96 protein-coding genes (2 of these 96 cut by a window edge) are annotated in these 114395 nt (G+C 65.2%); 41 read left to right on the top strand and 55 right to left on the bottom strand.

Annotated features, from left to right (window positions below):
* The 6 genes in view from ACE3OV_RS06465 to lipA are tightly spaced (at most 31 nt apart) and all read left to right on the top strand, a layout consistent with a single transcriptional unit that may run on beyond the window.
* Nucleotides 1-195 carry the 3' portion of a LysR family transcriptional regulator gene (locus ACE3OV_RS06465; protein ID WP_374326151.1) on the top strand. It extends 708 nt beyond the left edge of the window, so only the last 195 of its 903 coding nucleotides appear in the window; its start codon lies off the left edge, out of view; its stop codon occupies nucleotides 193-195.
* Between the two features lie 31 nt (nucleotides 196-226).
* Nucleotides 227-1363 (top strand): D-alanyl-D-alanine carboxypeptidase family protein, encoded by a 1137-nt coding sequence (locus tag ACE3OV_RS06460; RefSeq protein WP_374326150.1) that lies wholly within the window; start codon nucleotides 227-229, stop codon nucleotides 1361-1363.
* Between the two features lie 4 nt (nucleotides 1364-1367).
* Nucleotides 1368-2243, top strand: coding sequence for a D-amino acid aminotransferase (locus ACE3OV_RS06455; protein ID WP_374326149.1), 876 nt, complete (start codon nucleotides 1368-1370; stop codon nucleotides 2241-2243).
* A 1-nt stretch (nucleotide 2244) separates the two neighbouring features.
* On the top strand, nucleotides 2245-2514 hold the full coding sequence (locus ACE3OV_RS06450) for a YbeD family protein (protein WP_374326148.1): 270 nt from the start codon (nucleotides 2245-2247) through the stop codon (nucleotides 2512-2514).
* 7 nt (nucleotides 2515-2521) lie between these two features.
* Nucleotides 2522-3133 carry a lipoyl(octanoyl) transferase LipB gene (gene lipB, locus ACE3OV_RS06445; protein WP_374326242.1) on the top strand — a complete coding sequence of 204 codons (612 nt, stop codon included), beginning with the start codon at nucleotides 2522-2524 and terminating at the stop codon, nucleotides 3131-3133.
* Nucleotides 3126-4079 (top strand): lipoyl synthase, encoded by a 954-nt coding sequence (gene lipA, locus ACE3OV_RS06440; protein WP_374326147.1) that lies wholly within the window; start codon nucleotides 3126-3128, stop codon nucleotides 4077-4079. Before lipB ends, lipA begins: the two co-directional genes overlap by 8 nt.
* A 1-nt stretch (nucleotide 4080) precedes the next feature.
* Here lipA and ACE3OV_RS06435 read toward each other — a convergent pair whose 3' ends face one another.
* From ACE3OV_RS06435 to ACE3OV_RS06405, 7 genes are all read right to left on the bottom strand, one after another.
* Nucleotides 4081-4605, bottom strand: a complete 525-nt coding sequence (locus tag ACE3OV_RS06435; RefSeq protein ID WP_374326146.1) for a YMGG-like glycine zipper-containing protein — start codon at nucleotides 4603-4605, stop codon at nucleotides 4081-4083.
* A gap of 13 nt (nucleotides 4606-4618) precedes the next feature.
* Nucleotides 4619-4966, bottom strand: coding sequence for a hypothetical protein (locus ACE3OV_RS06430; RefSeq protein ID WP_374326145.1), 348 nt, complete (start codon nucleotides 4964-4966; stop codon nucleotides 4619-4621).
* A gap of 86 nt (nucleotides 4967-5052) precedes the next feature.
* Nucleotides 5053-5382, bottom strand: coding sequence for a hypothetical protein (locus ACE3OV_RS06425; protein WP_374326144.1), 330 nt, complete (start codon nucleotides 5380-5382; stop codon nucleotides 5053-5055).
* Nucleotides 5383-5391: 9 nt separating this feature from the next.
* Nucleotides 5392-6687, bottom strand: coding sequence for an acetyl-CoA hydrolase/transferase family protein (locus tag ACE3OV_RS06420; RefSeq protein WP_374326143.1), 1296 nt, complete (start codon nucleotides 6685-6687; stop codon nucleotides 5392-5394).
* 105 nt (nucleotides 6688-6792) lie between these two features.
* Complete coding sequence (locus ACE3OV_RS06415) at nucleotides 6793-7935, bottom strand: class I SAM-dependent RNA methyltransferase (protein WP_374326142.1); 1143 nt, start codon at nucleotides 7933-7935, stop codon at nucleotides 6793-6795.
* A 1-nt stretch (nucleotide 7936) separates the two neighbouring features.
* Entirely contained in the window at nucleotides 7937-8353 is a 417-nt protein-coding gene (locus ACE3OV_RS06410) for a CopD family protein (RefSeq protein ID WP_374326141.1), read from the bottom strand.
* Complete coding sequence (locus tag ACE3OV_RS06405) at nucleotides 8341-9231, bottom strand: NAD-dependent epimerase/dehydratase family protein (RefSeq protein WP_374326140.1); 891 nt, start codon at nucleotides 9229-9231, stop codon at nucleotides 8341-8343. The genes ACE3OV_RS06410 and ACE3OV_RS06405 overlap by 13 nt, the downstream gene beginning before the upstream one ends.
* A 33-nt stretch (nucleotides 9232-9264) precedes the next feature.
* On the opposite strand from ACE3OV_RS06405, the gene ACE3OV_RS06400 reads away from it, so the two are divergent.
* A complete protein-coding gene (locus ACE3OV_RS06400) occupies nucleotides 9265-10275 on the top strand; it encodes a CDP-6-deoxy-delta-3,4-glucoseen reductase (protein ID WP_374326139.1) in 1011 nt (336 codons plus the stop codon).
* 2 nt (nucleotides 10276-10277) lie between these two features.
* Entirely contained in the window at nucleotides 10278-10892 is a 615-nt protein-coding gene (locus ACE3OV_RS06395; RefSeq protein WP_374326138.1) for a LysE family translocator, read from the top strand.
* Nucleotides 10893-10895: 3 nt separating this feature from the next.
* Here ACE3OV_RS06395 and ACE3OV_RS06390 read toward each other — a convergent pair whose 3' ends face one another.
* From ACE3OV_RS06390 to ACE3OV_RS06370, 5 genes are all read right to left on the bottom strand, one after another.
* The gene (locus ACE3OV_RS06390; protein ID WP_374326137.1) at nucleotides 10896-11600 is read right to left on the bottom strand and encodes an ABC transporter ATP-binding protein; all 705 of its coding nucleotides are present in this window, start codon (nucleotides 11598-11600) and stop codon (nucleotides 10896-10898) included.
* The gene (locus tag ACE3OV_RS06385) at nucleotides 11593-12354 is read right to left on the bottom strand and encodes an ABC transporter ATP-binding protein (protein ID WP_374326136.1); all 762 of its coding nucleotides are present in this window, start codon (nucleotides 12352-12354) and stop codon (nucleotides 11593-11595) included. The genes ACE3OV_RS06390 and ACE3OV_RS06385 overlap by 8 nt, the downstream gene beginning before the upstream one ends.
* On the bottom strand, nucleotides 12351-13424 hold the full coding sequence (locus ACE3OV_RS06380) for an ABC transporter ATP-binding protein (RefSeq protein WP_374326135.1): 1074 nt from the start codon (nucleotides 13422-13424) through the stop codon (nucleotides 12351-12353). The genes ACE3OV_RS06385 and ACE3OV_RS06380 overlap by 4 nt, the downstream gene beginning before the upstream one ends.
* A gap of 121 nt (nucleotides 13425-13545) precedes the next feature.
* Entirely contained in the window at nucleotides 13546-14469 is a 924-nt protein-coding gene (locus ACE3OV_RS06375) for a branched-chain amino acid ABC transporter permease (RefSeq protein WP_374326134.1), read from the bottom strand.
* Nucleotides 14470-14539: 70 nt separating this feature from the next.
* Nucleotides 14540-15796, bottom strand: coding sequence for a branched-chain amino acid ABC transporter substrate-binding protein (locus tag ACE3OV_RS06370; RefSeq protein ID WP_374326133.1), 1257 nt, complete (start codon nucleotides 15794-15796; stop codon nucleotides 14540-14542).
* A 926-nt stretch (nucleotides 15797-16722) separates the two neighbouring features.
* Between ACE3OV_RS06370 and ACE3OV_RS06365 the strand changes: the two genes are divergently transcribed.
* The 3 genes from ACE3OV_RS06365 to ACE3OV_RS06355 are packed head-to-tail and all read left to right on the top strand — an operon-like array spanning nucleotide 16723 to nucleotide 23035.
* The gene (locus tag ACE3OV_RS06365; protein ID WP_374326132.1) at nucleotides 16723-20181 is read left to right on the top strand and encodes an indolepyruvate ferredoxin oxidoreductase family protein; all 3459 of its coding nucleotides are present in this window, start codon (nucleotides 16723-16725) and stop codon (nucleotides 20179-20181) included.
* Nucleotides 20182-20200: 19 nt separating this feature from the next.
* Nucleotides 20201-20950, top strand: coding sequence for a trans-aconitate 2-methyltransferase (locus ACE3OV_RS06360; RefSeq protein WP_374326130.1), 750 nt, complete (start codon nucleotides 20201-20203; stop codon nucleotides 20948-20950).
* 6 nt (nucleotides 20951-20956) lie between these two features.
* Nucleotides 20957-23035, top strand: coding sequence for an ATP-binding protein (locus tag ACE3OV_RS06355; RefSeq protein ID WP_374326128.1), 2079 nt, complete (start codon nucleotides 20957-20959; stop codon nucleotides 23033-23035).
* A 3-nt stretch (nucleotides 23036-23038) separates the two neighbouring features.
* Here ACE3OV_RS06355 and ACE3OV_RS06350 read toward each other — a convergent pair whose 3' ends face one another.
* Nucleotides 23039-23701, bottom strand: coding sequence for a response regulator (locus ACE3OV_RS06350; protein WP_374326126.1), 663 nt, complete (start codon nucleotides 23699-23701; stop codon nucleotides 23039-23041).
* A 96-nt stretch (nucleotides 23702-23797) separates the two neighbouring features.
* Between ACE3OV_RS06350 and ACE3OV_RS06345 the strand changes: the two genes are divergently transcribed.
* Complete coding sequence (locus ACE3OV_RS06345; protein ID WP_374326124.1) at nucleotides 23798-24262, top strand: PhaM family polyhydroxyalkanoate granule multifunctional regulatory protein; 465 nt, start codon at nucleotides 23798-23800, stop codon at nucleotides 24260-24262.
* Nucleotides 24263-24266: 4 nt separating this feature from the next.
* Here the strand turns inward: ACE3OV_RS06345 and ACE3OV_RS06340 are convergent, their stop codons facing one another.
* Nucleotides 24267-25163, bottom strand: a complete 897-nt coding sequence (locus ACE3OV_RS06340; RefSeq protein WP_374326122.1) for an AEC family transporter — start codon at nucleotides 25161-25163, stop codon at nucleotides 24267-24269.
* Between the two features lie 105 nt (nucleotides 25164-25268).
* On the opposite strand from ACE3OV_RS06340, the gene ACE3OV_RS06335 reads away from it, so the two are divergent.
* A complete protein-coding gene (locus ACE3OV_RS06335; protein WP_374326120.1) occupies nucleotides 25269-25712 on the top strand; it encodes an NfeD family protein in 444 nt (147 codons plus the stop codon).
* Between the two features lie 12 nt (nucleotides 25713-25724).
* The gene (locus ACE3OV_RS06330) at nucleotides 25725-26579 is read left to right on the top strand and encodes an SPFH domain-containing protein (protein ID WP_374326118.1); all 855 of its coding nucleotides are present in this window, start codon (nucleotides 25725-25727) and stop codon (nucleotides 26577-26579) included.
* 34 nt (nucleotides 26580-26613) lie between these two features.
* Here the strand turns inward: ACE3OV_RS06330 and gabT are convergent, their stop codons facing one another.
* The 6 genes from gabT to ACE3OV_RS06300 all read right to left on the bottom strand — a co-directional run bounded on the left by gabT (nucleotide 26614) and on the right by ACE3OV_RS06300 (nucleotide 33837).
* Entirely contained in the window at nucleotides 26614-27921 is a 1308-nt protein-coding gene (gabT, locus tag ACE3OV_RS06325; protein WP_374326116.1) for a 4-aminobutyrate--2-oxoglutarate transaminase, read from the bottom strand.
* Between the two features lie 28 nt (nucleotides 27922-27949).
* Nucleotides 27950-29410 (bottom strand): NAD-dependent succinate-semialdehyde dehydrogenase, encoded by a 1461-nt coding sequence (locus ACE3OV_RS06320; RefSeq protein WP_374326115.1) that lies wholly within the window; start codon nucleotides 29408-29410, stop codon nucleotides 27950-27952.
* A gap of 46 nt (nucleotides 29411-29456) precedes the next feature.
* Nucleotides 29457-30284 carry an ABC transporter permease gene (locus ACE3OV_RS06315; RefSeq protein ID WP_374326113.1) on the bottom strand — a complete coding sequence of 276 codons (828 nt, stop codon included), beginning with the start codon at nucleotides 30282-30284 and terminating at the stop codon, nucleotides 29457-29459.
* A 12-nt stretch (nucleotides 30285-30296) separates the two neighbouring features.
* Nucleotides 30297-31568: an ABC transporter permease gene (locus tag ACE3OV_RS06310; protein WP_374326111.1), complete on the bottom strand. Its 1272-nt coding sequence runs from the start codon at nucleotides 31566-31568 to the stop codon at nucleotides 30297-30299.
* 54 nt (nucleotides 31569-31622) lie between these two features.
* Nucleotides 31623-32666 carry an ABC transporter substrate-binding protein gene (locus tag ACE3OV_RS06305; RefSeq protein WP_374326109.1) on the bottom strand — a complete coding sequence of 348 codons (1044 nt, stop codon included), beginning with the start codon at nucleotides 32664-32666 and terminating at the stop codon, nucleotides 31623-31625.
* A 61-nt stretch (nucleotides 32667-32727) separates the two neighbouring features.
* On the bottom strand, nucleotides 32728-33837 hold the full coding sequence (locus tag ACE3OV_RS06300; protein WP_374326107.1) for an ABC transporter ATP-binding protein: 1110 nt from the start codon (nucleotides 33835-33837) through the stop codon (nucleotides 32728-32730).
* Between the two features lie 138 nt (nucleotides 33838-33975).
* Here ACE3OV_RS06300 and ACE3OV_RS06295 point away from each other — a divergent pair, with 138 nt between their 5' ends.
* Nucleotides 33976-35448 (top strand): PLP-dependent aminotransferase family protein, encoded by a 1473-nt coding sequence (locus ACE3OV_RS06295; protein ID WP_374326105.1) that lies wholly within the window; start codon nucleotides 33976-33978, stop codon nucleotides 35446-35448.
* A gap of 12 nt (nucleotides 35449-35460) precedes the next feature.
* Here ACE3OV_RS06295 and ACE3OV_RS06290 read toward each other — a convergent pair whose 3' ends face one another.
* On the bottom strand, nucleotides 35461-36042 hold the full coding sequence (locus ACE3OV_RS06290; protein ID WP_374326104.1) for a hypothetical protein: 582 nt from the start codon (nucleotides 36040-36042) through the stop codon (nucleotides 35461-35463).
* A gap of 98 nt (nucleotides 36043-36140) precedes the next feature.
* On the opposite strand from ACE3OV_RS06290, the gene ACE3OV_RS06285 reads away from it, so the two are divergent.
* Nucleotides 36141-37331: a CaiB/BaiF CoA transferase family protein gene (locus ACE3OV_RS06285; RefSeq protein ID WP_374326102.1), complete on the top strand. Its 1191-nt coding sequence runs from the start codon at nucleotides 36141-36143 to the stop codon at nucleotides 37329-37331.
* 6 nt (nucleotides 37332-37337) lie between these two features.
* On the opposite strand, the gene ACE3OV_RS06280 is transcribed toward ACE3OV_RS06285, so the two are convergent.
* The 8 genes from ACE3OV_RS06280 to ACE3OV_RS06245 all read right to left on the bottom strand — a co-directional run bounded on the left by ACE3OV_RS06280 (nucleotide 37338) and on the right by ACE3OV_RS06245 (nucleotide 46512).
* Nucleotides 37338-37838: a hypothetical protein gene (locus tag ACE3OV_RS06280; RefSeq protein ID WP_374326100.1), complete on the bottom strand. Its 501-nt coding sequence runs from the start codon at nucleotides 37836-37838 to the stop codon at nucleotides 37338-37340.
* An 18-nt stretch (nucleotides 37839-37856) separates the two neighbouring features.
* Complete coding sequence (locus ACE3OV_RS06275; protein ID WP_374326098.1) at nucleotides 37857-39086, bottom strand: phenylacetate--CoA ligase family protein; 1230 nt, start codon at nucleotides 39084-39086, stop codon at nucleotides 37857-37859.
* A gap of 294 nt (nucleotides 39087-39380) precedes the next feature.
* Nucleotides 39381-40205: an ABC transporter ATP-binding protein gene (locus tag ACE3OV_RS06270; protein WP_374326096.1), complete on the bottom strand. Its 825-nt coding sequence runs from the start codon at nucleotides 40203-40205 to the stop codon at nucleotides 39381-39383.
* A gap of 57 nt (nucleotides 40206-40262) precedes the next feature.
* Nucleotides 40263-41582, bottom strand: coding sequence for an ABC transporter substrate-binding protein (locus ACE3OV_RS06265; RefSeq protein ID WP_374326094.1), 1320 nt, complete (start codon nucleotides 41580-41582; stop codon nucleotides 40263-40265).
* Nucleotides 41583-41621: 39 nt separating this feature from the next.
* Nucleotides 41622-42698 (bottom strand): branched-chain amino acid ABC transporter permease, encoded by a 1077-nt coding sequence (locus tag ACE3OV_RS06260; protein WP_374326092.1) that lies wholly within the window; start codon nucleotides 42696-42698, stop codon nucleotides 41622-41624.
* A gap of 29 nt (nucleotides 42699-42727) precedes the next feature.
* Nucleotides 42728-43642, bottom strand: a complete 915-nt coding sequence (locus ACE3OV_RS06255; RefSeq protein ID WP_374326090.1) for a branched-chain amino acid ABC transporter permease — start codon at nucleotides 43640-43642, stop codon at nucleotides 42728-42730.
* A gap of 118 nt (nucleotides 43643-43760) precedes the next feature.
* A complete protein-coding gene (locus tag ACE3OV_RS06250) occupies nucleotides 43761-44543 on the bottom strand; it encodes an ABC transporter ATP-binding protein (RefSeq protein WP_374326088.1) in 783 nt (260 codons plus the stop codon).
* 1 nt (nucleotide 44544) lies between these two features.
* Nucleotides 44545-46512, bottom strand: coding sequence for a long-chain fatty acid--CoA ligase (locus tag ACE3OV_RS06245; RefSeq protein ID WP_374326086.1), 1968 nt, complete (start codon nucleotides 46510-46512; stop codon nucleotides 44545-44547).
* Between the two features lie 171 nt (nucleotides 46513-46683).
* Between ACE3OV_RS06245 and ACE3OV_RS06240 the strand changes: the two genes are divergently transcribed.
* Nucleotides 46684-47358 (top strand): Crp/Fnr family transcriptional regulator, encoded by a 675-nt coding sequence (locus ACE3OV_RS06240; RefSeq protein WP_374326084.1) that lies wholly within the window; start codon nucleotides 46684-46686, stop codon nucleotides 47356-47358.
* Nucleotides 47359-47367: 9 nt separating this feature from the next.
* Here the strand turns inward: ACE3OV_RS06240 and ACE3OV_RS06235 are convergent, their stop codons facing one another.
* From ACE3OV_RS06235 to ACE3OV_RS06225, 3 genes are all read right to left on the bottom strand, one after another.
* Nucleotides 47368-48696 (bottom strand): M48 family metalloprotease, encoded by a 1329-nt coding sequence (locus ACE3OV_RS06235; RefSeq protein ID WP_374326082.1) that lies wholly within the window; start codon nucleotides 48694-48696, stop codon nucleotides 47368-47370.
* Nucleotides 48693-49121 carry a hypothetical protein gene (locus ACE3OV_RS06230; RefSeq protein WP_374326080.1) on the bottom strand — a complete coding sequence of 143 codons (429 nt, stop codon included), beginning with the start codon at nucleotides 49119-49121 and terminating at the stop codon, nucleotides 48693-48695. Before ACE3OV_RS06230 ends, ACE3OV_RS06235 begins: the two co-directional genes overlap by 4 nt.
* Nucleotides 49122-49201: 80 nt before the next feature.
* The gene (locus tag ACE3OV_RS06225) at nucleotides 49202-50125 is read right to left on the bottom strand and encodes a LysR family transcriptional regulator (RefSeq protein WP_374326078.1); all 924 of its coding nucleotides are present in this window, start codon (nucleotides 50123-50125) and stop codon (nucleotides 49202-49204) included.
* Nucleotides 50126-50246: 121 nt separating this feature from the next.
* On the opposite strand from ACE3OV_RS06225, the gene ACE3OV_RS06220 reads away from it, so the two are divergent.
* The 3 genes from ACE3OV_RS06220 (at nucleotide 50247) to ACE3OV_RS06210 (ending at nucleotide 51937) form a co-directional block, all read left to right on the top strand.
* Nucleotides 50247-50915, top strand: coding sequence for a hypothetical protein (locus ACE3OV_RS06220; protein ID WP_374326077.1), 669 nt, complete (start codon nucleotides 50247-50249; stop codon nucleotides 50913-50915).
* Between the two features lie 144 nt (nucleotides 50916-51059).
* Nucleotides 51060-51587: a phosphatase PAP2 family protein gene (locus ACE3OV_RS06215; RefSeq protein ID WP_374326075.1), complete on the top strand. Its 528-nt coding sequence runs from the start codon at nucleotides 51060-51062 to the stop codon at nucleotides 51585-51587.
* Nucleotides 51569-51937, top strand: a complete 369-nt coding sequence (locus ACE3OV_RS06210; protein WP_374326074.1) for a hypothetical protein — start codon at nucleotides 51569-51571, stop codon at nucleotides 51935-51937. Before ACE3OV_RS06215 ends, ACE3OV_RS06210 begins: the two co-directional genes overlap by 19 nt.
* Here ACE3OV_RS06210 and ACE3OV_RS06205 read toward each other — a convergent pair.
* Together ACE3OV_RS06205 and ACE3OV_RS06200 are read right to left on the bottom strand one after the other, a co-directional pair.
* On the bottom strand, nucleotides 51904-52578 hold the full coding sequence (locus ACE3OV_RS06205; protein ID WP_374326072.1) for a hypothetical protein: 675 nt from the start codon (nucleotides 52576-52578) through the stop codon (nucleotides 51904-51906). The genes ACE3OV_RS06210 and ACE3OV_RS06205 overlap by 34 nt on opposite strands.
* Before the next feature lie 100 nt (nucleotides 52579-52678).
* Entirely contained in the window at nucleotides 52679-54040 is a 1362-nt protein-coding gene (locus tag ACE3OV_RS06200; RefSeq protein WP_374326070.1) for a hypothetical protein, read from the bottom strand.
* Nucleotides 54041-54460: 420 nt separating this feature from the next.
* On the opposite strand from ACE3OV_RS06200, the gene ACE3OV_RS06195 reads away from it, so the two are divergent.
* Nucleotides 54461-54949 carry a hypothetical protein gene (locus tag ACE3OV_RS06195; RefSeq protein ID WP_374326069.1) on the top strand — a complete coding sequence of 163 codons (489 nt, stop codon included), beginning with the start codon at nucleotides 54461-54463 and terminating at the stop codon, nucleotides 54947-54949.
* A gap of 83 nt (nucleotides 54950-55032) precedes the next feature.
* Nucleotides 55033-55587 carry a metal-dependent hydrolase gene (locus ACE3OV_RS06190; protein WP_374326067.1) on the top strand — a complete coding sequence of 185 codons (555 nt, stop codon included), beginning with the start codon at nucleotides 55033-55035 and terminating at the stop codon, nucleotides 55585-55587.
* Nucleotides 55588-55626: 39 nt separating this feature from the next.
* On the opposite strand, the gene ACE3OV_RS06185 is transcribed toward ACE3OV_RS06190, so the two are convergent.
* Complete coding sequence (locus ACE3OV_RS06185) at nucleotides 55627-56715, bottom strand: hypothetical protein (RefSeq protein ID WP_374326065.1); 1089 nt, start codon at nucleotides 56713-56715, stop codon at nucleotides 55627-55629.
* 265 nt (nucleotides 56716-56980) lie between these two features.
* Here ACE3OV_RS06185 and ACE3OV_RS06180 point away from each other — a divergent pair, with 265 nt between their 5' ends.
* Nucleotides 56981-58618 (top strand): hypothetical protein, encoded by a 1638-nt coding sequence (locus ACE3OV_RS06180; protein ID WP_374326063.1) that lies wholly within the window; start codon nucleotides 56981-56983, stop codon nucleotides 58616-58618.
* Here ACE3OV_RS06180 and ACE3OV_RS06175 read toward each other — a convergent pair.
* The gene (locus ACE3OV_RS06175) at nucleotides 58590-59717 is read right to left on the bottom strand and encodes a polysaccharide deacetylase family protein (RefSeq protein ID WP_374326062.1); all 1128 of its coding nucleotides are present in this window, start codon (nucleotides 59715-59717) and stop codon (nucleotides 58590-58592) included. The genes ACE3OV_RS06180 and ACE3OV_RS06175 overlap by 29 nt on opposite strands.
* 56 nt (nucleotides 59718-59773) lie before the next feature.
* Entirely contained in the window at nucleotides 59774-60964 is a 1191-nt protein-coding gene (locus ACE3OV_RS06170) for a tetratricopeptide repeat protein (RefSeq protein ID WP_374326060.1), read from the bottom strand.
* 347 nt (nucleotides 60965-61311) lie between these two features.
* Here ACE3OV_RS06170 and ACE3OV_RS06165 point away from each other — a divergent pair, with 347 nt between their 5' ends.
* The 3 genes from ACE3OV_RS06165 to ACE3OV_RS06155 all read left to right on the top strand — a co-directional run bounded on the left by ACE3OV_RS06165 (nucleotide 61312) and on the right by ACE3OV_RS06155 (nucleotide 63974).
* On the top strand, nucleotides 61312-61644 hold the full coding sequence (locus ACE3OV_RS06165; RefSeq protein ID WP_374326059.1) for an STY0301 family protein: 333 nt from the start codon (nucleotides 61312-61314) through the stop codon (nucleotides 61642-61644).
* A 109-nt stretch (nucleotides 61645-61753) separates the two neighbouring features.
* Nucleotides 61754-62818 carry a hypothetical protein gene (locus tag ACE3OV_RS06160; protein ID WP_374326057.1) on the top strand — a complete coding sequence of 355 codons (1065 nt, stop codon included), beginning with the start codon at nucleotides 61754-61756 and terminating at the stop codon, nucleotides 62816-62818.
* Entirely contained in the window at nucleotides 62808-63974 is a 1167-nt protein-coding gene (locus ACE3OV_RS06155; protein WP_374326055.1) for a hypothetical protein, read from the top strand. Before ACE3OV_RS06160 ends, ACE3OV_RS06155 begins: the two co-directional genes overlap by 11 nt.
* Before the next feature lie 85 nt (nucleotides 63975-64059).
* Here ACE3OV_RS06155 and icmF read toward each other — a convergent pair whose 3' ends face one another.
* Nucleotides 64060-67323 carry a fused isobutyryl-CoA mutase/GTPase IcmF gene (gene icmF, locus ACE3OV_RS06150; protein ID WP_374326053.1) on the bottom strand — a complete coding sequence of 1088 codons (3264 nt, stop codon included), beginning with the start codon at nucleotides 67321-67323 and terminating at the stop codon, nucleotides 64060-64062.
* A 194-nt stretch (nucleotides 67324-67517) separates the two neighbouring features.
* Here icmF and ACE3OV_RS06145 point away from each other — a divergent pair, with 194 nt between their 5' ends.
* The 3 genes from ACE3OV_RS06145 (at nucleotide 67518) to ACE3OV_RS06135 (ending at nucleotide 72152) form a co-directional block, all read left to right on the top strand.
* Nucleotides 67518-68534 (top strand): AraC family transcriptional regulator, encoded by a 1017-nt coding sequence (locus tag ACE3OV_RS06145; protein WP_374326052.1) that lies wholly within the window; start codon nucleotides 67518-67520, stop codon nucleotides 68532-68534.
* 86 nt (nucleotides 68535-68620) lie between these two features.
* Complete coding sequence (locus tag ACE3OV_RS06140) at nucleotides 68621-69466, top strand: phosphate/phosphite/phosphonate ABC transporter substrate-binding protein (RefSeq protein WP_374326050.1); 846 nt, start codon at nucleotides 68621-68623, stop codon at nucleotides 69464-69466.
* Between the two features lie 4 nt (nucleotides 69467-69470).
* Nucleotides 69471-72152, top strand: a complete 2682-nt coding sequence (locus ACE3OV_RS06135) for a response regulator (RefSeq protein ID WP_374326048.1) — start codon at nucleotides 69471-69473, stop codon at nucleotides 72150-72152.
* 55 nt (nucleotides 72153-72207) lie between these two features.
* On the opposite strand, the gene ACE3OV_RS06130 is transcribed toward ACE3OV_RS06135, so the two are convergent.
* From ACE3OV_RS06130 to ACE3OV_RS06120, 3 genes are all read right to left on the bottom strand, one after another.
* Nucleotides 72208-73473, bottom strand: a complete 1266-nt coding sequence (locus ACE3OV_RS06130) for a M48 family metalloprotease (RefSeq protein ID WP_374326046.1) — start codon at nucleotides 73471-73473, stop codon at nucleotides 72208-72210.
* Nucleotides 73474-73548: 75 nt separating this feature from the next.
* Nucleotides 73549-74982, bottom strand: a complete 1434-nt coding sequence (locus ACE3OV_RS06125; RefSeq protein WP_374326045.1) for a hypothetical protein — start codon at nucleotides 74980-74982, stop codon at nucleotides 73549-73551.
* A gap of 2 nt (nucleotides 74983-74984) precedes the next feature.
* Complete coding sequence (locus tag ACE3OV_RS06120) at nucleotides 74985-76208, bottom strand: SPFH domain-containing protein (protein WP_374326043.1); 1224 nt, start codon at nucleotides 76206-76208, stop codon at nucleotides 74985-74987.
* Between the two features lie 243 nt (nucleotides 76209-76451).
* Here ACE3OV_RS06120 and ACE3OV_RS06115 point away from each other — a divergent pair, with 243 nt between their 5' ends.
* On the top strand, nucleotides 76452-77147 hold the full coding sequence (locus ACE3OV_RS06115) for a response regulator transcription factor (protein ID WP_374326041.1): 696 nt from the start codon (nucleotides 76452-76454) through the stop codon (nucleotides 77145-77147).
* 5 nt (nucleotides 77148-77152) lie between these two features.
* The gene (locus tag ACE3OV_RS06110; RefSeq protein WP_374326039.1) at nucleotides 77153-79240 is read left to right on the top strand and encodes a sensor histidine kinase; all 2088 of its coding nucleotides are present in this window, start codon (nucleotides 77153-77155) and stop codon (nucleotides 79238-79240) included.
* 6 nt (nucleotides 79241-79246) lie between these two features.
* Here the strand turns inward: ACE3OV_RS06110 and gpmI are convergent, their stop codons facing one another.
* Nucleotides 79247-80884, bottom strand: a complete 1638-nt coding sequence (gpmI, locus tag ACE3OV_RS06105; protein ID WP_374326037.1) for a 2,3-bisphosphoglycerate-independent phosphoglycerate mutase — start codon at nucleotides 80882-80884, stop codon at nucleotides 79247-79249.
* 154 nt (nucleotides 80885-81038) lie between these two features.
* On the opposite strand from gpmI, the gene ACE3OV_RS06100 reads away from it, so the two are divergent.
* From ACE3OV_RS06100 to ACE3OV_RS06065, 8 genes are read left to right on the top strand one after another with little or no spacing between them, the layout of a single operon-like run.
* Entirely contained in the window at nucleotides 81039-83993 is a 2955-nt protein-coding gene (locus ACE3OV_RS06100; RefSeq protein ID WP_374326035.1) for an EAL domain-containing protein, read from the top strand.
* Entirely contained in the window at nucleotides 83990-86212 is a 2223-nt protein-coding gene (locus ACE3OV_RS06095; RefSeq protein WP_374326034.1) for a PAS domain-containing protein, read from the top strand. The genes ACE3OV_RS06100 and ACE3OV_RS06095 overlap by 4 nt, the downstream gene beginning before the upstream one ends.
* Complete coding sequence (locus ACE3OV_RS06090; RefSeq protein WP_374326032.1) at nucleotides 86209-87525, top strand: HD domain-containing phosphohydrolase; 1317 nt, start codon at nucleotides 86209-86211, stop codon at nucleotides 87523-87525. Before ACE3OV_RS06095 ends, ACE3OV_RS06090 begins: the two co-directional genes overlap by 4 nt.
* Nucleotides 87522-88082 (top strand): response regulator, encoded by a 561-nt coding sequence (locus ACE3OV_RS06085; RefSeq protein WP_374326030.1) that lies wholly within the window; start codon nucleotides 87522-87524, stop codon nucleotides 88080-88082. The genes ACE3OV_RS06090 and ACE3OV_RS06085 overlap by 4 nt, the downstream gene beginning before the upstream one ends.
* 1 nt (nucleotide 88083) lies before the next feature.
* The gene (locus tag ACE3OV_RS06080) at nucleotides 88084-88728 is read left to right on the top strand and encodes an ATP/GTP-binding protein (RefSeq protein ID WP_374326028.1); all 645 of its coding nucleotides are present in this window, start codon (nucleotides 88084-88086) and stop codon (nucleotides 88726-88728) included.
* A complete protein-coding gene (locus ACE3OV_RS06075; protein WP_374326026.1) occupies nucleotides 88725-89933 on the top strand; it encodes a sensor histidine kinase in 1209 nt (402 codons plus the stop codon). The genes ACE3OV_RS06080 and ACE3OV_RS06075 overlap by 4 nt, the downstream gene beginning before the upstream one ends.
* Nucleotides 89926-92166, top strand: a complete 2241-nt coding sequence (locus ACE3OV_RS06070) for an ATPase, T2SS/T4P/T4SS family (RefSeq protein ID WP_374326024.1) — start codon at nucleotides 89926-89928, stop codon at nucleotides 92164-92166. The genes ACE3OV_RS06075 and ACE3OV_RS06070 overlap by 8 nt, the downstream gene beginning before the upstream one ends.
* Nucleotides 92167-92168: 2 nt before the next feature.
* Nucleotides 92169-93605, top strand: coding sequence for a bacteriohemerythrin (locus ACE3OV_RS06065; RefSeq protein WP_374326022.1), 1437 nt, complete (start codon nucleotides 92169-92171; stop codon nucleotides 93603-93605).
* Here ACE3OV_RS06065 and ACE3OV_RS06060 read toward each other — a convergent pair.
* The 3 genes from ACE3OV_RS06060 to ACE3OV_RS06050 all read right to left on the bottom strand — a co-directional run bounded on the left by ACE3OV_RS06060 (nucleotide 93602) and on the right by ACE3OV_RS06050 (nucleotide 98281).
* Nucleotides 93602-94672, bottom strand: a complete 1071-nt coding sequence (locus ACE3OV_RS06060; protein WP_374326020.1) for a GGDEF domain-containing protein — start codon at nucleotides 94670-94672, stop codon at nucleotides 93602-93604. The two genes, ACE3OV_RS06065 and ACE3OV_RS06060, sit on opposite strands and share 4 nt — an antisense overlap.
* Before the next feature lie 184 nt (nucleotides 94673-94856).
* Nucleotides 94857-96494, bottom strand: coding sequence for an electron transfer flavoprotein-ubiquinone oxidoreductase (locus ACE3OV_RS06055; RefSeq protein WP_374326018.1), 1638 nt, complete (start codon nucleotides 96492-96494; stop codon nucleotides 94857-94859).
* 8 nt (nucleotides 96495-96502) lie between these two features.
* Complete coding sequence (locus ACE3OV_RS06050) at nucleotides 96503-98281, bottom strand: acyl-CoA dehydrogenase C-terminal domain-containing protein (protein ID WP_374326016.1); 1779 nt, start codon at nucleotides 98279-98281, stop codon at nucleotides 96503-96505.
* Between the two features lie 286 nt (nucleotides 98282-98567).
* Between ACE3OV_RS06050 and ACE3OV_RS06045 the strand changes: the two genes are divergently transcribed.
* Both ACE3OV_RS06045 and ACE3OV_RS06040 read left to right on the top strand, forming a co-directional pair.
* Entirely contained in the window at nucleotides 98568-100598 is a 2031-nt protein-coding gene (locus ACE3OV_RS06045) for a PAS-domain containing protein (RefSeq protein ID WP_374326014.1), read from the top strand.
* Complete coding sequence (locus tag ACE3OV_RS06040) at nucleotides 100595-101329, top strand: response regulator transcription factor (protein ID WP_374326012.1); 735 nt, start codon at nucleotides 100595-100597, stop codon at nucleotides 101327-101329. Before ACE3OV_RS06045 ends, ACE3OV_RS06040 begins: the two co-directional genes overlap by 4 nt.
* 49 nt (nucleotides 101330-101378) lie before the next feature.
* Here ACE3OV_RS06040 and fusA read toward each other — a convergent pair whose 3' ends face one another.
* The 10 genes from fusA to pilQ all read right to left on the bottom strand — a co-directional run.
* Entirely contained in the window at nucleotides 101379-103430 is a 2052-nt protein-coding gene (gene fusA, locus ACE3OV_RS06035) for an elongation factor G (RefSeq protein ID WP_374326011.1), read from the bottom strand.
* A gap of 33 nt (nucleotides 103431-103463) precedes the next feature.
* Nucleotides 103464-103790, bottom strand: coding sequence for a hypothetical protein (locus ACE3OV_RS06030; protein WP_374326010.1), 327 nt, complete (start codon nucleotides 103788-103790; stop codon nucleotides 103464-103466).
* The gene (glmU, locus tag ACE3OV_RS06025) at nucleotides 103787-105145 is read right to left on the bottom strand and encodes a bifunctional UDP-N-acetylglucosamine diphosphorylase/glucosamine-1-phosphate N-acetyltransferase GlmU (protein ID WP_374326009.1); all 1359 of its coding nucleotides are present in this window, start codon (nucleotides 105143-105145) and stop codon (nucleotides 103787-103789) included. Before glmU ends, ACE3OV_RS06030 begins: the two co-directional genes overlap by 4 nt.
* 38 nt (nucleotides 105146-105183) lie before the next feature.
* A complete protein-coding gene (locus tag ACE3OV_RS06020; protein WP_374326007.1) occupies nucleotides 105184-105891 on the bottom strand; it encodes a YEATS-associated helix-containing protein in 708 nt (235 codons plus the stop codon).
* 91 nt (nucleotides 105892-105982) lie between these two features.
* The gene (locus ACE3OV_RS06015) at nucleotides 105983-107452 is read right to left on the bottom strand and encodes a glutamate synthase subunit beta (RefSeq protein ID WP_374326005.1); all 1470 of its coding nucleotides are present in this window, start codon (nucleotides 107450-107452) and stop codon (nucleotides 105983-105985) included.
* Entirely contained in the window at nucleotides 107452-112089 is a 4638-nt protein-coding gene (gltB, locus tag ACE3OV_RS06010; protein WP_374326003.1) for a glutamate synthase large subunit, read from the bottom strand. The genes ACE3OV_RS06015 and gltB overlap by 1 nt, the downstream gene beginning before the upstream one ends.
* A gap of 13 nt (nucleotides 112090-112102) precedes the next feature.
* Nucleotides 112103-112270: a hypothetical protein gene (locus ACE3OV_RS06005; protein WP_374326001.1), complete on the bottom strand. Its 168-nt coding sequence runs from the start codon at nucleotides 112268-112270 to the stop codon at nucleotides 112103-112105.
* A 3-nt stretch (nucleotides 112271-112273) separates the two neighbouring features.
* Nucleotides 112274-113356 carry a 3-dehydroquinate synthase gene (aroB, locus tag ACE3OV_RS06000; protein WP_374326000.1) on the bottom strand — a complete coding sequence of 361 codons (1083 nt, stop codon included), beginning with the start codon at nucleotides 113354-113356 and terminating at the stop codon, nucleotides 112274-112276.
* Nucleotides 113356-113850, bottom strand: coding sequence for a shikimate kinase (locus ACE3OV_RS05995; RefSeq protein ID WP_374326241.1), 495 nt, complete (start codon nucleotides 113848-113850; stop codon nucleotides 113356-113358). Before ACE3OV_RS05995 ends, aroB begins: the two co-directional genes overlap by 1 nt.
* 124 nt (nucleotides 113851-113974) lie before the next feature.
* Nucleotides 113975-114395, bottom strand: partial view of a type IV pilus secretin PilQ gene (gene pilQ, locus ACE3OV_RS05990; protein WP_374325998.1) — the final stretch only. 1754 nt of this gene lie beyond the right edge of the window; the window shows 421 of its 2175 coding nt (coding positions 1755-2175); its start codon lies off the right edge, out of view — the gene reads right to left on this strand; its stop codon occupies nucleotides 113975-113977.

Below are 114395 nucleotides of genomic sequence, written 5' to 3'. Positions count from 1 at the left end.
GGCTTCGGCATCTTCCCGGCGCCGCTCGCCCTCGCCGCGCAACTCGCCAGCGAATACGACGCCCGCCCGATCGGCGCACTGGACGGTGTCAGCGAACACATCTACGCCATTTCCAACGAACGGCGCATCCGCCACCCGGCGGTCGAGGTGTTGTGCCGTGCCGCCCCACAGCCTGCTGCAGCGGGCGAGTTATAATCCGCACTCCATTCCCCTCCCCCATCTCCCGATGCTTTTCCGCAAACTGGCCGCGCTGGCGGCCGTTCTCATTCTTTCCTTTCCGGCACTCGCGCAGGCGCAAGTCACGCCACCGCAACTCGCCGCCAAATCCTGGCTGCTGATCGAAATGGGCTCGGGGCAGACCCTCGCCGCCGAAAAGCCCAATCAGCGCCTGGAACCCGCGTCGCTGACCAAGTTGATGACCGCTTACCTGAGCTTCTCGGCACTGCGCCAGAAGACGCTGAACCTGCAGCAGAAGCTGCCGGTCTCCGAGAAGGCGTGGCGCATGGGCGGCTCCAAGATGTTCGTCAAGGTCGGGGACGCGGTCGCCGTCGACGATCTGATCAAGGGCATGATCGTCCAGTCCGGCAACGATGCCTGCATCGTCCTCGCCGAGGGGATTGCCGGCAGCGAGCAGGCCTTCGTCGACCAGATGAACCGTGAAGCCCGCCGCCTCGGCATGACCGCGACCAGCTTCCGCAACGCCACCGGCATGCCCGACCCGGCGCATTACACCACCGCCCACGACCTCGCCCGCCTGGCGGGCGCGCTGATCCGCGAATTTCCGGAAGAATACCGCCGCTATTACTCGATGAAGGAATTCAGCTACGGCGGCATTACCCAACCCAACCGCAACCGCCTGTTGTGGTCCGACCCCAGCGTGGACGGCGTCAAGACCGGCCACACCGACGCCGCCGGCTACTGCCTGATCTCGTCGGCGATGCGCAACCAGCGCCGCCTGCTGTCGGTGGTTCTGGGCACCGCTTCCGACGCCGAGCGCGCCAGCGAATCGCAGAAGCTGCTCAACTGGGGCTTCTTCGCCTACGACGCGGTGACGCTCTACAAGAAGGGCCAGGCGGTGTCGACGCAGCGCGTCTGGAAGGGCGAAGAGAACCAGGTCACGGCCGGCTTTGCCAACGATTTCATCGTCGCCGTACCGAAGGGATTGGCCAGCAAGCTGCAGGCACAACTGGTCAATCCGTCACGGCTGATGGCACCGGTCCAGCAGGGCCAGGCCGTGACCACGCTGAAACTGACCCTGGACGGCAAGCCCTACGGGGAATACCTCGTCCCGGCTCTTGAAAATATCCCGCTCGCCGGCATCTTCGGCAGAGCCTTCGATACCGTCAGACTCTGGTTCAACTGATGCCATGACCCCTTACGTCGCCGACCCCGTTTATCTCAACGGGCAGTTTCTGCCGCTGGCGCAAGCCGGCGTTTCGCCACTTGACCGTGGCTTTCTCTACGGCGACGGCGTTTATGAGGTGATTCCCGTCTATTCCCGCCGCCCGTTCCGGATCGCGGAGCATCTCGCACGATTGCAGGCGACACTGGCCGGCATCCACCTCGACAACCCGCTGCCGCTCGCCGAATGGCAGGGGATCGTCGAGCGCCTGGTCGAACACGCGCCCTGGGACGACCAGTCGATCTACCTGCAGGTCACCCGCGGCGCCGACGACAAGCGCGACCACGCCTTTCCACCGAAAAGCGTGCCGGCGACGGTGTTCGCCTTCGCTTCGCCGCTGGTCACGCCAAGCGCCGCTGTCCGCGCTGCCGGCGTCGCCGCGATCACCGTCGCCGATCAGCGCTGGGCGCGTTGCGACCTCAAGGTGATCTCGCTGCTGGCCAACGTGCTGGCCCGTCAGCAGGCGGTCGAACAGGGCTGCGCCGAAGCGCTGCTGATCCGCGACGGCTACGTCAAGGAAGGCGCCGCATCGAACGTCTTCGTGGTCAAGAATGGCCTGCTGCTGGCGCCGCCGAAGACGCAACTGATGCTGCCCGGCATCACCTACGACGTGATCCTCGAGCTGGCAGAGCAGCACCTGCAACCCCTGGAAGTGCGCGAAATCGCCGAAGCGGAACTTCGCGCCGCCGACGAGGTCTGGATGACCTCGTCGACCAAGGAAGTGCTGGCGATCACCACGCTCGACGGCGAACCCGTCGGCGATGGCAGACCCGGTCCGGTCGGCGAACGGATGTGGCAGTGGTATCAGGATTTCAAGAACACGATCATGCGCAAAGGCTGAGATGGCTTCGTACAAGGACACCCTCCTCGAATTTCCCTGCGCCTTCCCCCTGAAGATCATGGGCAAGGCGCACGACGAACTCGCCCAGGCGGTGCTGACCATCGTCACCCGGCACGCTCCCGATTTCGACGGCGCGACGATGGAAATGCGCGCCAGCTCTGGCGGCAACTACTTGAGCCTGACCTGTACCGTGGTCGCCACCTCGAAGCCGCAGCTCGACGCGCTGTACATGGAACTGACCGCCCACCCGCTGGTCAAGGTCGTGCTCTGACGTGAACATCGTCGTCAAACGCTTGGGGCGGGTCGATTACGCGCCGACCTTCCAGGCCATGCAGGATTTCACCGCGACGCGCACTGCCGAGACGCCGGACGAGCTATGGATCGTCGAACACCCGCCGGTCTATACCCTGGGCCAGGCCGGCAAGCCCGAACACATCCTGCGCGACGTCGGCATCCCGCTGGTCAAGATCGACCGCGGCGGCCAGGTCACCTACCACGGCCCCGGCCAGGTGGTGATCTACCTGCTGCTCGACCTGTCACGGCTGAAAATCAAGGTCCGTGAGTTGGTCAGCGCCATCGAACAGGCGGTGATCGACCTCCTCGCCACCCACGGCGTGACGGCGGAACGGCGCGACGGCGCGCCCGGCGTCTATGTCGGCCCGGCCAAAGTGGCGGCGCTCGGCCTGCGCATCCGCAACGGCTGCTCCTACCACGGCGTCTCGCTGAACGTGGACATGGACCTGTCACCGTTCGCCGCGATCAACCCCTGCGGCTATCCCGGCCTGCAGGTGATCCAGACCAAGGACCTGGGCATTCCGCTCACCGCTCACGAGGCGGGCGAGCAACTCTCGCAGCAACTGCTGCAGCAACTGGACAAACAACATGGCTGAAACGAAGCAAAAAGGCGTCAAGCAAAAGGGCGAACTGAAAACCGCGCGCATCCCGATCAAGATCGTCCCAGCCGCCGAACCGCTGCGCAAACCGGAGTGGATCCGCGTCAAGGCCGGCAACAGCGCCGGCCGCTTCGGCGAGATCAAGACCATGCTGCGCGAGAAGAAGCTGCACACCGTCTGCGAAGAAGCCACCTGCCCGAACATCGGCGAATGCTTCGGCCGCGGCACTGCCACCTTCATGATCCTCGGCGACATCTGCACGCGCCGCTGCCCTTTCTGCGACGTCGGTCACGGCCAGCCGCTGCCGCCCAATCCGGACGAACCGGGCGAACTCGCCGAATCGGTCGCCGCGCTGAAGCTGCGTTACGTCGTGATCACCAGCGTCGACCGTGATGACCTGCGTGACGGCGGCGCCCAGCACTTCGTCGATGTCATCAGCAACGTCCGCGAACTGTCACCGACGACCACCATTGAAACCCTGGTTCCCGACTTCCGCGGCCGCATGGACGTCGCGCTCGACGTCCTCGGCGGCGCCCTGCCCGATGTCCTCAATCACAACCTGGAAACCGTGCCGCGCCTCTACAAGCAGGCCCGCCCCGGCGCCGACTACCAGCACTCGCTGGAATTCCTCAAGCAGTTCAAGGCCCGCTACCCGAAGGTGTCGACCAAGTCCGGCCTGATGGTCGGCCTGGGCGAAACCGACGAGGAAATCCTCGACGTGATGCGCGACCTGCGCGCCCACGACGTCGAGATGCTGACCATCGGCCAGTACCTGGCGCCGTCCGGCCATCACCTGCCGGTGACGCGCTACGTCCATCCGGACGTGTTCAAGATGTACGAAGAAGAAGCAAAAAAAATGGGCTTCACCGGCGCCGCCTGCGCGCCGATGGTGCGTTCAAGCTACTGGGCCGATCAGCAGGCGCACAGCGCCGGCGTCGCCTGAGTCAACGCACGCCGGGCGGCGGTGCCGGCGGCTTGCCCGCCGGGGGCGCCGGAATCCCGGCATCCTCGGCGCGCTGCGCACGCCCCTGGCTGAAACTGCCCGACACCGGCACGCGGTGTCCCTTGGCGTACATGCACTGCACGTAGGCGTTGTCGTACTGGCGCTGGGTGCCAACCCGCGAAGCGCGACCATGCTCGGCGCCGGCAGCGGTTCCGCCGAGCAGGCCGACCCCGGCACCAACCCCGGCGCCTCGACTGTTACCGCCGATCGCCGCACCAGCCAGGGCACCAACCGCTGCCCCAACGGCAGCACTGGTCACCGCCGATTCGCGAGCAGCCTCGCCGGCATTGGTGCCGCCGATCTGGCGCATCGCATCGTCCTTGCACCAGGCCTCGTCGGCCCGAAAACTCTCGATGCTGCGGCCACTGCCCGGCAGGACCATGACGCTGGGACCGGTAGGCAATACCGTGCAGGCGCCAAGCGCCAACAGACAGGGAAGCAGGGAAAAACGGAATACGCTGGACATGGGATTCAGCCTTTCATTTAGCGGACCGCGGCAGCACCGGTAGCCAGTCTTCGGGACAGGAGCGCACATCGGGGTAATAGGCCCGGGCACTGCTGCAGTAATACCAGTAATCCTCGGTTGCCGGCGCTGGCGCCGCAAGCGGCTCGGCCTGCTCGATATAGACAGGTGGCGGCGGTGGCGTAACGACGACCGGCGGATAAGGCGGATAGTAAGGATGCCAGGGAAACGGGTCCCAGAATGGCCCCCAAAGCGGCACCCCGATGACCACGCCGACGCGGGTCCGGTGCCCATGCGCCAGCGCTTCCTGGCCGAACAGCATGAACAGGCCGCAACACAGCAAAAAGGCTCTGGCGTATTTCATGGAAACCCCCTGGCTAATGGCAAAAGCTTAAGTGCTCGCGCCCGGCGGGGCCAGAAAAAATTGCTACAGAATGTAATCGCCAGCGTTCAGGAAAGTTCCCGATCGATCAGATCGGCCCGCTTGCGGCGCAAGCCTTCCGGCATCTTCAGGGTGTGCCGGTCCCAGCCCTCGATCGCCAGCACCTGTTCCAGGCAGGCCTCCATGGTGGCGTGAGATTTCTCGGTTGCGTCGGCAATCGTGCGGTGCACGCTGCCGTCATTTTCCGGCTCCGTCGCGCAGCACATCTGGTAGCGGTGCAGTTCGCGCAAACTGCGCAACTGCGCCGCCACCTGGCCCGGACAGGCGCACATGTAGATGGTTGCCTCTTCGACAATCTGTTCCAGTTCCTGGTCGGAAAATCGCTTCGGCAAACCCATCTCAGTGCCTCACAGAAGATTCAGCTTTTTCGCCGCCGCCCGCAGCTCCTCGCGGAAATTGGGGTGGGCGATGGCGATCAGCGCCTCGCAGCGCTGCTTGGCGCTCTTGCCACGCAACTGGGCAACACCGAACTCGGTGACGACATAGTTGATGTCGTTCTTGCTGGTGCTGACGTGCGCCCCCGGGGTCAGCGTCGGCACGATCCGGGAAATCGTGTCGTCCTTGGCGGTCGACGGCAGGACGATGAAGGCCTTGCCGCCGTTGGAACGGTTCGCCGCGCGGACGAAGTCGGCCTGACCGCCGGTGCCGGAATAAGGCTTTGGTCCCAGGCTTTCCGAGCCGCACTGACCGAGGAAATCGATCTGCATGGTGGCGTTGATGCAGTGCAGGTTGTCGTTCTGGCCGGCCAGGAAGGGATCGTTGGTGAAATCGACCGGGTGCATTTCGAGCGCCGGGTTGCGGTGCATGAAATCGTAGAGCTTCTTCGAGCCGAGCGCGAAGGTCGCCAGCATCTTGCCACGATGGACGTTCTTGCGCTGGTTGGTGACGACACCCGCCTCGACCAGGGTCATGATGCCGTCGCCGATCATTTCGGTGTGGATGCCGAGGTCGCGCTTGTGGGTCAGCTGCATCACCACCGCGTCGGGAATGCCGCCGTAGCCGATCTGCAGGGTGGCGCCGTCGGGAATCATCTCGGCGACATGGGCGCCGATCGCTTCCTGGACCGGGCCGATCTTGGGCAGGCCGACTTCGAGCAGCGGATCGCTGCTTTCGGTCAGGGCAGCGACCCGGGAAATGTGAATGTGGCAGTCGCCGTGGGCGAAAGGCACGTTGGGATTGACTTCAAGCACCACCACCCGCGCCTTCTCGATCGCCGCCATCGTATAGTCCGGCGCCAGCGACAGCGAGAAGTAGCCGTGTTCGTCCATCGGCGAAGCCAGCGAGAAGACGACGTCGGAAGGCGTCAGGCCACGCTTGAGCAACATCGGCAATTCGGAGAAGTAGGCGGGAACGAAATCGATCCAGCCTTCCTGGCCGCCCGGACGGGTTGCACCGCCGAAGAAATAGGCGCTGTGACGGACGTGGTCGACCGTCTCCGGGTCGATGTAACCGTACTTGCGCAAGGGAAGAATCTGCGAAACGGTGATCCCGCGGTAGTTGCGCCGCGCCTCGGAAAGCGCGGTCAGCAGACTGGGCGGTTCGCCAACGCCGGTCGGCACGACGACGGTGTCGCCATCCCTGAGCACCTGGATGGCGTCGGCGGCCGACATGCGTTTGCTGGCGTAAAGACTCTGGACGGACATGCTGTTCTCCTGTGTTGTTTTTTATGTTGAGCCGGACGGCTCGCTCCGCATTGTCGCGGAAAACTTCGGAGAAACAAACACCGTTGCAGCACTACGGAAGCAACATCAGCGATCCCTGTTACTGCCTGCCACCATGCGGATCTCGAACAGCCGGCATTCGAGCGGCCCGTTGAACAGCGGCGTCTTGCGGCTCGGCTTGAGGCCGACCAGTTTGGGTAGCCGCAGGTCGGCAGTGAAGAAGAAACAGTTCCAGCCTGCCCAGCGCCGCTTCAGGGCGCTACCCAGCAGGGGGTAGAAGGCTGCCAGTTCGTCCTGTTCGCCGATGCGTTCGCCGTAGGGCGGGTTGCTGAGCAGGATACCGGCCGGCGCCGGCGCGTCGAGGTCGAGCAGATCGCCGTGCACGACCTGCACGCAGTCGGCGAAGCCGGCTTCCTGCAGGTTGCGGCGGGTGGCGCGAACGGCGCGCTCGTCGTTGTCGGAAGCAAAAATCGCCAGCGGCGCGACCGGCTTCACTCGCGCCTCGGCGGCGGCGCGAATCTGCGCCCAGGCCAGGGCGTCAAACTTCTTCAGCAACTCGAAGGCGAAGCCGCGATCGAGCCCGGGCGCCCGGTCGAGCGCCACCTGCACGGCTTCGAGCAGGAAGGTGCCACTGCCGCACATGGGGTCGATCAGCGGCGTCCCCGGCTGCCAGCCGCTCATTTTCAGGATGCCGGCGGCGAGATTTTCCTTCAGCGGCGCGTCCACGCTGGCCTTGCGGAAGCCGCGTTGCCACAGTGGCCGGCCTGAGGTGTCGAGGTACAGCGTGCAGCGGTTCTCGGTCAGGAAGACGTGGATGCTGACGTCCGGATCGCGCGTCTCGATGTTCGGCCGTTCGCCGAAGTCCTCGCGGAAACGATCGCAGACGGCGTCCTTGACGCGCAGCGTGACGTAATCGAGCGACTTCAGCGGACACTTGATCGCCGTCGTCACCACACGCATCGTCCGCGTCACCGCGAAATGGTTCGGCCACAACTGGCGCAGCGCCAGCCGGTAGATGTCGTCTTCCTTGACGTAAGGCCCGGTCACCAGGTGCCAGAGGATACGCGTCGCCAGGCGCGACTCCAGATTGGCGCGGTAGCAGACCGCCCAGTCACCGGAAAAATGGACCCCACCGTGGGTGGTACGCAGCTCTGCGGCGCCGATGCCGCGGAGCTCTTCGAGCAGGAGTTCTTCGAGGCCGCGCGGGCAGATGGCGAAATATTCGTTCATGTCAGAAAGGCTTGAGGACAACGAGGAAAAGGACGATCAGCAGGACGACCACCGGGATTTCATTGAAAAAGCGGAACCAGACGTGCGACTTGGTGTTGCGCCCACGGTTGAAATCGCCGAGCAGCCGGCCGCAATACAGGTGATAGACGGCAAGACCGGCAACCAGCGTGGTCTTGGCATGCAGCCAGGCGCCGGAAAAGCCGTAGGCAAACCACAGCCAGAGGCCGGTCGCCACCGCCAGCACGCCGAGCGGCGTCATGAACTTGTAGAGCTTGCCCGACATCAGCAGCAGGCGTTCGCGCTCGGCGACGCTGTCGGCCGGCACCATCGCCAGATTGACGTAGATGCGCGGCAGGTAGAACAGGCCGGCGAACCAGGAAACCACCATCCAGATGTGCAGGGTCTTCACGACGAGCATGCGTTTCTCCTTGAGAGGGCCTCGGCAATGCCGGCGTCGACCGTCGGATAGACGAGGCGTAGTTTTAATTCTGTTTTCAGCCGGCGGTTGCCGATGCGCCGCGATTCGCGCATGAACGACAACTGCGCTGCCGAGACGGCTTGCGCCAGTTGCGCCCGTGGCAGGCGCGGCGGTCGCGGCAGATGGAAGGCGTCGGCGACGCGGTCGAAGTAGTCGGCCATTTTCAGGTCCGAGTCATCGACCGCATTGTAGGTGCGATTGGCGGCGCCGCGCCGGATCGCCGCGCAACAGGCGGCGGCGAGATCATCGGCGTGAATGTGGTTGGTATACACGTCCTCGGCGGCGACCAGCGCTGGCACCGCCTGCTCCAGGCGCGCCAGCGGCAGCCGGTCGGCGGCGTAGATGCCGGGCGCGCGCAGGATGCTGACGGCGACGCCGCGGCGCGCCCCCCAGGCCCGCAACCGGCGTTCGGCATCGACGCGGCGCTGCGCCCGCGCGTTGGCCGGCAAGCAGGCCCGGGTCTCGTCGATCCAGGCGCCGGCGCAATCGCCATAGACGCCCGTGGTGCTTACGTAGATCAGGCGACGTGGTAGACTTTTCGCGCTTTCCAGTGCCGCCAGCAGGTGCTGCGTCCGCGTGTCGAGATGGCCATTGGCCGGCGGCGGCGCCAGATGCAGGACGATGTCGGCGAGGCCGCCGATTCGACCAAGGCTGCGCCGGTCGTCGAGATCGCCGGCCAGCGGCAGCGCACCGGCGTTGCGCCAGGCCGCATGGCGCGCCGCGTCGCGCAGCAGGGCATAGACGCGGTAATGCGGCGCAAGCTGGGTAAGGATGCGGCGGGCGACGTCCCCGCTGCCGACAATCAGGATTTTTTGCACGTCGGCATTGTAGCCGACGACCAAGGGGAACCGATGCGCTACCAAGTGACAGTCCAGCCGAGCGGCCGCCAGTTCGAGGCCGAAGCCGATGAATCCCTGCTCGAGGCCGCGCTGCGCCAGGGGCTGACCATGCCCTACGGTTGCAAGGACGGCGCCTGCGGCGCCTGCAAGGGCAAGGTCGTGGAAGGCGCGGTCGATCACGGCAAAACCAGCGCCCTGAGCGACGCCGACAAGGCGGCCGGACTGACGCTTTACTGCTGCGCCCGCGCCACCTCCGACCTGGTCATCGAATGCAAGCAGTTGCGCTCGGCCCACGACATCCCGGTCAGGACCCTGCCAGCCCGTATCGAGAAGCTGGAAAAGCTGGCCCCCGACGTCATCGAACTGCAGCTGCGCCTGCCGGCGTCCGAGCAGCTGCAGTTCCTTGCCGGCCAGTACATCGACATCCTGCTCAAGGATGGGCGCAAGCGCAGCTTCTCGCTGGCCAACGCGCCATTCGAGGGCAACCTGCTGCAACTGCACATCCGGCATGTTCCCGGCGGCTTCTTCACCGAACAGGTATTCACCACGATGAAGCTGCGCGACATCCTGCGTTTCGACGGCCCGCACGGCAGCTTCAGCCTGCACAACGACGCCGGCAAGCCGATCATCCTGCTCGCCGGCGGCACCGGTTTCGCGCCGATCAAATCGATCGTCGAGCAGGCGATCGCCGACCGCTACCCGCACCCGCTCTACATCTACTGGGGCGCCAAGGCGCGCGTCGACCTCTACCAGAACGCACTGCCGGAAATGTGGGCGGCCAGCCACGCCAACATCCACTACGTGCCGGTCCTTTCCGAACCGGCCGCCGACGATGCCTGGAGCGGCCGCACCGGCTTCGTCCATCACGCGGTGCTGGCCGATTTCCCCGACCTCTCCGGCCACCAGGTCTATGCCTGCGGCTCGCCGCTGATGATCGACGTCGCGCGCAAGGATTTCATCAGCCAGTGCGGCCTGTCGGAAGAAGAGTTCTTCGCCGACGCCTTCACCTTCTCGGCCAACTGAGCATGTTCGGGGTCGCCGACTACGGCGCTTTCGTCGCCGCCGTGCTGATCTTCCTGGCGATCCCGGGACCGGGCAACCTGGCGCTGCTGACCTCGACCGCCAAGGGCGGCGTGCGCGGCGGCCTGGCGGCGACGCTCGGCGTCATCCTCGGCGACCAGGTGCTGATGTGGGCGGCGGTGGCCGGCGTCGCCGCGCTGCTCGCCGCACACCCGGCGGCCTTTGCCGCCATCCAGTGGAGCGGTGCCGCCTACCTCGCCTGGCTCGGCCTGCGCATGCTGTTCGCCAAGCCGGGCGCCGCGCCGCTGCTCGACATCAAGCCCTACCATTACCTGCGGCAGGCGATGACGATCACCCTGCTCAATCCGAAGGCGATCATCTTCTACATGGCCTTCTTCCCGCTCTTCGTCGATCCGGCGCGGCATCGCGGCCTGCTCACCTTCGCCTTCATGGCCGGCAGCATCGCCACGCTGACCTTCCTCTACTGCATCACCGTGATCGCCCTCTTCCGCAAGCTGGGCGACCGCCTGCAGGCCGGCTCGCCGCTGGCGCGCTGGCTGGAGAAGCTGGCCGGCGTCGCGCTGATCGCCTTCGGCGTCCGCCTGCTCGGCGAACGCTGAAGCTCACTCGCCGAGGTAGGCGGCACGCACCTTGGGATCGTGCAGCAGGGCGGCGGATTCGCCGTTCAGCGTGATCTCGCCGCTTTCCAGCACGTAGGCGCGCTGGCTTGATTCGAGCGCCAGCTTGGCGTTCTGCTCGATCAGCAGGATGGTCATGCCGGCAGCGGCAACGTTGCGCACCACCTCGAAGATCTTCTGCACCATGATCGGCGCCAGCCCCATCGACGGCTCGTCGAGCAGAAGCATCTTCGGCCGGCTCATCAGCGCGCGGGCAATCGCCAGCATCTGCTGCTCGCCGCCGGACAGGGTGCCGGCTAGCTGGTCGGCACGCTCCTTGAGGCGCGGGAAATAACCGTACATGCGCTCGGTGTCGGCGGCGATGCCGTCCTTGTCGTTGCGCAGGAAGGCGCCCATGTGCAGGTTTTCCAGCACCGTCAGGCGGGGAAAGACGCCGCGCCCTTCCGGCACCAGCGCGATCCCCTTGCGGATGACGTCGTGCGGCGCGATGCCGACGATCTTCTCGCCGCAGAAATGCACGTCGCCGCCGGCGACCCCGACCATCCGAGAAATCGCCTTCAGGGTCGTCGTCTTGCCGGCGCCGTTGGCGCCAATCAGGGCGACGGTCTCGCCCTCGTTGACATGGAAGGTGATGCTGCGCACCGCCTGGATGCCGCCATAGGCGACGCGGAGTCCGGTAACTTCAAGCACCTAGGTAAGCCTCAATCACGCGTTGATCCTTCTGCACGACCGCAGGCACATCCTCGATCAGCAGCGCCCCGTATTCGAGCACCGCGACCCGGTCGCACAACCCCATCACCAGCTTGACGTCGTGTTCGATCAGCAACACCGTCGTCCCGTCCTTGCGGATGCCCTCGATCAGCAGCCGCAACTCCTCGGTTTCCGTCGCGTTCATACCGGCCGCCGGCTCGTCGAGGCAGAGCAGCTTGGGTTCGGTGGCCAGCGCCCGGGCAATTTCCAGGCGGCGCTGGTCGCCGTAGGAAAGATTCTTGGCCAGATCGTCGGCACGGTCGGCGATATCGACGTAATGCAGCAGATCGAGCGCGCGCTGACGAATCGCCGCTTCCTCGGCGCGCGTCTTCGGATCGCGGAAGATCGCACCGAAAACGCTGGCCCTGGTCCGCACATGGCGGCCGACCATGACATTTTCCAGCGCCGTCATGTTGCCGAACAGCCGGATGTTCTGGAAGGTGCGGGCGATCCCGCGTTCCGCCGCGCGCTGCGGCGCATCGGCCTGCAGCGGCGCACCGGCGAAGGTGAAACCACCGCCGTCCGGCACGTAGAGGCCGGTCATGCAATTGAAGAAGGTCGTCTTGCCGGCGCCATTCGGGCCGATCAGGCCATACACCTCGCCCTGGCGGATCGACAGCGAGACATCCTGCAGCGCCTTGACCCCACCGAAATGCTTAGCCACCGCGCGGGCTTCGAGAAGAATCTCGCTCATTTCGCCACCCCCGCCGTCTTTTCTTCCAGTTCCCGCGAGCGTTCCGGCGACGGCCACAGCCCGGAAGGCTTGAAGCGCATGACCAGCACCAGCGCCAGCCCGAACAGCAGCATGCGCAGGCTCTCCGGGTCGATCAGCACCTTGCCGAACAGCGCCACCTGCGCTGGCGTCACCGCATAGCGCGCCATCTCCGGCAGGAAGGTGAGCAGGATCGCCCCCAGGATCACCCCGGGAATGTGGCCCATGCCACCCAGCACGACCATGGCCAGGACCATGATCGACTCGATCAGCGAGAAGCTTTCCGGCGAAACGAAGCCCTGCATCGCCGCGAAGATGCCGCCGGCAATACCGCCGAACGAAGCGCCCATGGCGAAGGCCAGCAGCTTGACGTTGCGGGTGTTGATGCCGACCGCCTTGGCGGCGATCTCGTCCTCGCGGATCGCCTGCCAGGCGCGACCGATGCGCGAGTCCTGGAGGCGCAGGTTGACGATGACGATGAAGATCGCCAGCGCCACCAGCAGGTAGTAATACTTGTACGGCCCGGTCAGCGTCAGCCCGAAGAACTCGCTGCGCGTGGCGAAGCTGAAATCGCCGAATTTCACGGGGTCGATCAGGGTGATCCCCTGCGGGCCGTTGGTGATGTTGATCGGCGAATTCAGGTTGTTCATGAAGATGCGGACGATCTCGCCGAAACCGAGGGTGACGATGGCCAGATAGTCACCCCGCAACTTCAATGTTGGCGAACCGAGCAACACCCCGAACAGGCAGGCGAGCAGCGCCCCGACCGGCAGGATCGCCCAGATCGGCCAGTGCAGGCCGAAGTGAGGACTCGCCAGCAGCGCCCAGGTGTAGGCACCGACCGCGTAGAAGGCGATGTAGCCGAGATCGAGCAGGCCGGCAAAACCGACGACGATGTTCAGGCCAAGCGCCAGGAAGATGTAGAGGATGGCGAAATTGAGGATGCGCACCCAGGCCTGACCGGCCATGCCGACGACGAAGGGCAAGGCGATCAGGGCGGCGGCGATGAGCACGATCCCCAGGGTGGAACGGGGGTTGAGCCAGTTTTTCATGCACGCTCCGATGCGATGGCAAGACAAGGCCACAAGCTGGCCGCTGACGAGACAGTGCTGTAGCACGGCGAGGAAGCGGACGGCGCAGCCAACGAAGTATTGGCGAGCAGCGGTGCGTGCATCATGCGCGGTCTCCCGTCTTTTCACCAAACAGGCCGGACGGCTTGAACATCAGCACGACGATCAGCACCGCGAAGGCGAAGATGTCCTGATAGTGGCTGCCGAGGAAACCACCGGTGAGGTCGCCGATGTAACCGGCACCCAGCGCCTCGATGATGCCGAGCAGGATGCCGCCGACCATCGCCCCGACCAGGTTGCCGATGCCGCCGAGGACGGCGGCGGTGAAGGCCTTGAGGCCAAGGATGAAACCCATCTGGTAGTGCGCCACTTCGTAGTAGCTGCCGACCATGACACCGGCCACCGCGGCCAGCGCGGAACCGATGACGAAAGCGGCGGAGATGACCCGGTTGATGTTCACCCCCATCAGGCTGGCCACCGCCGGATTCTGCGCCGTGGCGCGCATCGCCATGCCCAGCTTGGTGCGGTAGACGAGCAGCACGAGGCCGGTCATCATCGCCGCGGACAGCAGCACGATGACCACCTGGACCAGGGTGAAATGGGCGCCGGCGAATTCATAGCTGACCTTCGGCAACAGCGGCGGGAAGGTCTTGTAATTGCGCCCCCAGAGAATCATCGCCAGATTCTGCAGGACGATCGACATGCCGATCGCCGTGATCAACGGCGTCAGTCGCGGCGAGCCACGCAGGGGCCGGTAAGCCACCCGTTCCAGACTCCAGCCGATGGCCATGCAGGAAAGGATGGAAACGACCAGACCGCACAGGCCGGCGATACCGACCGGCATACCGGCGGCGGCCAGCGACCCGGTGACGGTGATGGCAACCAGGGTGCCGATCATCACCACCTCGCCATGGGCGAAGTTGATCAGGCCCATGATGCCGTAAACCATCGTGTAGCCCAGCGCGACCAGCGCATAAATGCTGCCCTGGACGAGGCCATTGACGATCTGCTGCAGGAAAATATCCATTTGGAATCCGTTGACTGCAAGATACGGAAACGGCACCTTGCGGTGCCGTTTCATTGAGCCGACAGGCTGCTTACTTCTTCGCTTCGGCCGGAGCCGCCGGAGCGGCAGCTTCAGCCGGGGCCGGGGCGGCCGCCGGCGCCGGAGCGCCACCCAGGGTTTCGACGTACTTCAGGGCACCACCCTCGTAGCGATAGACGGAAATCGCCCCGCCCTTGAGGTCGCCGAACTCGTCGAACTCGATCTTGCCGGTGACGCCCTCGATGTTGGTCTTGCCGACTTCCGGCAGGTACTTGGCGGGCTCGACCGAATCCGCACGCTTCATCGCATCGGCGATCACCATCACCGCATCGTAGGCATTCGGTGCGTAGAGCTGGATGTCGTAGCCGAAGCGGGTGTTGAACTTGGTCTTGAACTCCGGCCCCTTGGCCAGCTGTTCCAGCGGCACGCCGGGCAGCGAGCAGAACTGGCCGTCGGCCGCCGGGCCGCCCAGCTTCATGAACTCCGGCGTACACACGCCGTCGCCACCGAGGAACTTGGCCTTGATGCCCAGTTCCTTCATCTGCTTGACCATCGGCCCGCCCTGCGCGTCCATGCCACCGTAGAAGACCAGTTCGGCCTTGGTCGACTTGATCTTGGTCAGGATAGCCTTGAAGTCGGTCGCCTTATCGGTGGTGTACTCGTTGGCCACCACCTTCAGGCCAGCCGCTTCGGCCGCCTTGCGGAATTCGTCGGCTAGGCCCTGCCCATAAGCGGTCCGGTCGTCGATGATGGCCACCGTCTTGACACCCTGCTTGACGGCAAACTCACCGAGCACCTTGCCCTGCTGGACGTCGTTGGCCATCACGCGGAAGGCCGTCTTGAAACCCTGCTGGGTATATTTCGGATTGGTCGCCGACGGCGAAACCTGTGGCAGACCGGCATCGGAGTAGAGCTTCGAGGCCGGGATCGTGGTCCCGGAGTTGAGGTGACCGACAACGCCATTGACCTTCTCGTCAACCAGCTTCTGGGCAACGATGGTGCCCTGCTTCGGGTCAGCCTGGTCGTCTTCCGAAACCAGCTGGAACTTGACCTTGGCGCCACCGATTTCGAGGCCCTGGGCATTCAGCTCCTCGACGGCGAGAACGGCACCGCTCTCGTTATCCTTGCCAAGGTGCGCCTGCGGACCGGTCATCGGCGCGACATGGCCGAGCTTGACGACGACTTCGGGCTTGGCGGCAGGGGCGGCGGGCGCGGCGGCCGGCGGCGGCGCCTCTTCCTTCGGTCCGCAAGCGGACAGCGCGAAAGCGGCGGCAATGGAGAGGGCTACTGCGGAAAGCTTGGCTTGCATCGGTAAGTCTCCTGAATGGGGGGGCGGGAAATCTGCTCGAAACAACAGGGACCGATTCTGCGCATACAGATAGCGCATCGTCAATACGGAAAATCCCTAAAATCGCGGCGGGTGATGGGTTTGGGGGATTGCCGCCAAGAGTCGGAGTTATCCGTGGCGACATTCGGGCGGGTTTGGTTTCCGAGGCGCTTTGGTTTCTGAGGCGCCGGCTTCCGCGCCTGACGCGCGGGCGTACTTTCTTTTTTGTGGAAAAAAGAGAGTAGCCAAAGAAAAAGCCACCCCCAGGTCGGCGCCGGGCTGCGCCCGGTCCCTTGCGCTACTCGACGGTCCGGGCGGCTGGCTAAACTCGCCGCTGCGCGGCTCAGACAACGCCAGCCGACTTCCCCCGGACCGCCTGCGTTGCTCAGCGCCTCCCAGGGGGACCCCGAAACCCCGTGGCGCACAAAGCCGGGTTGGCAAAACAATCAACGAAGCCAACACGCCCCAAATTGCGATCGGTTTGCCGGGCCCCTTGGAAGGCGCCGAGCAACGCAGGGGAGTCGGGGGCCTTCGGCTGGCGTTGCCTGAGGCCCGCAGGGCCGAGTTTAGCCAGCCGCCCGACTACCCGAGTAGCGCAGGGAACCGGGCGCAGCCCGGCGCCGACCTAGGGGTGGCCTTCTTTTTGGCTACTTTTTCTTGGCCACGCAAGAAAAAGTACGCCCGCCGGTCAACGGCGGAACCCTGCGGTTCAGCAGCCAAACACGCCCGCGCGTCAGGCGCGGAATACAGCACTTCAAACCTCAACCACAGCATCAAGAAGCCGCCCCCCTTCTTGCCAGAACCATCCCTCCCCCCGATACTCCAATCTCCAGATCCCGCCCGCCACCACCCCCGGCGCGCAGGAAGACGACAACCGGCTCACAAGGCCGCAGACAATGGAGACAAACATGGGCAAACCCGATCTGCCGGCGGCGATCACCGCGACCCTGGACGACAAGTACACCCGCCACACCGGCCGCGTCTTCCTGACCGGCACCCAGGCGCTGATCCGCCTACCGATGCTGCAGCGCGAGCGCGACCTCGCTGCCGGCCTCAACACCGCCGGCTTCGTTTCCGGTTACCGGGGCAGTCCGCTCGGTAATCTCGATCTCGGCCTGTGGCAGGCCAAGGCCCATCTCGCCGAGCATCACATCAGCTTCCAGCCCGGCGTCAATGAAGACCTCGCCGCCACCGCCGTCTGGGGTAGCCAGCAGGTCGGGCTGTTTCCTGGCGCGAAGTACGATGGCGTGTTCGGCCTGTGGTACGGCAAGGGGCCGGGCGTCGACCGCTGCGGCGACGTCTTCCGCCACGCCAACGCTGCCGGTACGGCGCGCCACGGCGGCGTGCTGGTGGTGGCCGGCGACGACCACGCCGCCAAGTCGTCAACGCTGCCGCACCAGACCGAGCACGTCTTCAAGGCGGTGCTGATGCCGGTGCTCTATCCGGCCAACGTGCAGGAGTACCTCGACTTCGGCCTGCACGGCTGGGCAATGAGCCGCTATTCCGGCTGCTGGGTGGCGTTCAAGGCGCTGGCCGATACGGTCGAGACTTCGGCCTCGGTGAATATCGACCCGGCGGCGGTCGACATCAAGATCCCGAACGACTTCAGCCTGCCGCCCGACGGCCTCAACATCCGCTGGCCGGACCCACCGCTGGTCCAGGAAGCGCGCCTGCTCAACTACAAGCTTTACGCGGCGCTGGCCTACTGCCGGGCGAACAAGCTCGATCGTGTGGTGATCGATTCGCCGGCCCCGCGCCTGGGTATCCTCACCGCCGGCAAGAGTTACCTCGACGTGCGCCAGGCGCTCGACGAACTCGGCATCGACGACGCGCTCGCCGCGCAGATCGGTATCCGTCTGTACAAGGTCGGCATGGTCTGGCCGCTGGAACCGGAAGGCGTGCGCCACTTCGCCGAGGGGCTGGAGGAAATCCTGGTCGTCGAGGAGAAACGCCAGCTGCTCGAATACCAGTTGAAGGAAGAGCTGTACAACTGGCGCGACGACGTGCGCCCGCGCATCGTCGGCAAGTTCGACGAAAAGGGCGAGTGGACGGTCGAAGGCGACGGCGGCTATCTGGCTCACAGCGACTGGTTGCTGCCGGCCGCCGGGGAACTGCCGGTGGCGACCATCGCCCGCGTCATCGCCCGGCGCATCGGCCGTTTCTTCACGTCACCAAGCATCGAAGCCCGCCTGAAGCTGATCGATGGCAAGCAGCAGGCGCTGAAGACGCCACTGCTGCTGGCCGAGCGCAAACCACACTTCTGCTCCGGCTGCCCGCACAACACCTCCACAAAAGTCCCCGAAGGCTCGCGCGCCGTCGCCGGCATCGGCTGCCATTACATGGTGACGTGGATGGACCGCTCAACCTCGACCTTCACCCACATGGGCGGCGAGGGCGTACCCTGGGTCGGGCAGGCGCCGTTCACCGAGGAAAAGCACATCTTCGCCAACCTCGGCGACGGCACCTACTTCCACTCTGGATTGCTGGCCATACGGCAGTCGATCGCGGCGAAAGTGCCGATCACCTACAAGATCCTCTACAACGACGCCGTCGCCATGACCGGCGGTCAGCCGGTGGACGGCGTCATCAGCGTCGCCCGCATCACCCGCCAGCTGGAAGCCGAAGGCGTCGGCAAGATGGTCATCGTTGCCGCCGAGCCGGGGAAATACGCGCCGATCCGTGACCTCGCCCCGAACGTGCCGGTCCGCCACCGCGACGAACTTGACGCCGTGCAGCGCGAACTGCGCGAGTTCCCCGGCGTCTCGGTCCTCATCTACGACCAGGTCTGTGCCACCGAAGCGCGCCGGCGCAGGAAGCGCGGCAAGATGCCGGCGGCGACGCAGCGCGCCTTCATCAACGAGGCCGTCTGCGAAGGCTGCGGCGACTGCTCGGTGCAGTCCAACTGCCTGTCGGTCGAGCCGGTGGACACCGCATTCGGGACCAAGCGGCGCATCAACCAGTCAGCCTGCAACCAGGATTTGTCGTGCCTTAAAGGCTTCTGCCCGAGTTTCGTGACCGTCGAGGGCGGCACGCTGAAAAAGCCGAGCCCAGCGGTCGACAGCACAAACTGGCCGATTTTGCCGGCGCCAGCACTACCTTCCACGGCGACGCCGTGGAACCTGATTATCACCGGCGTCGGCGGCCAGGGCACGATCACCCTCGGCGCGCTGATCGGCATGGCCGCCCACCTCGACGGCAAGGGCGTATCGACGCTGGACATGACCGGACTGGCGCAGAAATACGGCGCCGTCTTCTCGCACCTGCGCATTGCCAACCGGCCGGAGGACATCCACGCCGCCCGCATCGCCACCGGCGAGGCGCACGCCATCCTCGGCGGCGACCTGGTGGTCAGCGCCAGCAGCGACGCCCTGGCGAAAATGCTCGAAGGCCGTACGCGCGCCGTGGTCAGCAGCACCGCCACGCCGACCGCCGAATTCACCCGCAACCGCGACTGGCGCTTCCCGCAGGCCGGCCTGCAGAAGCAGCTGACCGACACCCTCGGCGCCGACGCCGTCGATTTCCTCGATGCCCAGCACCTGGCCGAACGCCTGCTCGGCGACACCCTGTTCGCCGGTGCCCTGCTCCTCGGCTACGCCTGGCAGAAGGGGCTGGTGCCGGTGTCGGCGGCGTCGCTCGACCGCGCCATCGAACTCAACGGCACGGCCGTGGCCGCCAACCGCCAAGCCTTCCAGTGGGGCCGCCGCGCGGCGGTCGACCGGCAGAAAGTCGAAAGCATCGCCGGGCCGCTGCAGACGCAGCGCCAGGAAATGACGCTCGACGAACTGATCGCCCATCGCGCCGCCCACCTCAGCGCCTATCAGGATGCGGCACTGGCCGAGCGCTACCGGCAGCGCGTCGCCACCATCCGCGCCCTCGGCGACGACGCGCTGACGCGCACGGTGGCCGAGCAGTACGCCCGCCTCCTCGCGCCCAAGGACGAATACGAGGTGGCGCGACTGTACAGCGAAGCTGACTTCGCCCGGCGCCTGACGGAAAGCTTCGAAGGCGGCAAACTCGCCTTCCATCTGGCGCCGCCCGGGCTGCACCGTCCGGGGCCGGACGGTCGCCCGAAGAAATGGCGCTGCGGTCCCTGGCTGCTGCCCTGCCTTGGCCTGCTGGCGAAGGCTCGCCGGCTGCGCGGTAGCTGGCTCGACCCCTTCCGCAACAGCCACGAACGGCGACTCGATCGCACCCTGCTCGCCGACTACGAGGCCGATCTCGAGCTGATCCTCAAACATCGCCCGAGCGCGGCGCGGGACCTTGCCGCCTGGCCGGCCGAGGTCCGGGGCTACGGCCCGGTGCGCGAGGCAGCGCTGGCGCCGGCCCGGCAGAAACGGGAGCAAGCCCGCGCGGCGAGCATGACGTAAATCTGGGTAGAATCGCGGGATGTCTTCGACCCCGCTTCGCCAGTTCGCCCTGCAGGGCGCTGCCGTCATCCTCGTCCTCTCGCTGGCCTGGCCCTATTACGGCTGGGCCGGCGGCAGCATGCCCTGGCAGCAGACCAGCCTGCTGATCGGCGCCGTCGCCCTGGCGCTGGCGACGATCAGCCGCCAGCCCTGGTGGTGGCGCCTGATCCATGCGCTGTTCATGCCGCTGGTCTGGCTGACCTGGACGCTCAACATCCCCCCCGGCTGGTTCCTGCTCGCTTTCATCCTGTTGCTGCTGGTCTATCGCGGCGCGCTTTCCGGTCAGGTGCCGCTCTACCTGTCCAACCGCGAGACCGTCGCCGCCCTCGACGAACTGGTCGGCAAGGAAGAAAGCCAGCGTTTCCTCGATCTCGGCGCTGGCGTCGGCAGCACAGTCATCCCGCTCGCCGACCGCTGGCCGGACCGCCACTTCAGCGGCGCCGAAAACGCCCCGCTGACCTGGCTGGCCGGCCGCATCCTCGGTGTCGGCCGGCCCAACCTGCACTGGCTGTGGGAAGACCTATGGCAGATGCCGCTCGGTGAATACGATCTGGTCTATGCCTTCCTGTCACCGGTGCCGATGCCCAAGCTGTGGGAAAAGGCCAGGACCGAGATGAAACCGGGCAGCCTCTTCGTCAGCAACAGCTTCCCGGTGCCCGGGGTAACGCCGGAGAGCGTCGTTGAAGTCACCTGTTCGCCACCGCGGCCGCTGTACTGCTACCGGATCTGAACGCGCATGCTGCTGAAGCGCAAGCCGGAAAAGCTCGCCCTGCTGCTCGCCCTGCTCGGGACGCTGACGGTGCTGGTCATCTTCCTCACCGATCTGATGCTGTCCTATCAGCGCGACATCGACAGCGGCGAAACCCGCCTCAAGCAATTTTCGGTGATGATGGCCGAACACACGGCCCGCGCTTTTGAAGCTGTTGATGTCCTGGTCAAGGAAGTCGCCACCGACCTCTCGGTCAACCGCAGCGACTGGCCCGACTGGGAAGCCGTCAGGGGCTGGGAGTACATCGCCCAGCGCCACTCCCGCGCGATGCCGCAACTGCGCGACCTCGCCGTTTTCGATGGCCAGGGCAACCAGCGTTTCATCTCCAGTTACTTTCCGACCCCGCAGATCAACGTCAACGACCGTCCCTATTTCAGCGCCCTGGCCAAAGGCGCGCCCTGGGCCACTTACGGCCCCTATGTCGGCCGCAACTCGGACCGTTACACCTATGGCATTGCCCACCGCCTGACCGGCCCGGGCAATGCCTTCGCCGGTGCAGCCTTTGCCGCCATCGAGCCCGCCTACATGCAGGATTTCTGCTGGGCCAACCGCCTGGCCGACGATTTCGACGCGGTGCTGACCAATGCCAAGGGCGAAATCGTCGCCTCCTGCCGACCGACCGATCTCAGCACCCACTCCGGCATTCTCGGTCGGCAGGCCGGTGTTGCGCTGTTTGGCGGCCGTGCCGCCGGGATGATCCCGGAAACCGGTATCGTCGAAGTCAATGGCTTGCTGATTTCAACCTCGCCGGTTCCCGGATTCTCCGACCTGCGCATGGTGGCGATGATGCCGACCGACTCGCTGCTCGCCAACTGGCGCAACCGACTGTTCGAGATCGGCACGCTCGGCCTCATGCTCAGCGCCCTGCTGTTTTTTGGTGCGGTTCTGGTCCGCCGGCAGGTCCGCGACCTGCGGACGATGGCCGAAGCCCTGGCTGACAGCCGCGATCTGCTCGAAGAGCGCATCGACCAGGCCACCGCCGCGCTGGCCGCCGAGAAGGATACCGCCGAGCGCGCCAACGCCGCCAAGAGCCGCTTCCTCGCCGCCGCCAGCCACGACCTGCGCCAGCCGCTGCACGCCCTATCCCTGTTCACCACCGACCTGCTGCGCCAGGCCGCCGCCGGCAAGCTGCGCGAGGTGCCGCGCATCGCCGAGCAGATTGCCGCTTCGACGCAAACCCTGGGCGACATGCTGAACGCGCTGCTCGACATCTCCCGCCTCGACATCGACGGGGTCCGCGCCAATCTGCAGCCTTTCCCGCTGAGCGCGCTTTTCCAGCGTCTGCACGATGCCTTTTTCCGACAGGCCGAAGCCCACCAGTTGCGCCTGCGCTTTCATGCGCCGCGCTACTTTGTCTACAGCGACCCGCAACTCCTCGAACGCATGCTCGGCAACCTGATTTCCAATGCCCTGCGCTATACCCCGGCCGGCGGCACCATCGTGGTCGGCGCCCGGCTCCAGGGCGACCGCCTGCGCATCGAGGTCCGCGACAGCGGCATCGGCATCGCCCGCGAACACCGGGCGGCGATCTTCGCCGAGTTCTACCAGGTAGCCAACGTCGCCCGCGAACAGGATGGCGGCCTCGGGCTCGGCCTTTCCATCGTCCAGCGTCTGGCCAAGGGACTGGGCATCGAGGTCTCGCTCGCTTCGCAGATCGGCAACGGCACCACCTTTTCTCTGCTGGTCGAACGGGCAGCGGTGCAGCCGACGGCCAGTGCCCGCAACAACCGCGAAAGCAGCAACGGCCACGTCCATTTCGTCGGCGAATCGGGCGAACTGGCGGCCTGCCGCGAGTTGATCATCTCGTGGAACTACAGCACCAGCAGTGGAGACCAGCAGTCGGTGGAACGCCTGCGCAGCGACACCATCGTCATCTGCGACGCCGCCTGGATCCCCGACCTTGATCCGGACATGGCACTGATCGTCATCGGCCCGGTCAGCACCGAACCACTGCCGCCCAACGCCCACATCATGGCGCCGCCGGTCCGGCCGGCCCGCCTGCGCGCCCTGTTGCGCGCCAGCGCACCACGCGGGCCGATCGCCTGAGTTTCAGAAGACGTCGCTGAAATCGATGCCGTAGCGGGCTGCGGTAACCAGCGCCTGGGTCCGGCTGGTAACGCCGAGCGCCTTGAAGACAGCGGTCGCGTGAATCTTCACGGTACCTTCGGAAAGGTCGAGCTGATCGGCGATATCGCGATTCGACAGGCCGCGTACCATGAGGCACAGCACCTGCGCCTGACGATCGGTCAGGCCAATCTCGCCGGGCTTGACGCTGACGCTGGACGGCGGCAAGGGCACCGCGTCGTCGAGACGTGCCGGCATCTGGCCACTGGGCCGAACGATGTTGCCGGCCAGCACGTCACGCACCGCCTGCAGCAGACGTTCGCCATTGAGCGCCTTGGGAATGAAGCCGGAGGCCCCGAGGTTCATCACCCGGGTCACCGTCGGCTGGTCGTCGAAGGCGGAAACCACCGCCACCGGCATCGCCGGATAGCGACGACGCAGGATGTCGAGCCCGGCGAAGCCGTCAATGCCTGGCAAGGCGAGGTCGAGCAGGACCAGGTCAAAATCACCTTCGCTGTCGAGCACGCTCAACGCGCTCTCGAAATCGGCGCTCTCAAATACCTGCACGCCTTCTTCAACCTGAGAAAGCAAACCGACCAGTCCCTCGCGGACCAGTGCATGATCTTCGACAACCAACAGCTTCAGCATCGATTATTCCTTATTCATAACAGGTGCTAATTTATCATTTTGCGCGATAAAAGTGGTTTAAGATCGTTGTATCGGCTGCCTCCGGAGGAGAACAAAATGAACCAAGCACCTGCCAGTGACCCGCTCAACTTCATGCGCAACCTCTGGAGCAACATGGGTTTCGGCCTGCCCGGCATGGTCACCCCGACCTTCGACGTGGAAGAACTGGACAAGCGGATCAAGGATCTGAAAGCCGTCGAAGGCTGGCTGCGGATGAATCTGTCGATGCTGCAGATGACCATTCAGGGTCTGGAAATGCAGCGCAGCACGGTGAACACGATGCAGGCGATGGGGCAGATGGCCAGCGACGCCGCCCGCCAGATCAACGAACCGGCCGCGCCGCAAGCCACCGCCCCGACGGAAGCCGGCAATGCCTTTTCGGAAGCCGCGCTGTGGCCGTGGCAGATGATGCAGCAGATGCGCGAACACCTGCAGCAGAACGTCGAAGCCGCCCAGGCGAAGGCCGCCGAACCGGCCCCGGAAGAAAAACCGAAAGCGCGCCGCCCGGCGACGAAGAAATAAACCCTCAGCCGTTCAGCCAGGCCGCCCACAGCGGCAGGCTGATCATTGCCAGCAGCGTGCTTGCCGAAATCAGCCAGGCGACGCTGCGCCCATCGCCGCCCATGCGCATGGCCAGGATGTAAGCCGACGAGGCGGTCGGCAGCGCGGCGAACAGCACGGCAATCTGCAAGTTCAATCCGTCCAGTCCGACCGCCCGCCCGACGGCGACGGCAATCAGCGGCAGCGCCAGCAACTTCACCGCGAGCAGCCAGCCGGAATAGAAGCGGGCGCCCGCCGTCCCCTCGAGTCGCAGGGCGGCGCCGACGGCGATCAGGCCGAGGGCGATCGAAGCATCGGCGAGCCGGCCGAGAAAGGCCTGCAGCGGTGCCGGCGGCAGGAAGCCGGCAAGGTTGAGCAGGAAACCGCCGGCCGTCGCCCAGATCAACGGATTGCGCGCCACTTCGCGCCACAGGCCGATCTCGCCATGGCGCGCCAGCATCCCCACCGAAACCAGGTTGGCAAAGGGAACCGCGGCACCGACGATCAACCCCATGGTGGCAATGCCCGGACTGCCGAACAACATTCCGGCGACAGCCAGCGCGATATAGGAGTTGAAGCGGTAGGCGCACTGGAACATCGAGGCGAAGCGCAACTCGGGCATGCGCAACCACAACTTCGGCAGCAGCCCGAGCAGCATGCCGGCGGCCAGCGCGGCGAAGGCAGTGGCAAGCAGCGGCACGGCGGCGCCAAGGTCGAGCCGGGTGCGCATGATCGCGTTGACCAGCAGCGCCGGAAACAGGATGAAATAGACCAGCTTCTCGATCCCACTCCAGAAGTGGTCGCCCAGATGCATCCAGCGCCGGATCGCGGCACCGAGCAGGATCAGGGAAAAGTCCGGGAGCAGCAGGAGGACGGTTTGCATCGGCCGATTCTAAGCCGGCGCGAGCGCCGTCAGAATCCGTAAAAACCACAGGCTGCCTTGACCGCAACGGACAAACCCGAAATACTCGGCAGCATGGACATCGTCATGCAACCCCAATGGTGGCACTGGATCGTCGGCGGCATCGCGCTGGTACTTGCCGAACTCGCCATGCCGGCCTTCTACATCATCTGGTTCGGCCTCGGCGCGCTGCTCGTCGGGCTGCTCCTGCTGCTCGCCCCCGGCCTGCCGCTGACCGCGCAGTTGTTGTGCTGGATCGTCGCCTCGCTGGCGATGACCGTACTCTGGTTCCGCGTCTTCCGCCGGGCGCAGCAGGCGACGCAAAGCGGCACTGCCGACGGCGAGGCGATCGGCGAGATCGGTCTGCTGACCGGCGCCATCGAACCGTTCCAGAAAGGCCGCGTGCGTTTCCAGCGGCCGCTGCTCGGCGCCGACGAGTGGGTCTGCCTGGCCGACAGCGCGATTGCTGCCGGCGAGCGGGTGCGCGTCGTCGCCGTCGAGGGCAGTTATCTGAAAGTCGTCAAAAACTGAAGGGAGTTCCCCATGGAAGCCGGATTCGTCGTTGCCCTCGCACTGCTTGCTTTCGTCGTCGTCACCATCGCCAAGGGCGTGCGCATCGTGCCGCAGGGCGAGGAGTGGATCGTCGAGCGGCTGGGCAAATACCACGGCACGCTGAAGCCCGGCCTCAACGTGGTGATTCCCTACATCGACCGCATCGCCTACCAACTGGTCACCAAGGACATCATCCTCGACGTCCAGGAGCAGGAAGTGATCACCCGCGACAACGCGGTGATCCTGACCAACGCCATCGCCTTCATCAAGGTCACCGACCCGGTCAAGGCGGTCTATGGCGTTACCGATTTCTCCGAAGCGATCCGCAACCTGATCATGACCACGCTGCGTTCGATCGTCGGCGAAATGGAACTCGACGAGGCGCTGTCGTCGCGCGACAAGATCAAGGCGCGGCTGCGCGAGAGCATCGCCGACGAGGCAATCGACTGGGGGCTGACGGTGAAGTCGGTCGAAATCCAGGACATAAAGCCCTCGCAATCGATGCAGAAGGCGATGGAAATGCAGGCTGCCGCCGAACGCGAGCGCAAGGCGGTGGTGACCAAGTCGGAAGGCGCCAAGCAGTCGGCCATTCTGGAAGCCGAAGCCCGCCTCGAATCAGCCAAGCGCGACGCCAACGCCCAGGTGATGATGGCCGAAGCGTCGGCCGAGGCGATCCGCCGGGTGAGCGCGGCCATCGGCGAGCAGACCGGGCCGATGGCCTTCCTGCTCGGCGAGAAATACATCGCGGCGATGGAGCGCCTGGGCGAGAAGGACAACGCCAAGCTGGTCGTGCTGCCGGCCGACCTGCAGGACGCGGTGCGCGGCCTGCTCGGCCGCAAGGGCTGACGGGGCCGTCCGGCCCCGTCAGCGGTGGCCTCGCTCAGGCCTGGGCAGCCACCTCGATGGCGGCGACCAGGATTTCCATGCCTTCCTCAAGCACGGCATCGGGAATGGTCAGCGGCACCATCAGGCGCAGCACGTTGCCGTAAGTCCCGCAGTTGAGCAGCAGCAGGCCGCGCTTGGCGGCTTCCGCCTTGAGCGCGTTGGCGATTTCCGGCGCCGGACGATGCGGATCGCCGGCCCGGCAGAATTCGACCGCGGTCATCGCGCCCAGACCGCGCACCTCGGCGATGCAATCGAGCCGGCCGGCCAGCGCGTTCAGCTTTTCGCGCATCGCCTGGCCGATCCGCTCGGCGCGGGCGCACAACTGCTCTTCCTCGATGATGTCGAGAACGGCCAGCGCACCGGCGACGGCAATCGGATTGCCGGCGTAGGTCGAGCCGAGTCCGCCCGGCGTTGCCGCGTCCATGATCTCGGCCTTGCCGATCACCGCCGACAGCGTCAGACCGCCGCCCAGGCCCTTGGCCATGGTGATGATGTCGGGCTCGATGCCGCTGTGTTCGATGGCGAACATCGTGCCGCAGCGCGCCGCGCCGGTCTGGATCTCGTCGGCGACGAGCAGGATGCCGTGACGGTCGCAGAGTTCGCGCAGACGGACGAAGAATTCCGGCGGCGCCGGCAGGTAACCGCCCTCGCCCTGCACCGGCTCGGCGAAGATCGCCGCCACGCGACGGGCTTCGATGTCGTTCTTGAAGATCGCTTCCAGACCGGCGATCGAATCGTCGACCGAAACGCCGTGCAGCGCGTTCGGATACGGCGCGTGGAAGATTTCGCCGGGGAAGGGACCGAAGCCGACCTTGTAGGGATCGACCTTGCCAGTCAGCGCCATGGTGTACATGGTGCGGCCGTGGAAAGCGCCCTGGAAGGCGATGATGCCGCTGCGCCCGGTGTAGGCGCGCGCCACCTTGATCGCGTTCTCGACCGCTTCGGCGCCGGTGTTCATAAAGAAGGTCTTCTTCGGCGTCGCGCCCGGCGCCAGACGGTTCAGCTTCTCGGCCAGTTCGACGTAGGACTCGTAGGCGACGACCTGGAAACAGGTGTGGGTGAACTTGTCGAGCTGGGCGTGCGCGGCGGCGAGCACGCGCGGGTGGCAATGGCCGGTGTTGACGACGGCGATGCCGGCGCAGAAGTCGATCCAGCGACGACCTTCGACGTCCCAGATTTCGGCGTTCTCGGCGCGCTCGGCAAAGACCGGGTGGCCCTGGCCGACACCGCGCGGCAGGGCGGCGGCGCGTCGCTGCATGAGGGCGGCGTTGCTGGCGCGGGTGATTTCGTGATGTGCATTCATGGTGCTGTTCTCCGATGATCCGTTGTCGTCAGCGGCCGATGCCGGCCATGCAGACATATTTGATTTCGAGGTAATCCTCGAGTCCGTACTTCGATCCCTCGCGGCCGAAGCCGGAGGACTTGATGCCACCGAATGGCGCCACTTCGGTCGAAATGGCGCCGGTATTGACGCCGACCATGCCGTATTCCAGCGCCTCCGAAACGCGCCAGACCCGGCCCAGGTCCCTGCTGTAGAAATAGGCGGCCAAGCCGAACTCGGTCGCGTTGGCGAGCTGGATCGCCTCTTCCTCGCTGCTGAAGCGGAAGATCGGCGCCACCGGCCCGAAGATTTCCTCGCGCGCGACGCGCATTTCCGGGGTCAGGTCGGCGACGATGGTCGGCTCGAAGAAGGTGCCGCCGAGCGCACTGCGCTGGCCGCCACAGAGGACGCGCGCGCCCTTGGCGGTAGCGTCGGCGAGCAGGGTCTCGACCTTGGCGAGCGCGTTGCCGTCGATCAGCGGGCCCTGGGTGACGCCCGCTTCGGTACCGACGCCGAGCACCAGTTGCCCGACCGCCGCCGCGAGCTTTTCCGTGAACCGCTCGTAGATGCCGTCCTGGACCAGAAAGCGGTTGGCGCAAACGCAGGTCTGCCCGCTGTTGCGGTATTTCGACTGCATCGCGCCGAGGACTGCGGCGTCGACATCGGCGTCGTCGAAGACGATGAAGGGTGCGTTGCCGCCCAGTTCGAGCGACAGCTTCTTGAGCGTCGGCGCGCATTGCTGCATCAGCTTGATGCCGGTCGCCGTCGAGCCGGTGAAGGACAGCTTGCGCACCGTCGGGTTGGCGCACATTTCGCCGCCAATCGCCAGCGCGTCGCCGGTCAGCACCGAGAAGACGCCGGCCGGGACGCCGGCACGCTCGGCCAGCAGCGCCAGCGCCAGCGCCGAGAACGGCGTCTGCGGTGCCGGCTTGACCAGCATGGTGGCGCCGGCGGCCAGCGCGGCGGCGGCCTTGCGGGCGATCATCGCGGTCGGGAAGTTCCACGGCGTGATCGCCGCGCACACGCCGACCGGCTGCTTGACGGCGAGGATGCGGCGATCCGGCAGATTGGCCGGGATCACGTCGCCATAGGCACGCTTGCCTTCTTCGGCGAACCATTCGATGTAGGACGCGGCGTAGGCGATCTCGCCCTTCGCCTCGGCCAGCGGTTTGCCTTGTTCGCTGGTCAGGATCAACGCCAGGTCGTCGATGTTGGCGAGCAGGGCATCGTGCCAGGCGCGCAGGATGCGCGCCCGCTCGCCGGCGGTACGCGCCGCCCAGCCGCGCCCGGCCTGCTCGGCGGCAACGATGGCGCGTTCCGTCTCGGCTTGCCCCATGACCGGCACGCTGCCCAGCGCAGCGTGCGTCGCCGGGTTGCTGATGGTTTGCGTCGCGCCGCTGTCGGCATCGCACCAGACGCCGGCGAGGTAGGCCTGCTGGCGAAACAGGGAAGTGTCTTTCAATCCTTGCATGGGAAGTTCCTGAGAGATGAAGGGGAATGCGGGATGAGTCGCCGGCTTACTCGGCGACGGCGGTACGCAGGCGCTCGTTGCGGCCGCGCAGCCATTCCAGCGTGAGCAGCATGAGCACCGAGATGATGGTCAGGATGGTGGCGACGGCGGCAATCGTCGGACTGATGTTTTCCCGGATGCCGGCGAACATCTGGCGCGGCAGCGTCGTCTGTTGCGGGCCGGCGAGGAACAGGGTGACGACGACTTCGTCGAACGAGGTGCCGAAGGCGAACAGGCCGCCGGAAATCACGCCCGGCGCAACCAGCGGCAGGGTGACCCGGAAGAAAGCGGTGAGCGGGCTGGCGCCGAGGCTGGTGGCGGCGCGCACCAGGTTGTAGTCGAAGCCTTGCAGCGTCGCGCAGACCGTGGTGACGACGAAAGGCACACCGAGCGCGGCATGCACCATGATCAGGCCGAGGTAGCTGCCGCTCAGGCCGATCGGCGCGAACACCAGGTAAGTGGCGACGCCGACGATGACCACCGGCACCACCATCGGCGAGATCAGGACCGCCATCAGCAGCGCCTTGCCGGGAAAGTCGATGCGGGTCAGGCCGATCGCCGCCGGGGTGCCGAGCGCCATCGCCAGCAGGGTGGCAAACGGGGCCACGATCAGGCTGTTCTTCAGCGCGTGGGTCCAGATGTCGGAATGGAAGAACTCCTCGTACCAGCGCAGCGAGAAGCCAGACATCGGATACATCAGGATCGAATCGCTGTTGAACGACAGCGGAATGATGACCAGGATCGGCGTCACCAGAAACAGCAGGACCAGCCCGCAGAAGACGCGGAAACTGTAGTACCAGAGCTTCTCGGGCAGGGAGGCATAAGGCGGCAGCATGAAAATCTCCGGTCAGCGTTGCGGAGCGCCGTTCGTCGCGCTACCGACGAGGCGGTTGTAGACGACGTAGAGCAGCAAGGTGGCGGCCAGCAGCAGGGCCGACAAGGCGGCCGCCATGCCCCAGTTGATGGTCTCGTTGGTGTAGAAGGCGACGAAGTAGCTGACCATCTGTTCCTTCGGACTGCCGAGCAGGGCCGGCGTGATGTAGTAGCCCATCGACAGGATGAAGACGAGCAGCCCGCCGGCGGCAATGCCGGGCACCGTCATCGGAAAATAGACTTTCCAGAAACTCTTGAACGGCGGGCAGCCGAGCGACATCGCGGCGCGCATGTAGGTCGGCGAAATGCCCTTCATCACGCTGTACAGCGGCAGGATCATGAAGGGCAGCAGGATGTGCACCATCGCCACGTAGACGCCGACCCGGTTGAACACCAGTTGCAGGGGCTCATCGGTAATACCCAGCGCGATCAGCGCATGGTTGATCAGGCCGCCCTGCTGCAGGAGGACGATCCAGGCAGCGACGCGGACCAGGATCGAAGTCCAGAAAGGCAGCAGGACGAACACCATCAGCAGGTTGGAGCTGCGTTTCGACAAGCTGGCCAGCAGGTAGGCCAGGGGAAAGCCAAGAGCCAGGCAGTACAGCGTGACGACGAAACTCATCCAGAGGGTGCGGCCGAAAATCTCGGTGAACACCGAGTCGCCCTGCTCGCCCCGGCTGATTTCGCCGCTCGCGTCGCGTGTCAGGTCGAGCGCGGCGAGCAGGTAGTAATCGGTTTTCTGGCTGGCATTGCGGGCGATCAACTGCCAGATGCGCAGCTCGCCCCAGCGCTCGTCCATCGCCACTAGCGACTCGCGCGGACCGGCATCGGTCGCCAGCGGCAACTTGCGGGCGGTGTTCATGAGCAGCGAACGCAGCCCGGGCTCTTCCATGTTCAGGCGCTTGGCGGCTTCGGCCAGGGTCTTGCTGCCCTTGCCCAGGCTCAGGTCGCTGACCAGTGCGGCGTAGGCGCCTTCATGCGGCAGTTCCTTGCCGGGCCAGCCGGACAACTGGTGCACGGTCTGCGGCAGCGCCGCCGCCACTTCCGGGTTGTCCACGCTCTTCAGCAACAAGGCGGCGATCGGCCACAGGAAGGTGAGCAGCAGAAAGACCGCCAGCGGCGCGATCAGCGCCCCGTAACGCAGCTTCTTCATGCGTTCGGCGCGGCGCAACATGCGCTTGAGCGGAACGGCCGCCGTTGCGGCAAGCGGTTCGGACATGGTTTCCCCCGGGTGCATCATCTTCATTCCTCTTTTCTCGCCCTGCTGGTTCCCGGGTCACCCCGGGAACCAGCGCGCCGCTTAGCGGGCGGCCCAGGCGTTGAAACGCTGTTCCAGATCCTCGCCGTGCTCGACCCAGAACATCGTGTTGCTGGCGACGGCGGTCTTGATGTTGGCGGCGGAAGTCGGCAACTCGGCGGCAACCGCCGCGCTGATTTGCGGATTGGCCTTGACGTTGGTCGGGCCGTAAGGAATTTCACCGGAGAAGACCACCTGGTTTTCCGGCTTGACCAGCGTCGCCAGGAACTTGTAAGCCTCCTCGCGCTTGGCTGCACCCTTCGGAATGCCGTAGGACTCGACGTCGTAGATGTTGCCGGTCCAGACGATCTTCAGGTTGCGGCCTTCCTTCTGCGCGGTGGCGATGCGGCCGTTGTAGGCGGAACTCATCACCACGTCGCCGGCGGCCAGCAGTTGCGGCGGCTGGGCACCGGCTTCCCACCACTGGATGTGCGGCTTGATCTGGTCCAGCTTCTTGAACGCCCGATCAACACCCGCCTTGGTGCCCAGCACCTTGTACACATCGGCCGGGGCGACGCCGTCAGCCATCAGCGCGAACTCCAGCGTGAACTTGGCGCCCTTGCGCATGCCGCGCTTGCCGGGGAATTTCTTCACATCCCAGAAATCGCTCCACGAGGTCGGCGCCTGCTTCAGCTTGTCGGCGTTGTAGGCGAGCACGGTGGACCAGACGAAGAAGCCGATGCCGCACTCATTGACCGCCGCCGGCAGGAAATCCTTCTTGTTGCCGATCTTGCTGTAGTCGAGCTTCTCGTACAGCCCTTCTTCGCAACCGCGGGCCATTTCCGGCGATTCGAGTTCGACGACGTCCCAGCTGACGTTGCCGGCTTCGACCATGGCCTTGACCTTGGCCTGTTCGCCGTTGTACTCGCCGGGGATGATCTTGATCCCGGTGTTGCGCATGAACGGTTCGTAGTAGGCCTTGACCTGCGCTTTCTGGTTGGTGCCGCCGAAAGAGATGACGGTCAGGTCGGCCGCGTGCACCGCGCCGACCAGACCGAGGCCGGCGGCGATGGCGGCGAGTTTGTTCAGGGACTTCTGTTGAATCATGGCAATACCCTCCTCTGAGTTGTTGGTGAATCGCTGCACGGCGGCGCCGGGCAAGTAAAAATCAATGCGCTTCGTCGACCGGGTCGAGCGCGCAGACGTGTTCTGGGGCCATCGCCACCACCACCTGGTCGCCCGAACGCAACTGGCGGTCGAGGTGGGAAATCGGCATCTTGACGGTGAAGTCGTGACCGCCGACGAGGTCGAGGCGAATCCGGACGTGGTCGCCGAGGTAGATGATTTCCTTGACCCCGGCCGAGAAGCGGTTGCCGCCGCCCTCGCCGTCAGCCAGGAAAGCGCGCTCCGGACGCACCGAAACCATGGTCCGCGCGCCAACGCCCTGCACGTTGCGCGCTTCGGCTTCGATCCGCGCGCCGCAATCGAGGCGCACGCTGCAGCGACCGTCGGCAATCTGCTCGACGCTGCCGTGCAAGGCGTTGTTTTCGCCGATGAAACTGGCGACGAAGGAGTTGACCGGGTGCTCGTAAAGGGTTTCGGCGCTGTCGATCTGCTGGATCACGCCGTGGTTGAAAACGGCGATGCGGTCGGACATGGTCAGCGCCTCGCCCTGGTCATGGGTGACGAAAACGACGGTGATGCCGAGGTTCTCGTGGATATGCTTGATCTCGAGTTGCATGTGTTCGCGCAACTGCTTGTCGAGGGCGCCGAGCGGTTCGTCCATCAGCACCAGCTCCGGCCCGAAGACCAGGGCGCGGGCCAGGGCGATGCGCTGCTGCTGGCCGCCGGACAACTGCTGCGGATAGCGGCCGGCGAACTTCTCGAGGCGGACCATGGCCAGCGCGTTCTTGACCTTGGCGTCGATCTCGGCCGCTGGCAGCTTGCGCACGGCGAGCGGGAAGCGCAGGTTCTCGGCCACCGTCATGTGCGGGAACAGCGCATAGTTCTGGAAAACCATGCCGATGTTGCGCTTGTGCGGCGGCAGCTTGTTGATGACCCGGTCGCCGAGGCAGATTTCGCCCGCCGTCGGCGTCTCGAAACCGGCCAGCATCATCAGGCAGGTGGTCTTGCCGGAACCCGACGGTCCGAGCAGGGTGAGGAACTCGCCACGCTGGATGTCGAGGTTGAGATCGCGAACGATCAGATGTTCGCCATCATAGGTTTTCTGCACCTTGCGGAAGGTAACGTGAGCGCTTCCACCGTCTTGCTGGCCCATGGCCTCTCTCCTGAATCACGCCTTTGCCAGGACCGGGAAACCGGCCGCTGACACTCGATGGGTTGATCATAGGGGAACGATTGGTCAAAATGAGAACCAATTTTTCCGAAAAACAAGGAACCAATTTCGGGGCGGACGATGGAAGCCAGACTGATCACCGAGTTACTGGAACAATATCTGGACCGCCAGACGGCGCCGCTCAAGCTGCGCATCAGGATATATCTGGCACTGCGCCAGGCCATTCTCGACCGCGCCCTGCCCCCCGGCACCAAGCTGCCGCCGACCCGCAGCCTGGCCGAGGATCTGGGCATGGGGCGCAATACCGTGGTCCGCGCCTACGAGCAATTGCTGGTCGAAGGCTATATCGAAAGCCGCACCGGCGACGGCAGCTATGTTTCGGAAGCCGCCCAGGGCGGCCTGCGCCGCTCGCCGCCGAAACGCCTGCTCGGCACCCGCCGCGAGGGACTGTCCCGCCGCGGCAGCATCGTCGCCTCCAACGCCACCAGCAGCGTCGTCCAGCGCGGCGCCTTCATGCCTGGCGTGCCCGATATCGATGCCTTTCCCTTCGCCATCTGGCGGCGCCTGCTCGGCAAGTACCATAGCGCCGAGCAGGGGCACCTGCTCAATTACGCACATACCGGTTACGGACCGCTCAAGGTGATGCTGGCCAACTATCTGCGGGTGACGCGGATGATGCCGATCGACCCGAAACAGGTGATCATCATCAACGGCTCGCATCAGGCAATCGACCTCTGCGCCCGCCTCCTCGCCGATCACGGCGACCGCGCCTGGATCGAGGACCCGGGTTACTGGGGGGCGCGCAATGTGCTCGCCGCCGCCGGCCTGCAGGTCAAGCCGATTCCGCTCGACGCCAAGGGGCTGGCGCCCACCGTCGAGGACTGGGCCGACCCGCCGCGCTTGATCTTCTGCTCGCCGTCGAGCCAGTATCCGACCGGCACCGTGCTCTCGCTCGACCGCCGCATCCAGTTGCTGGAGAACGCCGATCACGTCGGCTCATGGATCATCGAAGATGACTACGACAACGAACTGCACTTCCACGAGCGACCGATCGGCTCGCTGTTCGGGCTGGCCAACCGGCAGCGCGTGATCTACCTCGGCACCTTCAGCAAGGTCATGTTTCCCGGCATCCGGATGGCTTACCTGGTGGTTCCGGAGGATCTGGTCGAGGCCTTCGTGATCGGCAATTCCGAACTCTATCGCGGCGGCCGCCTGGCCGAGCAGGCGGCGCTCGCCGAGTTCATCGACGAAGGGTATTTTTCCGCCCATATCAAGCGCATGCGCGGCATCTACGCGGAACGCCGTGAGGCGTTGCTCGACGCCATGCAGTCGCGACTTGGCGGTGTCGTCGTGCCGTCCGGCGGCCACGCCGGCCTGCAAGTGCTCTACCGTTTCACGCGCCCGATCGACGACACGATGATCGCCGCACAAGCCCTCGCCGAAGGCGTCATCTGTCGCCCCCTGTCGCTTTACTACCTCGACCAGGAAACGCGCCAACCGGGGATGAATCTCGGCTTCGCCGCCGTCCCGGTCGAGCGGATCGGCCCCGCCACGGAAATTCTCAGCCGGGTCATCGAACGACACCTGAAATAGCGCGCAGCGCGCTCAGTCGCGCGGCGCCTCGTCGTACTGCCGGCGCAGCCGGTTGAGGCCCTGCTGGAAAGCCTCGGCATCGCCGTAGTCGAAGAATTTCGGGTAATGCTCATGCGCCGCCTTGACCCGCCGCGCATGCTTGATCGGACACCAGTACTGTTCGGTGCGGGCGGCGACCTCGCGCGTATAGGCGGCAACGCCGTTGCCGTAGGAACAATAGAAACAGTTGAACTTCTCGATGAGGTTCAGGTAGGGCAGGTCGGCGCGGTCGAAGACGATGTAGTCGGCGCGGCGTACCCGGGGAATGCGGTAGACCGGAAAGCAGATCGCCTGGTAGATGCTGACGAACAGGTCCATCAGCAGGAAGGGAAGCCAGCCGGCGTAGATCACCGGCGCGCTCAGCACCACCAGCAGGCGCGAGCGGATCAGGAAACGGAACAGGCCGGTCTTGTAGCGCTGCTGCTGGCGGGCGAACTCGTCGGCCAGTTCGGCCTTCTTGCGCGCCCACTCCTCCCGCGTGTTGCGGTACTCGCCTTCGAGTTCGTCCTGCAGCGCGGCAATTCGCGCCAGCAGTTCGTCGATCCTGCTCTTCATCGCTGTCCTCCGGTCAATCTGCCATCATGCCCGAAGCCTCACGGCAGCGGCAAACGCATGCGATACTTCGGCGAAATTCAAGCAACAACGGGAAAGCCATGGAGACAGTCAACAACACGCCGGCCCGCGGTCCGCTGGCCGGCATCAAGGTCATCGAATTTGCCGGCATCGGCCCCGGCCCCTTCTGCGGCATGCTGCTCGCCGACATGGGCGCCGAAGTCACGCTGCTCGAACGCGCTGGCGGCACCTTCGCCTCGCAACTGTTCGGCGGCGGTCGCAAGGCGGTGGCCAACCGCGGCAAGAAGTCGCTGTGCATCGACCTCAAGAATCCGGCCGTCCGGCCGCTGGTGCTGCGCCTGATCGCCGACGCCGACGTGCTGATCGAAGGCTTCCGGCCGGGCGTCATGGAACGCCTGGGCTTCGGCCCCGACCTCTGTCTGGCCGAGAATCCGCGCCTGATCTACGGCCGCATGACCGGCTGGGGCCAGGACGGCCCGCTCGCCCCGCGCGCCGGTCACGACGCCAACTACGCGGCGATCGCCGGCGTTCTCGACAGCGGCCGGCGCCACGGCGGCGCGCCCTGGGCGCCGCCGACGCTGGTCGGCGACATGGGCGGCGGCGGCCTGCTGCTCGCCTGGGGCATCGCCTGCGCCCTGTTCGAAGCACAGCGCAGCGGGCGCGGCCAGGTGATCGACGCCGCCATGTGCGAAGGCGCCGCGCTGCTCGGCCATGGCCTGTTCAACCTGGAAGCGCTCGGCGAGTGGCAGGGCAACTGCGCGATCGACTCGAGTGCCCCGTTCTACGACGTCTATCAGTGCGCCGACGACCGCTGGCTCAGCGTCTGCCCGCTCGAACCGCAGTTCTACGCCAGCTTCGTCGAACGCCTGGGGCTGGCCGGCGACCCCGATTTCAGCGGCGCGCAGTACGACAGCAGTCGCTGGCCGGCGATGAAACGGCGCCTGACGGAAATCTTCCGCGCCCAGCCGCGCCGGCACTGGGAAACCCTGTTCGCCGACAGCGACGACTGCGTGTGGCCGGTGCTGGCCTTGGGCGAAGCCGCCGACCACCCGCACAACCGGGCGCGCGGCGCCTTCATCGAGCTGGCCGGTGTGCGCCAGCCGGCACCGGCCCCCCGCCTGTCGCGGACGCCGGGCGCCGCGCAGGCGGCACCGCCGCTGCTCGGCGAACACAGCCGCGAACGACTAGCGGCGCTCGGCCTCGACGATCAGGAAATCGAAAGGCTGGCGGCGCTCGGCGCCGTCACGCTGCGCCCGCCAAGCGCCGACTGACCCGGATCAGGGATCGCAGGGGCCGAGCAGGTCGGCCTCGAGCTCGATCTCCATGCCCTGCTGCAGGGGCCGGTCGAGGAACTGGCCGCGGTAGAGACGGCCGGTGTTTTCCGCCTTGCGCACATGCGGCGTCTCCCAGTCGTCGACGCGCAGGCGGACGATGCCGAGCTGTACTTCGCGCTCGGCTTCGCCAGCTGCCAGACAGGGCGTCGCCTGGACCAGGCGGACATATTCCTGGCGCGTGTACTGTTCGCGGGTCTTGCCCGGCACCGCCGGACACTGCTGCAGCTGACGCGTCGTCACCTCACTGCTGACGACGGTTCCGCGCAGGTAGTACATCGGTTCGACCATGATCCAGCCGGCGCCGCCCTCGCGGTACACCGTACAGCTTCCCGGGCGCAGCAATTCCGGATATTTGAACAACAGGCTGGCAGACGGACGCAGCGGGGCTTCCTCGGCTTGCAGCGGCAACGCCAGCAACGCCAGGGCAAGGACAAGTACGCGCATTACGGGGTTCCAGGTCAGTCAGTAGACCCGTCTATCTTCGATCACCTTTCCATCGTTCGGCAAGCCCCCGGGGGCAACTATTTCGATCGAACCGCGCAATTTTGTCTGCTCGCGCAGACATTCCGTCAGTTTTCCACTCAGCCCGTCGGGAATTTCCCCGATCTCGCAGTGCAGCACCATGCGGTCCTGAGCGTCCGGGTTATCGACGACCAGACGCATGCGGGCCACCTCGGGAAAGCGCCGGGCGATTTCCGCCACCTGCTCGGGATGGACGAACATGCCCTTGATCTTGGTCGTCTGGTCGGCGCGGCCGAGCCAGCCGCGCAGACGGATGTTGGTCCGGCCGCAGGGCGAGATGCCGGGCAGGATCGCCGACAGGTCACCGGTGGCGAAGCGGATCAGCGGGTAATCGGTGTTGAAGCTGGTCACCACCACCTCGCCAACCTCGCCGTCGGGCACCGGATCGCCGGTGCCCGGGCGGACGATCTCGACCAGCAGATCCTCCTCGACCACCATGCCCTCGGCCGCCGCGCTTTCGTAGGCGATCGCGCCGATGTCGGCGGTGGCGTAGCACTGGCGGACGACGATGCCGCGCTCGGCAAGGCCGGCGCGGGTGGCACCGGGCAGCGCTTCACCAGAAACCAGCGCTTTCTTCAGCGAGGAAATGTCGGCGCCCATTTCGTCGGCCTTGTCGACGATGATCCGGAGAAAGGACGGCGTACCAACGTAGCCGTCAGGCCGCAGGTCGACCATCGCCTGCACCTGCTGCTCGGTCTGCCCGACACCGCCCGGAAAGACCGCGCAGCCAAGCTTGCGGGCGCCGCCCTCCATGAGGAAGGCGCCGGGCGTGAAGTGGTAGGAAAAGCAGTTGTGGATCAGGTCGCCGCGTCGAAAGCCAGCGGCGAACAGGACACGCGCCATGCGCCAGTGGTCGACGTCGCCGCCCTGCAGTTCGTAGATCGGCCCGGGCGACGCGAAAACCCGCCGCGCCTCACCCGGCGCCAGCGCGTTCAGCCCGCCGAACGGCGGCGTCGCCTTCTGCAGTTCGATCAGGTCGCGCTTGCGCGTCAGCGGCAGGCGCGCCAGCGCCGCCCGCGTCGCACACGCCGCCGCCTCGACCCCGGCCAGCGTCTGCCGGTAATAAGCGGTCCCCGAGCGGGCGTGCGCCACCTGACGTGCCAGACGGGCCATCAGGTCCGCTTCCCGCACTTCCGGATCACGGGTTTCGAGCGGATCGTAGAAGCTCATTTCATTTTTCTCCGTTTTGACGGTCACCGCGGAAAAGCTTTCTGCCAGCGTCAACGCCAGCGCCTGTGCCTGTTCTGCCTCTGCGCCAAGGGTTACAAAGTAGCCCCACAGGGCAAGGCGGAGGCCGGCGCCGTTGGTTCCTGCCAACAAGCCGGCCGACAACGCCGGCATGCGGGGCGCCCTGCATCCCCTTGGTGACGGCAAAGTAATCGCTCAGGGCAAGGCGGAGCGAGGCGCCGTTTGCTATCGGCAAACAAGCCTCGCGACAACGCGGCCATGAGCGATGCACTGCCGTCATGAAAGCCAGCGTTTACGGCGTCTGTAGTGCTTGACGTCCTTGAAGGATTTCCGCCCCGCCGACGACAACCCGAGGTAGAACTCCTTCACATCTTCGTTCGTGCGCAGCTCCTCGGCCCCGCCTTCCATCACCACCCGCCCGTTTTCCAGGATGTAGCCAAAGTCGGCGTAGCGCAGCGCGACCATGGTGTTCTGTTCGGCGAGCAGGAAGCTGACCTGTTCGCGGGCGTTCAGATCCTTCACGATCTCGAAGATTTCCTCGACGATCTGCGGCGCCAGGCCCATCGATGGCTCGTCGAGCAGGACCATCTCGGGATTGGCCATCAGCGCCCGGCCGATCGCGCACATCTGCTGCTCGCCGCCGGAGGTATAACCAGCCTGCGAGGTGCGCCGTGTCTTCAGCCGCGGGAAATAGTGATAGACCTTTTCCAGGCTGTCCTTCAGCTCGCCGCGCGAAATGCTGCGCGTGTAGGCCCCGGTCAGCAGGTTTTCCTCAATGGTCAGGTGACCGAAGCAATGCCGGCCTTCCATGACCTGAATGACGCCGCGCTTGACCAGTTCGTTGGGCGACAACTGGTCGATGCGCCGCCCCTTGTATTCGACCGAGCCCTTGGTCACATCGCCGCGCTCGGCGCGCAGCAGGTTGGAAATCGCTTTCAGCGTGGTCGATTTGCCGGCGCCATTGGCCCCCAGCAGAGCGACGATCTTGCCTTTCGGCACGGCCAGCGACACCCCCTTGAGCACCAGGATCACGTGGTCGTAGATGACCTCGATGTTGTTGATGCTCAGGTAGTTTTCAGCCGTTGCTGCTTGTGTGTTCATGTCTTCTCCCGTCACGGAAGGAAGCGCCGGGCGCGGCAGCGCGCCCGGCGGCCCGGCTTATTTTTCCTTGCTGCAATCACGCGGCGTGATGCCCTTTTCCTTGGCGTACTGCTTGGCAGAGGCCTGGAACAGCGGGTGGATCAGCCCCTTGTTGCCTTCGATCCAGTCGGACACCGGCACCCACTTGGCGCCATCCCACTGCTGGATCTTCACCTTGCCGGAACCTTCGTGGTTGGCGCAGGAGGTCTTGATGGTCGGCAGCAGGTTGGTGGCGCCCAAGGCCTTCAGGCGGGCCTCGGTGATGTCGAGGTTTTCCAGGCCCCAGGCGACCTGGGTGCCGTTCATCGCCTTGCCCTTGCCGTACTTTTCCTGCGCCTTGCGGATCGCTTCGACCGACAGCACGGCGGCGGAAACACCGCGGTTGTAGAGGATGGTGCCGATCTTGCCCTTGTCCTGCAGGTTGCCCTTGCCGGCGCCATAGACCACCTTCTCGATGTCGGCGATCACCGGCACCTGCTTGCCGGCAACGTTCCAGGTCGCAGCCATGTAACCCTTGGCGGCGTCGCCGGCCGGGATCACGTCTTCCTCGGAGCCGGTCCACCACGAGCCGATCATCTTGTCACGCGGGAAACCAACCTTCTGCGCAGCCTTCAGCGCCGTCTGGTTCATCACGCCCCAGCCCCAGAAGATGACGAAATCGGGCTTTTCCTGGCGGATCTTCAGCCACTGCGCGCCCTGCTCGTTGCCCGGGTGGGCGACCGGAATCTGCACCAGTTCGAACTTGTTCAGACCGGCTTCGGCGTTGAGCGCGACGATGGCTTCCTTGCCGTAGGCGGAGTCATGGTAGAGATAGACGATCTTCTTGCCGGCCAGATTGCCGCCCAGCTTGTCCTTGACGAACTTGACGATGGCCGAGGCCTGCATCTGGTAGGTGGTGACCAGCGGGAAGGCGTAGGGGAAGACCGAGCCATCGACCGCGTCGGTGCGGCCGTAGCCCATCATCGCCAGCGGCAGCTTGTCCTGCGCCGACTTGTCGATCAGCGCGTAGGAAATGCCCGTCGACATGGTGTGGATCGGGCCGGCCGATTGCGCTGCCTTGCCCTTCATCCGCTCGTAGCACTCGACGCCCTTGGCGTTGTTGTACTCGGTTTCGCACTCTTCCCAGGTCAGGGTGACGCCATTGACGCCCTTGTCCTTCAGGTTGACGTAGTTCAGGTAGTCGATGAAGCCGCCGTAGAAGGCCTGGCCGTTGGCGCCGTAGGCACCGACGCGGTAGCTCGGGATCGGGAAGAACTGGTCGGCGGCGAAAGCGGTCGGCGCGATCAGGGCGAGGGAAACCGCGGCAGCGGCAACAGCAGGCTTGAAAACTTTTTTCATGTGTATGTCTCCTCCAGTGTTACGAAAAACGGCCGAATCTCAGTGCGGGAACGGCCACAGGCGCAGCTTCTCCTTGGCGATCTGCCACAAACGGGCCAACCCGTGCGGCTCGACGATCAGGAAGAACATGATCAGCGCACCGAACACCAGGATCTGGATGTGCGACACGGTGGCGCTGGAAAACGGCAGGCCGAAGAGGCCGGCAAAGAACGGCAGGGCGATGTCGAGGAAGATCGGCAGCAGCAGGATGAAGGCAGCACCAAGGAAGGAGCCGAGGATGGAGCCGACGCCGCCGATGATGACCATGAACAGGATGCGGAAGGACATGTCGAGCGAGAAACCATCCGGCTCGACCGAACCCAGGTAGCAATACGCATAGAGCGCACCGGCAACGCCGCAGTAGAAGGAGCTGACGGCGAAGGCGAGCAGCTTGGTGCGCATCAGGCGGATGCCGATCACCGAGGCGGCGACGTCCATGTCGCGCACCGCCATCCAGGCCCGGCCGGTGGTCGAGCGGACCATGTTCTTGGCCGCCAGGGCGAGCAGGACGACGATCGCCAGCACCAGCAGGTACTTGTCGCGCGGCGTGTCGAAGGCGTAGCCGAGGATCTCGATGTTCTGCGCCGAGATCACGCCGGACGACGAGTCGTTCGACAGCCAGGGGAACTTGGTCAGGCACCAGACGATGAAGAACTGCGCCGCCAGCGTCGCCACTGCCAGGTAAAAGCCCTTGATGCGCAGGCTGGGCAAGCCGAACAGGATGCCGACACCGGCCGCGGTCAGACCGGCGCAGATGAAGGAAACCAGGATCGGGATACCTTCGACGCGCAACTGGAAGTTGTAGGCGGCGTAGGCGCCGACCGCCATGAAGGCGGCGGTACCGAGCGACAACTGGCCGGCGTAGCCGGTCAGGATGTTGAGCCCGAGCGCGGCCAGCGAAAAGATCAGGAAGGGGATCAGGATCGCCGAGAACCAGTACTCGCTGGCGAACATCGGCACCCCGACGAAGGCAACAGCAAGCAGCAGGATGAGACCGATGCGGTCCTGACGGATCGGGAACAGCTGCTGGTCGGCAGCATAGGAGGTCTTGAATTGACCGGCTTCACGGTAGAGCATGGTTTTTCCTCTTTCTTGTCGGTTGACCGTTAAACACGATCAATATGTTTTTCGCCGAACAGACCCTCGGGTCTGACGAGGAGGAAGAGCAACGCGAGCACATAGGGGAACCAGCCTTCGATGCCGCCGAAGTTGCCGCCGAAGAGGTCCTGCATCACCGGCGGGATGTAGATTTCGGCGAGCTTTTCCGAGGCGCCGATGATCAGGCCGCCGACGATGGCGCCCGGCACCGAGGTGAAACCACCGAGAATGAGCACCGGCAGCGCCTTCAATGCCGTGAAAGTGAGTGCAAACTGCACGCCGTTGCGAGCGCCCCACATCATGCCGGCGACCAGCGCGACGAAACCGGCGACGCCCCAGACGATGGCCCAGATGTGCTGCAGCGGGATGCCGATCGACAGCGCTGCCTGGTGGTCATCGGCCACCGCGCGCAGGGCGCGGCCGATGCGGGTGTACTGGAAGAATAGCGCCAGCACGGTGACCAGCACGGCGGCTACGCCGGCGGCGATCAGGTCGAACTTGGAGATGACCATGTTCCAGTTGTCGAGGATGTAGGGAATCGGCTCGTCGACGATGCCCAGGTCGAGGGCGCGCGGATCGGAGCCGAAGATCATCGGCGCCAGGCCCTCGATGAAGAAGGTCAGGCCGATGGTCGCCATGAACAGGGCGATCGGCGGCTGGTTGACCAGCTTCCGGAGCACGAACTTCTCGGTGCCGATGCCGAAGGCGGTCATGATGGCGAAGGCGAGAATGACCGCCAGCCACAGCGGCGCGCCCCATTCCATGATGCCGACCACCGACAGCGCGGCGAGATAGACCATCGCCCCCTGGGCGAAGTTGAAGACACCAGAGGCCTTGTAGATGAGCACGAAGCCGAGCGCCACCAGGGCGTACATGACGCCGGAGAGCAGCCCGCCGATCAGAACTTCGAAGAAAAATTCCATGGCTTACCCCCGAAACGTGGCAGTTTGACGGCGGCGGCGGCCGGCGTGCGAGCGGGCAGCGACCCAGAGCAGGATCGACAGCAATGTCGCGGCAATTACGAATTCCATGCTTGTCTCCTCAGTGACCGGCGCCCAGATAGGCCTTGATCACGTCTTCGTTGTTCTTGACTTCATCCGGCACGCCATCGCCGATCTTCTTGCCGTAGTCGAGGACGACGACGCGATCGGAGATGTCCATGACGACCCCCATGTCGTGCTCGATGAGGACGATGGTGGTGCCGAACTGGTCGTTCACGTCGAGGATGAAGCGGCACATGTCCTGCTTTTCCTCGACGTTCATGCCGGCCATCGGCTCGTCCAGCAGCAGCATCGACGGCTCGGCGGCAAGCGCCCGGCCGAGTTCGACGCGCTTCTGCAGACCGTAGGGCAGACGGCCGACCGGCGTCTTGCGGATGTGCTGGATTTCCAGGAAGTCGATCACCTCTTCCACCTTCTTGCGGTGCTCCAGCTCCTCCTGGCGGGCGCGGCCGAACCACAGGGCGTGCTCGAGGAAGGTCGATTTCATCTTGGTGATGCGCCCGGTCATGATGTTGTCGAGCACGCTCATGCCCTTGAACAGCGCGATGTTCTGGAAGGTGCGGGCGATGTTCTGCTGCGCCGCCATGTGCGGTTCCATCTTCTTGCGCTCGCTGCCGCGCCAGAAGACCTTGCCTTCCTGCGGGTGGTAGACGCCGTTGATGACGTTGAGCATCGAGCTTTTGCCAGCGCCGTTGGGGCCGATGATGGCGCGGATCTCGTGTTCGCGGACGTCGAAGGAAATGTCGGTCAGCGCCTTGACGCCGCCGAAGCGCAGCGAAATGTTCTGCAGGTCGAGGATAACCTCACCGATTTGTTTGCTCATCTCAGGCGGCCTTTCTGGCGATCGGGAAGGTCTTGCAATCGACGATGCGCAGGTCGGCGGACACCTTGCCGCGGCGACCGTCCTCGAACTTGACCTCGGTCTCGATGAACTGGCTGTCCTTGCCGGTGTAGAGGGCGTCGATCAGCACCTTGTACTTTTCCGAAACGAAGTTGCGGCGGACCTTGCGGGTGCGGGTCAGCTCGTCGTCGTCGGGATCGAGTTCCTTGTGCAGGATCAGGAAGCGGTGGATCTGCGAATCGGCGACCATGACGTCGTGCGCCAGCCCGGCGTTCACTTCCTCGACACACTGCTGGATCAGCTCATAGACCTGCGGCTTGGCGGCGAGATCGGTGTAGCCCGAGTAGGCGATGCCGCGCCGCTCGGCCCAGTTGCCGACGGCGCCCATGTCGATGTTGATGAAGGCGGTGACCATGTCGCGGTCGGCGCCGAAGCAGACGGCTTCCTTGACGTGCTGGAAGAACTTCAGCTTGTTCTCGATGTAGTTGGGCGCGAACATCGCGCCGTTGGAGAGCTTGCCGACGTCCTTGGCCCGGTCGATGATCTTCAGGTGGCCGTCCTCGTCGAGGAAGCCGGCGTCGCCAGTCATGAACCAGCCGTCGGCGTTGATCGACTCGGCGGTGGCGTCCGGGCGCTTGTAGTACTCCTTGAGCAGCATCGGCCCCTTGACCAGCACCTCGCCGTTGTCGGCGATCTTGATATCGACGCCGGGCGCCGGCTGGCCGACCGAGTCGAACTTGATCGCGCCGTCCGGCTGCAGGCAGACGTAGGCGCAGGTTTCGGTCTGGCCGTAGAACTGCTTGAGGTTGATGCCGATCGAGCGGTAGAACTTGAACAGTTCCGGGCCGATCGCCGCGCCGGCGGTGTAGGCGACACGCACCCGGCTGAGGCCGAGGACGTTGCGCAACGGCCCGTAGACCAGCAGGTTGCCCAGCCAGTACTGCAGACGGTCGCCGGCCGACACTGACTTGCCGTCAAGCAGGTCGGCGCCGCAGCGCTTGGCCACTGCCATGAAGTGGTGGAACATCTTCTGTTTCAGTTTACCGGCGTCTTCCATTCGGATCATCACCGAGGTGAGCAGGCTCTCGAAGACGCGCGGCGGGGCGAAGTAATAGGTCGGCCCGATCTCGCGCAGGTCGGTCATCACCGTGTCGCCGGATTCCGGACAGTTGATGGTGAAGCCGGCAACCATCGCCTGGGCAAAGGAGAACAGGTGGTCACCAACCCAGGCCATTGGCAGGTAGGACAGGATGTCGCCGTCGGCGCGCATGTGGTCCACCTCGATACCACCGCGGGCGGCAGCGATGAAGGCGGCGTGCGTCTGGCAGACGCCCTTCGGCTTGCCGGTAGTACCCGAGGTGTAAAGCATCACCGAGGTGTCGTCGAAGTGCCCCTGGGCGATTTCGGCGTCGAGGAAATCCGGGTGGTTGCGGTCATGGATGCGGCCCATTTCCATCAACTCGTGGATGTCGTGCAGGAAGGGCTGGTTGTAGTGGCGCATGCCGCGTGGGTCGTCATAAATGACGTGTTCCAGCGTCGCCACCTGCTCGCGCACTTCGAGCATCTTGTCGACCTGTTCCTGGTCCTCGACGACGACGAAGCGGATGCCGGCGTCCTGGAGCACGAACAGCATCTCGCCGGCCACCGCATCCTGGTAGAGCGGAACTGGCACGCCACCCAGGCACTGGGCGGCGGTCATCATCATGTACAGGTGCGGCCGGTTGTCGCCAATGATGGCCAGATTGTCACCGCGCTTGAAACCGAGCGCAGCCAGGCCACAAGCCAGCGCACGGACGCGCTCGGCGACATCGGACCAGGTCCAGGTTTGCCAGATGCCGAGGTATTTCTCGCGCATCGCCGGCGCCTGTGGCCGGGTTGTCGCATGATGCATCAGCAGCCGCGGGAAGGTGTGCAAACCGTCCGGCGCGGCGTGTTTCGCCTGCGTGGGCATAAATTGTCTCCTCCGCCGCGACTCGTTGTTCGCGGTCCTGTGTCGTTAGGTTCATTGTGGCGCCGGCTTTCTTACACCAGACTTGCAGGCGCCGGCTTTTCCTGACCTGCGGGCCAGTGTAAGCACAGGCGCGGCGTATAATTGTCGTTCGGCAGACAATCCGGAAAATAAATGAAAAACGCTGAGGAATTGCTGCGACGGTCCCAGTGGGGACAGGCGCTGAGCGAGGAGGAGATGCAGCGCGCGCTGGCCGGCACCGTCGAACGGAGTTTCGCGGCCGGCGCCTTCATCTGCATGAAGGGCGAAGCGGTCACACACTGGATGGGCATCGTCGACGGGCTGGGCAAGATGGCCAGCCACTGGACCTCGGGCAAGACCACATCGCTGACCGGCATCAGCAGCGGCGCCTGGTTCGGCGAGGGCTCGCTGCTCAAGGAGGAGCCGCGCCGCTACGACGTCATGGCGATCCGCGAGACGCGCGTCGCCTTCATGAGTCGCGGCACCTTCCTGTGGCTGCTCGACCACAGCATCGCCTTCAACCGCTTCATGATCACCCAGTTGAACGAGCGCCTCGGCCAGTTCATCGGCATGATGGAAAACGAGCGCATGCTCGACATCGACACCCGTATCGCCCGCGTCCTGGCCGCCCTGTTCAACCCGGTGCTCTACCCGGGAACAAACCGCCTGCTGCAGATCTCGCAGGAAGAACTCGGCTACCTCGCCGGCGTCTCCCGGCAGCGCGCCAACCAGGGACTCAAGGTGCTCGAGGAAGCCGGTCTGGTGCGCAGCGAATACGGCGGCATCAACGTCATCGACCTTGACGGCCTGCGCAGCTTCGGCGAGTAAGCGCTCACATTATTTGGCGTAACCCCAGCCCTTGAGCCGGCTGTAGGCGTACTCGGCGGCCTTGCCCTGGCGGTTGTTGCGCAGGTAGCCGGCGTACTGCTGCGCCGCCTCCTGACGCTTGCCCAGTCCTTCGAGCGCCACCCCCTTGAGGAAACCGATGCCGGCATCGCCAGGCAACAGCCGGTCGTAGCGATCAAGGCCGGCGTAGGCGGCGGCCGGGTCCTTGAGGCCGAGCGCCAGCACGCCGACCAGCTTGTGCGCCTGCGCTTCCTGCGGATAGATCGACTTCGCCGATTCGGCGTAGCCCAGTGCGTCACGGTCGCGGTCCTGCGCCTGCAGGCATTGCGCCATCAGCAGGTTGGCAGCGTAGTCGCGCGGCGTCTTCTTCAGGGCATCGCGGAACTGCCCTTCGGCCTTTCCGTACTGCTTGTCGGCCATCGCCACCTCGCCCTTCTGGCAGGATTCGATGGTCGGCTTGATGCGGCGCAGCGACGCGGTGTTGTCCATGAAACGCTCGCGCCCGGGGTCGCGCTTCAGGCTCACCGCGTACTTGCCTTCGGCCAGTCGGCGCGCCGTGTCGCGCCGTTCGACGTTCATCGGATGGGTCGAAAACATGGTCTGCAGCAGACCGGGCGCTTCCTTCTCCTGGTCGACCAGCAACTGGTGCAGGCCGGTCATGCCGCTCGCCGGATAGCCGGCGCGCACCATGTACTCCTGGCCCAGCGCATCGGCCTCGCGCTCGTTGTCGCGCGAATAGCTGGAGAGCAGCGCGCTGGCGCCAAGCTGGCCGCCGATCGCGACCAGCCCGCCCCATTCGGTGGACGAGGCAGCGATGCTGGCCCCGGCCACCGCCACCTGGGCGACCATCGCCTGCCCCTGGCGCTGCGCCGCGTGCCGCGCATTGACGTGGCCCATTTCGTGGCCGAGCAGCGCGCCCAGCTCGGCCTCGTTCTGCAGATCGACCATGATCCCCCGGGTCACCCCCATCGCCCCGCCGGGGAAGGTGTAGGCATTGACGTGGTTGGCGTTGAGCACGCGATAGGAATACGGCATCTGCGGCCGATGCGTTAGCTTGTCCATGCGCTCACCGACCGAACTCAGGTAGCGATTGACCTCGCCATCCTGGACCGGCCCCATGTCCTGCGAGAACTGCTGCGGTGAGACCTGCTTGTCCACCGCCTTCTCGTCGTCCTCACTCATGCCGACCAGGATCGACTTACCGCCGACCGGCGACTGCGCGCAGCCGGACAAGGCCGCCGCACCGAACAGCCAGAGCAGTTGGCGGCGGTTGAGACGGTTGCGCTGCAGGGCGACGGCGAGGGAGTCTTCAAAGCTCATGGGGTTCTCCTGGCAAATCCGGTGCCGGACGCGGCCGCAGCCGGCTGCCCGTCCCGGGTGAGGTGAGCCAGCCAGTCGCGCGCTGTGGCAAGGTCGCCGAAAGCGGCCACTGGCAGGTAATCGTTGGCGACCCGGGCAATTGTCGCCCAGGCCTCGGCAACTGCCGGTTGATCGGCGACGAAAGCGGCGACGAACTTCCGGTTGGCAGCGTGGGCGCCGATTGCCCCGGCGACCGCATCTTCGACAATCCAGCCTGGCAGGTCGATGCCGGGACAGCCCGAGGCATCGTTGATCACGTAACGCAGCAGCTGAAAATCCGGCAGCGCATTGATTTCATGAACGGAACGCAAGAAGGCCTTGCCGCTGATCGGTCCCGACCAGCGCACCAATACTCCCCGGCTTTCCCTCACGACCGCGTACGACATGTCGCCTTTCGCCACCTTGCTGCATGTTTGACGATGGTATTGCAACTGGCCGCAGCGACGCAATCCGGGTGCCCCCTGACTCAGGAAGTGCCAGGCTCGGCAGCATCGCCGATGAATCGCCCCCCCGCCTCGAGCACCGTCACCACGGCGGGATGTTGCAGTCGCCGTTGGGTGGCGATCGCGTACCAGCTTTCGCTGACGCCCGGCAGTTCGCCGATGGAGAGGGCACCGTACTGGACGCGGATGTCTTCCTGCAGGGCGAGCGGCGCCGCAAAGATGCCAAGGCCGGCGCGGCCGAAAGTCTTGAGCAGGGCGCTGTCGGAGAATTCGCCGATCACCTGCGGCGCGATGTCGTTGGCCTCCAGCCAGGCATCGATGGCGGCGCGCAGCGGATCACCGCGCACCGGCAGCAACAGCGGCACCCCCTGCAGACCGCCGGGAAAGCCGCTCGCGTAAGCAGCATGCAGTTGCGGCGCCCCGTAAAAACCCATCGCCAGATTGCCCAGCAGCGTCGACTGCAGGCGCAGGTTGGCGCGTTGCGGCGCCGAACGGTCGGCGAGCACGAGGTCGAGCCGGTTGACCGCGAGTTCGCCGAGCAGATGATCGAATTCACCTTCGCTGCATTCGAGGCGGAGTTGCGGATGCGAGCGCAGGACGCCTTCGAGGACGCGGAAGGCGATCAGCTTGGGCACCGCGTCGGTGATGCCGACGGCGAGCCGGATGCGGCCGGCCGCCGGCTCCGCCAGCGCATCGCGCAGGCGGTCGCCGAGCTGGAAGATCTGGTCGGCGTGGGCGAGCGCGGTCCGCCCCGCCTCGGTCAGGGTCAGCGAACGGCCGCGCGGCGCCAGCAAGGCCTGGCCGAGCTGGCGTTCGAGTTGGCCAAGCTGGGTGCTGATCGCCTGTACCGACAGCCCGAGACGCTCGGCGGCGCGGGTGATGCTGCCTTCCTTGGCGACCGCCCAGAAATAGAGCAGATGACGGAAGTTGAGGTCGTCAGGTTTCATATGTTTCCACAAAACGGAAGTTTAAGCACCAATATTATCCATTCAATGGAAATCATAGTGGCCGTAAATTGCGCCCATGCGCTGCGGACTTCCCGCTGCCGATACCCAGAGGAGCCCCCCCATGATCACCGTCGAAGATTGCAATGCCTTTTGCGATGCCCCGCTCGGCCAGGTCGAGGCACTCGCCCGCCGCGAGGGATTGCCCCCGATACTGGCCTTTGCCCGCGCCCAGACCCCGGGAGGTTTCACTGCTGCACACCAAGCGACGATGCCGTTTCAACCAGAGGAAATGATGATGATGACGATGCAGGCCCGTGCCGTTTTCCCGCAGCCCAGTGCCGCCCGCCACCCGCTGCGCGCCTACCCGCTCAACAGTGCGCCGGCGAAGGCGCGGCTGGTCGTCCTCGCCCTGCTCGCCGACGGCCACCTCGACGAGTGCGAACTGGAAGTCCTCAACCGGCGCGGCAGCTTCGCTGCACTCGGCATCAGCCGCGCAGGCTTCGTCCAGGTTCTGCACGAGTTCTGCGCCGACGTTTCGCAACTGGCCGGCGGCGCCGCCGACTGGCGTGTCTCGCCCGGCCTGCTGGCCGGCCTGTTCGCCGAAGTAAGCGATGTGCAGGCGCGGCATGCAGTTCTCCGGCTGATCATCTCGGTGATCAGCAGCGACGGCCACCTGGCGCGGGGCGAGGAACGCCTCTTTCTCGGCGCGCTCGACGCCTGGGGCAACGGTCTGGCGGGCAGCGCGGCGCAAGCGCGCGGCACTGCGCCCAAGGCAATCCGCATCAGTTGAATACGCGCCCGGGAAGGTGCCTGTAAAGCATCGGCAATCCCGGGTTATGGACGGTGTTCGGCAACGATGCTGGTCATCGAGCAGTTTCTGATCGGCGGCTAAGCTGCTCGCCCAACGAGGCACCGAACTGGTGGTGTGAGCAAAATGGACAGCGCCTGGCTCTCATTGATGCATGCCTGGCAGCACCCGCTGCTGACCGTCGCCATGAGCGCCGTCACCTGGCTCGGTTCGCTGCTCGTGCTGCTGCCGCTGGCGGCCAGCCTCGGCTGGCGCGGCCCGGGCGACTGGCGCCAGCGCCTCTTCCTGCCACTCGCCGTGCTTGGCGCGGCCGGGCTGGCGCAGCTTCTGAAATGGCTGGTCAATCGCGAGCGCCCCGACCTCTTCCCGGCGCTGGCCGAGATACCGGCCGACGCCAGCTTCCCGAGCGCGCATGCGATGCAGGTCACGGCCTTCGTCGTCGCCTGGCTGCTGTGGCAGGAGCGGGCGCAGCACGCCGGAGCGCTGCTCCTTGGCGGGCTGCAGGTCGGTGCGGTAGCCGTTTCGCGGACCTATCTGCAGGTGCATTTCCTGACCGACATCCTGGCCGGGATCGTCCTCGGCCTGCTGTGGAGCAGCCTGTTCCACCGGCTAGCTTTCTGGCGATGGAGTGGACGATGCGGCACAAATTCCTAGACATCGGCGAACCCGACCACCACCCGCTGCGCAAGATCGCCACCGTCGTTTCCGGCCTGCGTTACGCGGTGCTCTACGACTGGTCGGTGGCCTACAAGCTGGTGCTTTCGGTGCTCGTCCTGGCCGGCGCCTTCGCACTGCGCGCCGGCCTCAATTTCCTGCTGATCCTGATAATCGCCAACAGCGCGATCAAAGCCGATCAAGGTGATCAAGGACATGGCCGCCACCGTGGTAGACATCGCCATCCTGACCTGGATGATCGTCATCGGCGTCGAAATCGGTCGCTACCTCGGGTCGGGCGGCGGATCCGCCGCGCTCATTTCCCCGGCCCGCCGGCGCAGGCCGCCTGACAGGATTCATAGCTTCCCTGACAGGACGGGCAATCGGCGCCGCTGCAGCCGCGTTTCTGGCATGCCCACAGACGATCGCCGCAGGCGCGCACACAATCGTTCCAGCCCGCCTGCTGCGCCGTCGGGGCGGCGCGCGGAATGGCCAGCACGTTGCCGCGTCGCCCCAGGCAGCTGCCGAGTTCGAAAGTGCGCTGCGGGCCGCTGAGCAGCGACCACTCATCGGGGCTGAACGAAAGCTCCGCCTGGACGGCAGGCAACTCCCTGCGCGTCACCGCGCCGCTGGCGAGCAGCGCATTCACTGCCTTGCAGTCGGCGATCCGGGCGCGCTCAGCCACCTGGCCGGACCCCGTGTCGCTCAGGCCGACGCGGGCACATTCCTGCGTGTAGAGAAAGAAACGCGCCCCCTGGCTCAAGCGGGGCAGCAGGTCGGGGTTGTAGCGCAGGCTGCGCTCACCCGCCGTGTCTGTGGCGCGCACCAGCACTGGCAATTGCGGGTCGCTGACCGCCTTGAGCAGTCGGCCGCGGGCGTCGACGCAGCTCTCGAAGACTGCAAGATCGCCGCTTCCGGCAATCGCCAATTGCCACGACACACACCAGACCGCAACACCGGCCAGCCATTTTCCCCAATCAAGGATACGCATCGTACACCTCCCAGCTTTCATGACGTGAGCACCTTAACCGAAAGCCGGCCAACGAGAAACCACAACCCGAAACAAGCGCCTGGCCGCCCCCGCTGCCGCGTCACAGCTGGATGGCCAGGGGCTGCTTGCCGCGCCGCTCGGCCAGCGCTGCGTGGCTCAGGCGGCGCGCCTTGCTGTCCCAGGTCGCTGCGGCGCCGCTGTAGGGATGCCGCAGCCTGGCAGCGGCACGGGCGATCGCCTCGTCATCCGTGGTCTGGCTGCGCAGCAGGTCAAACTGCAAGGCCACCATGGCGTGCAGGGCCAGCAGATCGTCGCGGCGCAGGAAAAAACTCCCGTGATCAGCCAGCCCGACGCGAACCAGGATGTGACCGACCGGATTGCGCAGCGCGTATACATCCTCGCTGGCGCTTTCCTGGTCGCGCCTGACAGCGGCGATCGCCCGCCGATAGTCTTCCCCGGCCAGTGCATCGGCGGCGAGCCAGCCCTGGTTCAGCTGGAAATGCTTGTTGGCGCTCGCCCCGGGCAGATACAGGCGCTGCCCCAGCGCACCGGCCAGCCAGCGCGGCAGCCGGTTTTCACTACCGGCGGCCGCGAACAGGTTTTTCTCACCCAGGTTGAGGAAGAGGCGTACGCCACCCCGCAGTTCGGTCAGGATGGGCTGTTGCAGGCTCGTCACAGCAGCAGACAGCGGCGTCAGCAAGTCGGCAATGCGTGCTTCCCGCTGCCTCGCCGCCGCCGGCGCGTGCCGCAGGTACTGATTCAGCAACTGCAAATCAGCCTGCAGATTCGCCAGCGCCAGCAGCTTCTCGATCAGCGTCGACGCCCCCTGCGCCTGCCGGCGGTGGAAGGCCATCGCCAGCTCCAGCAGGTCGAGCGCCGCATCGTGGCGCGCCTCGCTGACGGCGAGGGCGAAGCGGGTCGCACTGAGCAACCGGTAATGCGGCGAGGCAGTCGGCAACGGTGAAGAGAACGTGAAATCCGGCCGCCAGGGCTCCTGATAGCCCGACATGGCAAGTGCGACGTCGCCCCGCGCCAGGGTGACGCGCCCCTTGGCGAGCACGGCACGGGCGTCCGCTGGCCATTTGGCGACCGCCGCCAGACAGGATTCGATCTCGCGGCAAGCGAAGTCCTCGAGCCGCAAGGCGTCCTTGCGCACTTCGGCATTGATCGCCAGCGCCTGCGTTTCACCGAAGGACGCCTGATCGGCGCGCAGCGCCTCCTCGAACCAGCGATAGCCCCAGGCATGGGGCGGCTCTTTCTCCGGCCCCGCCACCCCGATCCACGCGAAATAGCCATTCTCCGCTGCCGCCATCTGCGGCGGCTTGGCGGTCAGCAGGGAAGTCAGCCCGGGATCAAGGGGCTCGTCCTGCAAGTTGACAAGAACCAGAAGCGCCAGCGCAAGCACCGGCAGGAGCAGCACGAGCGCAACAATGGCAGCAACGATCTTCAGGATTCTTTTCACGCAGGCTTCCTCGACTGGTCGAGCGCGCCAGCCTGCTTCCCAGCAGGAAACCACAGCGTGACGCCAATGTCATGGCCGGCATGGTGACACGCCCGCCGACGACTGGCAATTGCCGCTGCCCGCCGACGCCATCCGCCACCTCGGCAACGCTGGCACTCCCGTGCCAGATCCCCCGGGCCGGCGGCCAGCGAGGCGGAGCGACCCAGTCAGACGCCCGGCCGGAGGCGCCAACAGCCCCCTGGCCGCCCGGCGCGCCGGGATTGCGACTGCCGTGGCAAGATGCCCGGCAAACCAGGGCTTCTTCGATGAATGACAGCGGCCAACTGCGAAATACTAGATCATGCCTTCCTCATGAATATTTGCCTGCACTCCCACTGCCAGCCTACCCCGCGTCACGTCGCGCCCATGCGGCCATCAGGCATGGCCCGGAAGATACTGCGCCTCACACTGATCTTCATCTGCCTGTGCGTCAGCGCGTGCAGCGAACCTTCGCCAGCGGTCCATTCGATCGAGACACTTGGCAAGGCGGATCGCATTGCCAAGGTGACCCAATTGCTCAAGACGACGCAGCGGACCACCTTGCCGTCACCCATGGAAGATGCGCACTTCGCCGAGTTCCGCATTGGTGATGACGACACTGCCCTGACGATCGGCCCGCGCGACTACGAGACCTACCTCTATGTGAAGCTTCCCGTCGATCAGATCGACGCCTGGCTAAGGATATTCAGTCGGCTCGATGGCCCGCCCCTCTATACGGCGCCGATGAAGGCCTATCCCCCCTGGATGAGCCCGAGCGACTTCTCGTCACTGGAGTTTTATGATGCCGATGCCTTGCTGCCAGGCCGTCATGGCTGGATCGCTGTTTCGCGCCAGCATGGAGAGTTTTTCTTGTTCACGCACAGCATGTAAACACAGACAGACCGAAAATATTGGCAACGTCATACCCCCCCGCACCGCCAGCGGACCATCCCACCAACCCGTAGCCTGATCCCTTGCCCACCCTGTTCACCCACCCGGCAGTCCCGCTTGCGATGGCCTGCGCACTGGCCGATGCACCGCAATCCCGGCGTCTGCTGCTCGCCGGGATCGCGGCATCCATCCTGCCCGATCTCGATACCCTGGCGTTCCGTTTCGGCATTGCCTACGGCGCCCAGTTGGGACATCGCGGATTCAGCCACTCCCTGCTCTTCGCGCTGCTCGTGGCGCTGCTCGGCATGCTGGCCGCCAGATGGCTGCAGGCGAGTCGCCAGCGCTGCTTCATCTTTCTCTTCCTGGCGTGCACCTCGCACGGCATCCTTGATACTTTCACCAATGGCGGACTGGGCGTTGCCTTGCTATGGCCATGTTCGGAACACCGCTATTTCGCCCCCTTCCGCCCGATCGAAGTATCGCCGTTCGGCCTGGAACGCGTCCTTGCCCGCGCGCCGACGCTCCTCGCCTCGGAAATCCGCTGGGTCTGGCTGCCGCTGACCGGCCTGGCCGTACTGACGCTGGCCGGACGCTGGCTGTTTCGAGCCCGTGGCAAAGCGGCAGCCCCCCTCCCCTGATCCTGGCAGCAGCCACTTCCCGAGCGTTCCCCGCGTCATTCAGGAAGTGGCCGGGCACGGCCGCGGTTCGCCGCCTTCAACACCGAGCCTCAGGCAGGAAAGTGCAGTGCCTTGGCGGCTGTCCCGGCCATCGCCGCGAATTTCGACATCGCCCGAGGCTGTAAGCTGCAGCTTGGCCCAGGCAGCAAAACGGTAGGGCCCCAGGCGGCTTTCGCCGTCGAAGGTCGTCCCCGCCCAGTCCAGCGTTCGCCTCTGCGCATCGTATTCGCCATGCGCACTGGTCAGTTGCAGGCCACGCCAGAACACGGACGGGCATTCGCCGCCACACAGATAGCTGTCATCGAACCAGCTCAGATGGTCGCCGCGCGGCGGGCGCTGGAGCAGTGTCCCGTCTGGCCAGACGAAATCGCCGATCGGCGTCGTGCTGATGGCGCAGGCACTCAAGCGCCAGTCGTCACCTTGGCGACGCACCGTTACTGGCAGACGGGCGAGACAGGACCAGCCATCGATCGACTGGTCGCCGACCAGCATCACTTCCAGCGCGTCATCGCTCGACTGGCGCAGCGAGCGCACCATCAGATTACCGACCGCGACCGGCACTGGCGGCGTCGCAGCCAGCAGCGTACGCCCCCATGCGCCATCCGCTTCGTAGATGAGCTCGCTGCCTGACGGAAGCGATACTCCGAGCAGCGAGGTCGCCGTTTGCGCGGTTTCCTGCAGCGGCGGCCGCAGCTTTTCGCTCAGCCGTGCGCCAGCCAGTTCTGCCACCAGCACCAGCAAGGGCGACAGGAAAACCAGGCCGCTGATGCCGAAGCGCTGCAACGGCCGCTGGTGGCGCAGCAGATAGGACAGAAATATGCAGAACGCCAGCCAAAGCACGGCAGCAATGCCGAAAATCCAGAAGACGAGCACGGCAAGCCCACTCATGTCGCCACTGGCCTGAACATTGCCGGCGGCCAGCAGGAAGAAACCAGGCAGCACGATCCGACGCACAACGGCTGGGTAGCGGACAGGCCCGCTCACTGCCCCGCTTCCACCGCACCATCCGCCGTCGCCCGACGCGACGGCAGCGGCAAACGAACCCAAGCTGAGGCCAACGATCAAGCCAAAGATGATGCCAAGCCACATCCCACGATCTCCCTTTCGCCATGCCCGACCGTGCAGGCAAGGCAAACCGGCATCTGCAACGGCGGCATGCTAGCACGACGGCATGTCCACCGTGGTGCCTTGCCAGCCAGGCCGATCCAGGCCACCATGCCAGTTGATCAGCGCATCTCCCGCTCCCATGGAAAGTGTTTTCGACGATGAAGGGTGTTCGGCGTGGAATCCTGGCGTTCGCCCGGGAATTCCCGCGGAGTTCCGCGCCCTCGAAACGATTTTTCGCCCCGAATGCATGCAGGGAGCGCACGACGAGGTCATCGAACTCGCCCACATGACCGGCCTGCCGCCGGAGGACCTGGTAGCCTTGCGGCCGGTGCGGCTGGCCCTGCACGAGCTGATCGTGCGCGTCACTGCCGACATTGTGGTTCCCGAAGGCGAGGAAGAGGAAGACTTCGGCCATAACTTCCGACGCATAGCCGCGCGCATCTGGTCGGCTTACGTTTTGCCCGAACTGGCCAGCGTCGAGGCTGCGCACGCGGCGCTTGCCGCGACGGTCGCCGCCCGGGTGCGGGAAATCCTGGCACAGAGCCGCTTGCCAGCGACAGCGACGCCAGCCGCACGACGGGCCTTCCCGTTCAACCTGCTCCCCAGGCGCCCCCCGCCGCCGCCCGTGGTGGAATCCCGGGCAGAACGCGAACAGCGGGTCGCCAACGCATTCAAGAGCACCGGCGAAACGGCGGCCGAGCCACTGGAACGGGCCATCCATCGCGGGCTGTACCGGATTTTCAGTCGCTTCATCGCCAGCGTCGGTTACGTCGTCGCCGACGACGACCTGCTCGCCAAACTGGTCGTCCGCCAGGTCTGCAACCGCTACGGCAGCCGGATGATCGGGACGCTGATCGCGCCGCTGATCGAGGCAGCGATCGACCGGGAAGGCTATGCCCGGGTACCGGTCCAGGCGGCCCCCATCCTGTTCAGCCTCAAGGGCGCGTCGGCTGCTGGCAAGAGTTCGTTGCGGCCGATGCTCAAGCAATTGATGCGCGAACAGGGCATCGCCCCGGAAAGCTTTGTGACGATCAGCCCGGATGTCTGGCGGCGCATCCTGCTCGATTACGAGGCGCTGGGGCCGGCGCGCAAATATGCCGGTTACCTGACCAGCCGGGAAGTCGCCGTGATCGACGGCAAACTCGACCGCTACATCCAGGTCAAGGCCGGAGTGGTCGGCGGCATCCCGCACCTGATGGTCGATCGCTTCCGCTTCGACAGCTTTGCCAGCGGACGGATCGAGCGCCTGCTCGATGCCACCTACGCCCGCTATGTGGACACGATGTACATGTATTTCCTGGTCACGCCGCCGGAACAGACAGTCGAACGCGGCTGGCTGCGGGCACTGGAAAGGGGACGCTACAAGGCGGTCGAGGACTTCCTCGGGCACAGCGTCGAAGCCTATTCCGGCATGCCGAAAATCCTCTTCAAATGGCTGTCCCAGCGCCGACCGCTGTTTCGCTACTTCTTCCTCGACAACCGGGTTGCCAAAGGCACCTTTCCGCTCACCTTTGCCTACGGGGAACAAGACTGGCTGAAAATCCGCGACCCGCTGCCCTTCGTCAATATCGAGCGTTATCAGAAGATCGACACCTACGCCACGTCGCCCGCCGACGTCTATCCTGCGGCCGACCTGCTGGCCGTGGAGAGAAATCTGGACTTCCTCAAGGAATGCCTGCGGAAAATCCCCCGGGTGGAATTCGTCGCCCCGGAAGACGAACAAGCCTATCTGCGTTTCAGTTCAGGTCGCTGCGTCATCCTCGACGCCGCCGGACTGGCCCGGGCCATGCAGGAGGATGAAGCGGCGACGCTGTTCCGCTGCCTGCTGCCGCCGACAACGGCAGCAGGCAGCATCCTCAATAGTGGCGACAATCCTCCCAGCTGAGCCCGGCATCGCGCGTCTGCGCGACGATCCAGGGAATGGCCGCGGCGGCCTTGCCATGGCTGTCGTGGAACAGGATCACACCGCGTCGCCAGAGCAGCATCAGGGTCAGCACGCGCTCGCCGGCCTGACGCGCGTCGAGGCTGGCGTTCCAGTCCTGCGCATCGATATTCCAGAGCGCCACGGAAAGCCCGTTCTCGACGAAGAAGGGGCCGCTGTCGGCACGCCGCTGGCCATAAGGCGGCCGAAAATGAGGACGGTAGGCCGCCCCCAGCGCATCCTGGACGAGATTTCGCGTGTCCAGGATCGACGCCTGCCAGCGCGGCGATTTCTGGTGAGTCTCGTGCGACCAGCCGTGCAAGGCCACGCACTGGCCGTCGTACAAGGTTTGCACGGCGTGCGCGCCATCCATCTGCAAACGTTTCTGCAAGCGCTCGCCCAGGACGAAGAACATGCCGTGAATGCCCTGTTGCGCTAGGACCGGCAGCAACGCATCGGTCGTTCCAGCGGCGCCGGTCGGACCGTCGTCGAAGGTCCACAGGAAATGGCCATCTGGCAGTTCCAGCCCGCTCCGCTCATGAGCGCCGAAGCTGTCGATCTCGCTCGACACCTTGGGAAAAAGCGCGGCCAGCCGCAGCAGTTCGCCGACGTAGCGGCGATGAAAAGCGTCGGCGCCGGTAAACCAGGGACGGTAGCGCGCCGGCAGTTGCGACGATAGTTGCCGGCCTTGCTCGACCAGAGCGGCAGGACTATCCACCGGCTGGCAAAAGGCCTCGTCTGGCACGCAACTCCGCCGGGCGAGGCGGTAATTCTCGAACAGGCGGGTCAGCACAAGATCGCGCCAGCGCTTGACCGATCCCCGATCGACCGATTTGATGCCGAGCGTCGCCTTCAGTGTCTCGTCATCCCGTTCGGCCAGATCGCTCAGGGCGTTGACGAAAACCAGCGCTTCGGCACGCGAAGCACGGTTGTAGTCGCTCACCGCGGCGACCCCGTCCGGCCACAGCGCCCGCTCGGCGCGGGCAATCGACGCCGGACCGGCCGCCTGCACCGACAAAATGGACAGACAGAGCAGCAGGCCGATCGCGAATTCACGTTTCATTGTCGATTTCCTTTCGCAGCAACTTCAGACGGGCCGGCAACTGCCGGCCCGCAGTTTCACTTCGCCAACCTGCCGACCCGCTCGATCGCCTTGTCGTAAACCGGGTTGGCCTTCTCCCGACGGGCCGCCTGATACTGCTGCAGAGCATCGGCGTACTGGCCTGCCGCCTCGTAGAGACGGGCGATGTTGTAATAGGCGCCAGCCCGCACCGTGGCGGCCGTCGGCCCGCTGGCCAGGGCGATCGCCTTGCGGTTGGCCCAGATCGCTTCGGCAGTGTGGCCGGCCTTGCCATGTGCCAGGCCGAGGTTGCCGTAGGCCTGACCGAAATTCGGATCGATGTCGATCGCCTGCCGGTAAAGATCGATGGCCTGCACCAGATCGCCCGCGTGATACGCCGCCTCACCGGCCTTGTTGAGCGCCCTGGCGTTGTCGGCATTGGCAGCGCTCACCTGGACCGCCGCAACTTCGGTCGATGCCTTCAGGTAATTGTCGACGCTGCCGAGCACGGCAGCCGCGCTCACCGAGGTGCCGCGCATGGTATTGATATCCTGGAATTCGCCATCGGCGGTGATCCGGAACACCGTCCACAGATTGCCTGGCTGTTGCGGCACGTAATAGCTGCGTACCAGCGACTGGCCGATATAGACCAGCACCTTGGCCTGGCTCCTGGCGAGGGCGTCCGCCGCCGGACTGTGCATGTTGCTGAAATCGTGCACGGCGTAAACATACGATTCACCAGCATGCTTCTTGTTGATGGTGATGGTCTCCGGCCCGAAACCATTGACGTCATCGACATCCAGATTGCCCTCGGTGCCGAGCTTCTTTTCCCAGTAGACATGATTACCGGGAAAGGCGATGTGCGAATCGAGGTCGGCGGGTTGCGCCCCCCAGTTAAGGACAATGCGCAAACCGTCGAGGCTGGTCATCACCGGACTCAAGGCGTAGGTCATCCCGGCGCATGGACACTTGGCCACCAGATTGGAGTAGCCCGGTTTCTTGATGATGATCAGGCTGTCGTCGTGATCCGCGAATTCCGTACCGAGTGCTGCCGTACCCTGAGTATCGGTCGTCGCGGTGACACTCCTGGCACCGTTCTTCTGCACGATGACGGTAGCGCCCGCCAGCCGCTGATCCTTCACCACCGCGCTCAAGACCTGCACATTCACCTCGCCGGCGAAAACCGTCGCCGCCCCCAGCGACAAACCAAGCGCCGCCAGCCCGCGCAACATGCCCTTCTCTCTCATCATCACCACTCCTCGCAATTTCGATCTTCTACTTGGGAAAACCACTGTTGCGCCAATGTCTGGAAGATCGTCGCGATCACCGGCGGCATGCCGTGCATCGTGCCGCGCCATGCCGGGAGGAAGCCATGCCGACGGCAGGCGACTTTCCGCCGGCGCGTGAACAGACACTCACAGCCCCCGAAAAGCACGCTTCGCCGGGCAACTCTATTGTCATTACCCAAGCGATCGGTATAAATTCCTCCTCCTCGCACCAGCGGCGATCGATATCGCCCGACGCAGCGCCGCCCGGAATCCCCGCATGCCGTGAGCCGGATCGAGACTCTTCCCACCGTGATCATCGGAAAACCGCCATGTCGTTGAAACGCCTGCGTCCATTCCTGCTGCCACTGTTCCTGCTGGCCAGCAACGCCGCCTTCGCCGCCCCGCTCAAGGTCTGCCCTCCCATCGGCAAGGTGCGGCAGATCCATATCTGCGTCGGCGACCCCAAGGATCTCGTCTATCTCGCGCCGGACGACGATTCGGGCAACTACAGCCTCGGCGGCTATTACGAGCAGGGCGAATTCATCACCATTCGCTGCGAATACACGGACGGCAGCGTGCGCGACGTCGAACTCAGGGAGCGCGTCGAAATCTGCCGTGCCGCCGACAATAAACGCCACGGGCTGCAAACGATCTGCCAATAAGGGACACATCGAATCAAAGCACCAGATACCGCTTCTCTTGAAAACATCCGTCCACGTCCCCCTGCTCCCCATCGCTCAGGCTCAACACAACCCAGTGCTGAAGCACAACATGAGTGCCATCGAGCGCTTCGGCAGGAGATTCGAAAACATCCTGTTGCGCGAGCCCCCAGCCACCGACCCCTTACGCTGGATCAGCCATGAGATCGAGGGCATCAGCCATCGCTTTGCGCAGCCGCTGACCTTTACGCCCTATGCCGCCGTACAGGACTGTTCAGCACGTTGCTGCTTTTGTTCGGAGAACTTGCGCGATCAGCAGATGATCGGTCGAAGGGCCGCCGCCCTGCGCCCCGACCCGCTTTATTTCACCCATCTGCGGACGGCACTCGCCTCGCTGCGCGGCTTGCCCCTGTCGTACTCGCTGTCCGGCCTCGAATCCACCGATGATCCGGAATGGCTGCTTGAATTGCTCGCTACCCTGCAGAATCCGGACGATGGACCGAACGTCGAAGACTCGGTGATGTATTCCAACGGTGCCGGGCTGGTCGAGCACACCGATCTGCTCGTTCCTGCCCTGTCTGCCTTCGGACTGTCGGCCATCGAGTGGTCGAGGCATCACGACATGCCGGAAACGAATCAGCGCATCATGCGTTTTCGCGCCGGACAACGGGTTGCCCGCCAAGACGCGTTCGAGCAGACCCTCGGACGGGTGAACCCACATATTCCCGTCAAATTGGTGTGCGTCGTGCAACGGGGCGGCATTGTCACACCCGACGACGTCCTGCGCTATATCGACTGGGCACACCGACTGGGAGTATCCAGCGTCATTTTCAGGGAATTTTCCGAATTGCCCGCAAGCTATAGCAACAATGCCACGCGCCGCTACATCGACAGCGCACGTGTGCCCATTGAGGAACTACTCGAGGCATGCCTGGCGGAACGACGTTTTCGCGCACATCATCAGCCCTTGGCGCTGACCAGCGGTTACTATTTCTGGAACGCGCGCTGGCTAACCGCCAGGCAGCAGGAAGTCATCTTCGAAAAATCCGACTACGCCACCCTGCTGGCGCATGAATCCAGCGGCTTGATATACAAGCTGGTGTTCCATGCCAATGCCCACCTCTGCGCGGGCTGGCAGCCCGACCATCATGTTCTGTGGCGGCCACATGCCGGTTAACAGCTGGCTTCACCTGCCGGAAGAAGACCCGCGCCACCGGCTGCCCGACGACTTGCGACGGCAGGATGCCATGACTGGCCGTGACTGCGGCTGGGTCGATCAGATGCAGCCCTTCGTCCGTAGTCACGCGGAAGCTGGCTGTTGGATCATCGACCCATTCTGCGGTTTTGCTTCCACCTTGCTGGCGGCACGCGATGGCGGCGTGTGCGCCGCTGGCGTCGAACTCGACCCTCAACGCGCCCATCTGGCGCGGCAGCGGCTGGCCCGCTGTGGAGCGGACGCCGACAACTATCCCGTGCTGACCGGCAGCCTGACGCAGCCAGAAATCCGCGAGGCTTTACGCCAGCAGTCCCCGAGGACTGAAAACCGGCGCCGCTTCACGCTCTGCCTGACCAACATCCCGTATTTCGGCTGCAATCAGGAGACAAGCCGAGCGAGCGATCCGGTCCGCAAGCAACTCTATGCAAAAACTTGTTACGAACCTTATCTGCAAGGTTTGCGCGACATTTTCGGCGGAATCCACGAACTGCTTGAGCCAGAGGGTTGGTGCATCGTCATGGCTCAGAACCTTCGGCTTGGCAAGCATTTCGTGCCTCTCGCCTGGGATGTTGCCAGACTACTCGGCGAGCGCTTCGTGCTGCACGAAGAACGCGTGCTGATCTACGACAAGGCGGCAGATCCACCCCCCGCAGCAGCAAACGCGACGACCAACCGCGCCCACGAGTACGCACTGATCTGCAGAAAACAATCCTTGGGACTCGACCTGCTGCAGGCTGGAGAATTAGTTGCCCGACTACGCCAGGCGGGTTTCGTTTTCGTCATCTACGGCAGTTTTCTAAAGTGGCAGCGGGGCGAACCGGACGTCAAGCCGAACGACATCGACATCCTCTGTCCACCGGATGATGAGGAGCTCTCCCGATTGATCCGCTGGCTTGAAGGCGAAGGCTTTCGCATCGAATCGTGGAATACGCCGATTTACCCACCCCTCTCGCTGCAGGCACTGGCCCATCGTTACTATTTCCGGGCGCGGCGCCTCGACCGGGATGGCCGTGCGCTGCAGGTCGATATTTCGGTCGCCGAGAATCGAGGCGCATTCGAGTCCGGAGCGATATATCGCGATCTGGACGGCCATACGTCGCCTCGCCCAGGTAAGTAAAAACGGCGAGGTACTTTGCCTCGCCGCGTTATTGCTCCTCCGCCCTGTTCGGGTCCGGAATGCTGTTCCCCTTCCGGGGTCTCGTTTACATGCTTCTGCGGTACTGGCCGCCGACCTCGTAGAGCGCCGAGCTGATCTGGCCGAGCGAGCAGCACTTGACCGCATCGACCAGCACGGCGAAGACGTTGCCGTCCTCGATCACCGTCTGCTTGAGCTTCTCCAGCATGGCCGGCGCGCGGTCGGCGTTGCGGGCATGGAAGTCGCGCAGGCGCTGGATCTGCGACTGCTTTTCCTCGTCGGTCGAACGCGCCAGTTCGATTTCCTGCTGCGCCATGCCCTTCGGGTTAAGGAAGGTATTGACGCCGATGATCGGGTAGGAGCCGTCGTGCTTCTTGTGCTCGTAGTACATCGACTCTTCCTGGATCTTGCCGCGCTGGTAGCCGGTTTCCATGGCGCCGAGCACGCCGCCGCGCGAAGCGATGGCTTCGAATTCCTTCAACACGGCTTCCTCGACCAGGTCGGTCAGCTCGTCGATGACGAAGGCGCCCTGGTTCGGGTTTTCGTTCCTGGCGACGCCCCACTCGCGGTTGATGATCAGCTGGATGGCCATGGCGCGGCGCACGGACTCCTCGGTCGGCGTCGTGATCGCTTCGTCGTAGGCGTTGGTGTGCAGGCTGTTGCAGTTGTCGTAGATGGCGATCAAGGCCTGCAGCGTCGTGCGGATGTCGTTGAAGTCCATCTCCTGCGCGTGCAGCGAGCGGCCGGAAGTCTGGACGTGGTACTTCAGCTTCTGGCTGCGCTCGTTGGCGCCGTACTTGTTCTTCATCGCCACCGCCCAGATGCGGCGGGCGACGCGGCCGATCACCGAGTATTCCGGGTCCATGCCGTTGCTGAAGAAGAAGCTCAGGTTAGGCGCGAAGTCGTCGATGTGCATGCCGCGGGCCAGGTAGCTCTCCACGTAGGTGAAACCGTTGGACAGCGTGAAGGCGAGCTGGCTGATCGGGTTGGCGCCAGCTTCGGCGATGTGATAGCCGGAGATCGACACCGAGTAGAAGTTCTGCACCTGGTTATGGACGAAGAATTCCTGGATGTCGCCCATCATCTTCAGCGCGAACTCGGTCGAGAAGATGCAGGTGTTCTGGCCCTGATCTTCCTTGAGGATGTCGGCCTGGACGGTGCCACGCACGGTCTTCAGCACCCACTCGCGGATCTTCTCGGCTTCGTCTTCGGTCGGCTGGCGGCCGTTGTCCTTTTCGAACTTGGCCATCTGCTGGTCGATCGCGGTATTGAAGAAGCAGGCCAGGATGATCGGCGCCGGGCCGTTGATCGTCATCGACACCGAAGTGGTCGGGCAGACCAGATCGAAGCCGTCGTAGAGCACCTTCATGTCGTCGAGGGTGGCGATCGACACCCCGGAGTTGCCGATCTTGCCGTAGATGTCCGGACGTTCGTCGGGGTCGCAACCGTACAGCGTGACCGAGTCAAAGGCGGTGGACAGGCGGTGCGCCGGCATGCCCTCGGAGACTTTCTTGAAGCGGCGGTTGGTGCGGAAGGCATCGCCTTCGCCGGCGAACATCCGGGTCGGATCCTCACCCTCGCGCTTGAAGGCGAAGACGCCGGCGGTGTAAGGGAAGGAGCCGGGGACGTTTTCCTTCATCAGGAAGCGCAGGATTTCGCCGTCGTCGGTGTACTTGGGCAGGATGACCTTGCGGATCTTGGTGCCGGAGAGCGATTCGGAAGTCAGCTTGGTGCGGATTTCCTTGTCGCGGATCTTCACCACGTATTCGTCGCCCGAGTACGCTTCGACGGTCTGCGGCCACATGTCGAGCAGCTTCTTCGCCTTCGCGTCCTGCTGGCTGTCCGTGAACGCCTGGATCTCGTCGAAATCGCCCACCGGTTTCGCGCAACCGGCAAAGACCTGCTTGGCGATGCGCAACGACTGGCGCTGACGGGCGATCTGCACCTGCTCATCGACGTGCTTGTGGTAGCCGCGCACCGCGTCGGCGATCTCGGCCAGATAGCGGATGCGGGCGGTCGGCACGATGGCGCGGCTGGCCGACGACTGGCGGACGGTGACCAGCGGCAGCTTGCCGGACTTCAGTTGCAGCCCCTTTTCGCTGAGCACCGGCACCAACGCCTGGTAGAGCGCGGTGACGCCATCGTCGTTGAAGCGGGCGGCCATGGTGCCGAACACCGGCATGTTCTCGGTCGGCGTGGTGAACAGTTCGCGGTTGCGCTGGTACTGCTTGCGCACGTCGCGCAGCGCGTCCTCGGCGCCCTTGCGGTCGAACTTGTTGATCGCCACGAAGTCGGCGAAATCGAGCATGTCGATCTTCTCCAGCTGCGACGCAGCGCCGAACTCCGGCGTCATCACGTACATCGAGACATCGACGAAAGGCACGATGGCGGCGTCGCCCTGGCCAATGCCCGAGGTTTCGACGACGACCAGATCGAAGCCAGCGAGCTTGCAGGCGGCGATCACTTCCGGCAACGCGGCGGAAACTTCCGAGCCGGTGTCGCGGGTAGCCAGCGAGCGCATGAAGATGTTCGGATGCTCGATCGCGTTCATCCGGATGCGGTCACCGAGCAGCGCGCCGCCGGTGCGCTTGCGCGACGGGTCGATCGAGACCAGCGCGATCTTGACACTGTCTTCCTGGTCGAGGCGGAAGCGGCGGACCAGTTCGTCGGTCAGCGACGACTTGCCGGCGCCGCCGGTGCCGGTGATGCCGAGCACCGGAATGGTCGTCGCGGCGGCGGCCTTGAGCAAGGGTTCCTTGAGTTGCGGCGCGGCGCCGTTCTCGAGCAGGGTGATGACCCGGGCGAGCAGGCGGCGGTCCCCGCCACGCAGGCCTTCGAGCACCTTGTCGGCTTTCGGCACACCTTCGCTGGCGAGATCGTAGTCGGATTTCTCAACGACTTCGTTGATCATCCCCTGCAGGCCCATGTGCACGCCGTCTTCCGGGGCGTAGATGCGGGTCACGCCGTAGGCGTGCAGTTCCTTGATCTCGGCTGGCACGATGACGCCGCCGCCACCACCAAAGACCTTGATGTTCTCGCCACCGTTGGCCTTCAGGAGGTCGATCATGTACTTGAAGAACTCGACATGGCCGCCCTGATAGGAAGTGATGCAGATGCCCTGGGCGTCTTCCTGCAGCGCCGCATTGACGATTTCCTGCACCGAGCGGTTGTGGCCGAGGTGGATGACTTCGGCGCCGGTCGCCTGCAGGATGCGGCGCATGATGTTGATCGATGCGTCGTGGCCGTCGAACAGCGAGGCGGCGGTGACGAAACGGACCTTGTTCTTCGGCTTGTAGGGAACGAGTTTCTTGGCAACGGAAAGATCGGTCATGACGGCTACCTCACGGAATTGACGTTAGGCGCTCATGTTAGGGCGCTTTGCGCCGCCCACCATTGCCGCCCCTGACGACAATCATGCAAATTCCGCCAAGGTGATATGCTGACGCCGTTCACCGCCGGAGCGCAGCCCGATTGCTGCGCCGCACCATGAGCCAACGCAAAAACAAACGCCAAACCACTGTCGCAATGGGATTTGTCACCGGGATGCTGGCCGGTCTCGCCCGCCGCAACATCGACCCGGCGCCGCTACTGCATGCCGCAGGAGTCGATCTTGCAGACCCCGCCAGACGGATTCCGGTCGAACGTTACGCCGCACTGTACAACCTGCTCAACCGCGAACTCGACGACGAGGGCTTCGCACTGTTCGCCCAGCCGATGCGCGTCGGCAGCTTCGAATTCCTCTGCCGCGGCTGCCTGACGGCGCCGACGCTGGCCGAAGCGCTGCAGCGCGCCAGCCGCTTCCTGCGCCTGGTGCTGCCCGACCTGGCAGTCAGCGTCCGGCGCAGCCAGGGACGTGCCGACCTGGTGATCGCCGAAACCCGCCACCTCGCCACCGACCCTGACGACCCCGGGCGCATCTTCGCTTTCGAATGGCTGCTGCGCCTGCTGCACGGGCTGTCGTGCTGGCTCGCCGGACGCGGCATCGCCCTCGACAGCGTCCTTTTCCCCTACCGCAAGCCGGCGCATTTCGCCGACTACGCGCTGATCTTCACCGAGGATTCGCATTTCGCGCCGACCCTGCCCGGCGGCAACGGCGTGCTGCTCGCCAGTTTCAACGCCAACCTGCTCGAACTGCCGCTACGCCGCGACGAAGCGGCGCTGAGCGCCTTCCTCGACGGCGCGCCGGGCAAGATCACCACCCTGTACCGGCGCGACCGGGCGATGGTGATCCGCGTCCGCGACCTGCTGCGCGCCGCCCTGCCCGCCCCGCTGAGCCTGGACGAAGTGGCGGAACGCCTGCACCTGTCGCCGCGGACGGTGCACCGCCGGCTGGAAGAGGAAGGTTCGAGCTTCCGCGGCATCAAGGACGCGCTACGCCGCGACATGGCGCTGGCCCGCCTGGTCAAGACCCGCGATCCGGTCGCCCGCATCGCCGCCGACCTCGGTTATACCGACACCTCGGCCTTCTACCGCGCCTTCGTCGAATGGACCGGCATGGCGCCGGCATATTACCGCCGACATTGGGCGCAAACCCAGGACTGAGCGCAGGAATAGCGGTTGCCGAGTACTTGCCGCAGGAGGAAAATCGGGACTGTCTTCAGTGTCCGGTCAATGAAGGGAAACTCGTCATGCCTGCCCAGATTCGTTTTTCCGGCATCCTGCGGATGGTCCTGGCGCTGTGCCTCGCTTGCTGGCTCCCCGCCGCCAGCGCCCAGCAGGCGCCGCTCAAGCTCGGCATCATGCCCTTCAACAGCCCGCTGGCGCTGATCCGCACCCACCAGCCGCTGACCGAACACCTGGAGCGCGAGCTCGGGCGCAAGATCATCGTCCTCACCTCGCCCGACTACTTCACCCACATCAACCAGTTGCTGGCCGGCGACTTCGACCTCGCCATCAGCGGCCCACACTTCGGCGCCATGGCCTCGCAACGCGGCATGCGCCTGCTCTTCCGCTACGCCACCGATCTCCAGCCGGTCTTCGTGGTGCGCGAGGATTCGCCGATCCAGCAGGCGAGCCAGTTCGCCGGCAAGACGATTGCGCTGTCGAGCCGGCTGTCGATCTCCTCGATCGGCGGCGTCGACTGGCTACGCCAGCAAGGGCTACGCCCCAATGTCGATTTCCGGGTCGTCGAATACAGCTCGCACGGCGCCGCCATCGCCGCCGTTGCCGCCGGCACCGCCGATGCCGCGGTGACGACGCACACCCCGCTGCGCCAGATTCCGGCGGACCTGCGGCAACAGGTCCGCCTGCTGTCCAGCGAAATTCACATGCCGCACCTGATGACGCTGGCGCACGGGCGTCTCGGCGCGCCCACCATCGAACAGGTGCGCAAGGCTCTCCTCGGTTTTCAGAAAACCCAGGCCGGCGAAGCCTTTTTCCGCGACACCGGTTACCGCGGCTACACCGCCATCACCCCCGACGATATCGAAAAGCTGCGCCCCTTCGTCGATCTGACCGTACAAATGATGAGGTAGCACCTTGGCCCTGCCCGCCTTCACGCGCAGCCTGCGGTTCCGCCTCGTCATCAGCAGCCTGCTGATCGAACTGCTGGTACTGACGCTGCTGATCGGCAACGGGGTGCGGCTGATCGACCGCCACCTCAGTGAACAGTCGCTACGCCACCAGGCCGCCATCCAGCAGGCCTACAAGGTTGCCGTCGCGGTGCCGCTGGCGACCCGCGATTACGCGACGCTACGCGACATTTTCGACGGCTGGCAGGAAAGCGAGGAAGTCGTATACCTTGCCCTGACCGACCCTGAAGGGCGCCGCCTGGCCAGCAGCCGCTGGCCGGAAAGCCAGCCCTTGCCGCCGCCCGGTGCCGACCTGCAGGGCGCCGACATCGTGCACATCCGCTTCCCGATTGAAATCTACGGTCAGCATTACGGCGAGCTGCAGTACGGGCTGTCGCAGCAATTCATGATCGCCGCCCGCCAGGAACTGCTCGCCCAGGGCGTGCTGATCGCCCTCGCCGGCGTCCTGCTGACGACGCTGAGCCTGATCGCCACCGGTTACTGGCTGACCCGTCACCTGAGCACGCTGGCCACCGCCAGCAGCCGCATCGCCGCCGGCGATTACCGGGCGCCGCTGCCGATCAGCGAAACCGGCGAAATCGGCGCCCTCAGCCACAATTTCGCCGTGATGGCGAATGCCGTCGAAACCCGGATCGAAGAACTGGCGACCCACCTGAGCCGCCAGAAATCGATCCTCGACGCGCTCGGCGAAGGTGTTTTCGGCATCGACGAGCAGCACCGCTGCATCTTCGTCAATCCGGCCGCCTGCGAGTTGCTGCACTACCTGCCCGACGACATCCTCGGCCAGGATACACACCAGCTGTTCCACCACACCCGGCCCGACGGCAGCCCCTTCCCGGCAGCCGACTGCCCGGTGCACAAAACCGTCGTCGACGGCCTGCGGCGCAGTGGCAACGACTGGTTCTGGCGGCGCGACGGCAGCGGCATTCCGGTCATGCTGACGGTCAATCCCTTGTGGCGCGACGGCCGGCACTGCGGCGCCATCGTCGCCTTCAGCGACATCACCGACCTGATCGGCGCCACCGCCGCGCTGCGTGAGAGCAACGCCCGCCTGACCCGTTTCATCGACGCGCTGCCCGACATCGTCGTCATCAAGGACGGCGAAAACCGCTGGCAGCAGATCAACCACGCCGCCGAGGAAGTCTTCGAACTCCACGACTTCCCCTGGCAGGGCAGGACCAACCGGGAACTGGCCGACGCCCGGCCGGCTTTCCGCAATTTTCACTCGACCGCCGCCGACACCGACGATATCGCCTGGCGCGAAAGCGGCATCAGCCATAGCATCGAATACCTGAACCCGGGTGACGCACCGATCCGCATCTGCGAAGTGCGCAAGATCACCAGCCGCGCCGCCGACGGCACGCCGCAAGCGCTGATGGTGATCGCCCGCGACATCACCGAGAAACGCCGTACCGAGGCCGAACTGGAACACTACCGGCAGCACCTCGAGGAACTGGTCGAACAGCGCACCACCGAACTCGCCGTCGCCAAGGAGGCGGCAGAAGCCGCCAACATCGCCAAGAGCGCCTTCCTGGCCAACATCAGCCACGAAATCCGCACGCCACTCAACGCCATCACCGGCATGGCGCACCTGATCCGCCGCGGCGGCCTCAATCCGGAGCAAGGCGAACGCCTGGACAAGCTGGAAGCCGCCGGCAACCACCTGCTCGACATCATCAACGCCGTGCTCGACCTGTCGAAGATCGAGGCCGGCAAGCTGACGCTCGAGGAAATCCCGGTCAATCTCGACAGCATCCTCAGCAACATCGTCTCGATGCTGCACAGCCGCGCCGAAGACCGCGGCATCACCCTGATCGTCGAAGCTGCGGTCCGCCCGTCCGGCTTGCTCGGCGACCCGACACGCCTGCAGCAGGCCCTGCTCAATTACGCCGCCAACGCCATCAAGTTCACTGCCGAAGGCTGGGTCCGACTCGCTGCCGAAACTGTAGACAGCAACGAAGACAGCGCCCTGATCCGCTTCAGTGCCACCGACACCGGCGTCGGCATCGACGCCGAGGCGCAATCCCGCCTGTTCTCGGCTTTCGAACAAGCCGACAACACCACCACGCGCAAGTTCGGCGGCACCGGGCTGGGGCTGGCGATCACCCGCAAGCTCGCCGAATCGATGGGCGGTGAAGTCGGCGTCATCAGCACGCCGGGCGAAGGCAGCTGTTTCTGGTTCACCGCCCGCCTGCAGCGCAACGCCGCTGCCAGGCCGCTGCCCGCAACCGCCAGCCCGGAACTCAGCGCCGCTAGCCTGGTCGGCCGACGCGTGCTGCTCGCCGAAGACGAACCGGTCAATCGCGAAATCGCCCAGATGCTGCTCGACGAGATCGGCCTTGAGTCAGCCTGCGCCGAGGACGGTCGCATCGCCCTGGAGATGGCCGCAGCGCAGCACTACGACCTGATCCTGATGGACATGCAGATGCCCAACATGGACGGCCTCGAGGCCACCCGGCGCATCCGCCAGTTGCCCGGCTACGCCAGCGTGCCGATCCTGGCGATGACGGCGAACGCCTTCGCCGAAGACAAGGCGCGCTGTTTCGAAGCCGGCATGAATGATTTCATCGCCAAGCCGGCGCGCCCGGAAGATCTTTTTGCCAAGCTGCAGCAATGGCTGCAAACCTGAACTGAAAAAAGGCCGCCGGGTCAGCGGCGGCCTTCCTGAAGCAGGCGTCACGCGCTCAGCGCAAGCGCTCCAGCAACCGCCCCAGGCCCGGATTCGGCGACGCCGCGCTTGCGCATTCAGTTCCCGGCGGCACTGCGCCGCTGGCCAGTGTCGTCTCGCAACTCCAGTAGAGGTCACCTTCCTTGTCCATCGCCGGGCGGTAGGTGATCGTCTGCTCGTCCTTCAAGGTCAGGGTGATGATCGCCGACTCGCCGTCGATGCTGGTCTGCACGCCTGCGCCTGGCGCGGCGATACCGAGGACCGCAAGATCGGTCGGAATCTCGCTGTTTTCGAGAATGTAGCTGCCGGTGGCCCGGGTGATCTGTTCGCCGTAGCTGAAGGCCGGCGCCACCGCGGCGCGGGTGACGTATTCCTGGTAAGCCGGCAGCGCCACCGCGGCAAGCACGCCGATCAGCGCGAAGAGCATGACGATGCCGAGCAGCGGACCGCCGCCCCCGACGCGCGGCATGAACAGCGCCAACAGCCAGGCAAGCGGGTGACGTGACGGCAGCTTGACCATCGGTTGCTGCAGATGCGCCATGCGCTTGCACAGCCAGGGGTAGTCGCTGGCCAGTTCGTTGAGCGACATCCAGAAGCCGCCGGTGCGCTCGCACTGGGCGACGTAAGCGGCCGCGTCGAGGTTTTTCCAGCGCCGGGTGCCAGCGGCGAGGACGGCCAGCGCGCGCGCCGCCGACGCCTGATCGGCGCAGCAGGCGAGGCCGTACTGATCGCAGGTGTATTCCTGGGCGCGGCGGTAGGCGGCACCGATCAGCGGCAGCAGCATCGCCGGCGCCATCCACCAGCCATTGGCGATGTGCTTGCGGTCGATGTGGCCGAGTTCATGACCGATGTAGAAGTTGATCGCTTCCGGATCCTCTTCCAGCGCGTCGACCACGTCGGAGAGCAGGACCACGTAGTAGCGGCGCAGGAAACGGGTGGCGAACGCATTGAGCATGCCATCGCCGGTCATCAGGAAGGCCTCGGGCAGATCGACGTCGAGTCGCCCGGCGCAGCGCTGCAGGCGTTCGTGCAGGTCGGGAAACTGCGTCGCACCAATACGCACGGCGTTGCCCTGCAGGTAGGAAATCAGCGCCGAATGGGCAAACAGTGCGAACAGGTACATCGACAGCATGTACAGCCAGACGGTGCCGAAGGTACCGACGGTGAGCAGCAGCCAGAACAGCACGGCAATGACTGCCAGGATGCCGAACAGGGTTTTCTCGTGACGGTAGGCGGCGACCGGCGGCGCTGCAAGCGCGCCGATCAGGGAAGGGGAAGTCATGACGGAACTCCGGAAACGGCCAAAAGGCTCGCATTATTTCACGACAAAGGAATACTCGCCAACCATATGTCATGTTCAGCGCACTGCCACCGTACCCGCTTTCCACTGCGGACTCTGCCAGCGGTAGAACGGGGTCAGGCTGGACGGCCGATCGGCCTGCCGGTCGGTGAGCAAGGTCGTCAGGGAAATGGTTTCGAAGCGGGTCTGGTACTGTTGCCCGGCGCGCAGTTCACGCGCCGCCAGTAGTTGCTGGCCGCCGGGTACCCAGCCGGCGAATTCGACATAGCCGAGGTCGGGATTGTCGAGCGCCGGTGGCAGCACGTCGAGTTGCCAACCCGCCGCCCCCTTGCGGAAGACCCACATCTCGCGCCAGGTATCGAGCGGTTGCACCGCCAGGGTCAGCGCGTCGCCCTGCGGCGAGGCGGCGGCCGATGCCGGCCAGACCAGGCCCCAGGTGCAGCGGCTGAACAGCGGCGCCTGCTTTTCATCCCTGGCGTCGAGCAGATCGACGCAGCTTTCCCCGGGCTGTCCCGGCCGCACCCGGACCGCCAGACCCGCCCCCGCCTTGACCGGTGTCGCCGGGGTTCCCGGCGCTGCCGCCCAGCGCGAGGCGCCGACGCGGATGGCGGCGTCGCTGTAGGCGACGGCGTCGCTTTCCATCAGTTCGCCGGGATCGATCGCCGCCAGTTCGTCGAGCGACCGGCGTGCCGCCTCGGCCGCCGCCGTCGCCGGCAGTTCCGGCCGGCGCGCCCGCTGGTAGGCGAGGCTCGCCCAGACGCCGGCGCGGCGCAGGTGCAGGCGGTTTTTCAGCATGCCCGGCAGGGCGTGCAGCGCCACCCGCTCGAGCAGTTCGGCGCGCCAGTTGTCGTAGGCTAAGCGCTCGGTCGGCGTCAGCGTCGGCGGCACGCAGTCATGATCGGTCAGCGACAGCGCCGCCAGCGCCTTGTGGATTTCGCTCGACGACAGCGTGAACACGCGGCGCTGGGCCTCGCCGTCGCTGCACAGGCGGACCAGGCCGTCGCGCTCGTGGCTGAGCAGGCGGACGCCGTAACTGGCGGCCACCTCGACGTGCGCCGCCGCGGCTTCGGCGGCCTTACCGCTGCGCCCACTACTCGCCCGGCGGGCCAGGCGGTCGGCCATTTCGCCAAGCGCAGCAAAAGGCTCGCCGTCGATCGCGGCGGCCGGCGCGGCGCGCAGGTAGGCGGCGGCGTAGGCGATGCCGAGCGCTTCCGAACCCGGGCTGTCCTTGAGGAAACGCAGCACCGCGAGCAGCTCCGGCGCCGCCGCGGGCTGCAGCGACTGGACACGGACCTGGCTGGCGCGGATGTAGCCGGCGCGCTCGCGGCGATGATCGTAGACCTGCAGGAAATCGCCCTTCTCGCCACGGATTTCCAGGCTGTCGCCCTGCCACAGCACGGCCTGCTGGGCGGCGGAGTTGCGCGGCGCGGCGCGTAGCGCCGACTGGTCCTGGGTGACGATGGCGATCACGGTCAAGGCGGTGGCCAACATGTTCATTCTCCTTCGTTGGCGGTGGCGACCGGCTGGGCGGCGCTCTGGCCAAGCAGGGCGCTGCCGATGAAGCCACCGGCGGCGGGCGGCGGCGCGATGATCACCGAGACCTTGTCGGACAGCTTGTCGGCCATCGCCTTCTGGATCAGCAACGGGTTCTTCTGGATCAGCGCGCCGTCGCGTTCGAGTTGTTCGCTGGCGATCTTGCCCAGCTTTTCCTGGCGGTAGGCCTCGGCGTCGGCCAGCTTGCGGCGCGACTCGGCTTCGCCCTGGGCTTCGATCTGGCGCGCCTGTGCTGCCGCCTCGGCGGCCTTGATGCGGCTGATCTTGTCGGCCTCGGCTTCCAGCCCGCGCTGTTCGATCTGCTTCTGCTTGAACGGCAGGATGTGCTTCATCGCCTCGGCCTGCGCCTTGGCGGCGATGATCTGCTCCTGGCCGGCGGCCTCCGCCGCCTTCTCGCGCCGCACCTTGTCGGCTTCGGCGTCGAGGTCGCTTTCCTTGACCTGCTTTTCCTTGAGCTGCAGCGTGTACAGCATCTTCTCGCTGGCCAGTTCCTCGGCCAGCAGGCGATCCATGCCGGCGCGGTATTCTTCCGGCAGCTCCACCTTGCCGATCAGCACCGACTGCAGCTTGATGCCGTCGCGGGCGAGCGCCGCGCGCAGTTCGCCCTCCATGCTGTCGCGGATTTCCTGGCGCTTGGTTGAGAAGATCTCGCGCACCGTGTAGCGCGCCAGCGTCTTGTACATGACGCCCTGCGCCGCCGGCTCGACCACCTGGCCGCCGATGTCGTCGGGCAGGTTGCGGGCGAAGCTGGCCAGACTGGCCGGTTCGAGCGCGTAGCGGACGGTGATGTCGACGCCGATCGACAGCCCTTCGACGGTCTGGAAGGCATCGCCGCCTTGCGCCCGGTAGATCTGGTCGCGCAGCGGGAAGCGACGCAGTTCGTGCAGGCCGGGGATGACCAGCACGGCACCTTCGCGCATCTCGCTGGCGTTGCCGGTGAGCTGGTTGATCCGTACCGCCGCCTCGCCGCGCGCCACCGACTGCATCGGCGGCCGCTGGTAGAGCGCGTAGGCGCCGATGGCGGCGACCGACAAGGCGATGATGCCGAAACGGGCGCGCAACACCTGGCGCCCCAGGCCAGCGCCGGCAGCGGCGCTGCGTTTGCCGGCAAAGGCCAGCGCGTCGTACATCCCTTCGGCCAGTCTGGACAGTCTTTCCTTCATGATCTTTCTCCTTGAATGATGGGCCGCGGGCCCGGAATCGGCGTTGGCCGGGCGGGTTTTTCATGTCGTCCGGCATGTCGTGCATCGTGCCGCGCCCGCCGGTGAGGAAGCCATGCCGACGCCGGGCGACTTCAGTCAGGCACGGGAAACAGCGCCGCCGGCGCGTGAACGAAAGCTCACGCCGGCGGCATGCAAGGACGGGGAAAAACGCGGATACTTCGCACCTCTGCCAAGGAGCCGGACATGATCAAGGTCGCCGTCATCGAAGACGACATTCCCACCAGCAAACAGTTGAAGGACTGGATCCTCGCCGCCCGCCCCGACCTTCAGGTCGACCAGTGGTTCAACCGCGACGACGCGGAAGCCGCGATCGCCCGCGAGGACTACGCGCTGGTCACGCTCGACATCGAGCTCGGGCGCGAACGCCACGCCGGCGTCGCCGTCATCAACGCCATCAACAAGACCGGGCGCGGCACGCCGGTACTGGTCGTCTCGGCAATGCCGGCGGCGATCTACCGCAGCATCATGAAAGCACTCGACGCCTGGGACTACCTGCAGAAGACCAGCTTCGAGGAGGCCGACTTCATCGAGACCTTCCTCGAAATCCTGCGCGCCGGACGCGACCGCCAGGCACCGGCGGCGCCGGCCGCCAACGAACTGGCGCTCGACCCGTTGCGCCAGAGCACGCCGCTGTGGCGCGGCCAGCGCGTCAACCTGCCGCTCACCGCGCAGCGCATCCTGGCCACGCTCTACCAGCGGCGCGGCGAAGTGGTGTCCTACGACGAACTGTTCGCGGTGGTCAAAAGCGGCCGCAACCGCGACAACATCCGAAAGCACATCAGCACCATCCGCGAAGCCTTCCGCGAACTCGACACCGATTTCGACCGCATCGAGAACGTGCCGATGCGCGGCTTCCGCTGGACCGAGGCCGGGCGCTGACGGCGATGCGCGCCTTTCTCGGCTGGCTCGCCTCGTTCCGCCTGCGCATCCTGCTGCGCACCTCCTTCCTGTTCCTGGCGCTGGTCGTGGTGCTGATGACAGTCAGCGTGCTGCAGGAGGAAAAGCAGCGCAGCTTCAACAACTACCAGGCCGGCCTGGAGAAGACCAAGGAACAGATCGTCGCCCGCCTGCATCACCCGGCCGGCCAGCTGGCGCTGCTCAACCCGCGCTGGGACGCCGCTTCGGCGGCGGCCGGGCGGCCGCTGGTGCTGCCTTTCTCGGGCATCGATTTCGACGACCAGAACAAGGTCAGGAACGCCATCGAAATGGCCAACTGCCTGATCCAGTACCCCGATCACGGCAGCCTCTGCGTCGCCATCGGCAACAATCCCTGGGCCGGCGGTTTCATCTATGTTGCCGGCACCTTCGCCAGCGAGCCGCTGCTCGCCCACCGCATCGGCGACGAATTCCTCGACGGCGCGCACCGGCTGCGCGTCACGGTCCGTCTCGGCGAACAGACCTGGCGCTGGATCGCCCCCTTCGAAACCCTCAACGGCGCGCCGACGAGCGTCGGCGAAGGCCTGCGCGGCCGCTTCACCGGCTATCTCGAACGACCCGGCCGCGATTACACCGGCGCCCGCCCGCAACGCGAGTTCCGCGGCTGGGTCTGGCAGCGCGGCCGCTGTCTGGAGGCAGCCACCGACGATCCCGAAAACTGTCGGCGCAAATCCTTCTTCTCGCTGCGCCTGCCGATCGAAAGCCTGCGCGCGGCGATCCTGCAACCGGGGAAACCGGCCTGGCCGCCGGCCGACCTCGATCAGTACCGGGTGCAGGTCGAAGTGCTGCCGCCCGGTGACGGCCCGCCGCGCTTCGCCAGCGACCGGCCGGGCGTCGAACCGCCACCGTTCGCGCTCGACGCCCTGGCGCGCCTGCTGCAGCCGGGCGAAACCCTGACCCTGGCCCGCCTGCAAGACGAGCGCGAAATCCCGGTGGCGCGCCTGGCCGGCCGCGACGAGGCCGGCGAGATGTCGTCGCCGCTACTGACCCGGCTGATCCGCCACCTGCCGGTCGACACGCTGGAGACGCCGGTGGTCGAACTGGAGGACGAGATCGTCACCGGGCTGGGCAGTTACCGGCTGCGCCTGGTCGGCGACGCGCGCAGCGTGGACCAACGGCTGTCGGCGGTCGCCACCCGGCTGTCCTGGTTCTTCAGCGCCATGCTCGGCGCCATCGCGGTCGCCTGGCTGGTCATCGAAGCCGGGCTGATCCGCCGCATCGCCCGCCTGACCCGGCGCACCCGCGGCCTGTCGCGCTCGGTGCAGGCCGACGGCAGGCTGGAGCGCTACGAACTGGCCGACCTGCGCGGCCGCGACGAACTCGGCCTGCTCGCCAGCGGCCTCGACGACCTGCTGCGCCGGGTGCGCGAGGACGCCGGGCGCGAGCGCATCCGCGCCGCGCAGGAAAAGGACATGTGGCACGCCGTCGGCCACGAGATCATGTCGCCGCTGCAGAGCCTGCTGGCGCTGCACGGCGACCCGGCCGACCCCAGCCACCGCTACATCAGCCGCATGCAGCAGGCGGTGCGCGTGCTCTACGGCAGCGCCAGCCCGAGCGAAGCCTTCGCCGACAGCCAGCTGGAAATCGCCAGCCTCGACCTCGCCGCCTTCCTGCGGCACGTCGCCGAAAATGCCGGCATCGCCGACCTGAGCTGCACCGGCGTCGACGCGCCGGTCTTCGTGCGCGCCGACGAGTTCGCGCTGGAAGACGTCCTCGCCCACCTGCTGCGCAACGCCGAACGCTACCGCGCGCCGGGTTCGCCGATCACCCTGACGCTCAGCGCCGACGAACACCAGGCCAGCGTCAGCGTCGCCAACCGCGGGCCGGGCATTGCCGAAGAGATGCTGGAACGCATCTTCGAGTACGGCGTCTCCGACCAGGCCGACGCCGGCGCCGCCGGCAACCGCGGCCAGGGACTGTTCGTCGCCCGCACCTACATGGCCAAGATGGGCGGCACCATCGTCGCGCGCAACAGCGCCGACGGCGTCGCCTTCGTCCTCAGCCTGCCGCGCGCCGACTTCGCGCCGGCGCGCTGAACGGCGTCACTCGCCCAGCGTCAGCAGGCTCTCGTCCCAGGCCGGGTGCTTGTCGAAACCGAGCAGGTTGGCAACCGTCGCCGCGATGTTGGAAAGGCCGGCGTCCGCCGTCTGGCGCAGGCCGAGGCGGGCATCGCCGCTGGCGTTGAAGAGGATCAGCGGCACCGGGTTCAGGGTGTGCGCGGTCTTTGCCTTGAACGAACCGTCGGCGTTGCGCGCCGGCTGCTTGCTCTTCTTGTCGAGTTCGAACATCTCGTCGGCGTTGCCGTGGTCGGCGGTGATCAGCGCCACGCCGCCGGCCGCTTCGACCGCTTTCAGCACGCGGCCGAGCGCCAGGTCGACGGCTTCGACGGCCATCGTCGCGGCGCGGAAGTTGCCGGTGTGACCGACCATGTCGCCGTTGGCGAAGTTACAGCGCAGGACCTTGTACTGGCCGGAAGCGATCGCCGCCACCATGGCGTCGGCGATTTCCGCCGCCTTCATCCACGGCCGCTGCTCGAAGGGAACGACGTCGCTCGGCACTTCGAGATAGGTTTCGCCGTCGAACTTGCCGGAGCGGTTACCGTTCCAGAAATAGGTGACGTGGCCGAACTTCTGCGTCTCGGAACAGGCGAACTGGGTGATCCCGGCCTTGCTGAACCATTCGCCGGAAGTGTCGCGGATCGCCGGCGGCGGCACCAGGAAGCGCTCGGGCAGGTGCAGGTCGCCGTCGTACTGGAGCATGCCGGCGTAGGTGACGCGCGGGTAACGGACGCGGTCGAACTTGTCGAAATCGGCCTCGACGAAGGCGCGGGTGATTTCCAGCGCGCGGTCGCCGCGGAAGTTGAAGAAGACGACGGCGTCGCCGTCCTCGATGCTGCCGAGCGGCTTGCCGTCGGCGGCGATGACGAAGGGCGGCAGGTCCTGGTCGATGGTGCCGGGATACTGCACGCGCAAGGCTTCGACCGCCGCGCTGGCGCTGGCGAACTGCGGCCCTTCACCAAGCACGTGGGTGCGCCAGCCGCGTTCGACCATCGGCCAGTTGGCGTCGTAGCGGTCCATCGTGATGTTCTGGCGGCCACCGCCGGAAGCGATGCGGGCGTCGAAGCCGGCATCGCTGATGTCGGCGAGGAAAGCCTCGAACGGCAGGACGTAGTCGAGGGCGCTGGTTTCCGGCACGTCGCGGCCGTCGAGCAAGGCGTGGATGCGTACCGTCTTCACCCCTTCCGCCTTGGCCCGCTCGACCATCGCCCGCAGGTGGTCGATATGGCTATGCACGTTGCCGTCGGAAAAAAGGCCGATGAAATGGAGAACGCCGTCCTGCGCCGCACCGACAATTTCCTGCCAGGCCTGACCGGCCCAGATGGTGCCTTCGGCGATCGCGTTGGCGACCAGCGCCGCCCCCTGCGCATAGACCTGGCCGGCGCCGATCGCGTTGTGGCCGACTTCCGAATTGCCCATGTCGTCGTCGGACGGCATGCCGACCGCGGTGCCGTGCGCCCGCAAGCGGATGTGCGGACTGCTGGCGAACAGGCGGTCGAGATTCGGCTTGCGCGCCTCGGCGATGGCGCTGCCGACAGCATTTTCCGGCAGACCGTAGCCGTCCATGACGACGACGACGAGCGGACCGGCCACGCCGGCAAAGGAGTCGAGTTTCTTGAGCATCGGATTCCCTACGAAAAAAATGCGGCGAAAACACCGCCGGCGCCTGGACAATGCGCCCAGAGAAATGGAGTTGCGGTATTTTAACGCTTGACGCTTGCCTGAACGGCGGGTGCGCGCCAAAATACCAACAATAGCAAATATGTGAGGAACCACGATGGCTGACGCTACTGCCTCCGACGCCAAGACGCCCCCTGTGGTGCTTGCCGTCGATGACATGAAGGCGAACCTGGCCGTCATCAAGGCCATGCTCGAAGGCACCGGGGTCGACGTCCGCTGCGCCGAAAGCGGCGAAGCCGCGCTGCGTGCCGCCGTGGTCACGCCGCAGCCCGACCTCATCCTGCTCGACGTCATGATGCCCGGCATGGACGGCCATGCCGTGCTCGCCCGCCTGCGTGCCGATCCCGCCACCAGCCAGATCCCCGTGATCTTCGTCACCGCCCTCAACTCGCCCACCGACGAGCAGAGCGGCCTGCTTGAAGGCGCCGTCGATTACATCACCAAGCCACTGACGGCATCGACGCTGCGTGCCCGGGTCAAGAACCATCTCGAACTGAAATGGACGCGCGACCGCCTGGCCCGCCACAATGCCGACCTGGAAATCGAGGTGCAGCGCCGCCTGCAGGAAAACCAGGACCTCGCCGCCCGCCTGCAGCTGACGCTGTCCGCCTCCGGTCTCGGCATCTGGGAATACCATCACGACGACGACCGCCTCGACTGGAACCCCGACCTCTGCCGCATGCTCGGCGTCGACCGGGCACCGGGAACGATGGCCGCGACGCTACCGCTGATCCATCCAGACGACAGCAAGCTGGTCCTGGCCGCCATCCGCAATCCGCCGCCACCGGGTGGCGCCGCGCAGGTCCGCGAATTCCGGCTGCGTCACGCCGACGGCCACTGGCTCTGGGTCGAAGGCCGCGGCCAGGCCCTCTACCGCGATGCCGCCGGCGAACCGCTGGTCAGCGCCGGGACCATCGCCGACATTACCCGGCGCAAGGAAATCGAAACCGAACGCCAGCTCGCCTCGGTCGTCTTCACCGGCATCAGCGACGGCATCTGCATCACCGACCCGGCTGGCCGCATCCTCAGCGTCAACGACGCCTTCTGCCAGATCACCGGTTACAGCAGCGCGGAAGCGCTCGGTCAGACGACCGCCATCCTGCGTTCCGGCAAGCATGCCCCGGCGTTTTACGAGGGCCTCTGGCAACAGCTGAATCAGCATGGCCGCTGGCAGGGCGAAGTCACCAACCGGCGCAAGAACGGCGAACTCTATTCGGCCTGGCTCAGTGTTTCCGCCATCCGCGATGCGCAAGGCCAGCACACCCATTACGTCGGCCTGATCAGCGACATTTCCGAACGCCTGCAGGCGGCCGAGCGCATTGAATACCTGTCCAGTTTCGACCCGCTGACCGACCTGCCGAACCGCGCACTGCTCAACGACCGCCTCGCCCAGGCGCTGCACAACGCGACCCGCATGGCCCGCCAGACGGCGATCCTGTTGCTCGACCTCGACCGCTTCCGGGTGATCAACGAGAGCTTCGGCGCCATGTTCGGCGACGCGCTGCTGCAAGGGGTCGCCCTGCGCCTGAAGACCCTGGTGCGCGATGGCGACACCGTCGGCCGCCGCTCCGGCGCCGAATTCGGTTTCGTCATGGTCAACCTCGAGCACGAACGCGACGTCATCGCCCTCGCCCAGCGCCTGCTCGATGCCCTCAGCCAGCCCTTCTCGATCAACGGCCAGCAGGTCTCGCTGAACGCCTGCATCGGCATCAGCCTCAGTCCGCGCGACGGCAGCAGCGCCGACGAACTGCTGAAAACCGCCGACGTCGCGCTGTCGCGTGCCAAGCATGCCGGCAGCAACATCTTCCGCTTCTATTCGCCGGAAATGGACGCCGATGCCGCCCGCCGCCTGGCGCTCGAAAGTGCGCTGCGCACCGCCCTCGACAATCACGAGCTGGCGGTTTACTACCAGCCCCAGGTCAGTCTCGACAGCGGTCGGCTGATCGGCATGGAAGCCTTGCTGCGCTGGCACAGCCCGCAGTTCGGCACGGTCTCGCCAGCCGAATTCATTCCACTGGCCGAAGACAACGGGCTGATCGTGACGATCGGCGAATGGGTGCTGAAAACCGCCTGTCGCCAGGCCAGACGCTGGCTCAACCTGGGCATCGGCGCGCCGCTGCGACTCGCTGTCAACCTGTCGGCTCGCCAGTTCCGCCAGGCCAACCTGACCCAGGTGGTCAGCCACGCCCTCGCCGACAGCGGCCTGCCGGCTGCCGCGCTGGAACTGGAAATCACCGAGAGCGCCTTCATCGACGACGTCGAGCAGGCAATCGCCATGTGCCACGACCTGAAAAAGCTCGGCATCAAGCTGTCGCTCGACGATTTCGGCACCGGCTACTCGTCGCTGTCCTACATCTCCCGCTTTCCCTTCGACAAGATCAAGCTGGACCAGAGCTTCGTCAGCGACATCATCGAAAACCCGGTCAATGCGGCGATCGCCACTGCCGCCATCGTCATGGCGCGCAGCCTGAACCTGGCAATTCTCGCCGAAGGGGTCGAAACCGAGGCCCAGGCCCGCTTCCTGCGCGGCCGCCGGTGCGACGCAATCCAGGGCTACCTGTTCGCACCGGCGCTGCCGGTCGGCGAATTCGAGCAACTGCTGACCGGTCGCCAGACGCTGCCCATCGCCGACCTGCCGTCAGTTGGCGAAAACACGCTGCTCATCGTCGATGACGAACCGAACATCCTGAACGCCCTGTCGCGCCTGCTGCGCCGCGAAGGCTTCCACATCCTGACCGCGGACACCCCTTCCGCCGCCTTCGAGCATCTGGCCAAGCATCCGGTACAGGTCGTCCTTTCCGACCAGCGCATGCCGGAAATGTCGGGCAGCGAATTCCTTTCCCGCGTCCGCCAGCTCTACCCGGACACCGTGCGCATCGTCCTCAGCGGCTACACCGACCTCGACAGCGTGACCAGCGCGATCAACCAGGGCGCCATCTACAAGTTCCTGACCAAACCCTGGGACGACGACGCGCTGCGCGAGGAAATCCGCGAAGCCTTCCGGCTGGTCAAGGAAAGAAGGCAGCACTTCAGCGCCGGGCCTCCGCCATGAACGCATTGACCCTCCTGGCCTGGGCGCTCGTCGCCCTCTGTGGCGGCCTGCTGCTCCGCCAGCGCCGCCGGCTGAGCAGGCTGCAGTCTGGACAGCGGCGCTGCCGGGCGATCTTTGACAACGCCACGGTCGGCATGGCCAACTCCAGCGCCGACCTGCGCTGGACGACGGTCAACGCAGCGCTTTGCCAGATCCTCGACCGCAACGCCGCCGAACTGGCGGGAATCGCCTGGCTCGACTGCCTCCATCCGGAAGACCGTCCGGTCACCCAGCGCCTGCTCGACGCCATCCGCCACGGCGAACGCGACAGCTGCACGCTCGAAGCTCGCTGCCTGCGCCGGGACGCCAGCACCGTCTTCGTCAATCTGGCGGTACAGGCGATCCGTGGCGACGATGGCGAACTCGATTCGCTGTCCATGGTGATCGAGGACATCACCCAGCGCCAGGTCGCGGAAACACAGTTCGCCAACCAGGTGAACCGTTCCCTGGTCCTGATCGAACTACCGCGCCAGGCCGAACTCCTCGACGAGCAGGAATTCATGCGCTATGCGCTGGAACGCGCCGAGGCACTGACCGGCAGCCGGATCGGTTTCATGCACTTCGTCAACGACGATGGCGAAGCGATCGAACTGGCGGTCTGGACCCGCAACACGACCGAACACTACTGTACCGCCGTCGTCGATCAGCACTACCCGATCAGCCAGGCCGGCATCTGGGCCGATGCCGCGCGCACCGGGCAGGCGGTGATGGTCAACGACTACGCCGCCGCCGAGAACAAGCGCGGCCTGCCGGAAGGCCACTCGCACCTGATCCGTCTGCTCAGCGTGCCGGTCATCGAGGATGGCGTCGTCCGCATGCTGGCCGGCGTCGGCAACAAGGACGCGGCTTATGAAAACTATGACAGCGAGACGGTGCAACTGATCGCCAACGAAACCTGGCGCATCGTCCGCCGCCAGCGCGCCGACAAGGCCCTGCGCCTGGCCATGCAGGTGGTCAATGCGAGCCCGGTGGTCTGCTTCCGCTGGGCGGCAACGGCTGGCTGGCCGGTCGTCTTCGTTTCCGAAAACGTCCGCCAGTGGGGCTACAGCCAGGAGCAGCTGCAGTCCGGCAAAACGCCCTTCGCCGACATCGTCCACCCCGACGACCTCGCCCGCATCTGCGACGAGGTCGCCCGCCACACGGCGGCCGGGCTCAACGCCTACGAACAGGAATACCGGCTGATCACCGCCGAGGGCAAGGTGATCTGGGTGATCGACCGAACCATGGTCAGCCGTGACGCGCTGGGCCAGCCGACGTATTATGACGGCGTGATCACCGATATCAGCGAACGCAAGCAGCAGCAGCTGTTGATCGCCGACGCCCTGGCGCAACAGCGGGTCCTCAACAAGCGCCTGGAGGAAGCCAACAACCAGTTGCTGCAATCCGAAAAAATGGCTTCGATCGGCCAGCTGGCGGCCGGCGTCGCCCACGAGCTGAACAACCCGATCGGCTTCGTGCACTCCAACCTCGGCACCCTCGACGGCTACATCCGCGACCTGATGGCAATCATCGACGCCTACGCCGAGCATAGCGGCGACGACTGCCCGCACCACAAGGAAATCCAGTTACTGCGCGAGGAACGCGATTTCGATTTCGTGCGCGACGACATCTTCAAGCTGCTGGCAGAATCGAAGGACGGCCTCGCCCGCGTGCGCAAGATCGTCCAGGATCTGCGCACCTTCTCCCGCGTCGGCGAGCAGGAATGGCAGGAGGCCGACCTGCATGAAGGACTCGACTCGACGCTGAACATCGTCTGGAACGAACTGAAATACAAGTGCGAGGTGATAAAGGACTACGGCGAGTTGCCGCCGGTCTATTGCCTGATTTCGCAACTGAACCAGGTGTTCATGAACCTGCTGGTCAATGCCGGCCATGCGATTGCTGAAAAGGGCAGGATCACGATCCGCACCCGGCAACTCGACGAAGCGCGGGTCTGCGTCGAGATCAGCGACACCGGCTGCGGCATAGCAGCGGAAAACCTCAACCGCATCTTTGAGCCCTTCTTCACCACCAAGCCGGTCGGCAAAGGCACCGGGCTCGGTCTTTCGCTCGCCTATGGCATCATCCAGCGCCATCAGGGTCAGATCAGCGCCGATAGCGAGCCCGGTCGGGGCAGCACCTTCCGCGTCATCCTGCCGATCCGCCCGCACGGCGCCGGCATCCCCGAGGACCAGCCATGAACGAAACCAGTCAGGCGCCCACCCTGCTCCTGGTCGACGACGAACCGGGCATCCTGTCGGCGCTGCGCCGCCTGTTCCGCCCCCAGGGCTACCGCATCCTGACCGCCGACAGCGGCGCCGCCGGCCTCGCCATCCTGGAAGGCGAAGCGGTGAATCTGGTGATTTCCGACATGCGCATGCCGGAAATGGACGGCGCCACCTTCCTCAAGCAGGTCCGCGAACGCTGGCCGCAGACCAAGCGCATCCTGCTCACCGGCTACGCCGACATCACTTCCACCGTCTCGGCGATCAACGAGGGCGAAATCTACCGCTATATCGCCAAGCCCTGGGACGACAAGGAAATGCTCGCCGTCGTCCGGGAGGCCTGCGAACACCAGCGCCTGGAACAGGAAAACCGCCGCCTGACCGAACTCACCCAGGCCCAGAACGAAGCCCTCAAGGCGCTCAACGCCAGCCTCGAGCACAAGGTCGCCGAACGCACCGCCGAACTCAGCCAGGCGCTGGCCTTCGTCGAGCAGGCGCACGGCGAGCTGAAGAAATCCTTCATGACCAGTGTCCAGGTCTTTGCCGGCCTGATCGAATTGCGCAGCGGCCCGCTCGGCAGGCAGCTGGCTGGCCACGGCCGGCGCGTCGCCGAGCTGGCGCGCAGCCTGGCCCGCCAGCTCGGGCTGGCGGAAAGCGAGGTCCAGAACATCCTGCTCGCCGGTCTGCTGCACGACATCGGCAAACTCGGCCTGCCCGACGAACTGCTCGGTCGCCCGTTCAACGTGCTGAGCGCCGAGCACCGCGCCCAGGTGATGAAGCACCCGGTGGTCGGCCAGAACATCCTGCTCGGCATCGAGCGCTTCAAGGAGGCAGCGATACTCGTCCGCCACCACCATGAGTCCTACGACGGCAACGGCTACCCGGACCACCTCGCCGCCATGGCGATTCCGCAGGGCGCCCGCATCCTCGCCGTCGCCAACGACTACGACGCGCTGCAGGTCGGCACTCTGGTGCAACGGCCGCTGAAGCCAGCGGAAGCGCTCGACTTCCTGATCGAGAACCGCGGCAAGCGCTACGACCCGGCAGTGGTCGATGCCCTGGTCAGGCTGGTCGCCGAAACGGTCAAGGGCGGCCCGCAGGAAAGCCCGCTGCGCACCATGCACCTGAAACCCGGCATGACGGTCAGCCGCGACCTGATGCACCACGACGGCTACCTGCTGCTCGCCGCCGGCAGCGTGCTCAACAACGACATCATCGGCCAGCTGATCCGGCTGGAACAGGTCGAGCAACAGAATCTCACCGTTTATATCCGCCAGGAGGAAAAATGAGCCGCATCCTGATCGTCGACGACGAAGCATCGATCCTCAAGGCGCTGCAGCGCGTCCTGCGCGTCGCCCCGTGCACCTACGGCAACCGCCACTTCACGCTCGAGGTACACACCGCGACCTCGCCGCTACACGCCCTGGAACTTGCCCGCCAGGAAGAATTCGACCTCTTCATCAGCGATTACCGGATGCCGGAAATGGACGGCATCGAGTTCCTCAAACACGCCAAGGCGCTGCAGCCCGATGCGGCGCGCCTGATCCTCTCCGGCTACGCCGACCTCAACGCGCTGGTGCGGGCGGTCAACGAAGTCGGCATCGAGCGCTTCATCGGCAAGCCGTGGAACGATTACGACCTGATGTCGGCAATCGGCCAGGCGCTGGCCCACCGCGAGCTGCTGCTGGAGAACCGCCAGCTCGCCGACCTGGTGCGCGTCGAGATGGGCGACAAGACCCCGGAACAGGTCGAGGCGGAACGCCTGGAACGCCTGGAACCGGGGATCACCAAGGTCAATTGGGGGCCGGACGGTTCGGTGCTGCTCGACGAAGCAGGGGCCGACTGAAATGCCTGACCAGGACGGTAACCGCCTGAGCTTCAAGCTGGTCTACTACGGTCCGGCGCAGAGCGGCAAGACGACCAACCTGCTGTCCCTGCACGAGCAGCTGGCGCCCGAGCTGAAGGGCGAGATGATGACGATGGAGACGCAGGACGACCGCACCCTGTTCTTCGACCTCCTGCCGCTCGGCTTCCACGCGCCGTCCGGGCTGTCGATCCGCTGCCGGCTGTTCACCGTGCCCGGCCAGGTCGCCCACGACGGCACCCGCAAGGCGGTGCTGTCGCGCGCCGACGGCGTCGTCTTCGTCGCCGACATTCAGCGCAACCAGGAAACCAACAATGCCGAAGCCTTCCGCAGCCTGAGCGAGAACTGTGCGCGCGTCGGCATCGACCTCGAACACCTGCCGCTGGTCGTCCAGTTCAACAAGTGCGACCTGCCGGGCGCCATCCCGCAGGCGGAAATCCGCGAGCGCTGGGCGCAGGCACCGTGGCCGCTGCACTTCGCCTCGGCGCTGCATGGCGAAGGCGTGCGCGAAACCTTCGCCAGCCTGCTCGGCGCCCTCTACCGGCAGCAGGACGAAGCCTGCGGCCTGAGCCGCGAACATGGCCTGAGTCAGGCCGCCTTCGTCGCCGGCTTGATGGGAAGGCCGTGAGCGAGGCCCGCTTCGACCACGACTGGCAGCTTGGCGAGCTGATCGACAGCCGCGAGCTGCCCGAACTGGCCGGCGCCCTGGCCCGCGTGCTCGGCGGCAACCTGGCGCTGGCCGATGGCAGCGGCCGCATCGTCTGGGGAGCGGCCAGCCCCGGCGCCCGCCGGCAGTCGGTCGTGATCGAACTCGACCCCGTCGCCACCCTGTACAGCGCGAGTGCCAGCGCCGATGCTCTGGCGGCGGCCGGCGAACTGCTGCACGACCTGCTGCGCACCCGCATCCGCTACCGGATGGCGTCGGCGCTGCATCTCGAGGTAGTGGCCGAGGATTTTGACAGCCTGAAACGCGAGCACGCCCGCCTCGCCGAATCGGAAGCGCGCTACCGCCAGCTCGCCGGCGAACTCGACGCCCGGGTCAAGGCCCAGGTGGCACAGCTGGAAGAGCGCCAGCAGATGCTCTACGAAGCGGAGAAGCTCGCCTCGATCGGCCAGCTGGCCGCCGGCATGGCACACGAAATCAACAATCCGCTGGGTTTCGTGCGCAGCAACCTGAGTAGCTTCCGCGGCTACCTGCAGAAGTTCGCCGCCCTGCGCGACGACCTCGACCACGCCCGCGCCGCCTGGCGGACGCTCGACCTCGATTTCCTGCTCGCTGACGGTGACGAACTGCTCGGCGAAACGCTCGCCGGACTCGAGCGCATCGCCCGCATCGTCGCCGACCTCAAGGCCTTCTCCAACGTCGATCGCAGCAGCGAGGCCTACGCCGACCTCAACACCTGCCTGCGCGAAGCCGCCGCCGTCATCGAAGCGCAGTTGCCGGCCGGCATCAGCCTGCGCCTCGACCTGCTGCCCTTGCCGCCTCTGGTCTGCCTGCCCGGCCATCTCAAGCAGGCCTTCTACAACATTCTGGTCAACGCCCGCCAGGCCATCATCGACAGCGGCCGGCCGGGCGAGATCACCTTGTCTTCCGCCGCCGAAGCTGGCCGGCTGACCGTGCGCATCCGCGATAACGGCATCGGCATGCGCCCGGAACAGCTGGCCCGCGCCTTCGAACCCTTCTACACCACACGTGGCGTCGGCCACGGGGTCGGCCTCGGGCTGGCCACCGCGCGCAGCATCATCGTCGCCCACAGTGGCACGATCGCGCTGGACAGCGCGGCGGACGCCGGCACCACCGTCACCCTCAGTTTCCCGATCCCGGATGACTGACTACAGCAGCCTGTTCACCGGCAAGCAGACGGTCGCCCAGGCCCCGGCGACACATCTGACGCCGCCCCGCTACCGGCTGCTGCTGGTCGACGACGAGCCCGGCATCCTGCGCGCGCTGGGCCGCGTTTTCCGCCAGGAAAACTACGAGGTGGTCAGTGCCGGCAGCGGCGAGGAAGGCCTGCAGCGCCTCGCCGAAGGCAGCTTCCACCTGGTGATCAGCGACTTCCTGATGCCCGGCATGGACGGCGCACGCTTCCTGCGCGAGGTCAAGGAAAGGTCGCCCGACACCATCCGCATCATGCTCACCGGCCACGCCAACACCGACGCGGTGATGGGGGCGATCAACGACGGCGCGGTCTACAAGTTCATCCTCAAGCCGTGGAACGACGACGACCTGCGCATCACCGTCGCGCTGGCCCTCGAACAGCACGACCTGATCAGCCGCAACCGGCTGCTGAAGGCCGACAACGAGAAGAAACAGAAGGAAATCTCCGCCCTGTCGCGACTCGCGGCATCGCACCGCAGCCGGCTCGGCATCATGCTGCACAAGCACCAGTTGCTGAGCGCCGCCCAGTTGCAGGAACTCAGCCAGCTCCAGGAAAGACGCAAGGAAGCGCTGATCGTCCTGCTGCTGGAAAAAGACTGGGTGCCGGAGCGGCGCATCCGCGAGCTGCTGCGCCGCGAGATGCTGATCGACGAGGTCCAGCTGCCGGAGTTCCAGGTCGACAGCGCGCTCACCGAGCTGATCCCGCACAGCTTCTGCGCCCGCCAGCTGGTGGTGCCGCTCAAGCTGCAGGGCCGCCGCCTGCTGCTGGCGATGGCCGATCCGCTCGACGAAGGGCTGATCGACGAGGTGCGCTTCGCCGCCGGCCTCGACATCGACGTCGTCACCGCCGACATCACGGCGATCAAACGCAAGATCGAGGAACTGTACGGCACCGACACCAGCGACTTCCGGGAACTGGAAACCCTGATCAGCAGCAGCGATCCCTACGAGGGGATCGAAATCGTCATCGACGACGACGATCAGGCCAGCCTCGAGGAACTGCTGCAGGAAACCTCCGCCCCGCCGGCGATCCGGCTGGCCAACGCGATCATCCTCGAAGCCATCCGCCTCGGCAGTTCGGACATCCACATCCAGCCGCGCACCAAGAGCGTGGTCGTCCGCTACCGCATCGACGGCGTCCTTGCCGACAAGATCAGCATCCCGCACCAGCTGCACCAGTCGCTGGTGTCGCGCCTGAAGATCATGGCCGAGCTCGACATTTCCGAACGCCGCCGGCCGCAGGACGGGCGGATCACGGTGAAGACGCCGCTACGCCTGGTTGACCTGCGCATCTCGACACTGCCGACGATCAACGGCGAAAAGGTGGTGATGCGCATCCTCGACCGCAACGCCGCCGTGCACTCGCTGGAACACCTCGGCTTTTCCACCGCCGACCTGCCGCGCGTCGCCGACATGGTGGCCCGGCCGCAAGGCATCATCCTGGCCACCGGCCCCACCGGCAGCGGCAAGACGACGACGCTGTACTCGCTGCTGCAGCACGACGCAACGCCCAGCAAGAACTACGTGACGATCGAGGACCCGGTCGAGTACTACCTCGACATGGCCGGCCAGGTACTGATCCGGGAGAAAATCGGCCTGACCTTCCCGATGGTGTTGCGCGCCTTGCTGCGCCAGGACCCGGACGTCATCCTGCTCGGCGAGATTCGCGATTTCGAGACCGCCGAGGTCGCCTTCCACGCCGCGCTGACCGGCCACCTGGTTTACTCGACGCTGCACACCAATTCAGCGATCGCCACCATCGCCCGCCTGTTCGACCTCGGGCTCAAGCCCTACGTGATCGCCACCGCCCTCGAAGGCATCATCGCCCAGCGCCTGGTGCGCCGCGTCTGCCCCAAATGCAGCACCGCTGGCGCCGCCGATCCATTGCTGCGCGCCCGTCTCGGCAGCGCCTTTGCCGACATCCGCGAAACCCGCCACGGCGCGGGTTGCAGCGAATGCCACGGCAGCGGTTACAAGGGACGGGTCGGCATCTACGAGGTGCTGACGCTCAACGACGAGTTGCGCGACCGCATCGGCAGCAGCGCCAGCATCCTGGAAATCCGCCGCCTGGTCCGCCATCAGGGACTGCGCAGCATCGCCCACCACGCCGCCGAACGAGTCGCCGCCGGCATCACCACCTTTGAAGAAATCCTGCGCGTCCTCGGACCGCAGGCAGGAGAAGACTGATCATGGAAGCCTTTGTCTGGGACCAGCGTTTTGAGACCGGCCTCGATCTGGTCGATAGCCAGCACCGCCAACTGGTGGAAACCACCAACGAACTGGGCGATACGCTGATCGCCGGCGGCGTCGACGAAGCAAAACTGCAGGCCTTGTTCCACCGCCTGGCCGAGTACGCGCGCCACCATTTCGCCGACGAGGAAAAGCTGATGCAGGCCCAGGGCATCGACCCACGGCACCTGCGGGAACACACGACCCACCACCACCAGTTCATCGAACAGGTGGTGGCCATGTGGCGTTCGCGCGCCACCATGCAGCACCCGGCGGAAACCCTGCACGGTTTCCTGGCCGCCTGGCTGACCGTGCATATCCTCGGCGAAGACCAGGTCATGGCCCGCCAGCTGGCACATATCCGGAGCGGCGCCACAGCCACCGAAGCCTACGCCCGGGAGCGCGAGCAACGCGACCCGACCGCGTCGATCCTGCTCGAAGCGCTGGGCCGGCTCTACGCGCTGGTCAGCGAACAGAACCGCAATCTGGCGGCAAGCAACGCCAGCCTCGAGGAGCGGGTCAGTGCCCGCACCCACGAACTGGCCGAAGCGAACCACAAGCTGGAAACCGAACACCAGGAACTGACCGCACTGCTGCGCAAGGTCGAGGAAGCGCAGCAACAGCTGCTGCAGTCGGAAAAGATGGCGGCAATCGGCCAGCTCGCCGCCGGCGTCGCCCACGAGATCAACAATCCGATCGGCTTCGTCAATTCCAACCTGAGTTCGCTGAAGAACTACGTTAGCCAGCTACTTGCCGTCATCGCCGCCTACGAAGGCGGTGACGGCGCTGCCGTGGCCACGGCAAGGCGGGCCGCCGATCTCGATTTCCTGCGCGAGGACCTGCCGGCCTTGCTCGCCGAATCGCAGGAGGGCCTCAACCGGGTGACGCGCATCGTCCAGGACCTCAAGGATTTCTCGCGTGTCGACCAGACCGAGCACCAGTCGGCTGACCTCAATGCCGCCCTGCAGAGCACGCTCAACGTCGTGCGCAACGAACTGAAATACAAGGCCGAGGTGGTCCTCGAACTGGGCGACATCCCGGCGGTGGATTGCGTGCCGGCGCAGATCAACCAGGTCTTCATGAACCTGCTGGTCAATGCCGCGCAGGCGATTCCGGAACACGGCCGGATCACCGTCCGTTCCGGTATCGAGAACGCAGGCGTGTGGTTCGAGATCGAGGACACCGGGCGCGGCATGAGCGACGCGGTACGCCAGCGCATCTTCGAACCCTTCTTCACGACCAAGCCGGTCGGCAAGGGCACCGGCCTCGGGCTGTCGATTTCCTACGACATCATCGTCAAGAAGCACCGCGGCCACATCGACGTCCAGAGCGAGCCGGGCAAGGGCAGCCGCTTCCGCATCTGGCTGCCGATACAGGCCGCGGGTGAGGCGGCCTAGAACAGTTCGGCGTCACCGTAGCTGGGGCTGGGGAAGACCCCGGACGCCACCAGTTCCTGGAAATCATAGACGCGGTTGCGCCCATCCTGCTTGGCCTGATAGAGGCTGCGGTCGGCGCGGCTGAGAACTTCCACCGGCAGGATTTCCGGATCGACCTCGGCGTAACCGATGCTGACCGACAGGTGGTCGATGCGCGGGAAACTGTGCGCCTCGATCGCCAGCCGCACGCGTTCGAAGACGTTGCGAGCAATCGCCTCGTTCTCGGCCGAGACGATGGCGACGAACTCCTCGCCGCCGTAGCGGTAAAGCAGGTCGGAGGAACGGAAGGTGTTCTGCATCAGGCGCGAGACGAGGAGCAGGATTTCGTCGCCAACCATGTGGCCGAAGGAATCATTGATCCGCTTGAAGTGGTCGATGTCGATCACCGCCAGCCAGAACTTGCCGTGCCCCTGGCGGCGGCGCCCGTCCTCGCGTTCGCGGAAGGTCTCGGGCTGCGCCATCGCCGACCAGATGCGCTCGAAATTGTTCTCCAGCGCCTGGCGGTTGAGCAGGCCGGTGAGCCGGTCGCGCTGGCTGACGTCGAGCAGAGCGTAGTAATTGGAGAAGACTTCGAGGACACCACGGATCGTCGCGTCCTCGTTGGCCGACACCTCGTGGTCGCGGCGGAAGACGAAATAGCCGCAGACATCACCGGCGCCGAGCAGCGGATAGGCAATCAGCATTTCGCCATCGAGCAGGCGCGAGCAGGGCTTGCCGAGCAGGCGCACGTTGTCGGTCAGGGCAATGACTTCCGGCGCCACGTCGGAAAGCTGGACGATTTCCTCGATCCGTTCGAGCATGCGGGCGACACCATCGCCTTCGACGACCTTGGAGCGGTGATAATGGATCACCCTGACCAGCAACTGGGCTTCGTCGAGCCGGTAGAGCGAGGTGTCGAGGACGCCGAGCAGCGGTCCCAGCGTGCGCAACAGGCTTTGCTCAAGCAGCTCGGTATCGCGGATCGAGGTCATCACCCCCAGTTTGCCGAGCAGACCGGGAACCCTCAACGGATTGCTGTTGTTCAACATGCGCATGGCGAAAAGTACGGCGTAGCCGCTGCAGTGAGACTGAATATGATAATCCCGAGCTCATATGCCTTGCGGGATTTTTGTAAAAAACCGCAAAAAAACGGGGCCTTACGGCCCCGACAAAGTATGAAGACCGAGGTCGTTTGCTGTTCTCCCCCAAATCTCCAACGCAGAGTTGCGCTGCTCACATGTTCGGATAGTTCGGCCCGCCGCCGCCTTCGGGTACCGTCCACACGATGTTCTGGGTCGGGTCCTTGATGTCGCAGGTCTTGCAGTGCAGGCAGTTCTGGGCGTTGATCTGCAAGCGCGGCGCGCCTTCGTCCTCGCCGAGGATTTCATAGACGCCGGCCGGGCAGTAACGCGTTTCCGGCGCGCCGTACTTCGCGTAATTGACCGACACCGGCACCGCCACGTCCTTCAAACGCAAGTGGCTGGGCTGGTTTTCCTCGTGGTTGGTCGCCGACAGGAAGACCGACGACAGGCGGTCGAAGCTCAGCTTGCCGTCCGGCTTCGGATAGTCGATCCGGGCGTGGGCCGACTTCTCACCCAGTTGCGTGTGGTCGTCGTGATGCGCCAGCGTCCACGGCGCCTTGCCGCGGAACAGGAAGGTGTCGAGCGCGCTGTAGGCGATGCCACCCCACAGCCCCCACTTGAACGCCGGGCGCACGTTGCGCACCCGGTAGAGTTCGTCCCACAACCAGTTCTCACGCAGAATTTGCGGATAGGCCAGGGCTTCCTGCCCGCCTTCGGCATCGCCCAGCAGCGCGACGACGGCATCGGCGGCGAGCATGGCCGACTGCATCGCCATGTGCGTGCCCTTGATCTTCGGCACGTTGAGGAAACCGGCGGTATCGCCGACCAGCAGGCCGCCCGGGAAAGTCAGCCGGGGCAGCGACTGGAAGCCGCCTTCCGACAGCGCACGGGCGCCGTAGGAAATACGCCGGCCGCCTTCGAAGAAACCGCGGATCGCCGGATGCGTTTTGTAGCGCTGGAATTCCTCGAACGGCGACAGCCAGGGATTCTGGTAGTCGAGACCGACGACGAAACCGACGGCGACCAGGTTGTTCTCCAGGTGATAGAGGAAGGAACCGCCGTAGGTGTCGCTGGCCAGCGGCCAGCCCACCGAATGCACGATCAGCCCCGGCTGGTGTTTCGCCGGATCGATTTCCCACAGTTCCTTGATGCCGATGCCGTAGGTCTGCGGGTCGGCGCCATCGCGCAGATTGAAGCGCTCGAACAGTTCGCGGGTCAGCGAACCACGGCAGCCTTCGGCGAAGATCGTCTGCTTTGCGTGCAGTTCCATGCCCGGCTGGAAGTTGTGGCCGGGCTGGCCGTCCTTGCCGATGCCGAGGTCGCCGGTGGCGACGCCCTTGACCGAGCCGTCCTCGTGGTAGAGGACTTCGGCGGCGGCGAAGCCGGGGTAGATCTCGACACCAAGCGCTTCCGCCTGCTCGCCCAGCCAGCGACAGAAGTTGCCCAGGCTGACGATGTAGTTGCCGTGGTTGGCCATCTGCGGGGGCGTCGGCAGCTTGAACGAACCGCCCTCGGTAAGAAACAGGAAACGGTCCTCGCCGGCCGGCGTGTTGAGCGGCGCGCCGCGTTCCTGCCAGTCGGGGAACAACTCGGCCAGGGCGCGGGTTTCGATGACGGCGCCGGACAGGATGTGGGCGCCGATTTCCGAGCCCTTCTCGAGCAGGCAGACCGACAGCTCACGGCCGGCGGCCGCCGCCTGCTGCTTGACGCGGATCGCCGCGGTCAGCCCCGCAGGGCCGCCGCCGACGATCACGACGTCGTACTCCATCGCATCGCGATCGGTACGCATGATGGCGCTCAGAACAGGTCTTCGGCGAGACCGAAGACGGCCTCGGCGCCACCCATCACTTCCGCCGCGTAGGCCGCCGCGAACGGCAGCTGGTGCGTCGCGAAATACTCGGCGGTCGCCAGCTTGGCCCGGTAGAACGGGTCGCTGTCGCCGGCCGCGATGCGGGCTGCGGCAACGCCGGCCGACTTGGCCATCAGCCAGCCGCCGGCGACGATGCCGGTCAGCTTGAGGAAGGGCACCGAACCGGCATGCACGGCCTGCGGCTTGTCGTTGTAGTTGGCGAGAATCCAGTCAGCGGCGGCAGTCAGCGCCGCGGCACCGTTCTTCAGGTTGGCGGCGATGTTGGCGAGACCGGCATTACCGGCGAGTTCGTCGGCGGTGGCGTTGATCTCGGCGAGCATCGCCTTCATGCCGGCGCCCGGCACCTTTTCGCGCGCCAGCTTGCGGCCGACCAGGTCGTTCGCCTGGATCGCCGTCGTCCCTTCGTAGATGGTGGTGATCCGGGAATCGCGGTAGTACTGCGCGGCACCGGTTTCCTCGATGAAGCCGACGCCACCGAAGACCTGCAGCGCGTTCGACGACAGCTCGACGCCCTGCTCGGTGCTCCAGCCCTTGACCACCGGCGTCAGCAGGTCGATGCGCGCCTGCGCGGCGGCGTCGCCGGCGTGCGCCTTGTCGATCTGGGCGGCGGCGTAATAGGCCAGGGTGCGCATCGCTTCGGTGCGCGACTTGACGTCCATCAGCAGGCGGCGGACATCGGGGTGATGCAGGATCGGCTTCTTCTCGCCCGACTTGTCGCCGACGATGGCGCCCTGGATACGTTCCTTGGCGTACCACAGCGCATGCTGGTAGGCGCGCTCGGCGATGCCGACGCCTTCCAGGCCGACGTTGACGCGGGCGTGGTTCATCATCGTGAACATGTAGCCGATGCCCTTGTTCTCTTCGCCGATCAGGTAGCCGACGGCGCCTTCCTTGTCGCCGTAGGACATCACCGCCGTCGGGCTGCCGTGGATGCCGAGCTTGTGTTCGAGCGAGGCGCAGATCAGGTCGTTGCGGGCACCGAGCGAGCCGTCGTCATTGACCAGGAACTTCGGCACCAGGAACAGCGAGATACCCTTCAGTCCCGGCGGCGCGTCCGGCAGACGGGCGAGCACCAGGTGGATGATGTTTTCGGCGCAGTCGTTTTCGCCCCAGGTGATGAAGATCTTGGTACCGGTGACCAGGTAGGTGCCGTCGTCGAGCTTCCTTGCCTTGGTGCTGATCGCCGCCAGGTCGGAGCCGGCGTTCGGCTCGGTCAGGTTCATGGTGCCGGTCCACACGCCTTCGACCATCTTCGGCAGATACTTCTGCTTGAGTTCGTCGGAAGCATGGTGGGCGATCGCCTCGATGGCGCCGCCGGTAAGCATCGGGCACAGCGCAAAGGCCATGTTGGCCGACTTCCACATTTCGTTGACCGCCATCGTCACTGCCGCCGGCAGGCCCTGGCCGCCGTATTCCGGCGAGAAGGGCATGGCGTTCCAGCCGGTTTCGCAGAACAACTGGTAAGCATCCTTGAAGCCGGGCGAGGTGGTGACCACGCCGTCCTTGACCACGGCGCCCTGATTGTCGCCATTGCGGTTGATCGGATCGAGCACGCCGCTGGCGAACTTGGCCGCTTCTTCAAGAATCGATTCGACCAGGTCGACGGAACATTCCTCGTTGCCCGGCAAGGCGCAGATCTCGTCGAGACCGGCGATATCCTTGAGAACGAACTGCATGTCACGCAGCGGTGCGGTGTAAGTACTCATTCACAGCTTCCTTTCAGACAAGATGGCGCCCGCGACGCGAACGCCAGGCAGCCCGCCGCGGCGGGCATGACGATGACGATTCTGATAAGGATGGCCGGACCTGCCGGCCCGGCCAATCTCCTCGCTTTTTACTTCTTAATACCTGCCAGAGTGCTGTTCTCCTTGAACGGCCGGTATCCTTCTTGTGGGCCGTAGCATTACAGAACACTCTTGCACAACTATTGGCGCAATGTAACGAATCATTGCATTGTCGTTCAAGCCAGGCGCCTTGCTCTAGAATCCCGCGATGCCTCATGCCTCCCTCCCCGCCGACCAGTCGAACCGGCTCGCCACGCTGCAGGACGGGCTCGACCTGCTCGACCAGGGGATCAGTGTCTTCGACCGCGACCTGCGGCTGGTCGCCTGGAACCGCCCCTTCCTCGAACTGCTCGGTTTCCCGAACGAACTGGGGCGGATCGGTACGCCGTTCGCCGACTTCATCCGCTACAACGCGCAGCGCGGCGAATACGGTCCCGGCGACCCCGAGGCCCAGGTCGCCGAACGCGTCGCCGAGGCCCGCCACTTCGTCGCCCACGTCAGCGAACGGCGCCGCCCCAACGGCCGCCTGCTGCTGCTGCGCGGCGAACCGCTGCCGCACGGCGGCTTCGTCACGCTGTACAGCGACATCACGGAACAGCGCTACCTGGAGCAGTTGAGCGAGCACCAGAACCTGCAGCTCGACGAACGCGTCCGCCGCCGCACCGCCCAGCTGGAAAACGCCAACGCCAACCTGCGCCAGGCCAACGCCGAGAAGGAGCGGATCGCCGCCGCGCTCGGCCGCAGCGAAGCCCGCCTGCGCCTGATCAACGACACCATCCCCATCCTCATCGGTTACGTCGACCGTCAGCAGATCTACCAGTACGCCAACAAGGGTTACGCCGACTGGTACTGCCTGCCGGCGGGCAGCGTGATCGGCCGCTCGGTGCTCGATGTGGTCGGCCCCGAAGTCTATGCCCAGGTCGGCGAGCAGGTGCGGCGGGCGCTGTCCGGCGAGCAGGTCAGTTACGAGTACCGGATGCTGCGCCACGGCCAGACGGTCTTCGCGCACAGCACGCTGGTTCCGGAAATCGGCAGCGATGGCGACACCCACGGCTTCTTCGTCTTCTCGCACGACATCACCGAGCAGAAGCGGATGCAGACGGCACTGCTGCAGGCCCAGAAGATGGAAGCGATCGGCCGCCTGACCGGCGGTCTGGCGCATGACTTCAACAACCTGCTGACGGTGATCATCGGCAACCTGGCGGCGCTCCAGGACCACCGGCCGGACGACCCTGGAATCGCCGACTTCGTCAGCCCGGCGCTGCAGTCGGCGCGGCGCGGCGTGCAGTTGATCCGCCGCCTGCTCACCTACTCCCGGCAACAGCCGCTGGAACCGCAGGCGGTCGACATCGGCCAGCTGATTGGCGACCTGACGCGACTGATCCGGCGCTCGCTGCCGGAGAACATCGTCGTCGATTGCCGCAACGCCGAAGGGGGCCTGTTCGCCAAGGTGGACCCGGCACAGCTGGAAAGCGCCCTGCTCAACTTCGCGCTCAACGCCCGCGATGCGATGCCGCAAGGCGGCCGGCTGACGATTTCCGCCGACCTCACCGAGCTGCCGGCCGACGCCCCGGAAACCGCCGAATTCGACGTCGCGCCCGGCAACTACGTCGCCATCGCGGTCGCCGACGACGGTTGCGGCATGGACGCGCACACCCTGGCGCATGCCTGCGAACCCTTCTTCACCACCAAGCGCCTCGGCCTCGGCAACGGACTGGGGTTGGCCATGGCGCAGGGCTTCATCCGCCAGTCGGCGGGCGGCATGCGCATCCGCAGCGAACCGGAGCGCGGCACCCAGGTTGAAATCGTCCTGCCGCAGACCGCGGCGCCCGCCGCCCGGCAGGCCACCGCCGACGCGCCGCCGCCCGAAGCCGACGGCGATCTGGTGCTGCTGGTCGAGGATGACGAGAATGTCCGCCGCGTCGTCCGCCAGCAATTGATCGATCTCGGCCACCCGGTGATCGAAGCGGAAAACGCCGGCCAGGCGCTCGACATGGCACGCCACATTCCGGACATCGCGATCGTTGTCAGCGACGTGCTGATGCCGGGCGAACTGAACGGCCGCCAACTGGCGCGACAGTTGCTGCGGGAATACCCATCGCTGCGCATCGTGCTGATGAGCGGCTACACCGAAGACGAGGACGCGCGCAGCCGGGACTTTCCCATCCTGGCCAAGCCCTTCCTCAGGCAGGAACTGGCGCGGGCTCTGCAACGCGCCGCGGGCGAGGAGACCCCATGAAGGAGCTGGACAGCGGCAAACTGATCGCCATCGTCGAGGACGACCCCGACGTCGCCCGCATCATCGAACAGGTACTCGCCGATTTCGGCTTCCGCACACTGTGGTGCCGCAGCGGCGGTGACCTGCTGCGCCGCCTGCGCAACCTGTCGCCGGCGCTGTGCATCATCGACCTCGGCCTGCCCGACATGGACGGCATCGAGGCCATGCAGCGGGTGCGCGCGCAGACCGCCTGCGGCATCATGATCCTGACCGGCCGCGCCCACGTCAGCGACCGCGTCATGGGCCTCGAACTGGGGGCCGACGACTACGTGCTGAAACCGTTCGAGCCGCGTGAACTGGTCGCCCGCGTGCGCAGCATCCTGCGCCGCCGCGAAAGTGCCAGCGAACAGACGCCCAGCCAGATCGCCCATTTCGGCGGCTGGCGTTTCAACCTGGCGAACAACACGCTCGGCGCACCGGACGGCAACGAACAGGTGTTGAGCACGGCGGAAGCCGAACTGCTCAAGGTCTTCGTCAGCCACCCCAACCGCATCCTGCAGCGGGAAAAACTGATGGGATCGCGCGACATCGGCCCCAGCGACCGCGCCATCGACGTCCGTGTTTCCCGCCTGCGGCGCAAGCTGGAGCCGGACGCCGACAGCCCTTCCTTCATCAAGACCGTCTATGGTGCCGGCTACCTGTTCCTGGCGGCTGTCGAGTGGCACGAGGGCGACGCCGGCAGCGGCCACTGAAAGAAAAAGGGCCGCAACGCGGCCCTTGGCAAGCAGCAGGAGCGGGCGCTTACTCTTCATCGTCGTGCAACTGGAACCGGCTCGCCAGTTGCTGCTGGACGTTGGGCGGCACTGCCGCGTAGCGCGCGAAGTCGATCGTGTAGCTGCCCTGGCCGCCGGTCAGCGACTTCAGCCGCGACTGGTAGTCGTCGAGCTCGGCCAGCGGCACCTCGCCGCTGATCGCGGCGAAGCCGTGACCGCGCCCGTCGGTACCGGTGACGTGACCGCGGCGCCCGGAGAGATCACCGGCGAGGTCACCGATGGCGTTCTCCGGAGCAACGATCTCGATGCCGACGATCGGTTCGAGAACGATCGGCCGGGCGTTGCGAATCGCCTCGATCACCGCCTTGCGACCGGCGATGGTGAAGGCGACTTCCTTGCCGTCGACCGGATGAGTCTTGCCGTCGTAAACGGTGACGCGCAGGTCCTGGACTTCGTAGCCGGCGACGACGCCGCCGGCCAGCGCCTGGCGCACGCCCTTCTCGACTGCCGGCATGAAGACACCGGGAATCACGCCGCCCTTGACCGCATCGACAAATTCGAAGCCCTCGCCGCGCGCCCGCGGTTCGATGCGCAGATGCACCTCGCCGAACTGGCCGGCGCCGCCCGACTGTTTCTTGTGCCGGTACATCGCCTCGGCCGGCGCAGTGATCGTCTCGCGGTAGGGAATGCGCGGCGGCTTGGTGTCGACTTCCAGCTTGTACTGGCCGAGCATGCGCGCCAGCTTGGCTTTCAGGTGCATGTCGCCGAGGCCGCGGATGACGGTTTCGTTGCTGCTTGGGTGGCGCTCGATGACGAAGGTCGGGTCTTCCATTGCCAGCTTGCCGAGGATGTCGAAGAGGCGCTGCTCGTCGCCCTTCTTTTTCGTCTCGACCGCCAAGCCGGCCATCGGCCTGGGAAAGTCGAGTGGCACCAGGTGAATGTGATCCTCGTCATGCGAATCGTGCAGCACGCAATCGAACTCGATTTCCTCGACTTTGGCGACAGCACCGATCTCGCCCGGCAACAGCGCATCGACCTCGACGGTGTCCTTGCCCTGCAGGCGGTAAAGGTGGGCGACCTTGAACGGCCGCTTGCCGTCACCGACAAAGAGCTGCATGTCCTTCTTCACCGTCCCCTGATGCACGCGGAAGACGCCGATCTTGCCCAGATAGGGGTCGACGACGACCTTGAAGACATGCGCCAGCACGTGCAGATCGGGATCGGGCTGGGCAGCGAAGGCGCTGCACTCGGCGCCGGGTTCGCCCCGGTAGAACGGCGGCGGATTGCCTTCCGCCGGATTCGGTGCCAGCGTCGCCAGCACGTGCAGCAACTGCGGAATGCCGGCACCGGTCTTCGCCGAGGTGAACAGGATGGGGATCAGGTGACCGGCGCGCAGCGCCTTCTCGAAGGGCGCGTGCAGATCGTTCGTCGACGGGTCGCTGCCTTCGTCGAGATAGCGGGCGAGCAGGTCTTCGTCCTCCTCGACGATCTGGTCGATGAGCGCCCGGTGGGCGGCGGCGACGGAAGCGAAGTCGGCATCGCCGGCATCATGTTCGAGGACCTCGACGACGTCGGCGGCGCCATGCGCCGGCAGGTCAAGCACCAGGCACTGGCTGCCGAAGCGTTCGCGAATCTCGGCGACCAGTCCGGGCAGGTCGAGATTGTCGGCGTCGATCTTGTTGACGACGATCATCCGGCACAGGCCGCGCTCGCCGGCCAGGCGCATCATCCGTTCGGCGCTCAGTTCGATGCCGGCCTGGGCATTGATCACGACCAAAGCGGTATCGGCGGCGGCCAGCGCGGCAATCGCCTGCCCGGCGAAATCCGGATAGCCCGGCGTGTCGACGGCATGGATGGTGACCCCTTCGTGGCGAACCGAGAATACCGCGCTGCTCAGGGAATGGCCGGCTTCCTTTTCCTGCGGGTCGTTGTCGCAGACGGTGCTGCCGCGCTCGATGCTGCCCTTCGCCGCAATGGCGCCGGTCGCGTGGAGCAGGGCCTCGGCCAGCGTGGTCTTGCCGGCGGCACCGTGGCCGACGAGGACGACACTACGAAGGGACTCACTGGTGAACTTGGACATCGTCTTCTCCCTGAGCAAATTGTCAGTAACACGCTAGCGCATTTTTTGCGCCTCGACCATTTCGGCAATCAAACGTTCTGCGAAATAAGGGCCCAAACTGAGGATCAGGATGCCGGCAAGGCTCAGCAAGGCCAATGCACCAATCAGCTGGTAGCGCGCCCGGCGGAAATCCTCGCCCCGGGTCCACGCAAACCACAAGGGCCCGACCACCGGCAAGGCGACGACCGGCAGCGCGATGCGCCAGCCGAAGCTGAGCGCCGCCGGCAGCGTATTGATGTAGCCGACCAGCAACAAGGTACCGCCCCCTGCCATGAGGAGCGAACTGACGATGGCGAAAGTCACGAACCAGGCATCCATCACTTCTTCTCCTTGACCGGACGCTTCCAGCCCGCCAGCGTGATCTGCTTGGCGCGCGAAACGGTCAGTGCATCCGGCGGCGCGTCCTTGGTCAGCGTCGTGCCGGCACCGAGGGTTGCCCCGCGATGGACAGTCACCGGCGCCACCAGCTGGGTGTCGGAACCGATGAAGACGTCGTCCTCGATCACCGTCTTGAACTTGTTGGCGCCGTCGTAGTTGCAGGTGATGGTGCCGGCGCCGACGTTGACCCGCTGGCCGATCTCGGCGTCGCCGATGTAGGCCAGGTGGTTGGCCTTGGACTGGGCGCCGATGACGCTCTTCTTGATCTCGACGAAGTTGCCGACATGGACCTCGGGACCGAGTTCGGTGCCCGGCCGCAGACGGGCATAGGGGCCAAGCACGCCATCCGGACCGATCACCGCGTCCTCGAAGTGGCAGAAGGCGGCGATCCGCGTCCCGGCACCGACCTTGACGTTCTTCAGCACGCAGTAGGGGCCGACTTCGACCGCATCGCCGAGTTCGACCTGGCCCTCGAAAACGCAGCCGACATCGATCGCCACATCACGCCCATGGGTGAGGTGGCCGCGGACGTCGAGGCGCGCCGGATCGGCCAGGCGGACGCCGGCGACCAGCAGTTGGTCGGCAATGTTGCGCTGATGCTGGCGTTCCAGCTCAGCCAGTTGCACCTTGCTGTTGACCCCGAGCACTTCCCATTCGCCGTCCGGCTGCGCGGTGCGCACCGGCAGGCCTTCCGCCACCGCCAGCGCGACGACGTCGGTCAGGTAGTACTCGCCCTGGGCGTTGTCGTTCTTCAGGCTGGACAGCCAGTCGGCCAGCCGCGCGGTCGGCAGCGCCATGATGCCGGTGTTGATTTCGCGGATCGCCTTCTCGGCCTCGCCCGCATCCTTCTGTTCGACAATGCGGCAGACCTGGCCGCGCTCGTCGCGGACGATGCGACCGTAACCGGTCGGCTCGGCGAGATCGACGGTGAGGATGGCCAGCCCATCGCGGCCGGCTTGCAGCAGCCGTTTCAGGGTTGCCAGCGAGGTCAGCGGCACGTCGCCGTAGAGGACCAGCGTCTGCGCCCCGTCGCCCAGTTGCGGTACAGCCTGCGCCAGCGCGTGGCCGGTGCCCAGTTGCTGCGCCTGTTCGGCCCACAGGATGTCGGGGGCGGACAGCGTCGCCCGCACGACGTCGCCACCATGGCCATAGACGACGATCAGCCTTTCCGGCGCCAGCTCGCGCGCCGTATCGATGACGTGACGCGCCAGCGGCTTGCCGGCGACCGGATGGAGAACCTTGGGCAGGTTGGAATGCATGCGCTTGCCTTGGCCGGCAGCGAGAATGACGACGTTCATGTTTTCTTCTGGTGATTAGCGGCTTGGCCGGCAGGGTTTCAGGCGATTTTCTTGTCTTGTTGGTGGCCGACGACTTCCTCGAGCACAGCCTTGCCGCGTGCGGAAACAAACCAGTGCAGGACGTTCTTTTCGTTGATCCGGGTTTCGATGACGCCCAGGGCCTTCATCACGGTCAGACGCTGACTGACGTAGTCCCGGGGCAGCCCGGTACGTTCGCAGACGGCGGCAAGGTTGCCGTAAACGAACTTTTCCTGCGCCAGCGCGCGCAAGACCTCGACATCGTTGTAGGACAGCACTTCGTTCGGATTGGTCTCAGCCGTCTCTTTCACGGCCGGCAGGGCGTCACGCGCCTGCTTGAGGTGACCGACTTCGTTGCGGACCTGTTCGATCTGGCCGAGCAGGCGCTGGGCGAGGTTCTCGAAAAGACGCCGCGACGCCACCACGTAGATCAGGCAGAAACCGGCGAAGACGTAGAAATCCACGGGCTTGTTGCGTGCCCCTTCGAGCAGGGTGCTGGATATCATGTTCAGGAACAAGGGCACGGTGAGCGCGGCTATCACACCGAACACCGCATAGCGCGTCCAGTTGTGGCGGTTCTGCTCGCTTGCCTTTTCAGCCAGAAAGAAATTGGCGGTTCCTCCCAATACGCCGGCCAGCACCATGATCGCCAGGATCAGCAGCATGTGTCCGTCGAGCAAGGAACCTGACAAATTCAACTGGAATGCCTGTTGCAATTCGGACCCCATGATCTCTCCCTATTGATATGCCAGCATTTTTGCACAAACAAAAACCCCGCGGGTCGGAACCGGCGGGGTTTTGCTTTCATTTCGCCCAGCTTCAGCGAGGCAGGCTGGTCGATCCCATCAGGAAGGCATCGACTTCGCGGGCGGCCTGACGGCCCTCGCGGATCGCCCAGACGACCAGCGACTGACCGCGCCGCACGTCGCCGGCGGCAAACACGCCATCGACGCTGGTGCGGTAGCAGCCTTCGCCGTCGGTCGTCGCGCTGGCATTGCCGCGGCCATCCTTGGCGACGCCGAAGGCATCGAGCAGGCTGCCCACCGGATTGACGAAGCCCATGGCCAGGAAGGCGGCGTCGCACGGCAGTTCGAATTCGGAGCCGGCGACTTCGCTCATCTTGCCGCCCGCCCATTCGACACGCACCGCCTTGAGCGCCTTGACGTTGCCCTGGCCGTCGGCAATGAATTCCTTGGTCGCCACGGCGAACTCGCGGACGGTGGCGCCTTCCTTGTGCGAGGACGAGGTGCGCATCTTCAGCGGCCAGTACGGCCAGGTCAGCGGCTTGTTCTCCTGCTCCGGCGGCGCCGGCATCAGTTCGAACTGGGTGACCGAAGCTGCGCCATGGCGGTAGCTGGTACCGACACAGTCGGAACCGGTATCGCCGCCGCCGATGACGATGACGTGCTTGCCCTTGACGTTGATCGGGTTCTTGATCCCTTGCTGCACTTCCTTGTTCTGCGGAATCAGGAATTCCAGCGCCGCGTAGACGCCCTTCAGTTCGCGGCCCGGCACCGGCAGGTCGCGCGGCACTTCGGAACCGGCGGCGAGGATCACCGCGTCGAAATCCTTCTTCAACTGTTCGGCAGAAACCGTCTCGGTGGCATCGTTGTTGATGCCGGCCGGGATCGCCTTGTCGCCGACGATGACCTTGGTCCGGAAGACGACGCCTTCGGCTTCCATCTGCGCGACGCGACGGTCGATCACCGACTTGTTCAACTTGAAGTCGGGGATGCCGAAGCCGAGCAGACCGCCGATCCGGCTCGATTTCTCGAACACGGTGACGTCATGGCCGACACGCGCCAGTTGCTGGGCGGCGGCCATGCCGGCCGGGCCGGAACCGACGATGGCGACCTTCTTGCCGGTCTTGGTCTTGGCCGGTTGCGGCACGACCCAACCCATTTCCCAGCCCTTGTCGATGATGAAGTGCTCGATCGACTTGATACCCACCGGCGCCGCGTTGATGCCCAGCGTACAGGCGGCTTCGCAGGGCGCCGGACAGATGCGGCCGGTGAAATCGGGGAAGTTGTTGGTCGAGTGCAGGACTTCCAGCGCCTGCTTCCAGTTGCCCTTGTACACCAGGTCATTCCAGTCCGGAATGATGTTGTTGACCGGGCAGCCGTTGTTGCAGAACGGAATGCCGCAGTCCATGCAACGCGCGCCCTGCGTCTTGGCAGCGTCGTCCGACAGGGTCTGGACGAATTCCTTGTAGTGCGTCAGACGCTGTTCGACCGGTTCGTAAGCCTCTTCGAGGCGTTCGAATTCCATGAATCCAGTCGGCTTGCCCATTATGCGGCCTCCTTGCGTGCAGCAGCGGCCATCTCGGTGAGCGCCCGCTTGTATTCGTGCGGATAGACTTTGACGAATTTCTCGCGGTAGACGTCCCAGTTCGCCAGGATGTTCCTGGCGGTGGCGCTACCCGTGTATTCGACGTGGCGGGTCAGCAGTTCCTGCAGCTGGACTTCGTCGGCCAGGCCGCGATGCAGCGGCTCGCCGGCGGCATGGCGCGCGGCCGGCAGGACCTTTTCAAGGGCTACCTGGGCCAGGTTGCAGCGCTGCTTGAACGTGCCGTCCTCGTCGAGGACGTAGGCGACGCCGCCCGACATGCCGGCTGCGAAGTTGCGCCCGGTCATGCCGAGGACGACGACGGTACCACCGGTCATGTACTCGCAACCGTGGTCACCGACGCCTTCGACGACGGCCGTCGCGCCGGAGTTGCGGACGCAGAAGCGCTCGCCGCCGACACCGGCGAGGAAGGATTCGCCTTCGGTCGCACCGTACATCACGGTATTGCCGACGATGATGTTGTGCTGCGTATCGCCGCGGAAATCCGGGCTCGGCTTGATGATGATGCGGCCGCCCGACAGGCCCTTGCCGACGTAGTCGTTGCCTTCGCCGGTCAGTTCCAGCGTCACGCCACGGGCCAGGAAGGCACCGAAGGCCTGACCGGCGGTGCCGGTCAGCTTGACGTGGATGGTGTCGTCCGGCAGGCCGGCGTTGCCGTAGCGGCGCGCGACCTCACCCGACAACATGGTGCCGCAGGTGCGGTTGACGTTGATGATCGACGTTTCGATCTGGACCTTCTGGGCCTTTTCCAGCGCCGGACGAGCCTGTTCGATCAGCTTGTGATCGAGCGCCTTCTCGAGGCCATGATCCTGGACTTCGGTGTGACGGCGCGGCACTTCAGCGGGCACCGGCGGCTGGTAGAAGACCTTCGAGAAGTCGAGCCCCTTGGCCTTCCAGTGCTCGATGCCGGCACGCATGTCGAGCAGGTCGGCCCGGCCGACCAGGTCGTCGAACTTGCGAATGCCCAACTGGGCCATGATTTCGCGCACTTCCTCGGCGACGAAGAAGAAGTAGTTGACGACATGTTCCGGCTGGCCGGTGAAACGCTTGCGCAGTTCCGGATCCTGGGTGGCAACGCCGACCGGGCAGGTATTGAGATGGCACTTGCGCATCATGATGCAGCCTTCGACGACCAGCGGCGCGGTGGCGAAGCCGAATTCGTCGGCACCGAGCAGGGCGCCGATGACGACGTCGCGGCCGGTCTTCATCTGGCCGTCGACCTGAACGCGAATGCGCGAGCGCAGGCGGTTCAGCACCAGGGTCTGCTGGGTTTCGGACAGACCAAGTTCCCACGGCGTACCGGCGTGCTTGATCGACGACTGCGGCGAGGCGCCGGTGCCGCCGTCAAAACCGGCGATCACGACGTGATCGGCCTTGGCCTTGGCGACGCCGGCGGCGACGGTACCGACACCGACTTCGGATACCAGCTTGACCGAGATCGACGCCTGGCTGTTGGCGTTCTTCAGGTCATGGATCAGCTGCGCAAGGTCTTCGATCGAGTAAATGTCGTGGTGCGGCGGCGGCGAAATCAGGCCGACGCCCGGCACCGAGTGACGCAGGAAGCCGATGTACTCGGAAACCTTGTGGCCGGGCAACTGGCCACCTTCGCCGGGCTTGGCGCCCTGGGCCATCTTGATCTGGATCTGGTCGGCATTGACCAGATATTCGGTGGTGACGCCGAAACGACCGGAAGCGACCTGCTTGATCGCCGAGCGCAGCGAGTCGCCTTCCTTGAATTCGTAGTCACGCTCGATGCGCGACGCACCGACGACTTCCGACAGCTTCTGACCGGCCTTCAGCGGCTGGAAGCGCTTGGCGTCCTCGCCACCTTCGCCGGTATTGGACTTGCCGCCGATGCGGTTCATGGCGACCGCCAGCGTGGTGTGCGCTTCGGTCGAGATCGAGCCGAGCGACATGGCACCGGTGGCGAAACGCTTGACGATTTCCTTCGCCGGTTCGACTTCTTCCAGCGGCACGGGAGTGCCCTGCGGCTTGAATTCGAACAGACCGCGCAGGGTCAGGTGACGCTTGGTCTGATCGTTGATCAGCTTGGCGTATTCCTTGTAGGTCTCGTACTTGCCGGAGCGCGTCGAGTGCTGCAGCTTGGCGATCGAATCCGGCGTCCACATGTGCTCTTCGCCACGGATGCGGAAAGCGTACTCGCCGCCGGCATCGAGCATGCTGGCCAGGACCGGGTCGCCGGAGAAGGCGTCGCGATGCAGGCGAATGGCTTCCTCGGCCACTTCGAAGACGCCGATCCCCTCAATGTTCGACGGCGTACCGGTAAAGTACTTCTCGATGAATTCCTTCTGCAGACCGATCGCTTCGAAGATCTGGGCGCCGGTGTAGGACATGTAGGTCGAGATGCCCATCTTGGACATCACCTTGCACAGCCCCTTGCCGATTGCCTTGATGAAGTTCTTGACGTACTTCTCGGCCTTCTCGGCGTCGCCCTTGGCCAGCGCTTCGATGGTTTCCAGCGCCAGGTAGGGATGGACGGCTTCTGCACCGTAGCCGCCGAGCAGCGCGAAATGATGCACTTCGCGGGCGGAACCGGTTTCGACGACGAGACCGGCGCTGGTGCGCAGGCCCTTCTTGACCAGGTGCTGGTGGATCGTCGAGGTGGCGAGCAGCGCCGGAATGGCGACATGCTCGGCATCGACCATGCGGTCGGAGACGATCAGGATGTTGGCGCCGGAACGCACCGCGTCTTCGGCATCGGCCGCCAGCGAGGCGAGTCGGGCTTCGATGCCGGCCTTGCCCCAGGCCACCGGGTAGCAGATGTCGAGCTCGAAGGAGCGGAACTTGCCCGAGGTGTACTTTTCGATGTTGCGCAGCTTTTCAATTTCGGCGCAGGTCAGCACCGGCTGCGACACTTCGAGACGGATCGGCGGGTTGATGTCGTTGGTGTTCAAGAGGTTCGGCTTCGGTCCGATGAAGGACACCAGCGACATGACCAGTTCCTCGCGGATCGGGTCGATCGGCGGGTTGGTGACCTGCGCGAACAACTGCTTGAAGTAGGCGTACAACGCCTTGTTCTTGCTCGACAACACCGGCAGTGCCGAATCGGTCCCCATCGAGCCGGTGGCCTCCTCGCCGTTCTGCACCATCGGCTCCAGGATGACCTTGATGTCTTCCTGGGTGAAGCCGAAGGCCTGCTGGCGATCGAGCAGCGAAGCGCGGGCACCGACGCATTGCTCGTCGGCGGACGGCACTTCGTCGAGCTTGATGCGGATCTTCTCGATCCATTCGCGATAAGGCTTGGCCTTGGCCAGCGAATCCTTGAGTTCCTTGTCGTCGATGATGCGGCCCTGGTCCATGTCGATCAGGAACATCTTGCCCGGCTGCAGGCGCCATTTCTTGACGATCTTCTTTTCCGGGATCGGCAACACGCCGGACTCGGAAGCCATGACCACCAGGTCGTCGTCAGTGACCAGGTAACGCGCCGGACGCAGACCGTTGCGATCCAGGGTGGCGCCGATCTGCCGGCCATCGGTGAACGCCACGGCAGCCGGACCGTCCCAGGGCTCCATCATGGCGGCGTGGTATTCGTAGAAGGCGCGACGGTTTTCGTCCATCAGCGTGTGCTTTTCCCAGGCTTCCGGGATCATCAGCATCACCGCCTGGGCCAGCGAGTAGCTACCGCCCATGACCAATAGCTCGAGCGCGTTGTCGAAGGACGCGGAATCGGACTGGCCTGGATAATGCAGCGGCCAGACCTTGGCCAGGTCATCGCCCAGGATCGGCGAGGAAATGGCTTGCTCACGGGCCTTGAACCAGTTTACGTTGCCACGCACGGTGTTGATTTCACCGTTGTGGGCGATGTAACGGAACGGGTGAGCGAGATCCCAGGTCGGGAAGGTATTGGTCGAGAAACGCTGATGCACCAGGGCCAACGCGGAAACCGTGCGCTTGTCCTGAAGGTCTTCGTAGTACACACCGACCTGATCGGCGAGCAGCAGGCCCTTGTAGTTGATCGTCCGCGCGGAGAACGACGGCACGTAGAATTCCTGGCCGTGCTTGAGCTTGAGCGACTTGATCGCGTTGGCGGCACGCCGACGGATGATGTATAGCTTGCGCTCGAGGGCGTCGGTAACGAAGACATCGGGGCCGCGACCGACGAACACCTGGCGGATCACCGGCTCCGTGTCACGCACGGTAGGCGACATCGGCATTGCAGCATTGACCGGAACGTCCCGCCAACCGAGCAGAACCTGGCCTTCCGCCTTGATCGAGCGCTCGATCTCCTCAACGCAGGCATGCCGCGAAGCCGCCTCCTGGGGCAGGAAGACCATGCCGACGCCGTATTCTCCGGCGGGCGGCAGTTCGACGCCTTGGCGGGCCATCTCTTCGCGGTAAAACTGATCGGGAATCTGAATCAGGATACCCGCGCCATCGCCCTGCAGGGGATCGGCGCCCACGGCACCGCGATGGTCGAGGTTTTTCAGGATCAACAAACCCTGCTCGACGATGCTGTGACTCTTCTGGCCTTTGACATGGGCCACAAAACCCACGCCGCAAGCGTCGTGCTCGTTGGCGGGGTCGTACAACCCCTGCCGCTCAGGTACAGCCGATTCCATCACACGCATTCCTTCAAATAATTTGGCCGATTGAGCGACCAATCATGAGAAAGCCGGGCTGGACGAAGTCAGCACCGGCAAGCAAAACCCCACAGGCAACCGTTAATTTTAGCGGAAAAAGCCTTTTCAATTCAAGAAACTGTTTTGCACCAACAACGACGCCCGAGGGCACCGCATTCACCAGTCAGGTGCATCCCCGCTCGATGGCCTGCGCAATCTGCGACTCGCTAGCCTGCTCAGTCAATACCGCGCGCCCCAACTGCTCGAGAAGAACCAGACGCAATCTGCCGTCGAGAACTTTCTTGTCGTGACTCATCAACTCCATGTAGCGAGCCACACCGAGCCTGGGAGAACGCAGCGGCAAGGCACAGCGCTCGAACAATTTGCCCATCCTCGCCACATCTTTGTCATCAAGCCAGCCCAGCAGATTCGACAAATGCGCAGCAATCATCGTGCCTGCCGCAACCGCCTCACCATGCAACCACACGCCATAGCCGAGGCCGGTTTCTATCGCATGACCGAAGGTGTGACCAAGGTTCAGCAAGGCGCGCTCACCGCTTTCACGCTCGTCGGCTGCCACAACTTCCGCCTTGTTGCGACAGGAACGTTCAATGGCATAAATCAGCGCCGCGCGATCACGCGCCAGCAAATGCTCGAGATTAGCCTCAATCCAGACCAGAAACTCGGGGTCACGGATCAAGCCATACTTGATGACCTCCGCCAGACCTGCGCGCAACTCCCGATCCGGCAGGGTATCCAGGGTCGCCACATCGGCGAGTACCATCTGCGGCTGGTAGAAGGCACCAATCATGTTTTTGCCCAGCGGATGGTTGATGGCGGTCTTCCCTCCCACCGACGAATCCACCTGCGCCAACAGGGTTGTCGGCACCTGCACGAAGGGCATACCGCGCTGATAGCAGGCTGCGGCAAACCCGCCCATGTCTCCGATAACCCCACCCCCGAGGGCAATCAGGGTGGTGTTGCGCTCGCATTTGTTGAGCAGCAGTGCGTCGAAAATGCGATTCAGGATTTCCCAGGTCTTGTATGCCTCGCCATCCGGCAAAATTACGGGAATGGCGGTCACCCCTCCCCGGGCAAGCGTTGCCAGCAGCACATCCAGATAAAGCGGGGCAACCGTTTCGTTGCTGACCACAACCGCTTGCCGGCCTCGAATGTGAGGCAGCAATAGAGCTTCGCGCGCCAGCAGGCTGGAACCGATATGAATCGGATACGCCCTCTCACCCAGAGCAACGTCCAAAGTATGCATTACATCTCCACGCACAATTGATCAAATTCCCGTATCAGGTAATGCACCACCCCGGCCGCTACCAGTTGCCCTCCCTCGACCACCAGATGTGCCGTCTCCCGATAAAGGGGATCGCGTATCTCGTGCAGGCTTTCCAGGCGCGCCAGGGGATCCTCTACCTGTAGCAGCGGCCGGTTTCTGTCGTGACGCGTTCGCTGATACAGCATCAGTGGCGGCACATTCAGGTACACCACCCATCCGGTTTGATGCAGACGCTGCCGGTTTTCGGGATTAAGCACCACCCCCCCCCCGGTCGCCATGACGATCCCGGACTGCGCGCTTAGCTCATGTATGGTCTGCGACTCCCGGCGACGAAAACCATCCTCCCCTTCTATCTCGAAAATGGTCGGTATTGGCACGCCTGTTCGCTCAACGATCTCATGGTCGGAGTCAAAAAACGGCCGCCCCAGACGTTTCGCCAATTGCCGGCCGATCGTGGTCTTTCCGGCCCCCATCAGCCCGACCAGATAGATGTTGGTTTCCTTGTTCACGGCCACGATTCTAGCCGACTCTTCCCCGCGCACCAAAAAGAAGGCCGGCTAATGCCGGCCTTCGATTCGATCTAGATCGCTTAGCGATTTAGTTGAGTCGCAATTTGTCGGAAATTATCCTGGGCGTAATGAAAACCAGGAGTTCGCGGCGCGTGCTTTTCTCCTTCTTGTACTTGAACAACCAGCCCAGCGCAGGCAGATCGCCAAGGAAAGGAACCTTCTCGACACCATTCTGAATATCGTTGATGAACACACCGCCAATCACCACGGTCCCGCCATTTTCAACAACGGCATTCGTCTGCACCACCGAACTCTTGATCGGCGGATTCGCGTAACCGTTCAACACCACCGCCTTAGTCCAGTCTGCCTCTTCTTTCTTGACCACCAGATTCATTTTGACTGTCCCCTCGGGAGTAATCTGGGGCGTGACCAGCAATGAAAGTTTGGCCGGCTTGAAACTGACAGTTGCAGTCGAAGTGCCGCCAGTACTCTGGATCGTGACGTAAGGA

Origin of the sequence: Azonexus sp. (assembly GCF_041909095.1) — a bacterium.
Taxonomy (GTDB): Bacteria; Pseudomonadota; Gammaproteobacteria; order Burkholderiales; family Rhodocyclaceae; genus Azonexus.
Note: the sequence above shows the minus strand (reverse complement) of the source record. Positions and strands in the feature narration are given on the sequence as shown.

What these genes read in the sequence shown, in the direction of transcription:
- gabT (WP_374326116.1), bottom strand. Translation starts at nt 27,921, where the DNA reads ATGAATGCACATCACGAAATCACCCGCGCCAGCAACGCCGCCCTCATG.
- ACE3OV_RS06280 (WP_374326100.1), bottom strand. Translation starts at nt 37,838, where the DNA reads ATGCGCGTACTTGTCCTTGCCCTGGCGTTGCTGGCGTTGCCGCTGCAA.
- ACE3OV_RS06270 (WP_374326096.1), bottom strand. Translation starts at nt 40,205, where the DNA reads ATGAACACACAAGCAGCAACGGCTGAAAACTACCTGAGCATCAACAAC.
- gpmI (WP_374326037.1), bottom strand. Translation starts at nt 80,884, where the DNA reads ATGCTCAAGAAACTCGACTCCTTTGCCGGCGTGGCCGGTCCGCTCGTC.
- ACE3OV_RS06210 (WP_374326074.1), top strand. Translation starts at nt 51,569, where the DNA reads ATGCGGCACAAATTCCTAGACATCGGCGAACCCGACCACCACCCGCTG.
- ACE3OV_RS06330 (WP_374326118.1), top strand. Translation starts at nt 25,725, where the DNA reads ATGGAAGCCGGATTCGTCGTTGCCCTCGCACTGCTTGCTTTCGTCGTC.
- ACE3OV_RS06355 (WP_374326128.1), top strand. Translation starts at nt 20,957, where the DNA reads ATGCTGCTGAAGCGCAAGCCGGAAAAGCTCGCCCTGCTGCTCGCCCTG.
- ACE3OV_RS06115 (WP_374326041.1), top strand. Translation starts at nt 76,452, where the DNA reads ATGATCAAGGTCGCCGTCATCGAAGACGACATTCCCACCAGCAAACAG.
- ACE3OV_RS06020 (WP_374326007.1), bottom strand. Translation starts at nt 105,891, where the DNA reads ATGGGGTCCGAATTGCAACAGGCATTCCAGTTGAATTTGTCAGGTTCC.
- ACE3OV_RS06055 (WP_374326018.1), bottom strand. Translation starts at nt 96,494, where the DNA reads ATGCGTACCGATCGCGATGCGATGGAGTACGACGTCGTGATCGTCGGC.
- fusA (WP_374326011.1), bottom strand. Translation starts at nt 103,430, where the DNA reads ATGTCCAAGTTCACCAGTGAGTCCCTTCGTAGTGTCGTCCTCGTCGGC.
- ACE3OV_RS06145 (WP_374326052.1), top strand. Translation starts at nt 67,518, where the DNA reads ATGGGATTTGTCACCGGGATGCTGGCCGGTCTCGCCCGCCGCAACATC.
- ACE3OV_RS06425 (WP_374326144.1), bottom strand. Translation starts at nt 5,382, where the DNA reads ATGGGTTTGCCGAAGCGATTTTCCGACCAGGAACTGGAACAGATTGTC.
- ACE3OV_RS06420 (WP_374326143.1), bottom strand. Translation starts at nt 6,687, where the DNA reads ATGTCCGTCCAGAGTCTTTACGCCAGCAAACGCATGTCGGCCGCCGAC.
- ACE3OV_RS06240 (WP_374326084.1), top strand. Translation starts at nt 46,684, where the DNA reads ATGAAAAACGCTGAGGAATTGCTGCGACGGTCCCAGTGGGGACAGGCG.
- ACE3OV_RS06275 (WP_374326098.1), bottom strand. Translation starts at nt 39,086, where the DNA reads ATGAGCTTCTACGATCCGCTCGAAACCCGTGATCCGGAAGTGCGGGAA.
- ACE3OV_RS06285 (WP_374326102.1), top strand. Translation starts at nt 36,141, where the DNA reads ATGGAGACAGTCAACAACACGCCGGCCCGCGGTCCGCTGGCCGGCATC.
- ACE3OV_RS06130 (WP_374326046.1), bottom strand. Translation starts at nt 73,473, where the DNA reads ATGACTTCCCCTTCCCTGATCGGCGCGCTTGCAGCGCCGCCGGTCGCC.
- ACE3OV_RS06335 (WP_374326120.1), top strand. Translation starts at nt 25,269, where the DNA reads ATGCAACCCCAATGGTGGCACTGGATCGTCGGCGGCATCGCGCTGGTA.
- ACE3OV_RS06430 (WP_374326145.1), bottom strand. Translation starts at nt 4,966, where the DNA reads ATGAAATACGCCAGAGCCTTTTTGCTGTGTTGCGGCCTGTTCATGCTG.
- ACE3OV_RS06320 (WP_374326115.1), bottom strand. Translation starts at nt 29,410, where the DNA reads ATGCAAGGATTGAAAGACACTTCCCTGTTTCGCCAGCAGGCCTACCTC.
- ACE3OV_RS06205 (WP_374326072.1), bottom strand. Translation starts at nt 52,578, where the DNA reads ATGCGTATCCTTGATTGGGGAAAATGGCTGGCCGGTGTTGCGGTCTGG.
- ACE3OV_RS06370 (WP_374326133.1), bottom strand. Translation starts at nt 15,796, where the DNA reads ATGCAAGCCAAGCTTTCCGCAGTAGCCCTCTCCATTGCCGCCGCTTTC.
- ACE3OV_RS06125 (WP_374326045.1), bottom strand. Translation starts at nt 74,982, where the DNA reads ATGTTGGCCACCGCCTTGACCGTGATCGCCATCGTCACCCAGGACCAG.
- ACE3OV_RS06305 (WP_374326109.1), bottom strand. Translation starts at nt 32,666, where the DNA reads ATGATTCAACAGAAGTCCCTGAACAAACTCGCCGCCATCGCCGCCGGC.
- ACE3OV_RS06410 (WP_374326141.1), bottom strand. Translation starts at nt 8,353, where the DNA reads ATGCTCGTCGTGAAGACCCTGCACATCTGGATGGTGGTTTCCTGGTTC.
- ACE3OV_RS06225 (WP_374326078.1), bottom strand. Translation starts at nt 50,125, where the DNA reads ATGAAACCTGACGACCTCAACTTCCGTCATCTGCTCTATTTCTGGGCG.
- ACE3OV_RS06175 (WP_374326062.1), bottom strand. Translation starts at nt 59,717, where the DNA reads ATGAAACGTGAATTCGCGATCGGCCTGCTGCTCTGTCTGTCCATTTTG.
- ACE3OV_RS06085 (WP_374326030.1), top strand. Translation starts at nt 87,522, where the DNA reads ATGAGCCGCATCCTGATCGTCGACGACGAAGCATCGATCCTCAAGGCG.
- ACE3OV_RS06185 (WP_374326065.1), bottom strand. Translation starts at nt 56,715, where the DNA reads ATGTGGCTTGGCATCATCTTTGGCTTGATCGTTGGCCTCAGCTTGGGT.
- ACE3OV_RS06040 (WP_374326012.1), top strand. Translation starts at nt 100,595, where the DNA reads ATGAAGGAGCTGGACAGCGGCAAACTGATCGCCATCGTCGAGGACGAC.
- ACE3OV_RS06090 (WP_374326032.1), top strand. Translation starts at nt 86,209, where the DNA reads ATGAACGAAACCAGTCAGGCGCCCACCCTGCTCCTGGTCGACGACGAA.
- ACE3OV_RS06065 (WP_374326022.1), top strand. Translation starts at nt 92,169, where the DNA reads ATGGAAGCCTTTGTCTGGGACCAGCGTTTTGAGACCGGCCTCGATCTG.
- ACE3OV_RS06265 (WP_374326094.1), bottom strand. Translation starts at nt 41,582, where the DNA reads ATGAAAAAAGTTTTCAAGCCTGCTGTTGCCGCTGCCGCGGTTTCCCTC.
- ACE3OV_RS06045 (WP_374326014.1), top strand. Translation starts at nt 98,568, where the DNA reads ATGCCTCATGCCTCCCTCCCCGCCGACCAGTCGAACCGGCTCGCCACG.
- lipA (WP_374326147.1), top strand. Translation starts at nt 3,126, where the DNA reads ATGGCTGAAACGAAGCAAAAAGGCGTCAAGCAAAAGGGCGAACTGAAA.
- ACE3OV_RS06100 (WP_374326035.1), top strand. Translation starts at nt 81,039, where the DNA reads ATGGCTGACGCTACTGCCTCCGACGCCAAGACGCCCCCTGTGGTGCTT.
- gltB (WP_374326003.1), bottom strand. Translation starts at nt 112,089, where the DNA reads ATGGAATCGGCTGTACCTGAGCGGCAGGGGTTGTACGACCCCGCCAAC.
- ACE3OV_RS06050 (WP_374326016.1), bottom strand. Translation starts at nt 98,281, where the DNA reads ATGAGTACTTACACCGCACCGCTGCGTGACATGCAGTTCGTTCTCAAG.
- glmU (WP_374326009.1), bottom strand. Translation starts at nt 105,145, where the DNA reads ATGAACGTCGTCATTCTCGCTGCCGGCCAAGGCAAGCGCATGCATTCC.
- ACE3OV_RS06230 (WP_374326080.1), bottom strand. Translation starts at nt 49,121, where the DNA reads ATGTCGTACGCGGTCGTGAGGGAAAGCCGGGGAGTATTGGTGCGCTGG.
- ACE3OV_RS06160 (WP_374326057.1), top strand. Translation starts at nt 61,754, where the DNA reads ATGAGTGCCATCGAGCGCTTCGGCAGGAGATTCGAAAACATCCTGTTG.
- ACE3OV_RS06220 (WP_374326077.1), top strand. Translation starts at nt 50,247, where the DNA reads ATGATCACCGTCGAAGATTGCAATGCCTTTTGCGATGCCCCGCTCGGC.
- ACE3OV_RS06120 (WP_374326043.1), bottom strand. Translation starts at nt 76,208, where the DNA reads ATGAAGGAAAGACTGTCCAGACTGGCCGAAGGGATGTACGACGCGCTG.
- ACE3OV_RS06095 (WP_374326034.1), top strand. Translation starts at nt 83,990, where the DNA reads ATGAACGCATTGACCCTCCTGGCCTGGGCGCTCGTCGCCCTCTGTGGC.
- ACE3OV_RS06455 (WP_374326149.1), top strand. Translation starts at nt 1,368, where the DNA reads ATGACCCCTTACGTCGCCGACCCCGTTTATCTCAACGGGCAGTTTCTG.
- ACE3OV_RS06245 (WP_374326086.1), bottom strand. Translation starts at nt 46,512, where the DNA reads ATGCCCACGCAGGCGAAACACGCCGCGCCGGACGGTTTGCACACCTTC.
- ACE3OV_RS06400 (WP_374326139.1), top strand. Translation starts at nt 9,265, where the DNA reads ATGCGCTACCAAGTGACAGTCCAGCCGAGCGGCCGCCAGTTCGAGGCC.
- ACE3OV_RS06290 (WP_374326104.1), bottom strand. Translation starts at nt 36,042, where the DNA reads ATGAAGAGCAGGATCGACGAACTGCTGGCGCGAATTGCCGCGCTGCAG.
- icmF (WP_374326053.1), bottom strand. Translation starts at nt 67,323, where the DNA reads ATGACCGATCTTTCCGTTGCCAAGAAACTCGTTCCCTACAAGCCGAAG.
- ACE3OV_RS06070 (WP_374326024.1), top strand. Translation starts at nt 89,926, where the DNA reads ATGACTGACTACAGCAGCCTGTTCACCGGCAAGCAGACGGTCGCCCAG.
- ACE3OV_RS06165 (WP_374326059.1), top strand. Translation starts at nt 61,312, where the DNA reads ATGTCGTTGAAACGCCTGCGTCCATTCCTGCTGCCACTGTTCCTGCTG.
- ACE3OV_RS06060 (WP_374326020.1), bottom strand. Translation starts at nt 94,672, where the DNA reads ATGTTGAACAACAGCAATCCGTTGAGGGTTCCCGGTCTGCTCGGCAAA.
- ACE3OV_RS05995 (WP_374326241.1), bottom strand. Translation starts at nt 113,850, where the DNA reads ATGGGGGCCGGAAAGACCACGATCGGCCGGCAATTGGCGAAACGTCTG.
- ACE3OV_RS06360 (WP_374326130.1), top strand. Translation starts at nt 20,201, where the DNA reads ATGTCTTCGACCCCGCTTCGCCAGTTCGCCCTGCAGGGCGCTGCCGTC.
- ACE3OV_RS06380 (WP_374326135.1), bottom strand. Translation starts at nt 13,424, where the DNA reads ATGAAAAACTGGCTCAACCCCCGTTCCACCCTGGGGATCGTGCTCATC.
- ACE3OV_RS06450 (WP_374326148.1), top strand. Translation starts at nt 2,245, where the DNA reads ATGGCTTCGTACAAGGACACCCTCCTCGAATTTCCCTGCGCCTTCCCC.
- ACE3OV_RS06195 (WP_374326069.1), top strand. Translation starts at nt 54,461, where the DNA reads ATGGCCCGGAAGATACTGCGCCTCACACTGATCTTCATCTGCCTGTGC.
- ACE3OV_RS06350 (WP_374326126.1), bottom strand. Translation starts at nt 23,701, where the DNA reads ATGCTGAAGCTGTTGGTTGTCGAAGATCATGCACTGGTCCGCGAGGGA.
- ACE3OV_RS06250 (WP_374326088.1), bottom strand. Translation starts at nt 44,543, where the DNA reads ATGAGCAAACAAATCGGTGAGGTTATCCTCGACCTGCAGAACATTTCG.
- ACE3OV_RS06080 (WP_374326028.1), top strand. Translation starts at nt 88,084, where the DNA reads ATGCCTGACCAGGACGGTAACCGCCTGAGCTTCAAGCTGGTCTACTAC.
- ACE3OV_RS06460 (WP_374326150.1), top strand. Translation starts at nt 227, where the DNA reads ATGCTTTTCCGCAAACTGGCCGCGCTGGCGGCCGTTCTCATTCTTTCC.
- ACE3OV_RS06155 (WP_374326055.1), top strand. Translation starts at nt 62,808, where the DNA reads ATGCCGGTTAACAGCTGGCTTCACCTGCCGGAAGAAGACCCGCGCCAC.
- aroB (WP_374326000.1), bottom strand. Translation starts at nt 113,356, where the DNA reads ATGCATACTTTGGACGTTGCTCTGGGTGAGAGGGCGTATCCGATTCAT.
- ACE3OV_RS06365 (WP_374326132.1), top strand. Translation starts at nt 16,723, where the DNA reads ATGGGCAAACCCGATCTGCCGGCGGCGATCACCGCGACCCTGGACGAC.
- ACE3OV_RS06180 (WP_374326063.1), top strand. Translation starts at nt 56,981, where the DNA reads ATGCAGGGAGCGCACGACGAGGTCATCGAACTCGCCCACATGACCGGC.
- ACE3OV_RS06255 (WP_374326090.1), bottom strand. Translation starts at nt 43,642, where the DNA reads ATGGAATTTTTCTTCGAAGTTCTGATCGGCGGGCTGCTCTCCGGCGTC.
- ACE3OV_RS06215 (WP_374326075.1), top strand. Translation starts at nt 51,060, where the DNA reads ATGGACAGCGCCTGGCTCTCATTGATGCATGCCTGGCAGCACCCGCTG.
- ACE3OV_RS06345 (WP_374326124.1), top strand. Translation starts at nt 23,798, where the DNA reads ATGAACCAAGCACCTGCCAGTGACCCGCTCAACTTCATGCGCAACCTC.
- ACE3OV_RS06295 (WP_374326105.1), top strand. Translation starts at nt 33,976, where the DNA reads ATGGAAGCCAGACTGATCACCGAGTTACTGGAACAATATCTGGACCGC.
- ACE3OV_RS06260 (WP_374326092.1), bottom strand. Translation starts at nt 42,698, where the DNA reads ATGCTCTACCGTGAAGCCGGTCAATTCAAGACCTCCTATGCTGCCGAC.
- ACE3OV_RS06015 (WP_374326005.1), bottom strand. Translation starts at nt 107,452, where the DNA reads ATGGGCAAGCCGACTGGATTCATGGAATTCGAACGCCTCGAAGAGGCT.
- ACE3OV_RS06375 (WP_374326134.1), bottom strand. Translation starts at nt 14,469, where the DNA reads ATGGATATTTTCCTGCAGCAGATCGTCAATGGCCTCGTCCAGGGCAGC.
- ACE3OV_RS06395 (WP_374326138.1), top strand. Translation starts at nt 10,278, where the DNA reads ATGTTCGGGGTCGCCGACTACGGCGCTTTCGTCGCCGCCGTGCTGATC.
- ACE3OV_RS06415 (WP_374326142.1), bottom strand. Translation starts at nt 7,935, where the DNA reads ATGAACGAATATTTCGCCATCTGCCCGCGCGGCCTCGAAGAACTCCTG.
- ACE3OV_RS06110 (WP_374326039.1), top strand. Translation starts at nt 77,153, where the DNA reads ATGCGCGCCTTTCTCGGCTGGCTCGCCTCGTTCCGCCTGCGCATCCTG.
- ACE3OV_RS06300 (WP_374326107.1), bottom strand. Translation starts at nt 33,837, where the DNA reads ATGGGCCAGCAAGACGGTGGAAGCGCTCACGTTACCTTCCGCAAGGTG.
- ACE3OV_RS06235 (WP_374326082.1), bottom strand. Translation starts at nt 48,696, where the DNA reads ATGAGCTTTGAAGACTCCCTCGCCGTCGCCCTGCAGCGCAACCGTCTC.
- ACE3OV_RS06315 (WP_374326113.1), bottom strand. Translation starts at nt 30,284, where the DNA reads ATGCTGCCGCCTTATGCCTCCCTGCCCGAGAAGCTCTGGTACTACAGT.
- ACE3OV_RS06340 (WP_374326122.1), bottom strand. Translation starts at nt 25,163, where the DNA reads ATGCAAACCGTCCTCCTGCTGCTCCCGGACTTTTCCCTGATCCTGCTC.
- ACE3OV_RS06385 (WP_374326136.1), bottom strand. Translation starts at nt 12,354, where the DNA reads ATGAGCGAGATTCTTCTCGAAGCCCGCGCGGTGGCTAAGCATTTCGGT.
- ACE3OV_RS06140 (WP_374326050.1), top strand. Translation starts at nt 68,621, where the DNA reads ATGCCTGCCCAGATTCGTTTTTCCGGCATCCTGCGGATGGTCCTGGCG.
- ACE3OV_RS06170 (WP_374326060.1), bottom strand. Translation starts at nt 60,964, where the DNA reads ATGATGAGAGAGAAGGGCATGTTGCGCGGGCTGGCGGCGCTTGGTTTG.
- ACE3OV_RS06310 (WP_374326111.1), bottom strand. Translation starts at nt 31,568, where the DNA reads ATGAAGATGATGCACCCGGGGGAAACCATGTCCGAACCGCTTGCCGCA.
- ACE3OV_RS06435 (WP_374326146.1), bottom strand. Translation starts at nt 4,605, where the DNA reads ATGTCCAGCGTATTCCGTTTTTCCCTGCTTCCCTGTCTGTTGGCGCTT.